Origin of the sequence: Stenotrophomonas sp. NLF4-10 (assembly GCF_022359915.1) — a bacterium.
Classification (GTDB): domain Bacteria; phylum Pseudomonadota; class Gammaproteobacteria; order Xanthomonadales; family Xanthomonadaceae; genus Stenotrophomonas; species Stenotrophomonas daejeonensis.
This window is the reverse complement of sequence record NZ_JAKSEE010000003.1, coordinates 170,876-284,807: the sequence shown is the minus strand read 5'-3', so window position 1 is coordinate 284,807 and position 113,932 is coordinate 170,876. Positions and strand designations below refer to the sequence as shown.

At 69.1% G+C, this 113,932-nt stretch carries 97 protein-coding genes (2 of these 97 cut by a window edge); 54 read left to right on the top strand and 43 right to left on the bottom strand.

Annotated elements, in window-relative coordinates:
- Positions 1–846: the 3' portion of a class I SAM-dependent rRNA methyltransferase gene (locus MIC98_RS01370; RefSeq protein WP_239735042.1), read on the top strand. The gene continues 324 nt to the left of window position 1, outside the view; the window shows 846 of its 1,170 coding nt (coding positions 325–1,170); its start codon lies off the left edge, out of view; the stop codon is at positions 844–846.
- A 121-nt stretch (positions 847–967) separates the two neighbouring features.
- On the top strand, positions 968–2,206 hold the full coding sequence (locus tag MIC98_RS01365) for a dipeptidase (protein WP_239735041.1): 1,239 nt from the start codon (positions 968–970) through the stop codon (positions 2,204–2,206).
- Between the two features lie 111 nt (positions 2,207–2,317).
- On the opposite strand, the gene MIC98_RS01360 is transcribed toward MIC98_RS01365, so the two are convergent.
- Entirely contained in the window at positions 2,318–3,751 is a 1,434-nt protein-coding gene (locus MIC98_RS01360) for an amino acid permease (RefSeq protein WP_239735040.1), read from the bottom strand.
- A 227-nt stretch (positions 3,752–3,978) separates the two neighbouring features.
- On the bottom strand, positions 3,979–4,338 hold the full coding sequence (locus tag MIC98_RS01355; protein WP_057640418.1) for a DUF488 family protein: 360 nt from the start codon (positions 4,336–4,338) through the stop codon (positions 3,979–3,981).
- A gap of 119 nt (positions 4,339–4,457) precedes the next feature.
- On the opposite strand from MIC98_RS01355, the gene rmuC reads away from it, so the two are divergent.
- Complete coding sequence (gene rmuC / locus MIC98_RS01350; RefSeq protein ID WP_239735039.1) at positions 4,458–5,999, top strand: DNA recombination protein RmuC; 1,542 nt, start codon at positions 4,458–4,460, stop codon at positions 5,997–5,999.
- A gap of 32 nt (positions 6,000–6,031) precedes the next feature.
- Positions 6,032–6,574: a glutathione peroxidase gene (locus MIC98_RS01345; protein WP_239735038.1), complete on the top strand. Its 543-nt coding sequence runs from the start codon at positions 6,032–6,034 to the stop codon at positions 6,572–6,574.
- A gap of 236 nt (positions 6,575–6,810) precedes the next feature.
- On the opposite strand, the gene MIC98_RS01340 is transcribed toward MIC98_RS01345, so the two are convergent.
- The 6 genes from MIC98_RS01340 to MIC98_RS01315 all read right to left on the bottom strand — a co-directional run bounded on the left by MIC98_RS01340 (position 6,811) and on the right by MIC98_RS01315 (position 10,952).
- Positions 6,811–7,815, bottom strand: coding sequence for a VacJ family lipoprotein (locus MIC98_RS01340; RefSeq protein WP_239735037.1), 1,005 nt, complete (start codon positions 7,813–7,815; stop codon positions 6,811–6,813).
- Position 7,816: 1 nt separating this feature from the next.
- Entirely contained in the window at positions 7,817–8,125 is a 309-nt protein-coding gene (locus MIC98_RS01335) for an STAS domain-containing protein (protein WP_239735036.1), read from the bottom strand.
- On the bottom strand, positions 8,115–8,783 hold the full coding sequence (locus MIC98_RS01330; RefSeq protein WP_239735035.1) for an ABC transporter substrate-binding protein: 669 nt from the start codon (positions 8,781–8,783) through the stop codon (positions 8,115–8,117). The genes MIC98_RS01335 and MIC98_RS01330 overlap by 11 nt, the downstream gene beginning before the upstream one ends.
- On the bottom strand, positions 8,780–9,307 hold the full coding sequence (gene mlaD / locus MIC98_RS01325) for an outer membrane lipid asymmetry maintenance protein MlaD (RefSeq protein WP_239735034.1): 528 nt from the start codon (positions 9,305–9,307) through the stop codon (positions 8,780–8,782). The genes MIC98_RS01330 and mlaD overlap by 4 nt, the downstream gene beginning before the upstream one ends.
- Before the next feature lie 107 nt (positions 9,308–9,414).
- Positions 9,415–10,164: an MlaE family lipid ABC transporter permease subunit gene (locus MIC98_RS01320; RefSeq protein WP_239735033.1), complete on the bottom strand. Its 750-nt coding sequence runs from the start codon at positions 10,162–10,164 to the stop codon at positions 9,415–9,417.
- Positions 10,164–10,952: an ABC transporter ATP-binding protein gene (locus tag MIC98_RS01315; RefSeq protein ID WP_239735032.1), complete on the bottom strand. Its 789-nt coding sequence runs from the start codon at positions 10,950–10,952 to the stop codon at positions 10,164–10,166. Before MIC98_RS01315 ends, MIC98_RS01320 begins: the two co-directional genes overlap by 1 nt.
- A 236-nt stretch (positions 10,953–11,188) precedes the next feature.
- On the opposite strand from MIC98_RS01315, the gene recC reads away from it, so the two are divergent.
- The 5 genes from recC to MIC98_RS01290 all read left to right on the top strand — a co-directional run bounded on the left by recC (position 11,189) and on the right by MIC98_RS01290 (position 20,852).
- Entirely contained in the window at positions 11,189–14,554 is a 3,366-nt protein-coding gene (gene recC, locus MIC98_RS01310) for an exodeoxyribonuclease V subunit gamma (protein WP_239735031.1), read from the top strand.
- Entirely contained in the window at positions 14,551–18,240 is a 3,690-nt protein-coding gene (gene recB, locus MIC98_RS01305; RefSeq protein ID WP_239735030.1) for an exodeoxyribonuclease V subunit beta, read from the top strand. Before recC ends, recB begins: the two co-directional genes overlap by 4 nt.
- Complete coding sequence (gene recD, locus MIC98_RS01300; RefSeq protein WP_239735029.1) at positions 18,237–20,123, top strand: exodeoxyribonuclease V subunit alpha; 1,887 nt, start codon at positions 18,237–18,239, stop codon at positions 20,121–20,123. The genes recB and recD overlap by 4 nt, the downstream gene beginning before the upstream one ends.
- A 148-nt stretch (positions 20,124–20,271) precedes the next feature.
- Positions 20,272–20,556 carry a ribbon-helix-helix domain-containing protein gene (locus MIC98_RS01295; RefSeq protein WP_239735028.1) on the top strand — a complete coding sequence of 95 codons (285 nt, stop codon included), beginning with the start codon at positions 20,272–20,274 and terminating at the stop codon, positions 20,554–20,556.
- Between the two features lie 2 nt (positions 20,557–20,558).
- Positions 20,559–20,852, top strand: coding sequence for a type II toxin-antitoxin system RelE/ParE family toxin (locus tag MIC98_RS01290; RefSeq protein ID WP_239735027.1), 294 nt, complete (start codon positions 20,559–20,561; stop codon positions 20,850–20,852).
- Between the two features lie 7 nt (positions 20,853–20,859).
- Here MIC98_RS01290 and MIC98_RS01285 read toward each other — a convergent pair whose 3' ends face one another.
- The 4 genes from MIC98_RS01285 to MIC98_RS01270 all read right to left on the bottom strand — a co-directional run bounded on the left by MIC98_RS01285 (position 20,860) and on the right by MIC98_RS01270 (position 23,431).
- Positions 20,860–21,033, bottom strand: coding sequence for a hypothetical protein (locus MIC98_RS01285; RefSeq protein ID WP_239735026.1), 174 nt, complete (start codon positions 21,031–21,033; stop codon positions 20,860–20,862).
- A 2-nt stretch (positions 21,034–21,035) separates the two neighbouring features.
- Positions 21,036–21,326, bottom strand: coding sequence for a hypothetical protein (locus MIC98_RS01280; RefSeq protein WP_057640431.1), 291 nt, complete (start codon positions 21,324–21,326; stop codon positions 21,036–21,038).
- Positions 21,327–21,396: 70 nt separating this feature from the next.
- A complete protein-coding gene (locus MIC98_RS01275; RefSeq protein ID WP_239735025.1) occupies positions 21,397–22,428 on the bottom strand; it encodes a peptidoglycan recognition family protein in 1,032 nt (343 codons plus the stop codon).
- A gap of 70 nt (positions 22,429–22,498) precedes the next feature.
- Entirely contained in the window at positions 22,499–23,431 is a 933-nt protein-coding gene (locus tag MIC98_RS01270; RefSeq protein WP_239735024.1) for a LysR family transcriptional regulator, read from the bottom strand.
- 130 nt (positions 23,432–23,561) lie between these two features.
- Here MIC98_RS01270 and MIC98_RS01265 point away from each other — a divergent pair, with 130 nt between their 5' ends.
- The gene (locus MIC98_RS01265) at positions 23,562–24,266 is read left to right on the top strand and encodes a pirin family protein (RefSeq protein WP_239735023.1); all 705 of its coding nucleotides are present in this window, start codon (positions 23,562–23,564) and stop codon (positions 24,264–24,266) included.
- A 24-nt stretch (positions 24,267–24,290) separates the two neighbouring features.
- Positions 24,291–24,746: a hypothetical protein gene (locus MIC98_RS01260; protein ID WP_211258175.1), complete on the top strand. Its 456-nt coding sequence runs from the start codon at positions 24,291–24,293 to the stop codon at positions 24,744–24,746.
- Between the two features lie 99 nt (positions 24,747–24,845).
- Here MIC98_RS01260 and MIC98_RS01255 read toward each other — a convergent pair whose 3' ends face one another.
- The 6 genes from MIC98_RS01255 to MIC98_RS01230 form a co-directional block, all read right to left on the bottom strand.
- The gene (locus MIC98_RS01255) at positions 24,846–25,937 is read right to left on the bottom strand and encodes a crosslink repair DNA glycosylase YcaQ family protein (protein ID WP_239735022.1); all 1,092 of its coding nucleotides are present in this window, start codon (positions 25,935–25,937) and stop codon (positions 24,846–24,848) included.
- 22 nt (positions 25,938–25,959) lie between these two features.
- Positions 25,960–26,439 (bottom strand): VOC family protein, encoded by a 480-nt coding sequence (locus MIC98_RS01250; protein WP_239735021.1) that lies wholly within the window; start codon positions 26,437–26,439, stop codon positions 25,960–25,962.
- Positions 26,440–26,598: 159 nt separating this feature from the next.
- A complete protein-coding gene (locus MIC98_RS01245) occupies positions 26,599–27,258 on the bottom strand; it encodes a DUF2894 domain-containing protein (RefSeq protein ID WP_239735020.1) in 660 nt (219 codons plus the stop codon).
- Positions 27,248–27,895 carry an OmpA family protein gene (locus MIC98_RS01240; RefSeq protein ID WP_239735019.1) on the bottom strand — a complete coding sequence of 216 codons (648 nt, stop codon included), beginning with the start codon at positions 27,893–27,895 and terminating at the stop codon, positions 27,248–27,250. The genes MIC98_RS01245 and MIC98_RS01240 overlap by 11 nt, the downstream gene beginning before the upstream one ends.
- A complete protein-coding gene (locus tag MIC98_RS01235) occupies positions 27,892–29,982 on the bottom strand; it encodes a DUF802 domain-containing protein (protein WP_239735018.1) in 2,091 nt (696 codons plus the stop codon). The genes MIC98_RS01240 and MIC98_RS01235 overlap by 4 nt, the downstream gene beginning before the upstream one ends.
- Before the next feature lie 9 nt (positions 29,983–29,991).
- On the bottom strand, positions 29,992–30,714 hold the full coding sequence (locus tag MIC98_RS01230) for a DUF3348 domain-containing protein (protein WP_239735017.1): 723 nt from the start codon (positions 30,712–30,714) through the stop codon (positions 29,992–29,994).
- A 197-nt stretch (positions 30,715–30,911) separates the two neighbouring features.
- Between MIC98_RS01230 and MIC98_RS01225 the strand changes: the two genes are divergently transcribed.
- The 7 genes from MIC98_RS01225 (at position 30,912) to MIC98_RS01195 (ending at position 40,184) form a co-directional block, all read left to right on the top strand.
- On the top strand, positions 30,912–33,128 hold the full coding sequence (locus MIC98_RS01225; protein ID WP_239735016.1) for a TonB-dependent siderophore receptor: 2,217 nt from the start codon (positions 30,912–30,914) through the stop codon (positions 33,126–33,128).
- Positions 33,128–34,093 (top strand): alpha/beta hydrolase-fold protein, encoded by a 966-nt coding sequence (locus MIC98_RS01220; RefSeq protein ID WP_239735015.1) that lies wholly within the window; start codon positions 33,128–33,130, stop codon positions 34,091–34,093. Before MIC98_RS01225 ends, MIC98_RS01220 begins: the two co-directional genes overlap by 1 nt.
- A 15-nt stretch (positions 34,094–34,108) precedes the next feature.
- Positions 34,109–35,833, top strand: a complete 1,725-nt coding sequence (fes, locus tag MIC98_RS01215; protein ID WP_239735014.1) for an enterochelin esterase — start codon at positions 34,109–34,111, stop codon at positions 35,831–35,833.
- A gap of 1 nt (position 35,834) precedes the next feature.
- Positions 35,835–37,961: a TonB-dependent siderophore receptor gene (locus MIC98_RS01210; protein WP_239735013.1), complete on the top strand. Its 2,127-nt coding sequence runs from the start codon at positions 35,835–35,837 to the stop codon at positions 37,959–37,961.
- A gap of 63 nt (positions 37,962–38,024) precedes the next feature.
- On the top strand, positions 38,025–38,315 hold the full coding sequence (locus tag MIC98_RS01205; RefSeq protein ID WP_239735012.1) for a hypothetical protein: 291 nt from the start codon (positions 38,025–38,027) through the stop codon (positions 38,313–38,315).
- Positions 38,312–38,617: a hypothetical protein gene (locus MIC98_RS01200; RefSeq protein ID WP_057640447.1), complete on the top strand. Its 306-nt coding sequence runs from the start codon at positions 38,312–38,314 to the stop codon at positions 38,615–38,617. Before MIC98_RS01205 ends, MIC98_RS01200 begins: the two co-directional genes overlap by 4 nt.
- A 10-nt stretch (positions 38,618–38,627) precedes the next feature.
- Positions 38,628–40,184: a PepSY-associated TM helix domain-containing protein gene (locus MIC98_RS01195; RefSeq protein WP_239735011.1), complete on the top strand. Its 1,557-nt coding sequence runs from the start codon at positions 38,628–38,630 to the stop codon at positions 40,182–40,184.
- 105 nt (positions 40,185–40,289) lie between these two features.
- Here the strand turns inward: MIC98_RS01195 and MIC98_RS01190 are convergent, their stop codons facing one another.
- Complete coding sequence (locus tag MIC98_RS01190; RefSeq protein ID WP_239735010.1) at positions 40,290–40,562, bottom strand: metal/formaldehyde-sensitive transcriptional repressor; 273 nt, start codon at positions 40,560–40,562, stop codon at positions 40,290–40,292.
- 46 nt (positions 40,563–40,608) lie between these two features.
- On the opposite strand from MIC98_RS01190, the gene dmeF reads away from it, so the two are divergent.
- Entirely contained in the window at positions 40,609–41,547 is a 939-nt protein-coding gene (gene dmeF / locus MIC98_RS01185) for a CDF family Co(II)/Ni(II) efflux transporter DmeF (protein WP_239735009.1), read from the top strand.
- A 76-nt stretch (positions 41,548–41,623) separates the two neighbouring features.
- On the opposite strand, the gene phhA is transcribed toward dmeF, so the two are convergent.
- Positions 41,624–42,514 carry a phenylalanine 4-monooxygenase gene (gene phhA, locus MIC98_RS01180; protein ID WP_239735008.1) on the bottom strand — a complete coding sequence of 297 codons (891 nt, stop codon included), beginning with the start codon at positions 42,512–42,514 and terminating at the stop codon, positions 41,624–41,626.
- A gap of 130 nt (positions 42,515–42,644) precedes the next feature.
- Here phhA and MIC98_RS01175 point away from each other — a divergent pair, with 130 nt between their 5' ends.
- Both MIC98_RS01175 and MIC98_RS01170 read left to right on the top strand, forming a co-directional pair.
- Positions 42,645–43,130, top strand: a complete 486-nt coding sequence (locus MIC98_RS01175; protein ID WP_057640450.1) for an Lrp/AsnC family transcriptional regulator — start codon at positions 42,645–42,647, stop codon at positions 43,128–43,130.
- An 89-nt stretch (positions 43,131–43,219) separates the two neighbouring features.
- Positions 43,220–44,449 carry an alginate export family protein gene (locus MIC98_RS01170; RefSeq protein ID WP_239735007.1) on the top strand — a complete coding sequence of 410 codons (1,230 nt, stop codon included), beginning with the start codon at positions 43,220–43,222 and terminating at the stop codon, positions 44,447–44,449.
- 149 nt (positions 44,450–44,598) lie between these two features.
- Here MIC98_RS01170 and MIC98_RS01165 read toward each other — a convergent pair whose 3' ends face one another.
- The gene (locus MIC98_RS01165; protein WP_239735006.1) at positions 44,599–45,639 is read right to left on the bottom strand and encodes a patatin-like phospholipase family protein; all 1,041 of its coding nucleotides are present in this window, start codon (positions 45,637–45,639) and stop codon (positions 44,599–44,601) included.
- 116 nt (positions 45,640–45,755) lie between these two features.
- Here MIC98_RS01165 and MIC98_RS01160 point away from each other — a divergent pair, with 116 nt between their 5' ends.
- Complete coding sequence (locus MIC98_RS01160; protein ID WP_152979537.1) at positions 45,756–46,313, top strand: hypothetical protein; 558 nt, start codon at positions 45,756–45,758, stop codon at positions 46,311–46,313.
- Positions 46,314–46,343: 30 nt separating this feature from the next.
- On the opposite strand, the gene MIC98_RS01155 is transcribed toward MIC98_RS01160, so the two are convergent.
- The 4 genes from MIC98_RS01155 to MIC98_RS01140 form a co-directional block, all read right to left on the bottom strand.
- Positions 46,344–47,357: a TIGR00266 family protein gene (locus MIC98_RS01155; RefSeq protein ID WP_239735005.1), complete on the bottom strand. Its 1,014-nt coding sequence runs from the start codon at positions 47,355–47,357 to the stop codon at positions 46,344–46,346.
- A 67-nt stretch (positions 47,358–47,424) separates the two neighbouring features.
- On the bottom strand, positions 47,425–48,537 hold the full coding sequence (locus MIC98_RS01150; protein ID WP_239735004.1) for a glycoside hydrolase family 18 protein: 1,113 nt from the start codon (positions 48,535–48,537) through the stop codon (positions 47,425–47,427).
- 215 nt (positions 48,538–48,752) lie between these two features.
- The gene (locus MIC98_RS01145) at positions 48,753–49,571 is read right to left on the bottom strand and encodes a phosphatase PAP2 family protein (protein WP_239735003.1); all 819 of its coding nucleotides are present in this window, start codon (positions 49,569–49,571) and stop codon (positions 48,753–48,755) included.
- A 155-nt stretch (positions 49,572–49,726) separates the two neighbouring features.
- Positions 49,727–50,554: an ATP-binding cassette domain-containing protein gene (locus tag MIC98_RS01140; RefSeq protein ID WP_239735002.1), complete on the bottom strand. Its 828-nt coding sequence runs from the start codon at positions 50,552–50,554 to the stop codon at positions 49,727–49,729.
- Between the two features lie 128 nt (positions 50,555–50,682).
- Here MIC98_RS01140 and MIC98_RS01135 point away from each other — a divergent pair, with 128 nt between their 5' ends.
- The 5 genes from MIC98_RS01135 (at position 50,683) to MIC98_RS01115 (ending at position 56,818) form a co-directional block, all read left to right on the top strand.
- Entirely contained in the window at positions 50,683–51,885 is a 1,203-nt protein-coding gene (locus MIC98_RS01135; protein ID WP_057639407.1) for a fatty acid desaturase, read from the top strand.
- A complete protein-coding gene (locus MIC98_RS01130; protein ID WP_239735001.1) occupies positions 51,882–52,211 on the top strand; it encodes an EF-hand domain-containing protein in 330 nt (109 codons plus the stop codon). Before MIC98_RS01135 ends, MIC98_RS01130 begins: the two co-directional genes overlap by 4 nt.
- A 140-nt stretch (positions 52,212–52,351) precedes the next feature.
- The gene (gene mutM / locus MIC98_RS01125; RefSeq protein ID WP_239735000.1) at positions 52,352–53,164 is read left to right on the top strand and encodes a bifunctional DNA-formamidopyrimidine glycosylase/DNA-(apurinic or apyrimidinic site) lyase; all 813 of its coding nucleotides are present in this window, start codon (positions 52,352–52,354) and stop codon (positions 53,162–53,164) included.
- Positions 53,165–53,388: 224 nt separating this feature from the next.
- On the top strand, positions 53,389–54,981 hold the full coding sequence (locus MIC98_RS01120; protein ID WP_239734999.1) for a glucan biosynthesis protein D: 1,593 nt from the start codon (positions 53,389–53,391) through the stop codon (positions 54,979–54,981).
- 391 nt (positions 54,982–55,372) lie between these two features.
- Positions 55,373–56,818: an MFS transporter gene (locus MIC98_RS01115; RefSeq protein ID WP_239734998.1), complete on the top strand. Its 1,446-nt coding sequence runs from the start codon at positions 55,373–55,375 to the stop codon at positions 56,816–56,818.
- 134 nt (positions 56,819–56,952) lie between these two features.
- Here the strand turns inward: MIC98_RS01115 and MIC98_RS01110 are convergent, their stop codons facing one another.
- The 4 genes from MIC98_RS01110 to MIC98_RS01095 form a co-directional block, all read right to left on the bottom strand.
- A complete protein-coding gene (locus MIC98_RS01110; protein WP_239734997.1) occupies positions 56,953–57,957 on the bottom strand; it encodes a cupin-like domain-containing protein in 1,005 nt (334 codons plus the stop codon).
- Positions 57,950–58,654, bottom strand: coding sequence for a SapC family protein (locus tag MIC98_RS01105; RefSeq protein WP_239734996.1), 705 nt, complete (start codon positions 58,652–58,654; stop codon positions 57,950–57,952). Before MIC98_RS01105 ends, MIC98_RS01110 begins: the two co-directional genes overlap by 8 nt.
- A gap of 265 nt (positions 58,655–58,919) precedes the next feature.
- Complete coding sequence (locus MIC98_RS01100; protein ID WP_239734995.1) at positions 58,920–61,931, bottom strand: TonB-dependent receptor; 3,012 nt, start codon at positions 61,929–61,931, stop codon at positions 58,920–58,922.
- Positions 61,932–62,314: 383 nt separating this feature from the next.
- Positions 62,315–63,379, bottom strand: coding sequence for a LacI family DNA-binding transcriptional regulator (locus MIC98_RS01095; RefSeq protein ID WP_083490013.1), 1,065 nt, complete (start codon positions 63,377–63,379; stop codon positions 62,315–62,317).
- A gap of 286 nt (positions 63,380–63,665) precedes the next feature.
- Between MIC98_RS01095 and MIC98_RS01090 the strand changes: the two genes are divergently transcribed.
- The 3 genes from MIC98_RS01090 (at position 63,666) to MIC98_RS01080 (ending at position 68,639) form a co-directional block, all read left to right on the top strand.
- On the top strand, positions 63,666–66,158 hold the full coding sequence (locus MIC98_RS01090; RefSeq protein ID WP_239737982.1) for a glycoside hydrolase family 3 protein: 2,493 nt from the start codon (positions 63,666–63,668) through the stop codon (positions 66,156–66,158).
- Complete coding sequence (locus MIC98_RS01085) at positions 66,155–67,171, top strand: glycoside hydrolase family 16 protein (protein WP_239734994.1); 1,017 nt, start codon at positions 66,155–66,157, stop codon at positions 67,169–67,171. The genes MIC98_RS01090 and MIC98_RS01085 overlap by 4 nt, the downstream gene beginning before the upstream one ends.
- A 64-nt stretch (positions 67,172–67,235) precedes the next feature.
- Positions 67,236–68,639, top strand: a complete 1,404-nt coding sequence (locus MIC98_RS01080) for a glycoside hydrolase family 30 protein (protein ID WP_239737981.1) — start codon at positions 67,236–67,238, stop codon at positions 68,637–68,639.
- A 344-nt stretch (positions 68,640–68,983) separates the two neighbouring features.
- On the opposite strand, the gene MIC98_RS01075 is transcribed toward MIC98_RS01080, so the two are convergent.
- The gene (locus tag MIC98_RS01075) at positions 68,984–69,688 is read right to left on the bottom strand and encodes a sel1 repeat family protein (protein WP_239737979.1); all 705 of its coding nucleotides are present in this window, start codon (positions 69,686–69,688) and stop codon (positions 68,984–68,986) included.
- Positions 69,689–69,762: 74 nt separating this feature from the next.
- The gene (locus MIC98_RS01070; protein ID WP_239734993.1) at positions 69,763–70,383 is read right to left on the bottom strand and encodes a thymidine kinase; all 621 of its coding nucleotides are present in this window, start codon (positions 70,381–70,383) and stop codon (positions 69,763–69,765) included.
- Between the two features lie 76 nt (positions 70,384–70,459).
- Between MIC98_RS01070 and MIC98_RS01065 the strand changes: the two genes are divergently transcribed.
- Positions 70,460–72,442, top strand: coding sequence for a UvrD-helicase domain-containing protein (locus tag MIC98_RS01065; RefSeq protein WP_239737976.1), 1,983 nt, complete (start codon positions 70,460–70,462; stop codon positions 72,440–72,442).
- A gap of 162 nt (positions 72,443–72,604) precedes the next feature.
- Positions 72,605–73,129: a GNAT family N-acetyltransferase gene (locus tag MIC98_RS01060; RefSeq protein ID WP_239734992.1), complete on the top strand. Its 525-nt coding sequence runs from the start codon at positions 72,605–72,607 to the stop codon at positions 73,127–73,129.
- 171 nt (positions 73,130–73,300) lie between these two features.
- Here the strand turns inward: MIC98_RS01060 and MIC98_RS01055 are convergent, their stop codons facing one another.
- Entirely contained in the window at positions 73,301–73,954 is a 654-nt protein-coding gene (locus MIC98_RS01055; protein ID WP_057640222.1) for a DUF480 domain-containing protein, read from the bottom strand.
- Between the two features lie 115 nt (positions 73,955–74,069).
- On the opposite strand from MIC98_RS01055, the gene MIC98_RS01050 reads away from it, so the two are divergent.
- From MIC98_RS01050 to MIC98_RS01030, 5 genes are all read left to right on the top strand, one after another.
- A complete protein-coding gene (locus MIC98_RS01050) occupies positions 74,070–74,975 on the top strand; it encodes a 5'-nucleotidase, lipoprotein e(P4) family (protein WP_239734991.1) in 906 nt (301 codons plus the stop codon).
- Positions 74,972–75,691 carry an orotidine-5'-phosphate decarboxylase gene (pyrF, locus tag MIC98_RS01045; RefSeq protein ID WP_239734990.1) on the top strand — a complete coding sequence of 240 codons (720 nt, stop codon included), beginning with the start codon at positions 74,972–74,974 and terminating at the stop codon, positions 75,689–75,691. The genes MIC98_RS01050 and pyrF overlap by 4 nt, the downstream gene beginning before the upstream one ends.
- 252 nt (positions 75,692–75,943) lie before the next feature.
- Positions 75,944–76,885, top strand: a complete 942-nt coding sequence (locus tag MIC98_RS01040; RefSeq protein ID WP_239734989.1) for a hypothetical protein — start codon at positions 75,944–75,946, stop codon at positions 76,883–76,885.
- Between the two features lie 8 nt (positions 76,886–76,893).
- On the top strand, positions 76,894–79,500 hold the full coding sequence (gene plsB, locus MIC98_RS01035) for a glycerol-3-phosphate 1-O-acyltransferase PlsB (RefSeq protein ID WP_239734988.1): 2,607 nt from the start codon (positions 76,894–76,896) through the stop codon (positions 79,498–79,500).
- Between the two features lie 64 nt (positions 79,501–79,564).
- Positions 79,565–80,422, top strand: a complete 858-nt coding sequence (locus MIC98_RS01030; protein WP_239734987.1) for a BRO family protein — start codon at positions 79,565–79,567, stop codon at positions 80,420–80,422.
- 132 nt (positions 80,423–80,554) lie between these two features.
- Here MIC98_RS01030 and MIC98_RS01025 read toward each other — a convergent pair whose 3' ends face one another.
- Positions 80,555–80,758, bottom strand: a complete 204-nt coding sequence (locus MIC98_RS01025) for a YdcH family protein (RefSeq protein WP_239734986.1) — start codon at positions 80,756–80,758, stop codon at positions 80,555–80,557.
- A gap of 60 nt (positions 80,759–80,818) precedes the next feature.
- On the opposite strand from MIC98_RS01025, the gene ttcA reads away from it, so the two are divergent.
- From ttcA to MIC98_RS01010, 3 genes are all read left to right on the top strand, one after another.
- Positions 80,819–81,742 carry a tRNA 2-thiocytidine(32) synthetase TtcA gene (ttcA, locus tag MIC98_RS01020; protein WP_239734985.1) on the top strand — a complete coding sequence of 308 codons (924 nt, stop codon included), beginning with the start codon at positions 80,819–80,821 and terminating at the stop codon, positions 81,740–81,742.
- A 213-nt stretch (positions 81,743–81,955) separates the two neighbouring features.
- Positions 81,956–82,864: a recombination-associated protein RdgC gene (locus MIC98_RS01015; protein ID WP_239734984.1), complete on the top strand. Its 909-nt coding sequence runs from the start codon at positions 81,956–81,958 to the stop codon at positions 82,862–82,864.
- A 114-nt stretch (positions 82,865–82,978) separates the two neighbouring features.
- Entirely contained in the window at positions 82,979–83,761 is a 783-nt protein-coding gene (locus tag MIC98_RS01010; RefSeq protein ID WP_239734983.1) for a SprT family zinc-dependent metalloprotease, read from the top strand.
- A 59-nt stretch (positions 83,762–83,820) separates the two neighbouring features.
- Here MIC98_RS01010 and MIC98_RS01005 read toward each other — a convergent pair whose 3' ends face one another.
- Both MIC98_RS01005 and hemH read right to left on the bottom strand, forming a co-directional pair.
- Positions 83,821–84,678, bottom strand: a complete 858-nt coding sequence (locus tag MIC98_RS01005; protein ID WP_239734982.1) for an alpha/beta hydrolase — start codon at positions 84,676–84,678, stop codon at positions 83,821–83,823.
- A complete protein-coding gene (gene hemH / locus MIC98_RS01000; protein WP_239734981.1) occupies positions 84,675–85,631 on the bottom strand; it encodes a ferrochelatase in 957 nt (318 codons plus the stop codon). The genes MIC98_RS01005 and hemH overlap by 4 nt, the downstream gene beginning before the upstream one ends.
- A 166-nt stretch (positions 85,632–85,797) precedes the next feature.
- Between hemH and MIC98_RS00995 the strand changes: the two genes are divergently transcribed.
- From MIC98_RS00995 to tatC, 4 genes are all read left to right on the top strand, one after another.
- On the top strand, positions 85,798–86,694 hold the full coding sequence (locus MIC98_RS00995) for a lipid-binding SYLF domain-containing protein (RefSeq protein ID WP_057641087.1): 897 nt from the start codon (positions 85,798–85,800) through the stop codon (positions 86,692–86,694).
- A gap of 73 nt (positions 86,695–86,767) precedes the next feature.
- On the top strand, positions 86,768–86,995 hold the full coding sequence (tatA, locus tag MIC98_RS00990) for a Sec-independent protein translocase subunit TatA (protein ID WP_057641086.1): 228 nt from the start codon (positions 86,768–86,770) through the stop codon (positions 86,993–86,995).
- Between the two features lie 15 nt (positions 86,996–87,010).
- On the top strand, positions 87,011–87,439 hold the full coding sequence (tatB, locus tag MIC98_RS00985; protein WP_345772142.1) for a Sec-independent protein translocase protein TatB: 429 nt from the start codon (positions 87,011–87,013) through the stop codon (positions 87,437–87,439).
- Entirely contained in the window at positions 87,436–88,182 is a 747-nt protein-coding gene (gene tatC / locus MIC98_RS00980) for a twin-arginine translocase subunit TatC (RefSeq protein ID WP_057641085.1), read from the top strand. Before tatB ends, tatC begins: the two co-directional genes overlap by 4 nt.
- Before the next feature lie 139 nt (positions 88,183–88,321).
- On the opposite strand, the gene MIC98_RS00975 is transcribed toward tatC, so the two are convergent.
- The 3 genes from MIC98_RS00975 to MIC98_RS00965 form a co-directional block, all read right to left on the bottom strand.
- Positions 88,322–89,218: a BPSS1780 family membrane protein gene (locus MIC98_RS00975; protein ID WP_239734980.1), complete on the bottom strand. Its 897-nt coding sequence runs from the start codon at positions 89,216–89,218 to the stop codon at positions 88,322–88,324.
- 176 nt (positions 89,219–89,394) lie between these two features.
- Positions 89,395–90,120, bottom strand: a complete 726-nt coding sequence (locus tag MIC98_RS00970; protein WP_057641083.1) for a glutamine amidotransferase — start codon at positions 90,118–90,120, stop codon at positions 89,395–89,397.
- Complete coding sequence (locus tag MIC98_RS00965) at positions 90,117–91,934, bottom strand: GspE/PulE family protein (RefSeq protein ID WP_239734979.1); 1,818 nt, start codon at positions 91,932–91,934, stop codon at positions 90,117–90,119. The genes MIC98_RS00970 and MIC98_RS00965 overlap by 4 nt, the downstream gene beginning before the upstream one ends.
- Before the next feature lie 76 nt (positions 91,935–92,010).
- Between MIC98_RS00965 and glyQ the strand changes: the two genes are divergently transcribed.
- Both glyQ and glyS read left to right on the top strand, forming a co-directional pair.
- Positions 92,011–92,922, top strand: coding sequence for a glycine--tRNA ligase subunit alpha (gene glyQ, locus MIC98_RS00960; protein WP_239734978.1), 912 nt, complete (start codon positions 92,011–92,013; stop codon positions 92,920–92,922).
- The gene (gene glyS / locus MIC98_RS00955) at positions 92,919–95,087 is read left to right on the top strand and encodes a glycine--tRNA ligase subunit beta (protein ID WP_239734977.1); all 2,169 of its coding nucleotides are present in this window, start codon (positions 92,919–92,921) and stop codon (positions 95,085–95,087) included. Before glyQ ends, glyS begins: the two co-directional genes overlap by 4 nt.
- Before the next feature lie 154 nt (positions 95,088–95,241).
- On the opposite strand, the gene MIC98_RS00950 is transcribed toward glyS, so the two are convergent.
- The 5 genes from MIC98_RS00950 to MIC98_RS00930 form a co-directional block, all read right to left on the bottom strand.
- Complete coding sequence (locus tag MIC98_RS00950; protein ID WP_239734976.1) at positions 95,242–95,955, bottom strand: RNA polymerase sigma factor; 714 nt, start codon at positions 95,953–95,955, stop codon at positions 95,242–95,244.
- A gap of 11 nt (positions 95,956–95,966) precedes the next feature.
- Positions 95,967–96,530 carry a redoxin domain-containing protein gene (locus MIC98_RS00945; protein ID WP_239734975.1) on the bottom strand — a complete coding sequence of 188 codons (564 nt, stop codon included), beginning with the start codon at positions 96,528–96,530 and terminating at the stop codon, positions 95,967–95,969.
- Complete coding sequence (locus MIC98_RS00940; RefSeq protein ID WP_239734974.1) at positions 96,527–97,204, bottom strand: GTP cyclohydrolase I; 678 nt, start codon at positions 97,202–97,204, stop codon at positions 96,527–96,529. The genes MIC98_RS00945 and MIC98_RS00940 overlap by 4 nt, the downstream gene beginning before the upstream one ends.
- A gap of 148 nt (positions 97,205–97,352) precedes the next feature.
- Positions 97,353–97,769 (bottom strand): DUF2231 domain-containing protein, encoded by a 417-nt coding sequence (locus MIC98_RS00935; protein ID WP_275584457.1) that lies wholly within the window; start codon positions 97,767–97,769, stop codon positions 97,353–97,355.
- 2 nt (positions 97,770–97,771) lie between these two features.
- Positions 97,772–98,188 carry a hypothetical protein gene (locus MIC98_RS00930; protein ID WP_239734972.1) on the bottom strand — a complete coding sequence of 139 codons (417 nt, stop codon included), beginning with the start codon at positions 98,186–98,188 and terminating at the stop codon, positions 97,772–97,774.
- Between the two features lie 228 nt (positions 98,189–98,416).
- On the opposite strand from MIC98_RS00930, the gene MIC98_RS00925 reads away from it, so the two are divergent.
- From MIC98_RS00925 to MIC98_RS00890, 8 genes are all read left to right on the top strand, one after another.
- Positions 98,417–99,004: a nucleotidyltransferase domain-containing protein gene (locus MIC98_RS00925; protein WP_239734971.1), complete on the top strand. Its 588-nt coding sequence runs from the start codon at positions 98,417–98,419 to the stop codon at positions 99,002–99,004.
- Entirely contained in the window at positions 98,997–99,419 is a 423-nt protein-coding gene (locus MIC98_RS00920; protein ID WP_239734970.1) for a HEPN domain-containing protein, read from the top strand. Before MIC98_RS00925 ends, MIC98_RS00920 begins: the two co-directional genes overlap by 8 nt.
- Before the next feature lie 188 nt (positions 99,420–99,607).
- Complete coding sequence (locus MIC98_RS00915; RefSeq protein WP_239734969.1) at positions 99,608–101,392, top strand: autotransporter assembly complex family protein; 1,785 nt, start codon at positions 99,608–99,610, stop codon at positions 101,390–101,392.
- A gap of 92 nt (positions 101,393–101,484) precedes the next feature.
- Positions 101,485–105,264, top strand: coding sequence for a translocation/assembly module TamB domain-containing protein (locus MIC98_RS00910; RefSeq protein WP_239737971.1), 3,780 nt, complete (start codon positions 101,485–101,487; stop codon positions 105,262–105,264).
- Between the two features lie 196 nt (positions 105,265–105,460).
- Complete coding sequence (locus MIC98_RS00905; protein WP_239734968.1) at positions 105,461–107,605, top strand: S46 family peptidase; 2,145 nt, start codon at positions 105,461–105,463, stop codon at positions 107,603–107,605.
- 177 nt (positions 107,606–107,782) lie between these two features.
- Positions 107,783–108,514 carry a response regulator transcription factor gene (locus tag MIC98_RS00900; RefSeq protein WP_239734967.1) on the top strand — a complete coding sequence of 244 codons (732 nt, stop codon included), beginning with the start codon at positions 107,783–107,785 and terminating at the stop codon, positions 108,512–108,514.
- Positions 108,515–108,720: 206 nt separating this feature from the next.
- Positions 108,721–109,473, top strand: a complete 753-nt coding sequence (locus MIC98_RS00895) for a response regulator transcription factor (protein WP_239734966.1) — start codon at positions 108,721–108,723, stop codon at positions 109,471–109,473.
- 240 nt (positions 109,474–109,713) lie between these two features.
- Positions 109,714–113,932: the 5' portion of an SdrD B-like domain-containing protein gene (locus MIC98_RS00890; protein ID WP_239734965.1), read on the top strand. Its footprint extends 3,968 nt past the window's final position; the window shows 4,219 of its 8,187 coding nt (coding positions 1–4,219); its start codon is at positions 109,714–109,716; the stop codon falls past the right edge of the window.

Below are 113,932 nucleotides of genomic sequence, written 5' to 3'. Positions count from 1 at the left end.
GGCGACGGCCTGAGCGGGCTGGTGGTGGACCGCTACGGCGACCTGATCGTGGTCGAGTTCTTCGCCGCCGGCATGTTCCGCCACCGCGAATGGATCTACGACGCGCTGCGCGCGCAGTTCCCCGGCTGCCGCTTCCACAGCTTCGCCGACGAGCACGTGCAGAAGCAGGAGAGCTTCGATTTCCACGGCAACACCACCACCGAACCGGCGGTCATCAGCGAATATGGGGTGAAGTTCCGCGCCGACCCGGCCGGCGCGCACAAGACCGGCTTCTTCGCCGACCAGCGCGAGAACCGGCAGTGGCTGAGCCAGCTGGTCGAGGGCAAGAGCGTGCTCGACCTGTGCTGCAACACCGGTGGCTTCGCGGTGTATGCCGCCGCTCGCGGCGCCAGCGAAGTGCTGGGCGTGGACATCGACCAGGACGTGATCGCCATCGCCAAGGGCAATGCGCGCCTGAACAACGTCAAGCCGAAGTTCGTGCAGGCCGACATCTTCCCGTGGCTGCGCGACGCGGCCAACCGCGGCGAGCAGTACGACGTGGTGATCCTCGACCCGGCCAAGATGACCCGCGACCGCGACCAGGTCATCACCGCGCTGAAGAAGTACCTGGACATGAACAAGCTGGCACTGGGCGTGGTCAAGCCCGGCGGTTTGTTCGCCACCTTCTCCTGCACCGGACTGGTGGCCGAGGACCAGTTCCTGGACATGCTGCGCCGCGCCGCGTTCTATTCCGGCCGCACCATCCAGATCCTCAAGGTGGCCGGCGCCGGCCCGGACCATCCGTTCATGGCGCACGTGCAGGAATCGCGTTACCTCAAGGCCGTGTTCTGCCGCGTGGTGGATTGACGGTAGTGCCGGCCGCTGGCCGGCATCCGCATGGATGCGAGGTTGCCGGCCAGCGGCCGGCACTACCGGGAAGCAAGATGCGGCGGTAAGGTCTTGGCCTTTCCCGAATGCCGAGGCCCGCATGTCGCTGCGTCGTCTGTCCCTGCTGCTTGCACTGGCGCTGGGCGCGCCGCTGTCCGTCCATGCCGTCGATTTCAGCGCCGCCGAACTGGCCCGCGCCAAGGCCCTGCAACAGCGCCTGCTGACCCTGGACAGCCACCTCGACACGCCGGCCAACCTTGCCCGGCCCGGTTTCGACATCACCCACCGCCACGACCACAACGCGCTGTCGCAGGTGGACTACCCGCGCATGCTCGACGGTGCGCTCGACGGCGGCTTCTGGGCGATCTATACCGACCAGGGCGACCGCAGCGACGCTGCGCACCTGATCGAGCGCGACCACGGCCTGCGCCGGTTGATGGAGATCCGCGAGATGCTGGCCGCGCACCCGGACCGCTTCCAGCTGGCGCTCACCGCCGATGACGCGGCGCGGATCAAGGCCGCCGGCAAACGCGTGGTCTACATCAGCATGGAGAACGCCAGCCCGCTGGTGGCCGACCCCTCGCTGCTGGGCTTCTACCACGCCGCCGGGCTGCGGCTGCTGTCCACCGTGCACTTCGCCAACAACGAGTTCGCCGATTCGGCCACCGACCCCAAGGGCGCGGAGTGGAACGGCCTGAGCCCGGCCGGCAAGGCGCTGGTCGAGCAGGCGGTGAAGCTGGGTATCGTGATCGACCAGTCACATGCCTCCGACGCGGTGTTCGACGACCTGCTGGCGATGCTGCCGGTGCCGTTCATCCTCTCGCACAGTGCGTCGAAGGCGGTGTTCGACCACCCGCGCAACCTCGACGACGCGCGCCTGCGCCAGCTGGCGGCCAAGGGCGGGGTGATCCAGGTCAACGCCTACGGCGGCTACCTCGTCGATGAAACGCCGGGCGAGGAACGCAGGCAGGCCGAGCAGGAGATCGAACGGCGGCTGGGCAGCTGGGACGACATGCCGATCGAGAAGGGCGTGGAACTGGCCCATGCGATGGCCGAGCTGGACCAGCGCATCCCGCGCCGGCGCGCGACGCTGGACGACTTCTTCACCCACTTCGGCCACCTCCTCGACGTGGTCGGCCCCGCGCACGTCGGCATCGGCATGGATTGGGACGGCGGCGGCGGCCTGCCGGGCATGGCCGACGTCACCGACCTGCCCAGGATCACCGCCTGGCTGCAGCAGCGCGGCCTGAGCGAAGCGCAGATCGCCGGTATCTGGAGCGGCAACGTGCTGCGGGTGATGCGCCAGGCGCAGGACTACGTGGCGAAGCAGGCCCCGTAGACTCCGCGCCACGGGGGAAGGCCAGCGCCGGGCAAGCCCGGCACCCGCACAAGGACGACGCTCTTGTAGATGCGGGGCTCGCCCCGCATGAACATGAAGCGGCGGATGCGATCAGCCGCGCCCCAGCACCGCGCGGCGACGGCTGTACAGCACGTAGACCACCAGGCCGAGCACGTTCCAGACCAGGAACCACTTCTGGGTGGCGGCCGGCAGGCTGAAGAACAGGTAGATGCAGCCGCCGATGGCGACCGGGCCGACCAGCCACGCCAGCGGCGTGCGGAACCTGCGCACGCGCCCCGGCTCGCGCTTGCGCAGCACCAGCAGGCACAGGCCCACCGCGGTGAACGCGGCCAGCGTGCCGGCGTTGGCCAGCGCGGCGATCTCGTCCAGCCGTGCCACCCCGGCCAGCGCCGCCACCAGCACCGCGGTGAACACGGTGATGGTCACCGGCGTGCCGGTGCGCTTGTTCACCAGCGACAGCCCGCGCGGCAGCAGGCCGTCGCGCGACATCACGAAGAAGATGCGGCTCTGGCCGTAGAAGAACGCCAGCAGCACGGTCGGCAGGGCGACGATGGCGACCACGCCGATCGCCAGCGCGGCGGTGCCGTGGCCCAGCTCGCGCATGATCAGCGCCAGCGGCTCGGCGCTCTTGCCGAACACCGTGTAGTTCATCGCGCCCACCGCGGCCAGCGCCACCACCAGGTAGATGATGGTGCAGCCGATCATCGAGCCGACGATGCCGATGGACAGGTCGCGGCCGGGGTTCCTGGTCTCCTCGGCGGCGGTGGAGATCGCGTCGAAGCCGTAGAAGGCGAAGAAGATGATCGCCGCGGCGGCCATCACCCCGCGCTCCACGCCGTCGGCGCTGATCGACTTGGGGAAGCCATAGGGCATGAACGGCTGCAGGTTGGCCGGGTCGAACGCCGGCAGCGCCACCGCCACGAAGATCGCCAGCGCGATCAGCTTGAACACCACCAGCACCGCGTTGACCGTGGCGCTCTCGCGGGTGCCGACCATCAGCATGCCGGCGACGAGGAAGGTGATGACGATGGCCGGCAGGTTGAGGAAGCCACCTTCCACGTGCGGGCCGGCGGCCAGCGCCTGCGGCAGCATCACATTCCAGCCGAACTGGGTATGCACCCATTCCAGGAAGCCGGTGAAGTAGCCCGACCAGCCCACCGCCACGGTGCTCACCACCAGCGAGTATTCGAGGATCAGGCTCCAGCCCACCACCCAGGCGATGGTTTCGCCCAGCGCGCTGTAGCTGTAGGTATAGGCGCTGCCGGCGGCCGGCATCATCGTCGACAGCTCGGCGTAGGCCAGCGCCGCGCAGGCACAGACGACCCCGGCGATGACGAAGGACAGCAGTACCGCCGGGCCGGCCTTGTCCGCGCCCACGCCGATCAGCGTGTAGATGCCGGTGCCGACGATGGCGCCGATGCCCAGCGCGACCAGGTGGGGCCAGCTCAGGGTGGGGATCAGGCGGCGGCCTTCTTCGTGTTCGGTGAGCTGGTCGATGGGCTTGCGCCGGAGCCAGGATTGCATGCGGGCCTCGCGGTGGGTGAAAACACGGAAGTGGCCGAGTTTCGCCGAACGCAACGCAGCAAAGCCAGAAATTCCCGCGGTTTCCGCAGGGTTTGGCGGTGACCGATAGTCAGGATGAAGAATTCGGCATAAAACGGCCGGGGTGCGATGGCTTGACCACCGTAGGTGTGGGGCTTGCCCCACACGAAGCTTTCCCGGTGAAGCCACGTACGGGGCAAGCCCCGTACCTACGGCGTGCGGCGCGGATGCGACAGCAGGTATTCGCGCAGGGCCACGGCCTGGTTGTGCTCGGTGTCGCGCGCGCCATACACCAGCGTCACCGGCCCGGCGTCCAGCGCGTCGCGCAGCGGCGCCAGCAACTGCGGGTGCGCGGCCAGCTCCTGTTGGTAGCGCTGCCGGAACGCGTCCCAGCGCTCGGCACGATGGTCGAACCACTGCCGCAGCTCGGTGCTGGGCGCCACGTCCTTGAGCCATTGCGCCTGCAGCTGCTCGCGGCTGACCCCACGCGGCCACAGCCGGTCCACGAGGAAGCGCTGGCCGTCCCCGGCGCTGGCGGCTTCGTAGGCGCGTTTGCAGTGGATGATCATGCCGGCCTCCGTGAGGTGCGGGGCGGCGAGTCTCCTGCCCCGGATGCACGCAAGCATACGCCAGTGATTCCCGCCGACGCGGCGCAGCCGGTGAGACGCGCGGGGCTACACTGCGGCGCATGCAAACCGAAATCCTGATCCTGGCCGGCCTGCTGCTGGCCGTCATCGTGCTGCTGGTGTTCCTGTTGCGCCGTACCGGCGGCAGCGGGCTGGCCCGTGAACTCGATGCCGAACGCCAGCGCGCCAATGCCGCCGCGGTCGAGGCCGGGCAACTGCGCGGGCGGCTGGAATCGCTGTCGGCCGAGATCGCGCACGAGCGTGGCCAGCAGGCCGAGCAGGCGCGCGTGCTGGCCGCGTTGAACCAGCGTGTGGAGCGCGAAGCGACGCAGTCGGCCGAGGCCGAGGTGCGGCTGGGCGAACGCGATGCGGCATTGGCCGCCGCGCGGGCACGCATCGCCGAACTGGAGGAAGCACTGGAGCGCCAGCGCGAAACCCTGCACGCGGCCCAGGCCGGCAACGCGCGCTTGCAGGCCGAGCTGCAGCATGCGCGCCAAGCGCAAGAAGAACTGCGCCAGTGGGTCGGCGCGGCGCGGGAAAATCTGTCGGCCGCCTTCACCGAACTGGCCGGCAAGGTGTTCGACGAGAAGGGCCAGCAGTTCGAGAAGAACGTGCGCCTGGCCACCGGCCAGTCGCGCACCGACATCGAGGCCATGCTCAAGCCGTTCGCCGACAAGCTCGGCGAATTCCGCCAGCGCGTGGACACGCTGTACGGCGAGGAGGCGCGCGAGCGCGCCAGCCTGCTCGGCGCGGTGGGCGAGCTGAAGACCCTCAACCAGGACATGGCCGCGCAGGCCGCGGCGCTGACCAGCGCGCTGAAGGGCAGCGCCAAGGTGCGCGGCGACTGGGGCGAGCTGATGCTCGACAACGTGCTGCGCGGCTCCGGGCTGGAAGAAGGCGTGCACTACGAGCGCCAGGCGCATGCGACCAATGACGAGGGCGCCAGCCTGCGCCCCGACGTGGTCGTGCGCTTCCCCGACCAGCGCAGCGTGGTGATCGACAGCAAGGTCAACCTGATCGCATGGCAGGAGGCCATGAACGCGGCCACGCCCGAGCAGCAGGACGAAGCCCTGCGCCGCCACGCCATCGGCCTGCGCCAGCACGTCAAGGAGCTGGGCGACAAGAACTATCCCAAAGCCATCGGCGGCGACGCACTGGACGTGACCATCGCCTTCGTGCCAATCGAAGGTGCGCTCTCGGCCGCGCTCGGCGTGGACATGGACCTGCAGTCCTACGCCTTCGACCGCCGCGTCGTGTTCGCCTCGCCGAACACGCTGATGGCGCTGCTGCGCGTCACCGAGCGGTTGTGGACGCGCGACAAGGTGCAGCGGCAGGCGTTGGAAATCAGCGATACCGGCGGCAAGGTGCTCGACGCGCTGTCCGCCTTCCTTGCCGAGTTCGACGGCGTCGGCCGCAAGCTGGAAGACGCCAGCCAGGCCTTCGGCCGCGCCCGCAACCGCCTCACCGATTCCCCACAATCGCTGTCCAACCGCGCCCGTCGGCTGGCCGAACTCGGCAGCAAGGCGCGCAAGGCGCTGCCGCCGGAACTGCAGCCGGAGGCGGTACGCTCGCTGGCCGCCGAGGACGATGAAGGCTCGGCTTGATGGCACCCTTTTCCCCACCCCGAGGAACCGCAATGACCGCTCTCCAGAGCATTCCCCTGACCACCATCGACGGTGCCACGGCCACGCTGGGCGATTACGCCGGCAAGGTACTGCTGGTGGTCAACGTCGCCTCAAAATGCGGCCTTACCCCGCAATACGAAGGGCTGGAAAAGCTGTACCGCGAGAAGAAGGCTGCCGGGCTGGAAGTGCTGGGCTTCCCGGCCAACGACTTCAACGGGCAGGAGCCGGGCAGCGAGGACGAGATCAGGCAGTTCTGCTCGCTCACCTACGACGTGACCTTCCCGATGTTCGCCAAGGTCAGCGTGGCCGGCAGCGACGTGCACCCGCTGTACCGGCAGTTGATTGCCGCGCAGCCGGCCGCCACCGGCGAGGGCCCGATGCGCGGGAAACTGGCCGGCTTCAACATCGAGCCGAACCCGGCGCCGGGCATCCTGTGGAACTTCGAGAAATTCCTGATCGGCAGGGACGAGCAGGTGGTCGGCCGCTTCGCACCGGACGTCACCGCCGACGATGCGCGCCTGCGTGCGGCAATCGACGCGGCACTGGCGGCCTGACCGGAGCAATGGGCACCGAGGGCAGGTCGTGATAACGCCCTCGGCATGCCCTGCAGGAAGCGTCGGGGGAGTAACCCCGACCTACCTTTTGGGAGATGTGAAAAGCCCGGGCTTCCCCGGGCTTTTCCGTATCGCCGACAGCGCGCTTGACGTAGCGGCGGGGCTTGCCCCGCCGGGGGCGTTGCCGGGAGCTCCCTGCCGGGCAAGCCCGGCAGCTACGCGAAGCGCGCCGGCGCTCAACGCCCCCAGTCCGGCATCGGCATCGCATCGACCGGGATCGGGGCCTGCTCGTCGTCCTCGTGGCGGCGGCGGTCGTGGCGCAGGTCCCTTTCGATCTGGTAGTTGCGCCGCTGCAGCCAGGCGTCGCGGGTCAGCGTGTATTCGTCCACCGCGCTGTCGCGCAGTTCGTCCAGCGACAGCAGCTGGGCGCGGGTATCGACCAGCTGCAGGCCCTGCAGGCCGATGCGGACCTTGTCGGACTCGATGCCGCGGATGGGTGACAGCGGGGTGTCGCCGGCCAGGCCGAACACGTCGCGCACGGTGCGCGGGCCGAAGAACGGCAGCTCCACGTAGCGCGACTGGCGCCAGCCCCAGGCGCCGAGGGTCTGGCCGAAGTCCTCGTTGCGCTTGGGCACCATCGCCTTGCTGGCCGGGTCGAACAGGCCGCCGAGGCCCAGCGTGGAGTTCATCAGGAAGCGGCCCAGCGTGTCCCAGGCGTCGTCGGCATGGCCCTGCAGCAGCTGGTTGACCACGGTCAGCGGCGAGCGCAGGTTGCTGAAGAAGTTGCTGATGCCGGTGCGGGCGAAGCGCGGCACCACGTGCACGTAGGCGGTGGCCAGCGGGCGGGCGACGCCGCGGTCCACCGCGTTGTTGAAGCGGTGCACCTTGCGGTTGAACCCCTCCCACGGGTCGTAGGTGGCCGCGCCACTGCCATTGGCGTTGGCTTCGGCGGTGCCGCCATACAGCGCGGCGAAGTCGTCTTCCGCGTCGGTGGGGGCGCCGTTGTCCGCGCTGGCGGCAACGATGGCGTCGTCCTGCGCGCTGGTGGCCGGCCCGGCAACCGCGTCTCCGGCAGCCTGCGGAACCTCGGTCGTCGCAACTTCCGCCTCGCTGGTGGCCTCGGCCGGGGCGGGGGCCACCACGGTCGCTTGCGGCGGGGCGGCGTCGCGCACCGGCTTGCCGGCACAGGCGGACAGCAGCGCGATGGAGGCCAGGAGGAGAAGGGTGCGGATGGGGTTCATGTCAGCTTCCTGCCGTGGATGCATTGAAATCGAGGGACGGCGACAACCGGTAGGCGGCGCGCAGTTCGTCCAGCCCGGCCGGGGTGCCGGTAATGGCGCCGCCGCCGTTGCCGCGCAGGCGCGCGGCCAGTTCGGCCAGCAACGCCACGCCGGCGCTGTCCACGCGCTCGACCGCGTTCAGGTCGAGCCGCCGCAACTGCCCCGCCTGGCGGGCCAGCTGCGGCCACAGCGTCACCGCTGCGGCGCGGTCGAGGGTACCGGCCAGGAACAGTGCATCGCCTTCGATGCGCGCGCTGGCGTCACTTGCCACGGGGTGCCGGTCCCGCGCCGGCCTGCAGGCTGCCGCCGCGCAGTTCGGCGGCCACGTCCTTGATCGACTTCTGCCGCAGCGGCGTGTCGAACTGGTTCTTGAAGGTCTGCACGTAGGAGATGCCCTCGATCATCACGTCGAACACCTTCCACTGGCCGTCGACGTTGCGCATCAGGTATTCGACCGGGGTCGGCTCGCTGCCGGCGCGCACCAGCTCGGTGCTGACCTTGACGCCGCGGTTGCCCGGCAGCGCGGCCTCGCTGCGGTAGCGGAAGCTGGGCTTGCCCTGGATGTCGAGCAGGGTGGAGCCGTAGCGCGCCATCAGATTGTCGGCCATCGCGTCGGCGAACAGCTTGACGTCGGCGTCGGAGGCGCCGCGGCCGTGCACGCCCAGCACCAGCCGTGCCGAGTAGTCGCGGTCGAAGCTGCGGCTCATCTCGCTGTCGATGAAGCCGCGCAGCGCCGCCGGGCTGGCGCGGAACTCGTTGCGGCGGGTTTCCAGCGTGGCGAGGATGCGGGTGCTGGCGTCGAGCACGGTGCGTGCCGCGGCCGAGGGCTGCGCGGCGGTGGCGGCCGGGCGCGCCTGCGCCTGCACCAGCGACGGGGCGGCGGCCAGCAGGAGGGAGGCAAGCACGGTGGCGAGCAGTTTGGTCTTCATGGTTGCGGTTCCGTTGCGGGCGCGTCGGCGCCGTGGGTTTCGTCGGCATTGGCGCCCGGAGTGCTGCCGCCGCCGCTGAACATGTATTTGCCGACCAGCTGGATCAGGTCCACCGCCGGCTGGGTGAAGACGATTTCGTCGCCGGACTTGAGCACGTCCGGGTCGCCGCCCGGTTGCAGGCCGATGTAGCTCTCGCCCAGCAGCCCGCTGGTGAAGATGCCGGCCGAGGTGTCGGCGGGCAGATCCTTGAACCTGCCGTCCAGCGCCAGGGTCACGACGGAGTCGTATTTAACCGGGTCCAGCTGAATATCGGCCACCTGGCCGATGGTCACGCCGCCCACCTTCACCGGTGCCTGCTTACGCAGCTGGCCGACCTGGCTGAAGCGCGCGGTCAGCACGTAGTCGCCGCCGCCCATGCCGAAGCGCTGGTTGGTGGAGGCCACCGCCAGCACCAGCAGCGAGGCCAGCGCCAGCAGCAGGAAGGCGCCGACGGAGAATTCGAGTCGAGGTCCACGGATGGCCATGTTTTTGTCTCACTCCTGATCCGGCAAATGCTTCGTCGTGAAGATCGAAGCGGGTTTTTCGTTTGATCCCCGCACAGGGATGTGCGGGCTGTTGCGAAGGATTCGCGTCATTGAAACATCAGTGCGGAGAGCACGAAGTTGAACATCAGCACCAGCAGCGAGGCGTTGACCACCGCGCGGGTGGTCGCCACCGAGGTGCCTTCGATGGTGGGTTCGGCATGGAAGCCGACGTAGGCTGCCACCAGTGCTGCGGTGCCGCCGAAAATGGCCGACTTGAGCAGGGCCACGGCGAAGTCGTCCCAGAAATCGACGCTGCCGCGCAGCCCCGACCAGAACGTGCCGTTGTCCTGCCCCAGCACCTGCACCGCCTCGAACCAGCCGCCGGTGATCGCCAGCGAGCAGAAGATGCCGGTCAGCAGCGGCACGGTCAGCACCGCCGCCCAGAAGCGCGGCGCCACCGCCTTGGCCACCGGGTCGATGGCCATCAGTTCCAGCGCCTTGATCTGGTCGGTGGCGCGCATCAGCCCCAGCTCGGCGGCGATGGAGCTGCCGGCGCGGCCGATGAACAGCAGCGCGGTCAGTACCGGCGCCAGTTCGCGGTACAGCGACAGGCCGAGCAGGGTGGACAGCGCATCGGACGCGCCGAAGGTGGTCAGCGTGCGGTAGCCCTGCAGGGTCAGCACCAGGCCGACGAAGGCACCGCCGACGGCGATGATCGGCAGCGAACGCGCGCCGATCTTGTAGATCTCGCGCGCCAGTTCGGCCAGGAAGTCGCGGGTCGGCAGCGAGCCGCGCAGCACCGTCAGCGAGAACAGGCCGGCGCGGCCCAGCGAGCGGATCGAGGAAGTGAACGGCATCAGGCGACCCTCGCGCGTGGGGCAGCGTCGAACGGGATCGGGCCGTCGGGCTGGCCGTGCAGGAACTGCCGCACCAGCGGGTCGGTGCTGGCCTGCAGTTCGTCCGGCGTGCCGGAGAAGACGATGCCGGCATTGGCGATGACCACCGCCTGGTCGCAGATCGGCAGGGTTTCGTGGACGTGGTGGCTGACGATGATGCTGGTCAGGCCGAGGCTGTCGTTCAGGCGCTGGATCAGGCTCATGATGACGCCGGAGGCAATCGGGTCCAGCCCGGTCAGCGGCTCGTCGTAGATCATCAGCGGCGGGTCCAGCGCCAGCGCGCGGGCCAGCGCCACGCGCCGCGCCATGCCCCCGGACAGTTCGCGCGGCCACGCATCGGCGGCGGCCAGCAGGCCCACCGCGTGCAGCTTCATCCGCACCAGCCGCTGCAGCACCGGCTCGGGCAGGCGGGTATGGGTGCGCAGCGGCAGGGCGACGTTCTCGGCCACGGTGAGGTCGGTCAGCAGGCCGTTGCCCTGCAGCAGCACGCCGACGTTCTTGCGCATCTCCAGCAGCGCGCGGCTGCCATGCGGGATGTCCTCGCCGAACAGGCGCACGTGGCCGGCCACCGGCCGCAGTTCGCCGGTCAGCGCCGCCAGCAGCGTGGACTTGCCGCTGCCCGAGGGCCCGAGCACGGCGGTGATGCTGCCGCGTGGCACCTCCAGCGAAACGTCGCGCAGGATCGTGCGCCCGCCGCGGTCGATGCGCACGTCGGACAACTGCACCAGGGGTGTCCGGGGAGGGGACATGGCGGCCTTTTACGGAAAGCTAACGTGGCAGGATTATCGAGTCGGCCTGAACAAAATAAAACCGGACCGTGCAGTATTGTCGCCGCATCGCGGCCCGCCGTCAGTGCCGCTGGCGGAACAGCGCATCTTCCGGACCCCGCGAAAGGCAGGGATCAGTGGCCTGCATGCGCTTCCGCCCACGGGGGGGGAGCGCCCCGGTCGCGGCCATTGCGATCCCGCTCCGGCACAATCCCCCCATGCCCGACGCCGCCCCGGATTTCCGCCTCTACCACTCCAATGCGCTGGACGTGCTGGCCTCGCTGCTGGCCCGTGAACTGCGCGAACCGGCGCCGGGGCAGCCGCTGCTGGCCGCCGACACGGTGCTGATCCCGCAGGTGGCGATGCGGCGCTGGCTGCAATCGACGCTGGCGGCCGAATACGGCATCGCCGCCAACCTGGAATTCCTGACGCCCGGCGAGTTCGTTGCCCGCGCGCTGAAAGAAAACGTGCCCGAAGCCAATGTGCCCGGCGAGCACGACGACCTCGGTGCGGCCGGCCTGCACTGGCGCCTGTATGCGGCGCTGACCGACGAAACCCTGATGCGGCAGCCGGCGATGGCCGGGCTGCATGCCTGGCTCAATCGCGACGATCCGTTGCGACCGTGGTCGCTGGCCGCCGAGCTGGGTGGCGCGTTCGAGAAGTACCAGGCATGGCGCCGCGACTGGCTGCTGCGCTGGGAGGCCGGCGCCGATGCCGACGACCCGCAGGCCATCCTCTGGCGCCGCATCGCCAGCGGCCGCCAGCATCGCGCGCGCCGCATCAACGATTACCTCGCCCGCTTCGAGGGTGCCGACCGGCCATTGCCACGGGGCCTGCCATCGCGGCTGTTCGCCTTCGCCACGCTCAACGTCTCGCCGGACGTGCTGCGCGTCATCGCCACCCAGGCCCGCGTCGGCACGCTGCATTTCTACCTGCCCACGCCGACCCGCGCGTACTGGGGCGATTTGCAGACGCTGGCCGAAAAGCTGCGCGGCGGCAGCGACGATCCGTTCGGCGAGGCCGCCGGCGAAAACCCGCTGCTGCAGGCGTGGGGCGCGGCCGGGCGTGACTTCATGGCGGTGCTGGGCAGCTACGAAGTGGTGCACCCGAGCGGCGAGATCGCCGCCTATGCCGACCCCGAGCAACGCACCGGCAGGACACTGGACGAAGGCGGCCTGCGCGACAGCCTGCTGCACCAGCTGCAGGCCGACCTGTTCCACCGCCGCGCCCGGCCTTCGCCGCCGCTGCGTCCGGTGCTGCGTCCGGACGACCCCAGCGTGCAGGTGCACGCCTGCCATACCCGCCTGCGCGAGATGCAGGTGCTGCACGACCAACTGCGCGCGCTGCTCGACGACGAGCGCTTCGACCCGCCGTTGCAACCGCGCGAGATCGCGGTGCTGGCGCCGGACATCGACCCCTACGTGCCGTACCTGGAAGCGGTGTTCGGCGGCCGCGGCGCCGGCCAGGGCCAGATCCCGTGGGCGCTGGCCGACGCCAGCCCGTTGCAGGGCGAGCCGCTGGCCGAGGTGTTCCTGCAACTGCTGGGGTTGCCGGTGTCGCGCTTCGGCCTCAACGAGATCCTCGACCTGCTCGCCAGCCCGCCGCTGGCCGCCGCCGCCGGGCTGGACGCGGCCGCGTTCGAGCGCCTGCACGGCTGGCTGCAGGCCGCCGGCGCGCGCTGGGGGCTGGATGCCGCGCACCGCGGCCAGCATCAGGCGCCGGCCGACGACGCCTGTACCTGGCAGTTCGCGCTGGACCGGCTGCTGCTCGGCCACGCCAGCGGCAGCGAGGCCGACTTGGCCGGCGTGGCGCCGTGGCCGGAGCTGGAAGGCAGCGCGCTGGCCGCGCTCGACGCCCTGATCCGCCTGTTGCGCGTGCTCGCCCGCCACCAGCAGTTGCTGGCCGAGGCGCTGCCCCCGGCGCAATGGCGCGAACGCCTGCTTGCGCTGTTGAAGGCGCTGCTGCCGGAAACCCCGGCCGACCCGGCCACCGCGCGCGCGCTGGAGCGGTTGCGCAAGCTGGTCAACGACTTCGCCGAAGAGGCCGGAAAGGCCGGCTTCGACACCCCGGTGCCGGCCGAGGTGGTGCGCGCGCACTTCGCCACGGTGCTGTCCGAGGCCGACACCCGCGCGCCGCTGCTCACTGGCGGCGTCAGCTTCGGCCGCATGGTGCCGATGCGGCTGCTGCCGTTCCGGGTGATCTGCGTGCTCGGCCTGAACGACGGCGATTTCCCGCGGCGCGATCCGGCCGCCGGCCTGAGCAGGCTCACCGTGGAAATCGCCAGCGGCAAACGCAAGCCGGGCGACCGCTCCACCCGCGAGGATGACCGCTTCCTGTTCCTGCAACTGCTGGCCTCGGCGCAGGACGTGTTCTACCTGAGCTACCTCGGTGCCGATGCCCGCGACGGCAGCGCGCGCGAGCCGTCGGTACTGGTCAGCGAACTGCTCGACGCGGCCGCCGCCTGCCACGACGATCCCGCCGCCGCGCGCCGGGCGATGGTGGTCAGGCACCCGTTGCAGCCGTTCGCCCCGGCCGCGTTCGGTGGCGACGGCGAACCGCGCCGTTTCAGCTACCAGCGGCAATGGCACCCGGCGGCCGGCGCCGTCGGTGGCCAGCGCCAGCGGCTGCCGGCGTGGATCGAGGGCGAACTGGCCGCGCCGCTGCCCGGTGCCTTGCAGGAAACCAGCCTGTCGCTGGATGCCCTGCGCCGCTTCCTCGCCGACCCCGCCGGGCAGTTCCTCGAACACCGCCTCGGCCTGCGCCTGGCCGGCGAGATCGACGCCAGCGACGACATCGAACCGCTGGTGCTGCCGGAAAAGGGCCGCGCGCATTCCTTGCTGCAGCAACACCTGCTCGCCGCGTTGCTGGAAGGTGACGAAGCGGGCCTGTACGAACGCCTGCGCGCCCGCGCGCTGCTGCCTTCCGGCGCGCTCGGGCGGCAGCAGTTCGCGCGCCTGCTCGGGCAGATACGCCCCTGCGCGCAGAGCTACGCGCGCTGGCACGACGGCACCCCGTTGCACAGCCAGCGCTACGAGGTGGAGGTCGACGGCACCCGCGTGCACGGGCGCATCGCGCAAATCCATCCACAGGGCCTGCCGCGGTTGCAGGCCGGCGCGCCGGGCGTGGCCTGGGTGCTGCGCAGCGGGCTGGACTGGCTGCTGGCCAACGCCGCCGGCGAGGGCAGGCCGCTGCTGCAGTTCTTCGACGATGGCGCAGGCAACCACGGCCCGCACGCATTGCCGGCGCTGCCCGCCGGACAGGCGAAAAACGCGCTGAAAGCCTTGCTGCACCTGCGTTTTCAAGGTCTGCAGGCGCCGCTGCCGTTCGCCCCTTATACCGGCTGGGCGATCTACAACGCCGAGGCCGACAAGCGCGAAAAAGCCGGCCGCGACAAGTGGAACGGCAGCGAGCGCAGCTGGGGCGAGCGCAACGGCGAAGCCCTGCAATTGGCCCTGCGCGGCGCCGATCCGTTCGCCTCGGCGGCCACTACCAACAGATTTATCCACAACAGCCTGTTGATATTCACCGCGCTGCGCGAAGGCCGGGTGCTGCCGGAATCGCCGGAAGGGGAGGATCGGGCATGAACGCCGGGCAGCCGTCGCGCGACCCCTACCTCGACCTGCCGCTGTCCGGCCTGCGCCTGATCGAGGCCAGCGCCGGCACCGGCAAGACCTTCACCCTGGCCACGCTGTTCACCCGGCTGGTGGTGGAACGCGGCCTGCGCATGGGCCAGATACTGGCCGTCACCTTCACCGACGCGGCCACGCAGGAACTGCGCAGGCGCATCCGCGAGCGGCTGGCCTTGGCCGCGCGGCTGGTGGACGCCGAACCCGCCGCCGGCGACAGCCCGGAAACCACACTGACCCACGCCATCCTGCAACGCCACCTGGCGCAGGGCGGCGAAAGCGCCGCGCAGCTGGCCCGGCGCCTGCGCATCGCCGCCGAGGAAACCGACCTCGCCGCGATCTTCACCATCCACGGCTTCTGCACCCGCGTGTTGGGCGAACACGCACTGGAAAGCGGCCACGGCTTCGCCATGCCGGAACTGCTGACCAATACCCGCCCGCTGCACGCCGAACTGGCCGCCGACCTGTGGCGCCTGCATGCCGCGCGCGGCGAGGCGCTGGATGCCTTGCTGGGTTTGTGGAAAAGCCCGGAAGCATTGGCCGTCGACCTGCCGGCGCTGGTCGCCGACCTGCCGCTGCTGCCCGCCCCGGATGACGTGGCTGCCGGGCTCGCCCCCGTAGCTGCCGGGCTTGCCCGGCAGACCGCCAACCCCAACGCCGCCCTGCAAACCGTCACCCAAACCCTGCAACACGCCATCACCCAGCACCTGCCCGACGCCCGACAAGCCATCGCCAACGCCTTCGAAAAAAAGCTGTTCGATGGCCGCCGCGCCAAGCGCCCCAGCTTCGATAAAGCCTTCGTGGAACTGGTGGCCGGCAGCGCGCTGGGCGAATGGCCGCGTGGCGACAAACACCACATCGACAAGCTGGCAGCGACCCAACTCAAGCATTTCTGCAAAGAAGGCCAGCAGGCACCGGCCTCGCCGCTGTTCGACGCCTTGCAAGCATGGTTCGATGCCGACGACTTCCGGCAGCAGTGGTTGAAGCGAAAGCGAGTGGAACTGCTGCACCAACTGCGCTTTGAAGCCCGCCAACGCCTCGCCCACCAAAAGCAGCAGTACCGCGTGCAGACCTACGACGACCTGATCGACGGCGTGCACGCCGCGCTGGCCGGCGAGGGTGGCATCGAACTGGCCGGGCGGCTGCGTGCACAGTACCGCTTCGCGCTGGTGGACGAATTCCAGGACACCGACCCGCGCCAGTGGGACATCTTCCGCCGCGTGTTCGCCGAACCGGCGGAAAATGCCGCGCTGTTCCTGATCGGCGACCCCAAGCAGGCCATCTACGGGTTCCGTGGTGGCGACGTGCATACCTACCTGCACGCCCGCGCGCTGGCCGGGGAAGCGCCGCGGCTGGCCCACAACTTCCGCTCGCGCCCGGCGCTGCTGCGCGCGCTCGACGCGCTGTATGCCAACGCCGGCGAACGCGCCTTCCTTGACGACCGCATCCGCTTCGAGCCGGTGCAGCCGGGCGACCAGCGCGACGATGCCGACTATCTGCTCGACGGCGCCCCGGCCCCGGCGCTGACCCTGCACCTGCTCGACCCGGACGACGAAGGCAAGCCGCTCAAGGCCGACGACTCGCGCGACGCCGCCACCCTGGCCTGCGTGGCCGACATCCACCGCGCGTTGTCCGCCGCGCGCGAGGGCCGGGCATTGATTGACGGCGAACCACTGCAACCGGGCGACATCGCCGTGCTGGTGCGCTCGCACAAGGAGGCCGCGCGCATCCAGCAGGCACTGGCGGCGACCGGCATCCCGGCGGTGGCGGCCGGCAAGCACAGCCTGTTCGCCGGCAACGAGGCGCACGAACTGCGCCTGTTGCTGCTCGCCCTGCTGCAACCGGCCGACGAAGGCCGCCTGCGCGCCGCGCTGGCCAGCGTGCTGCTGGGCGAAAGCGCCGCCGTCATCGCCGCGCTGGAGCACGAAGGCGAACGCCAGCGCCACCACCAGGAACGCCTGCTGCGCTGGCGCGAACGCTGGCAGCGCGGCGGCGTGCTGGCGATGCTGTCCGAACTGTGCGCCGAACAGGCGCCGCGGCTGTTGGCATTGGTCGATGGCGAACGCCGCCTGAGCAACTACCTGCAACTGGGCGAACTGCTGCAGGAGGCCGGCCACCGCAGCATCGGCCTGCATGGTTTGCTGGACTGGCTGCAGGCGCGCATCGCCCACGCCGACGACGGCGACGAAGCACAGCTGCTGCGGCTGGAATCGGACGCGCGCCGGGTGCAGGTCATCACCCTGCACAAGAGCAAGGGGCTGGAATACCCGCTGGTCTACCTGCCTTTCGTCGGCATCGACGGCAAGGCCCCGGACACCGATGCGCACAAGACCGTGCACGATGGCGACCGGCGCGTGCTGCACTGGAAGATCGACAAGGATGCCGAAGACTGGAAGGCCGCCAGCCAGCAGGCCGCCGCCGAGGACGCGGCCGAAACCGCGCGCCTGCTCTACGTCGGCCTGACCCGTGCCAAACACGCGTTGTGGATCGCCGGCGGCGCGCTGGCCGGGCTGCCCGAATCGCGGCTGGGGCCGATGCTGGACAAGCGCGACGCATTGGCCGCGCACCCGGACATCCGCATCGTCGAAGGCAGCGTGGCGACGCTGCCGCCGCGCCTGCCGCCCGAGCGCGAACAGGCACTGCCGCCGGTGCGCGACGCGCGGCGCGTGCTGTCGCACGACTGGTGGGTCTACAGCTTCACCCAGCTCGCCCATGCCGAGGCCGGCCACGACACCTCCGCCGCTGCTACCGAGGACAGTGGCGGCGCGACCGACGAGCCGGCACCGCCCGAGGCCGGAACCGAAGCCGATGCGATGGCGCAGCCGGAAGCCTTCGACCCGCGCTTTGCCGGCAGCCGTTTCGGCAACGTGCTGCACGCCGCGCTGGAAAACGCCGACTTCGCCGCCTGGGCCGCTTGGCAGCCCGGCGATGCCGCACCGCAGGGGCAGGGCGACATCATCGCCGGGGCCTTGCGCAAGGAAAGCTATGCCGAAACCGACATCGCCGACGGCGTCGCCCTGCTCACCATGCTGGTCGGCCAGACCCTGACCGTCGCCCTGCCCGAGGGCGGCGCACTGCATGCGTTGGACGAAGGCGAGCGCCGCGCCGAAATCGAATTCCACTTCGCCATGCAGCCGACCGCGGTCCCGGCGCTGCTGCGCGTGCTGCACGAATACGGCGTCGCGCGCGGCCGCCACGGCTTCGGCACACGGCAGCGGCTGGAAGGGTTGATGACCGGCAAGATCGACCTGACCTACGTGCGCGACGGCCGCTGGTACGTGCTCGACTACAAGTCCAACCGTCTGCCCGGCTACGCCCCGGCGCAGCTGGAAGCGGCCATGCGCCACAGCGAGTACGACCTGCAGGCGCTGATCTATACCGTGGCCCTGCACCGCTGGCTGCGCTTCCGCCTCGGCGACGGTTACGACTACGCCCGCGACTTTGGCGGCATCCGCTACCTGTTCTGCCGCGGCCTGGACGCCACCCGCAGCCCGTCGCCGGGCCTGTACGCCCACCGCTTCGCCCCGGAGCTGGTGCAGGCCGTGGACGAACTGTTCGCAGGCGGCAAGCCTTCAAAGCCCCTCTCCCCCCGGGAGAGGGGTTGGGGTGAGGGGCAAACGGAGTCAGTGGGAACCGAACCATGAATTTGCTGACCGCTCTCACCAAAACCCAAGTCCTTCGCCCACTCGACCACGCCCTCGCGCAAAGCCTGCGCCGCCTCGACCCAACCACCCCGGACGAAGTACTCGCCGCCGCCGCCCTTGCCTCGCTGGCCGTGGCACAGGGCCATGCCGGTTTCGACCCGACGCAACCGGCACGGCTGGTCGAAGCCCCGTTGCCGTGGCCCGAACCGCAAGCATGGATCGCACAACTGCGCGCTTCGCGCTGGGTGGCGACGCCGGACGACGACAGCGCCGAGGCCGAACAAGCCCCGCTGGCGTGGGAACACGGGCTGCTCTATCTGCGCCGCTACCGCGAATACGAACGCCGCCTCGCCCGGGGCCTGCAACGCATTGGCGCAGCACAACTCGACCAGACCGATGTGGCCGCACTGGCTCCGTTGTTCGCACAGTTGTTCGATGTGGCAGCGAAGCCCGCTTCCACCCCCTCCCTTTTCGGCGAAGCCGAAAGGGGAGGGGCAGACCATCAGGCCCGTGCCGCCGCCCTCGCGCTGCGCCATGCCCTGCTGCTGGTCACCGGTGGCCCCGGCACCGGCAAGACCACCACCATCGCCCGCCTGCTGGTGCTGCTGGCCGCACAGGCCCGCGCTGGCGGCCAGCCGCCGCCGCGCGTGGCGCTGGCCGCACCCACCGGCCGTGCCGCCGAACGCATGGCCGAAAGCCTGCGCAACGCCGCGCAGCAACTGCCGCAACTGGGCGTGGCCCCCGCACTGTGCGCGCAACTGCCCACCACCGGCACCACCCTGCATCGCCTGCTCGGCGTGATCCCGGATTCGCCGCGCTTCCGCCACCATGCCGACAACCCGCTGCCATTCGACGTGGTGGTGGTCGATGAAGCCTCGATGATCGACCTGCCGCTGATGGCCAAGCTGGTCGAGGCCGTCGCCAGCGGCACCCGGCTGGTGCTGCTGGGCGATCCCGACCAGCTGCCCTCGGTGGAAGCCGGCGACGTGCTCGGCGCGATCCTGCGTGCCGCCGGTGATGGCGAGGCGATCGCCCCGGCCGATGCGCAGGCCCTGCAACCGCTGCTCGGCGAATTGCCGGCCACCCGCGTTCCCGCGGCCGGCGCCTTTGCCGGCACCCGAGTGCACCTGCACCGCGGCTACCGCCAGAGCGATGCCCTGCAATTGGCCCCGCTGGCCGCCGCCATGCGTGAAGGCGACGCCGCCCGCGCGCTGTCGCTGCTGCGCAGCGGCGAACTGCCCGGCGTGCATTTCCACGAGAACGAAGGCGATCCATTGCAAGCCTGGCGCGAACCGCTGCAACGCTACTGGGACGCACTGGCCGCCGCGCAGACCCCGGCGCAGGCGCTCGCACTGGCAAGCCGCCTGCGCCTGCTCACCGCCGTGCGCGAAGGCCCGCAGGGTGCGCGCGGCCTCAACGCCCGCATCGAGGAACTGCTCGGCGGCGCCACCCCGCGCGGCGGCGCGCCGGCGCACTTCCACGGCCGCCTGCTGCTGGTCACCGAGAACAGCTATCGCCACCGCCTGTTCAATGGCGACGTCGGCATCTGCCTAAGCGATGGAACCGCCCGCACCACCACCGCCTGGTTCCCCGGCGACGACCCCGACCACCCGCGCCCATTCCACCCGGCCGCGCTGCCGGCGCACGAAAGCGCCTTCGCCATGACCGTGCACAAGGCGCAGGGCTCCGAGTTCGACGAGGTATGGCTGCAACTGCCACCGCGCGACAACCGCGTGCTCAGCCGCGAACTGCTCTACACCGGCATCACCCGCGCCCGCCATGCACTGCATCTTGCCGGCGATGCCGGGGTGATCGAGGCCGCCCTGTCGCGCCACGCCAGCCGCCTCTCCGGCCTTGCGCGGCGTCTGGGCCATCACCCGTAGGAGCGCACCTCGGTGCGCGATGGAACCTCACTGGCCAGCCTCTGGCACAGCAAGCCGTGCTCTGCATGACCGGCCATTCGTGCTCTTGTCCATCAGTAGCACATATGTGCTACTTTGATTCGGAATCACTGATCCGACGGAGTAGCTCTTGAGCACCACCACCATCCGCCTGCCCGACGATCTGAAGGCCCGTGTCGCCGAAGTGGCGAAAGAAGCCGGCATGACGCCGCATGGTTTCATCCTGGAAGCGATAGCCGAGAAAGCGGCGCTGGCCGAACGCCGCGCCGACTTCGAAGCCGAGGCGGAGCGACGCCATGCCGGGATCGCCGCGTCGGGTAAAACCATTCCCTGGGACGAGATGCGCAGCTATCTGGAGCGTCGGGTGACGGGCCAGGCCGCCCGGCGCCCTGCTGTTCGCAAGCTGGCGAAATAGCAGTGACGCGGATTGAACTGGCGCCGGAGGTCGGGGAGGATTTCGAGCGCATCCTCGCCCATCTCGAACAGCACGATGCCGGGCAGCGTATGGCAAGGGTGGGCGCAATCATCGAAGCGATCAACGTACTCGAGACCAGCCCGCTGATCGGCCGCCCCTGCAGCAAGGACATGCGCGAACTGGTCATCGGTCGCGGCGCACGCGGATACGTGGCCTTGTACCGTTATGTCGCCGGCATCGACACCGTGCTCGTGCTTGCGATCAGGGCGCAGCGCGAAGCCGGGTTCGTGCGCTGAATCGGACTCAGTCCGCGATGCCGGCCGCCGCCACCCACGGCTCGCGCTGCAAGCGCTCGGCAAGGTAATCGATCAATCGCTGCACCCGCGCCGGGCGGCGCAGGCCGGGTGGGGTGACGATGTGCAGGGCGATGGGTTCCCCCTGCCAGTCGTCCATCGCCATGGCGCCCGTGTCGCCCACGGTCAGTCGCCTTGTCGTCCCGGCATCATCAGGATCACCAATGGCGCGCATGCAGCCTGCGCACAACCCATCAGGCGTGTTTCATCGCCACTGCGCCAGATGCTGGTGGCGGCGGCATTGATCTCGAACTCCCACACCTTTCCCTCGGCCTGAGCTTGCCCCTTGATTGAACATGGCAGCCAGTCGTAGTCATGCAGCTGTCCTTCGCGCAGCCTCGTACTCAGCTGGAACAGCGAGGCTACCTGCTGCTTGTCCAGCGACCATGTCCGGCAGGCCGCCTCTTCGCTGGCCATGTGCGGGGTACCGGGCGCGGGTTGATAGACCGATGTCGAGACTTCGATGACGTTGAAGGGTGCAGGGATGTCATCGATGCGGGCCGGCTGCTGGCATGCCGGGAGTATCGGGAGCAGGAGCAGGAGGCAGGGCCGGCGCATACAGGTCAGCACCCTCGCCGGGCGTTTTGCGCGAGATGGCATCGTGGTGATAAACGTCATGGTCAGTCAGTCCGAAGTTGCGTTGCAGGATGCCTACCAGTTGTTGGATCGAAGCGGTCTGCTCGGGCGTCGGGGCTTCCCAGGTCCGCGTGGCCGGGACGTAACGGGCGACGACCTCGATGCCGAGGCTGTCGCCATTGGTGGGGTAGCGCTCGGGATAGGGACGGGTCGCTTCCACGCGGCTGACGGCCTTGACCGCTCCGGCTCGCCATTCCGCCTGGCCGGCACGTGCATGTTCAAGCTCGCGTTGGTCCCCGGGGACGAGGGTGCCCTCCACTTCTCCTCGTGAACGGATGGCTCCCACATGCCAGGCCTGTCGGTCCACGCGGATGGTCTGGTGGATGGTGCCGTCCTTGTCGATCAGGAAATGCGCACCGGTGCCGCCAGGACCGGTGCGCCATGCGTTCAAGGTGCTGGCGGCGCTGCCGGATTCGGTGCGGTGCAGGACGATGCCGTTTGGCCGGGGCATCGCGCCATGCTGGATCTGCGGGACGGGGGTGTGGAGGATGCCCGGATCCGTCAGGAAGCCGTCCTGCCCAACACTGGTTTTCAGTCCGTAGGCCGACAGCGATTGCCGGGCCGGACGATTGGCGCTTTCCAATGAAGTACGGAAGCGGAATGCCGCCGGATCGGCGCTGTGGCTGTGGTATCCCTCTCGCGGCAAGGCGAACAGCGAGGGCTGCGGGGCAGCCGGGTCACCGGCAATTATCCGGTCGATGTCCCGGGCGTCGATATGTGGCTGGCGGTTGCGGATGTCCGCATACAGCGCGGCTGCGAGGTTGGCGCCATGTTCCGGGCTCCAGCGCTGCAGTTCCCGTACACCATCCAGGATGCGTTGGTACATCGCGTGATCCGGGTGCAGTGGGTCATCGGGAAAGCGCGTTGCAGGTGCTTCAGCCATTGGGATCCCTCCTTGGGTCGATGGCGGCCGAGGCCAAGCAGATATCACCCGCGGTGGGTACGGTCAAACTTCAATCATTCCGGATGTCGCCGCCCGTTGCCCACGGCTCGCGTTGCAGGCGCTCAGCGAGATAGTCGATCAATCGCTGCACCCGCGCCGGCCGGCGCAGGCCGGGCGGGGTGACGATGTGCAGCGCGATCGGTTCCACCTGCCAGTCGTCCATCGCCGTTTCCAGCCTGCCGTCGCGCAGGTCTTCCCAGACCAGGAACTCCGGTTGCAGCGCCAGCCCGAGGCCGTCGCGCAGGGCGGCGGCGAACACCTCGGCGTTGTTGGCCTGCAACGCCCACGGCACGGTCTGCGCGAACTCGCCGTGGCGGCGGTGGCGGAAGCGCCAGCCGTTGCCGCCGCGGGCGAGGCTGTAGTGGAAACCGCGGTGATGGGCGAGGTCGCGCGGGTGCTTCGGCCTGCCGTGCTCGGCGAAATAGGCCGGTGCGCCGACCAGCAGGATGCTCACCTGGCACAGCCGCCGTGCGCGCAGGCTGGAATCGGCCAGCGTGGCGATGCGCAGCGCCAGGTCGAAGCGTTCGGCCACCAGGTCCACCTGCGCGTCGCCCAACTGCACGTCCAGTTCCACCTCCGGGTATTGGCGCATGAAGTCCGGCAGCAGCGGCGCCAGCCGCGCCACACCGAAGGACATCGGCGCGGCCATCCGCACCCGCCCGTGCAGGGTGGTGGAGCGATCGACCACCTCGGCTTCCACCGCCTCGCCCTCGTCGAGGATGCGCGTGGCGCGCTCCAGCGCCGCCTCGCCGGCGGCGGTCAGCGACATGCGCCGCGAGGTACGGTGGAACAGGGTGGTGCCGATGCGCGTTTCCAGCCGGGTGATGGCCTTGGACACGGTGGCCTGCGACAGCCCCAGCGCTTCGGCGGCGCGGGCGAAGGAGCCGGCCTCGGCGACCTTGGCGAAGATCGCCCAGGCTTCCAGATCGGGGAGCGGGTTCATGGTGGCAGCCCTGGTGGGTCTGTAGATCATCGCACGAATGGAAATGATGCATTTCCATTCATTCCATTCCATCGATAGTGGCGCCTGCCTAGACTGGCCCCCATCGCAACCACCCATGCAGGAGAACGCCATGATCGAGCGTCGCCCGTTTGCCAGCCTTGGCGGTGCCAACCACGGTTGGCTGGATGCCAGGCACCACTTTTCCTTCGCCCAGTACCACGACCCGGCGCGCCTGCACTGGGGCGCGCTGCGGGTATGGAACGACGACACCATCCAGCCCGGCACCGGCTTCCCGCCGCACCCGCACGCGGACATGGAGATCGTCACCTACGTGCGCGAAGGCGCCATCAGCCACCAGGACGACCAGGGCAACAAGGGCCGTACCGAGGCCGGCGACGTGCAGGTGATGAGCGCCGGCAGCGGCATCCGCCATGCCGAATACAACCTGGAGCCGGGCGTGACCCGCATCTTCCAGATCTGGATCATCCCGGACGCGCGCGGCGGCGCGCCGTCGTGGGGCGCCAAGCCCTTCCCCAAGGGCGAGCGCTCCGGCCGCTTCGTCACCCTGGCCAGCGGCATGGCCGGCGACGACGACGCACTGCCGATCCGCGCCGACGCCCGCGTGCTGGGCGCGACGCTGAAGGCCGGCGAGAGCGCCGAATACCACTTCGGCGACAGCACCCGCCACGGCTATCTGGTGCCGAGCAGCGGCAAGGTGGAAGTGGACGGCGTGGTGCTCGACGCCCGCGACGGTGCGGCCATCACCGATGTGCACAGCATCCGCGTGCGCGCGCTGGAAGATGCCGAGCTGGTGCTGGTGGATACCGCCGCCTGAGCGGCAGCATCGCCGCAGGCGCGGATGAAGCAATGGCTGCAAGTGGGCAGTCCGTCGCAGGTGCGGCGGCTGCCTTTGCCGCCATACTCCGGTGCTACTGCCACCGTTTCGTATCGCAACTACATGCGCGACTTTCTCTACTACGCATTGCTGCTCCTGCTGGGATTCGCCTGGTACCGGTTCGGACAGCAGCAGCTCCGAAAAGAACCCTTCGACGAAAACGGCGCACCTACCCAGGGGCTGGTGGGGCCGGTGGGTTTCCTGATGACGACGGGCGTGGCGGGCTATTGCCTGTTCGCCGTCCTGCGCGCATTGGTGCGAGGCGAAGTGCCATGCGTCGGCAAGGGCTGCGCCGGGCAGGTCTATACCTTGGCCACTAATACAAGTGCGTACTGGGCCAACGTCTTCTTCATGGTGTGGTTGGTGCTTGCCCTGGGCTATGCGTTGTACGTGACGCTGAAGATCTGGTTCCGCAAATAAGCCGCGATGCGGCTGTAACTGCTGTGATTCGTATCGCTTCCGGTTTGGTCGAGAATTACCGGAACGAGCACGAGGTGCATTTTCGCCACGAGCAACCGCTCAGGTTCCCAGACCCAAGAAGTCGTGCAGCCGTTGCAGCTCGTCGTCCAGCGCCTGCTTGAACCCGGCATCGCGCGGTGCACGGCCCGCCACGTAGCCGAGGTCGTGCTGCAAGCACCCATCGACGACCTTCAGGTTGCCCCAGCCAATCACTTCATCGCGCCACAGCAGCGGCAGCGCGTAGTGGCCGCGCACGCGCTTGTGCGCCGGGGTGTAGGCCTCGAAGCGGTAGGCCCAGCCCCACAGCAGCTCGAAGCGGCGGCGGTCCCACACCACCGGGTCGAACGGCGCCAGCAGGCGCACCTGCGACGGGATGCGCCAGCCGCGCGCCGGGTCTTCGTCGCCGGGCCAATGCCAATCCACGCCATCGATGCGCGCATGCGCGAGCCACTGCTTCGCGCGCGCCAGCGTGGCCCGGCGCAGGTCCTGCCATTGCGGCGCGGCGCCGGCCAGCATGTTGACCAGCTGCGACAGGCTGGCCGCCGGCAACGGCGCGTATTTCCGCACCAATGCATCGGCCATCGCATCCATCGCGGATTGCGGGTCGGTGCTGGCCTGCCACGGCATGGCCAGCGCATAGACGCGGGTGCCGCTGTCACGGCGGACCACGTCGAGATGGCTGCGGTAGTGCAGGCCGTCCAGCAGCTCGGTGGACAGGCGGCTGTTGCCGCCGAACCAGTTCCGCACCGGGCCGTGGCCCAGCGCGGCGTCCACCTCGGCCGGATGGGCCTCGCCAAGCCGTTCGACCTCGGCCAGCACCGCATTGGCCAGTTTCCAGCGCGGCGTGTCCCACACGCGGCGCGCGCTGCGCGGGTGCATCAGCGCGCGCAGCGCCGGGGTGAGGAAGCCGTAGTTGATGAAGAAATCTTCCTGCAGCGGCAGCCGCGGGTAACGGCGTTCCAAATCACCAGCACGGTAGCCCTTGACCCGGTGGCGCAGGGTCAGGTCCTGCGCGCGGGCGGGTGCGCGCAGCGGGTCAGCCTGCACGAAGCCGCCGAGCCGCTCGACGGCGGCCATCAGCGTGGTGGGCGGGAACAGGCTGCGGGCGACGGCGTGGCGGCGCAGCGCGGCAAGGTCGAGTCGGGCAGGCATGGGGCAGGTGCGGCGCGGTGCGTTATCCGCGACGGGCGGCTTCGATCTTCGCGATGTCGATCCGGGTCATCTCCATCATCGCCTCGAACGCGCGCCTGGCCGCCGCCGGGTCGGGATCGGCGATGGCGGCGGTCAGCGCGCGCGGGGTGATCTGCCATGACAGGCCCCACTTGTCCTTGCACCAGCCGCAGGCGCTGGGTTGGCCGCCGTTGCCGACGATGGCGTCCCACAGGCGGTCGGTCTCGGCCTGGTCGTCGGTGGCGATCTGGAACGAGAACGCCTCGCAGTGCCGGAACGCCGGCCCGCCGTTCAGGCCGAGGCAGGGGATGCCGGCCACGTTGAACTCCACCGTCAGCACGTCGCCCTGCTTGCCGGCCGGGTAGTCGCCGGGCGCGCGGTGGACGGCGTGGACCGCGCTGTCGGGGAAGGTTTCGGCGTAGAAGGTTGCCGCGTCCAGCGCGGTGCCGTCGAACCAGAGGCAGACCGTGTTCCTGCTGACCATTGCGCAACTCCCGTACCGAGGCGGTGTGAGCGGGAAGACTACTTCAGATGAAAGGAGGCGGTCAGCGCCGTAGGAGCGACGTGAGTCGCGACGCGGTTTTCCCTGCAAAGCCCCGGTCGCGACTCACGTCGCTCCTACGGGGATCAACAGGGAGATGTATTACGGCAACTTCTTGCGGCGTGGGCTGCCGGTGCGCGGGGGTTTGCGTGGGCTAATGGCGTCGTCGGCGTCGGTACTGCCGCCCAGCTGCTCCAGCCACGTCAGCGTGTCGGCATAGGCGATGAAATGCTGCAGGTAGTCGGGGCAGACCTCGCGCATCAGCGCCATCGCGCGGTAGGTCAGCACAGTGGAATGCAGCGGGCCGGCGTCTTCGGGCAGGCCGTCCAGGCATTGCCGCAGCAGGCTGTCGATGCGGATGCGGCTCCACAGCTGCTGGAACTCGTCCAGCAACGGCATGGTCGATGGCTCGGCGGCGGGCGCGGGTTCGCCGGCATCATCGGTGCGCGGTGTGGATGCCGTCTGCGGCATCGCGTCCAGTCGCGATGCGTTTGCCAGTTGTTCCAGCAGCGGCTTGAACGGGCTTGCGCCTGTTTCGACGCCGCGCGTTCCTGCTTGTGGTGGATGGGTGAGCAGGTCGGCATAGGCATCGGCCAGCACCTGCAAGCGTGCATCCAACTGCTTCCGCACGGAGCCCTCGTGCCGTGCCGCATGCTGCGCCAATGCGTCCATCAACGCGAAGCGCGACGGATCGACGCGATCCGCGCCTTGCGCGCGCCACGCATCGAGCCGTGCGCGGATGCCGGCAGTTTCAGCGGGCATCGGCCTTGGCATCGGAGGTGTGGCGCGGGATCGGCGCGATCTCGACGCGGCGGTTCTTGGCGCGGCCGGCTTCGTCGTCGTTGGAGCTGACCGGCTGCTCGGCGCCGAACGCGGCGGCGAACACCGATGCCGACGGCACGCCGTCGGCGATCAGGGTGCGGGTGACGGTGAGCGCGCGCGCGGCGGACAGTTCGAGGTTGTCGGCGAAGCGGGCATTGCTGGCGCGCACCGGCTGGTTGTCGGTGAAGCCGCTGACCATCAGGATTTCCTCGCGCGCGCGCAGGTAGTCGCGCAGCGGGGCGGCGATGCTCTGCAGCAGTTCGCGGCCTTCCGGCTGCAACTGGTCGGAGTTGAGCGCGAACAGCACGCTGCCGCTGATGCCGATGCGGCCATTGATGACGGTGACGCGGCCGGCGGCCAGTGGCGCGGCCAGTGCTTCTTCCAGCGACTTGAGCTTGGCCGCCTCGGCCTGCCGCTGCTGCACTTCTTCATCCAGCTTCTTGTGCAGCAGCAGCTGGATGCCGATGACGCTGGCCAGGATCAGCACGAACGCGCCCAGCAGCACCGACATCAGGTCGCCGAACGCGGCCCAGGTGGTCGCGCTGGACTCGGCGTCGAACTCGATCTCGTCGCTCATGCGCCCGTGGCCCCCTCACGCGCGCCGGCCAGTTGTTGCAGCTCGCCGATGATCTGCTTCTGCGAGAGCATGCTCAGCTCGATCACTTCGCGCGCCTGCGCCACGTAGTAGGCCAACTGCTCGTCGCTGCGCGCCAGCGACTTGTCCAGCGCCGCCTCGATGGCCTGCAGGCGTTCGTTCAACGCCGCGGTGGATGCGCCGAACGATTGCACCGCGCCGCCGAACACCTCGCCGAGGCTGGCCACCTCCACCGCGCTGCCGGTGACGTGCGCGGCGGCGGCATCGAGCCTGCCGGCCTCGCTTTCGACCTGCGCGGTGAAGCGGCTGCCGACGCGCTCCAGCAGTTCGGCCGAGGTGGACACCAGCGCGTCGATGGCGCCGCGCTGTTCGTTGGAGGCATGGTTCACCGCGTCGAGCAGGGTCTGCACGGTGTGCAGCAGGCGGCTGCGTTCCTCCAGCGTGGCGGTGTCGCGCACCATGCTGTCGGACAGTTTCTGCCGCAGCTCGGCGACTACTTCGGCAGCGGCGCGCGGCGCTTCCGATGCGGTGGCGACCAAGCGTGCGATCTCGGCCAGCGTGTCGCGGGCGTGGGCCTGCGCCTGTTCGTTGATCGCCTGCGTGGTCTGCGCCAGCGTGTCGCAGATCTGCTGCTGGCGCTGGGCGACCTGCTCGCCGCTGCGTTGCAGTTGCGTGTCGAGCGTGGCGATGCTGGCGTCCAGCGCCTGCGACCAGCCTTGCAGCCGCTGCGCGTCGCGTGCTTCCAGCGTGGTTTGCAGATGCTCGTGCGAGTGCTGCACGGCGTCCACCAGCGTGCGCGCATGGCTTTCAAACGTGGCCGACGCGGCGGCCAGCGCCTGTTCATGGCGCTGCGCCAGTGCGTCGTGCGCTGCGTGCTGCTGCGCCAATGCGTCGCCCCATGCGCTGGCGGTGCGCGCGGTGTTGTCTTCCAGCCGCGTGGCGACGCCATCGAGCAATGCCGCCGAGCGCTGCTCGAAGGTGCCGGTGAACTGGTGCAGCGCCTGTTGCAGGCCGTCGGTCAGCGCGGTGTTGCCACGCTGCTGTTCGGCAATGGCGGCGCTCCAGCTTTCGCGCGCGGCATTGGCGGTGTTCTGCACGGTGGCGTTCAGGCCGGCCAGTTGCTGCTGCACGGCGCTTTCGATGGCGGCGTGCAGCACGTTGGCGCGTTCGGCCAGCCTGGCCATCGTGGTTTCGACCACCGGTTGCAGGGCCGCGCCGACGGCGTTGGCCTGCTGGGCGATGCCCTCGCGCAGGGCGTGTTGCAGGGTGCCGGCCAGTTGCGTGTAGGCCGCTTCGCTGCGCTGGTGGAACTGCCGCTGGTCGGCATGCAGGCGTTCGCCGCTGCTTTGCTGCTGGCGTTCCAGCGTGTCGGCCAGCGTTTGCAGGCGCTCGACCAGCACCGGCATCAGCGCATTTTGTTGTTGCAGCAGGTGCAGGGTCTGCCCGTGCTGGAAGGCGCGCGAATGCTGCGCCAGATGCGCGGCGATGCCGGCATCCAGTTGTTGCACCGCTTGTGCGCGTTCGCGGCGCAGCAATGCCGACAACAGGCCCAATGCGGCGGAAGTCGCTACGCCGGCAATCGAGGTGCCGAACGCGAAGCCCAGGCCCTTGACCGGCGCGGCCAGCGAGCTGCGGATGGCGTCCAGGTCGGTCGCGCTTTCCAGCGCCATGCCGGTGCCGCGCAGCGTCGCCATCATGCCGAGCAGGGTGCCGAGCATGCCCAGCAGCACCAGCAGGCCGACGAGGTAGGGCGTCAACGCGGGGGCCGGCAGGCCGATGCGCTCGCCCTGCGCGCGCAGGCGCACGGCGTTGCGCAGGCCCGGGTGCAGGCGCGACAGCCAGCCGTCGAGGTTGCCGGCGGCCTCGTCGATGGACGGCAGCGCCTGCGCCAGCGTGGCGGTGGCCTGCCGGTAGCGCAGCAGTTCGTAGGCACCAACGAGATAGCAGGCGGCGATGACCGTGGCGACCACCGCCGCCAGCGGATGGGTGCCGGCGTAGCCGATGCCGATCCAGCACACGGCCAGCAGGCCGGCGAGGAAAACGAGGAGGACGATGAAGTTTCTGGGCATGGATGCGGGTTACCGGGTGCGCAGCGCTGCGAGCAGGCCGTCGATGGGGTGGAAGCGGATCTCCAGTTCGGCCAGCAGCGCGCTGCGCATGTCCTGGCGGAAGCGCGCCAGCCACGGGCCGGCGGGAGTCGCGGGAGTGTCGTCGGCCGATGCGTCGGCATCGGCGGGGTCGGGTGCGCCGGCATCGCGCAGGCGCTGGAAGTGCTGGCCGAGCAGGCCGGGGACGATGGCCAGCAGCGCCTGTTCACGCGGGCTGAGGGTGGCCTCCATCACCGCGTCCACCTCGGCCAGCCGCGCCTTGGCCGGCGACTGCCGGGCGAGCATGTCGCGCATTTGGCCGCGCAGCTGGCCGGTGGCCGCCTGCATCGCGCGCTGCATGGCCAGGCAATGCTGGCGGTAGGGCAGGAAGCTGGGGTCGATGGCCGCCGCGCTGGCGTCCTTGCGCCTGGGCGGGGCCAGGTCGATGTCGGCGTCGATGGCGTCCAGCAGGCTGCGGCGCACCCGCGCGCATTCGGCGTCGTGGGCGTCGTCGAAATCCGCGCCGGCCCCGGCGTCGGGCAGGCGGCCGTCCAGCGCGCGCGACAGGGTGATGGCGCGGTTCCAGTCGAACCACTGCGCCAGCCGCTCGGTCAGCACCGGTGGCGTGCGGGGCAGGTCTGCGTCGCCGAAGCGGGCCAGCAGGCGAATGAACGCCGGGCCCAGCACGGGCGCCCGTGGGGAAGCTTTCGCCATTGTGCCGACTGGGGAAAACCGCGGATTTTACACGGCAACGGGGGAAGGCGGCCGGGCCGGGGGACCTGCCTGCCGTGGCAGGCACGGGGTGCGGCAGGATGCCGCAGTGTTGTTAATGATTCGTATTTGATACAATTCGTGACATCAGCCGCTGCGCCCGCAGTCAGCCAACTTCTCCTTCGATCAGGTTGGCTTCCGTGCGCTCCCTCCCCCCCACTTCCGCTTTCCGGCCGGCCATGCTGTCGCTGGCCGTCGCCCTGTCCCTGTCCTCGTTCGCCGCCGGCGCGGCGTCGCCCGAAGCCGCGCCGGCGGCCGACGCGCAGACGCTGGACACGGTGCAGGTCAACGCCTACCGCGTCACCACCCACACCTCCGGCGCGACCAAGACAGATGCGTCGATCGCCGAGACCGCCAAGTCGGTGTCGGTCATCGCCCGCGAGGAGCTGGACGCGCGGGGCGTGCAGAACCTGAACGAAGCCATGCGCTATGTCGCCGGCGTATCGCTGGAGAGCAGCGGCATCGACAACCGCGTCGATGATTTCCGCATCCGTGGCTACGATGCCGGCAGCTGGAGCAACAACGTCACCATCGACGGCATGCGCGCGCCGCAGGGCAGCCAGTGGAACCGCAGCATGGTGGACAGCTGGAACCTGGAGCGGGTGGAAGTGCTCAAGGGACCCTCGGCGGTGATGTACGGCCAGGTGGCTCCGGGCGGCATGGTCAACCAGGTCAGCAAGACGCCCGAGCCGGGGCAGGCGCAGGTGGTGCGCGTGGGCATCGACGGCAATGGCCAGTACAACGCCGCTTTCGACGTCGGTGCCGGTACCGCCGATGACCACCACCTGTTCCGCCTCGTGGGCCTGTACCGCGACGGCCAGACCCAGATCGACCACACCGAGCAGCAGCACTGGTTCCTCGCCCCCAGCTACACCCTGCAACTGGCCGAGCGCACCCGCCTGACCCTGCTGGGCCTGTACCAGAAGGACGATGGCGGCTCGACCTACCAGTTCCTGCCGATGGACGGCACGCTGCTCCCAACACAATACGGGCGGATGAAGAACACCACCTTCATCGGTGAGCCGGGCTGGAACACCTTCGACCGCGACATCTGGACCGCCGGCTGGTTGTTCGAGCATGGCTTCAATGACCACTGGACGTTGAGCCAGAGCGCGCGCTACACCCATGTGGAATCGGTGTTCCGGACCGTCGTCACCAGTGGGCCCCTCAATGCCGATGGCCGCACCCAGAATCGCCGCGCCACTTGGGGCGAAGGCGAATCGAAGGGAAAGACCGTGGATACCCGGTTGACCGGGAAATTCGCCACCGGCGCGGTTGAGCATACGGTTCTGCTGGGCGTGGATTGGCAAAGAGCCGACTGGGAGGGCGCGCGTGGAGCAATGCTCAACCCCGCCAGCATCGACATCTTCAACCCGGTCTACAGTGCCTATGCTCCGGTCACCACCGGCATCGGCTACTCCGGCGGCGTCAACGAGCAGACCGGTGCCTATCTGCAGGACCAACTGGCACTGGGCAAGTGGCGCTTTACCGTCGGCGGTCGCTACGACTGGACCGATGACGATACGTTTACCCGCAGCTACAACGCGGTGACCGACGTTTCCGGCCCGACGATACCCACGCGGGTGGAGAATGAAGCCTTCACCGGCAATGCCGGCCTGCTGTACGTGGCCGATAACGGCCTGTCGCCGTACCTGAGCTACTCCGAATCGTTCCAGCCGTCGGGTTCCAACGCCAACATGAGCTGGGACGGCAGCCCGTTCGATCCGGTCACCGGCAAGCAGTGGGAGGCCGGCGTGAAGTACCAGCCGGCTGCATTCGATGGCCTGCTGACCATGTCCGCCTACGATTTGCGGCAGCAGAACATCCTTACCAACGACCCCTTGCATGTCACCGGTTGCGGCATGGCCGGGACAAGCCAGTGCCAGGTGCAGGACGGTGAGGGTCGGGTGCGTGGCATCGAACTGGAGGGACGCGTCACCCCGCTGGAGGGCTTCAGCGTGATCGGCGCGGCCAGCCGCATGGATTCGGAGATGATCCGCAGCAACAACGGCTATGCCGGCAAGCAGTTGCCGATGGTGCCGGACTGGACGGCGGCATTGTGGGGCGACTACACCTTCCGGGAAGGGGCGCTGTCCGGCCTGAGCCTGGCCGCCGGCGTGCGCTACAACGGGCGGAGCTACGGTGACAGCGCCAACCTGTACCGCATCCCGTCCTACACGTTGTGGGATGCGGCCATCCGCTACGACGCCGGCCAGCATGGTGCGGTGGCCACGCAGTTCGCCATCAACGTCAGCAACGTGGCGGGCAAGACCTTCGTGTCCACCTGCAGCGGTACCTCCTCGTGCTTTTACGGCACGGGGCGCACCATCACCGCCAGCGCGCGTTTCAGCTGGTGATGCGCATTGCCTGCACCGGCCTGGCGCTGCTGCTGGGCGTGGCCGCAATGGCCACGCCTGCGGTCGCGCAGCCGGGCCGCGCGCGCCCGGTGGGCACCACCGTGGCCGATGCCGAGGTACCGGGCTGGCGCTGGCAGGAAACCCGCGTCACCTCGACCGACGGCCTGCGCCCGTACCGTGTGCGGGTGGCGGTGCCGGAGCGGCCTGCACCGGCCGATGGCTTCCCGGTGGCCTACCTGCTCGACGGCAATGCCGCACTGATGGCGACCGATGCGGCGTTGCTGACGCGGCTGGCGGCGGCGCCGCGGCCGCCGGTGATCGCTTTCATCGCCCATGACAACGGCCTGCGCATCGACGGCGATGCACGCGCGTTCGACTACACCCCGCGCCGCCCGGGCGATGAGGCAGCGCAGCGCGACGTGCTGGGTGGGCGACGCACCGGCGGTGCCGATGCGTTCCTTGCGCTGATCGAACGCACCATCGCCCCGCAGGTGGAGGCAATGGCGCCGATCGACAGCAGCCGGCGCGCGCTGTGGGGCCACTCCTACGGCGGCGTATTCGTGCTGCATGCGCTGTTCACGCGCCCGGATGCGTTCAACGTCTACGCCGCCGCCGACCCGTCGCTATGGTGGGGCGATGGCCAACTGCTGCGCGAGGAGGCCGGAGCCGTCGCCGCTTCCGACCCGGTCGCGGTGCTGTATCTGTGGGCCGGTGGTGGCGATGCGGCAATGGCTTCGCTGCGCGTGCCGGAGCCGGGTCGCGCCCCGGCCCCGCCGAATGCCTTCCAACGTGCGCGCACCAGCCTGCCGGCCACGGCGACGGAGGACATGGCCGCCCGCCTGCGCGCCCGTGGCCTGACCGTGCACTGGACGCCGCTGCCCGGCCTGTCGCACGGGCAGACGCTGGGCGCCTCGCTGCCGCTGCTGCTGGAGGCGCTGTCCGGCGCCTCCGTTGCCACGCCCTGACCTCCCCCCGCTGCCATGACCCCACGACGCCCTGCCGCCGCGTTCCGTTCCCGCGTTCCGTCCGTCTCCCTCGGGCAGGCGCTGCCGTGGAGGTTGGTGCTGGCCTGCCTGCTTGCTGCAGTGCCGTTCGCCGAGGCATTGGCGGCGGAAGAGGGCAGCGCCATGCCCCCCATGCAGGGCGTATTGAAGCCAGGTGCGAGTGCGCGCCACGCGCTGGACCTGCACGCGGGCGATTACGTCGTCGGCGAACTGCGCGCCGCCGCCGCGCCGGCGTTGTGGCTGGACGATGCCGATGGCCGGCCGCTGCGCCGCCTGCTCGATGCGTGGCAGGCCGGCGAGTTCATGTTCGTCGCCGGCCACGATGGCCGCCATGTGCTGCGCCTGCAGGGTGCAGCCGATGCCAAGGCCCGCTACGAACTGCACGTCACCCGTGTGCTGCCGATGGCCGGGCAGCAACTCGCCACCACGCCGCCGCCACCGCGCAGCCCGCGCCTGCAGGCACTGCGCGAACACCTCGCCAGTGGCGGCGATACCGCGGCGTTCTGGGCGCAGGTCGCGCGCGAGGGTGCACCGCTGGTCGAAACCGTCGATGGCGTGCACCTGGCCACCTTCCTGTGGCGCGGCGCGCGCCACAACGTGCGCCTGTTCGCCGCGCCCAGCGGCGACATCGAGGACCTGCAACGACTGGGTGACAGCGACGTGTGGTTCGCCACCTACGAGGTGCCGGCCGATACCCGCATGTCCTACAAGCTCGCCCCGGACGTGCCGGTGCTGCCCGAAGGGGGCCGCGCCGCGCGCCGTGCGGTGCTGGCCACGGTGCAGCGCGACCCGCTGAACCCGCGCTTCCGGCCTGCCGATGCGCCGGATGATTTCGCCCGCGAATCCATCCTGGAACTGCCCGGCGCACCGCCGCAGCGCGCGGTGCGGCCCGGCACGCACCCCGCCGGCACGATCAGCGCGCATCGGTTGGGCAGTGCGCGATTGGGCAACACCCGCGACATCCACCTGTACCGCTCGCCCGGCTACCGTGCCGGCGATGCGCGCAACCTGCTGCTGGTGGTGTTCGACGGCTACACCTACCAGAACGCGATTCCCACGCCGGTCATCCTCGACAACCTCGTCGGCGAAGGTGCATTGCCGCCGGTGCTGGCGGTGTTCGTCTCCAACCCGGACGCGGATGCACGCGCGCGCGAACTGCCATGCAACCCCACGTTCGGCGACTTCCTCGCGCAGGAACTGCTGCCGTGGGTGCAGGCCCGGGCCGGCACGCTGCCGGCGGCGTCGCGCACCGCGCTGGCCGGGGCCAGTTATGGCGGGCTGGCGTCGGCCTGCGTGGCGCTGCAATACCCGCGGCATTTCGGCAACGTGCTCAGCCAGTCCGGTTCGTTCTGGTGGGCGCCGGACGCGGCACCGGGCCAGCCGGGCGCGGCAGAACCCGAATGGCTGGCCCGGCGCTACGCCGAGGCCCCGCGCCAGCCGATCCGCTTCTGGCTGGAGGCCGGCCGCTTCGAAACCGGGCGCGGCCAGGCCGGCATCCTCGAAAGCAACCGCCACCTGCGCGACGTGCTGCGCGCCAGGGGCTATGACGTGCGGCACCGCGAATTCTCCGGCGGCCACGACTGGTACCACTGGCGCGGCACCCTCGCCGACGGCCTGCTGGCGCTGTTCGCGGCCACGCCTTCCGCTTCCCCCATGACGCCAGCCGACGCCAGCGCCCCCACCTCTGCAAAGGACTATTGAGATGCGCGCATTCCCCCGGCCGGCCCTGCTGGCGCTGGCCATCGTCGTTTCCCTTCCCGCGGCCGCCTCCGCCGAAACCCTGCCGGCCGACGCCGACGGCACCCGCACCCTGGATGCGGTGGACGTGCGCGGCGTGCGCGTGCAGGGCTATGCCGCGCCGGTCACCAACGTCGGCCTGAAGCTGCCGGTGAGCCAGCGCGAGACGCCGCAGTCGGTCAGCGTGCTGACCCGCGCGCTGCTGGACGACCTGGCCGCCGACGGGCTGGACGAGGCGATCCTGTTCGTCCCCGGCGTGGCCCTGCGCCAGTACGACAGCATCGACACCCAGTACATCGCGCGCGGCTTCGAGATCACCGACTACCAGCTCGACGGCCTGCCGGCCACGCTCGGCCGCGCCAAGCCGCGGCTGGCGATGTACGACCGCGTGGAAGTGCTGCGCGGCGCGGCCGGCCTGCTCAACGGCGCCGGCGACCCCGGTGGCGTGGTCAACCTGGTGCGCAAGCACCCGACCGCCGGATGGGTCGGCAACGCCGAGTTCTCCGCCGGTTCGTGGAACCGCTACCGCGTGCTGGGCGACGTCGGCGGCCCGTTGAACGCCGAGGGCAGCCTGCGCGGCCGCGCGGTGGTCGAGCACGAGGACAAGGACCTGTTCCAGCGCGGCGCCGACTACCGCTACACGCTGGGCTACGGCGTGCTGGAAACCGACATTTCCGACGACGGCCGCTTCAGCGTCGGCGTCAGCTACGAGAAGCTGCAGACCACGCCGGTCTGGAGCGGGCTGCCGCGCCACGAAGATGGCCGCGCGCTGGATGTGTCGCCGCGCACCGCACTGGAGCCGGCCTGGCAGGACGTGACCACGCAGGGCCGCCAGCTGTTCGCCGAGCTCGACCAGGGGCTGGGCGAGAACTGGCGCCTGCGGGTGTCGGCGCAGTACGCCAGGGAAAACGGCCGCTACCTGGTCGGCAACGGCTGGGGCGCGATCGCCGACGACGGCTCGGGCTGGTCGATCACCCCGACCCTGCAATACCGCGACTACGGCAACCAGAGCCTGGACGCGGCCGTGCTGGGCGGCTTCCAGGCATGGGGCCGGCAGCACGACGTGATCGTCGGCGCCAACTGGAACCGCAGCAACACCGACGCCAGCGGCCTGGATTTCGCCGAATCGTGGGCCATCGCCGACGTGCACGCCTTCGATCCCCACGCATTGCCGCGCCCCACCCAACTGCTGCAGGACAGCTACTGGAGCGGCCGCTACACCACCACCCAGGAAGGCGTGTACGGCGTGCTGCGGCTGCGCCCGGCGCAGCGCCTGACCGCGTTGCTGGGGCTGCGCTACAGCCGCTGGAACGATGACGGGCTGGAGCTGGAGCCGGTCGCCTGGGTCAGCTCCGACTACGGCGACACCCACCTCGGCGGCTATGCCGGGCTGGTGTACGAGCTGGACGCGCACTGGTCGCTCTACGCCAGCTACGCCGATATCTTCCAGGTGCAGAGCGAGCGCGGCACCGATGGCCAGCTGCCGCCGATGCAGGGCGATGCGCTGGAAGCCGGCGTCAAGGGCGACTGGTTCGACGGCGCGCTCAATGCCTCGTTCGCCGTGTTCGACATCCGCCAGAAGGACCGTGCCCAGCTCGACGCCTCGCAGCTGCCCGGCGCCTGCAACGGCGACAACTGCTACGTCGCCCAGGGCGAGGTGAGCAGCCGCGGCTTCGAGGCCACGCTTGCCGGCCGCATCGCCGAAGGGGTGGACGTCAGTGCCGGCTATACGTGGAACAAGCAGGAGTATTCGCGCGACGCGGACCTGCAGGGCCAGCCGTTCAACACTTGGGCGCCGAAGCAGATGCTGCGGCTGTGGGCCAGCTGGCGGCCGCAGGCCGTGGCGGACTGGTCGTTCGGCCTCGGCGCGAGCTGGCAGACCGAGACCGAGGCCAGTGGCGGCATCGCGCAGCCGGCCTATGCGCTGTGGCATGCGCGCGCCGGCTACCGCTTCGACGCGCGCTGGAGCCTGGCATTGAACGTGGACAACCTGTTCGACAAGGACTACTGGCAGACCGTCGGCCCTACCGGCTGGGGCAACTTCCGCGGCGAGCCGCGCAGCGCCACCGCCACCGTGCGCTACCGCTTCTGACCGGGGCCGGACCATGCCGCATCCGCATCTCCGTCGCACGTCCCGTTTCCGTGGAGTGATCGCATGACCCCGTGGTTGGCCGTCGCCGCCGTGCTGTCGTGCCTGGTCGGCACGCTGTTGTTGTACCTGGCCTCGCCACAGCAACAACTGCGCGCGGCCGGGCCGTGGCCGGTACGGCGGTCGTGGTGGCCGGGCATCGCCTGCCTGCTGCTGTCGTTGCCGCTGTTCCTGCGGGTGCTGGCGCCGGTGGAGGCGGTGGCCGGCTGGAGCGTGCTGGCGATGCTGTTCTGGTCGCTGTGGCCGTTCCTGGGCGCGTGGCGCGCCCGCGTGCGTGCGCGGAGGGCGGCGGCATGAACGACGACGCGCGGGTGCGGCTGCAGAGCCGCCACTGGTTCGGCAAGACGATGGCCGGCGCGGTGCTGGGCTTCGGCCTGGCGCTGGCGCTGTCCGGCCTGTTCGCGTGGCTTGGGCCGGATGGCATCGCCGGGGGCGGCGGCAAGGTCCAGTTCAGCATGTGGCTGATGGCGCCGGTGTGGGCGCTGGTGCTGTCCTTCGTCTACCTGTTCCGCGACAGTCTGCGGGCGTGGTTGTGGCTGGGTGCGGCCAACGCGCTGGCGTTCGCCGCGTTGTGGTGCGTGCGTTGGACGATGGCGTGAGGAGCAGGGCATGAAGATCCGCAGCGACATCATCAAGGTCTACAAGGACGTGCACATCTGGATCGGCATCGCCAGCGGGCTGATGCTGTTCATCGCCTTCTATGCCGGCGCGATCACCATGTTCGAGAAGCCGCTGGAACGCTGGGCCACGCCGCCGTCCACGCTGTCGGCGGCGCCGCCGCTGGAGCGGGCCGATGCGCTGGTCGAGGCGGTGCTGGCCGCGCACCCGCAGGCGGCGGCGCGTTATTTCGTCTCGGTGCAACCGGCCGCCGACCAGCCGGCGCGCGTGTACTGGCAGGAGCGCGGCAAGGGCCGCCGCGAGTTCAAGGAGTACGGCGCCAGCTTCGCCGCCGACGGCAGCCTGCAGGTGGAGCAGACCCGCAAGGCGCCGGTGGCGCAGCTGGTGGACACGCTGCACCAGCTGGTCGGCCTGCCGTTCCCCGACGCGGTGGCGCGGCCGATCATGGGCGCGGTGGCGCTGGCCTATGCGGTGGCGCTGGTGTCCGGCCTGATCGTGCTGTTGCCGACCATCGCCCGCGACGTGTTCGCGCTGCGCATCGGCAAGAACATCAAGCGCCTGTGGCTGGACGTGCACAACGCGCTGGGCCTGTTCAGCCTGCCGTTCCACGTCGTCATCGCGTTGACCAGCGTGGTGTTCGCCTTCCACGACCCGTTCTACGACGCGCAGGATGCGGTGGTGTATCCCAATGGCATCCAGTGGGGCGAGCATGAAGATGCGCCCGCCGGTGGGCGCGTGCTGCTGGCCGCCGAACTGCTGCGCCGGGTGGAGGTGCAGCTGCCGGGTTTCGAGGTGTACGGCTTCGGTTTCCAGCGTGACCAAGAGGGCCACGTCGAGGCCAGCGTGAGCGGCCTTGACGTGCGCCGCGGCACCCGCGCGCGCACCTACATGCAGACCCACCTCGACCCCTACACCGGGGAGGTCGACCCGCACGACCTGCCGGGCCGCATGGAAGGCTGGGACGAGGCGGTCAACGCCTTCTTCGCCCTGCATTTCGGCAGCTTCGGCGGCAACCCGGTGCGCTGGCTGTACCTGCTGATGGGCCTGGCCGGCGCGGTGCTGTTCTACAGCGGCAACCTGCTGTGGGTGGAATCGCGGCGGCGCAAGCGCAAGGGCGCGGAAACGCCGGTGCAGAAGCGTTCGGCATGGGCGCTGGCCTGTTTGACCGTCGGCGTGTCGCTGGGCTGCGTGGCCGGCATTTCCGCCACGTTGGCCGCAGCCAAGTGGTTGCCGGCGCTGGTGGGCGACCTGAAGGCGTGGCACACCGGCATCTACTACGCGGTGTTCGTGGCGGCGGTGGCGTGGGCGTTCGCGCGCGGCGCATCACGCGGCGCGGTGGAACTGCTGGTGGCCAGCGCGGTGTTGACCTTGCTGATTCCCCTGTCCAGTTTGGCCGGCCACTGGAACATCGGCGGCACGTGGAGCCACCCCGGCAGCTGGCCGGTGGACGCCACCGCGCTGCTGGCGGTGCCGGTGCTGCTGCATCTGGCACGCCACACCCGCAGGCGCATGCGGCAAGGCCACAACGACAGCGTCTGGGTGCAATGAACAAACCGCAGAAGCGCACCTTGGTGCGCGATGGAGCTTTACCGGTAGAGCCCCTCGCGCACCAAGGTGCGCTCCTACCCATATGGAGCAAATTGCGGCCGGGCCTCACCGCGCGTGGCGCTTGAGCAGTTCCAGCAACACCTCGGCCTCGGCCGCGCGCCTGTCCGCGTCCTGTTCGGCAACGACGTGCTCACCGAGGTGGCCGGCCATCACTTCCAGCATCAGCCCGTGCATCGCGCCCTTGGCGGCGGCGATCTGCACCAGCACGGCATCGCAGTCCTCGCCGTCCTGCAACGCCTGTTCCAGCGCGGCCACCTGCCCGGCGATGCGCCGGACGCGGGCGAGCAGTTTCTTCTTGTCGCGCAGGGTGTGTGCCATGCGCGGATCATATACCCTATGGGGGTATATGGAAACGCCTGCCCGCATGAATATCGAGACGCTCGCCCGCTCCCGTCGCCACAGCCACGCCTTCAGCGATGGCAATCCCCTGGCCGAACGCAACGCCCGCCGCGCGCTGGCGCTGACCGTGTCGATGATGGTGGTGGAGATCGCCGGCGGCTGGTGGTTCAACTCGATGGCGGTGCTGGCCGATGGCTGGCACATGAGTTCGCACGCGCTGGCGCTGGGGCTGGCGGCGTTCGCCTATGCCTGCGCGCGGCGCTATCGCGACGATCCGCGCTTCGCCTTCGGCACCTGGAAGATCGAGGTGCTGGCCGGCTTCGCCAGCGCGGTGCTGCTGCTGGGCGTGGCCGGGGTCATGGCGTTCGAATCCATCGCGCGCATGCTGCACCCCGGCGCCATCCACTACCGGGAGGCCATCGCCATCGCCGTGGTCGGGCTGGCGGTGAACCTGCTGTGCGCATGGTGGCTGCGCGACCGGCACGACCATCATCACCACGGCCATGACCATCATGCGCACGGGCACGGGCATGGTCACCACGACCTGAACCAGCGCTCGGCCTACCTGCACGTGCTGGCCGACGCGGCGACCTCGGTGCTGGCGATCATCGCCCTGCTCGGCGGGCTGTATTTCGGTGCCTCGTGGCTCGACCCGCTGATGGGCATCGTCGGCGCGGTGCTGGTGTCGGCATGGGCCTGCGGGCTGGTCCGGCAGACCACGCGGGTATTGCTGGATGCGGAAATGGACGCACCGGTGGTGGCGGAAATCCGCGAGGCGGTGGAGCAGGGCGCAGTGCCGGCGCGGATCAGTGACCTGCACGTCTGGCAGGTCGGCCGCGGCCGCTTCGCCTGCGCGATGGAAGTGGTGACCGCGCCGGGCGTGGAGGCCGAGGTGTTCCATCGCGCGCTGTCGGTCCACGAGGAGATCGTGCACGTCACCGTGGAAGTGCGCAGCGCGCCGTAGGAGCGCACCTTGGTGCGCGATGAAGCTTTCCCGGTAGAGCCCCATCGCGCACCAAGGTGCGCTCCTGCGGGGCGCCCTACACGTCGCCGTCGCTGGCCCAGCCTTCGCCGCTGCCGCGCTGGAATACGTTGTCGCCGTCCTGCACGTCGCCGGCGGGGAAGTGGTCCCGTGCCGCCAGCTTCGCGTAGATCGGGGTGAAGTCCGGCGCGGTGGCGGCCATCAGCTGCTCGAAGCCGTCGATGACGAAGTAGGTCTTCTGGAAGGTGTCGATGCGGTAGCGGGTGCGCATGATCCGCTCCAGGTCGAAGCCAATCCGGTTCGGCGCGGCCGACTCCAGCGAATGCAGCGATTCGCCCTTCGACGAGACGATGCCGGCGCCGTAGATGCGCAGGCCCTCGGCGGTGTTCATTAGCCCGAACTCCACCGTGTACCAGTACAGCCGGGTCAGGTTCTGCAAGGCTTCGGGGCCGATCGCGTGCGCCTTGACCCCGCCGCGGCCGTAGGCGGCCATGTAGTCGGCGAACACCGGGTTCATCAGCAGCGGCACGTGGCCGAACAGGTCGTGGAACAGGTCCGGTTCGGCGATGTAGTCGATCTGCTCGGGGCGGCGGATCCACCACGTCACCGGGAAGCGGCGGTGCGCCAGGTGCTCGAAGAAATCCAGTTCCGGCAGCAGCCCTTCCACGCCCACCAAGGTCCAGCCGGTGGCCGCGCCCAGTACCTCGTTGAGCTGGTCGAAGCGCGGGATCATGTGCTCGCTCATGCCCATCTCGTCCTGCGCGTCGAGGAACTCGCGGCAGGCGCGGCCGACCAGCAGCTCGCGCTGGCGGCGGTACAGCGTGCTCCAGGTGGCATGGTCGTCGGCGCTGTAGCCATCCCACGGCTGCTCGATCACGGCGGTGGTGTAGACCGGCACGTAACCCTTGTCGGTCTGTTGGTGTTCGACGCGGCGCGGGGCGGTGTCCATGACGGGGCCTTCCGGTGGAGTGGATTCCCGATGGTAGGAAGCCGGCCGCGCAACAGGTGTGCGAAATTGCGTCGATATGCCGCCGTGGCGCAATATTGTTGCGTCATTTCGATGTTGCGGGGCAACAATAATGGAGTCCATCGCGCTTGACCGCACGGATCTGCGCCTGCTGGCGGAGATCCAGCAACACGGCCGTGCCACCAATGCCGAACTGGCCGCGCGGGTGAACCTGTCGCCCTCGGCCTGCCTGCGCCGGGTGCAGCGGCTGGAGGCCGAGGGCGTGATCGCCGGCTACGGCGCGCGGCTGGAGCCGCGCCGGATCGGCCTGGGCCTGCAGGCGTTCGTGCGGGTGCAGCTGTCCAAGCACGGGCAGGCGGCCATCGACCACTTCGTCGAGGCGGTGCAGCTGTGGGACGAGGTGGTGGCCTGCCACGCGCTCACCGGCGACATGGACTATCTGCTGCACGTCTACGTGCGCGACCTCGACCACTTCTCCGCGTTCCTGCTGGACAAGCTGCTCAACGCCGCCGGCGTGGCCGACGTCAATTCCAGCTTCGTGCTGCGCACGGTCAAGGAGTTCCGCGCGCTGCCGCTGGCGCAGCTCGGGAGGAGTTGAACCGCAGCAGGCGCGCGGATTGATCGACATCATGGTGGCGCTGGCGGCAGGCGCGGAGCATGCCGGCCACACCCCAACGAGAAACCCCCATGTCGATCCGCCTCCTCCCCGTCCTGCCCCTGTTGCTGGCCGCCGCGCCGGCCTTCGCGGCCGATGACGGCGGCAAGCCGCTGCTGGACCTGCGCTACCGCTACGAGCACGTGGAGCAGGACGGGATCGTCCGCGATGCCGATGCGCACACCGCGCGCCTGCGGCTGGGGTACCGCAGCGCGCGCTGGCACGGCTGGTCGGCGCTGGGCGAGGTCGATGGCGTCGCCCACCTCGGCGGCGAGCGCTTCAACGACACCCGCAACGGCCGCGGCCAATACCCGACGGTGGCCGACCCGGATGGGGCCGAACTCAACCAGGCGCTGCTGCGCTACGACGGTGCACGCGGCAACGTGCAGCTCGGCCGCCAGCGCATCAACCTCGGCAACCAGCGCTTCGTCGGCGGCTCCGGCTGGCGCCAGAACGAACAGACCTACGACGGTGCGCTGGCCGAGTGGACGCCGACCGCGCAATGGAAGCTGGCCTACGCCTTCGTCACCAACATCAATACCGTGTTCGGCCCGGACGAACCGGCCACGTCCAGTGCCACCGCACCGGCCAACATCCACGGCGACAGCCACCTGCTGCAGGCGACCTTCGCACCCGCCGAAGCGCTGGCGATCACCGGCTACCACTACCGGCTCGACCTGGAGAACATCGCCGTGGCCGCCGCCGCACCGCGTGGCACCCTGTCCGCCGACACCACCGGCCTGCGCCTGCAGGGCGGCCGCGGCGCGCTCGGCTACGTGCTGGAACACGCACGGCAGGTGGACGGTCACGGCAACCCGTGGGCGCTGGACAGCCGCTATTGGCTGGGCGAAGCCAGCTACGCCGGCACCCGGACCAAGGGCACGGCCGGCATCGAGGTACTCGGCGCCGGCCACGGCCCCGCCGCCAACGGTGCCTTCCAGACGCCGCTGGCCACCAAACACGCGTTCCAAGGCTGGGCCGACCAGTTCGGTACCACCCCGGCCGACGGCCTGCGCGACGCCTATGCCGGCGTGGCGCTGCCGCTGGCCGGTGGCAAGGCGCAGGCGTGGTACCACGACTTCCGCAGCGACCGCGGCAGCTACCGTTACGGGCGCGAATTCGACCTGTCGTGGGAGCGCGCCATCCCGCAGCTGAAAGGCCTGAGCGTGCTGCTCAAGGCCGCGCGTTACCGCAGCAGCGACGACCTGCGTACCAAGGATGCGGACAAGCTCTGGCTGCAAGTGCAATACAGCCGGATGTAGATGCGGGGCTTGCCCCGCACGAAGACTTGCCGGAAGAACGTCATGCTGCAGTGCGCCGGCGCATCAAGCACCTGTAGATGCGGGGCTCGCCCCGCATGGAGGAGCGCCGGGAAGACCCCACGCGGGGCAAGCCCCGCATCTACGGAAAATCAACGCACCGGCGCGGCGCAGTCCTTTTCCTTGCCGCGCAGCTTCTCCAGCCGCGAACGGCTGTCCTGGCAGCGCTGGTATGCCTCGGCCGCGGCGGCGCTGGCGCGGGCCTGCGCGTCGCGCAGCTGTTGCAGGCGCGCCTGCTGCAAGCGCTGCACGCCGGCGCGGATCTGCGGCATCGCCGCCATCGCCGCCTTCTCGCCTTCGAGGATGGCGCGGCCGCGCTGCTCGAAATCGGCCGCGCCGATGTCCAGCACCTGCGGGCGGATCACCACGTCGGCGCGCGCCAGCTCCTGCTCGCCCAGGCGCTGGCCCATGATCGCGATGGACTGGTTGACCGTGCCCAGCAGGCTGTCCGGGCGCTGGCCGCTGGCCTTGCTGGAAATGTCCACGGCGATGACGAACTCGGCGCCGAGCTGGCGCGCGGCATCCACCGGCACCGGGCTGACCACGCCGCCGTCGACGTAGGTCTTGCCGCCGATGCTGACCGGCTCGAACACGCCCGGCACCGAACTGGAGGCGCGCACCGCCTGGCCGACGTTGCCGCGCACGAACACCGCGCGCTCGCCGGTCTCCAGCTGCGTGGCCACCGCCGCGAACGGCTTGCTCAGGCGCTCGGCCGGTTTGTTGTCGACCTGCGCGTTGACGTAGTCCTGCAGCTTGCGGCCTTCGATCAGCCCGCCGGAAAACAGGCGCACGTCGCGAATGCTGGCCTGGTCCAGCGCCACCGCCTTCTGCTGCATCTCGAACGCGTCCATGCCGCTGGCGTACAGCGCGCCGACCACGCTGCCGGCACTGGTGCCGGACACCACCACCGGCTCGAAGCCGTTGGCCTCCAGCATCTTGATCACGCCGATGTGGGCGAAGCCCTTGGCCGCGCCGCCGCCCAGCGCCACGCCGATCTTCACCGGCGCGACCGGCGTGGCCGGAACAACCGGTGTCGCAACCGGTGCGGCGGGCTTGACGTTCCCGCCGCCGCAGGCGGCCAGCAGGCCGAGCAGGGCAAGGGGCAGCAGCAGGCGTGGACGCAGCGGTTTCATCGACGGGCGGCGGGCTCGGGAAAGGGCGAGAGCATACCCGCAACCGGCACAATCGCGGCCAACGGCCACGGCGCGACATGCGGCGTGGCGGCACCGTTTTCATGGCAGGAGGCCGCGTGCGCGGACCGCGGCACGACATCTGGCGCTTCGCCCTGTTCTTCGGCTTCCTGCTGGCGCTGTTCGCCGTGCCGCATGCGTCGGCCTGGTTCGGGCTGGTATTGCTGGTGCCGGTACTCGCTGCGCTTGCGGTGGCGGCGAGCATGCTGCGGGTTGCGATCCGGCGGCGGCGGGCGGCGCGGGTGTTGGCGCGGCAACCGCCGCTGCGGCCCCTGCATGGCCACGAGCGGACGGCGCTGGAGTGGTTCGGGCAACCGCAGCGGATCAGCTGGCGGGCGCCGCGCGGCAGCGTCATCGACCTCGCGGCCGCGGTGCGGGAGGCCGGCCGCGCGCCGGTGGTGCGGCAACTGGAGGGCGCCTGCCGCATCCTCGTGCGTGGCCGGCACCATGACCGCCACGACTTCATCGGCGACGTGGAAGTGCTGATGCTGCCCGGCGCGGACCGCGCGGTGGCCGCCGCCAACCGTGCCGAGGTCCTGCTGTGCGGCGACATCGCCGTGGTGCTCGCGCTCAACGGCCGCTGGAACGTGCGCGAGGCGCGCGCCCTGCTGCGCTGAAACCGGCGCGGCAGGGCCCGGCGACAGCCGTCAGAACCGGTTGTCGCCGTCCAGGATGCGCCCCAGCCCGCCCAGCACCGAGCCCTCGCCGCGGCCCTGGCCGCCACCCTGCGGCGCGGCCGCGTACATGCGCCCGGCCAGGCGCGAGAACGGCAGCGATTGCAGCCATACCTTGCCGGGGCCGGTGAGGGTGGCCAGGAACACGCCCTCGCCGCCGAAGAACATGCTCTTCAGCCCGGCCACGCGGCGCACGTCCATGTCCACGCCGGCGTGGTAGGCGACCACGCAGCCGGTATCGACGTCGATGCGCTCGCCGGCGGCCAGTTCGCGCTCGACCACGCAGCCGCCGGCATGCACGAACACCCAGCCGTCGCCTTCGAGCTTCTGCATGATGAAGCCCTCGCCGCCGAACAGCCCGGTCATCACCTTGCGTTGCAGGTGCACGCCCACCTGCACGCCGCGCGCGCCGGCCAGGAAGCTGTCCTTCTGGCAGATCAGCGTGCCGCCGTGCTCGTCCAGCTTCATCGGGATCACCGTGCCGGGGTAGGGCGCGGCGAAGGCGACCTTGGCCTTGCCCTGGCCGACGTGGGTGTAGAGCGTGGCGAACAGGCTCTCGCCGGTGATCACGCGCTTGCCGGCGGCCAGCAGCTTGTCCATGAAGCCGCCGCCCTGGCCGCTGTGCGAGCCGTCGCCGAACACGGTGTCCATCTGCACCGACGCGTCCTTGAACATCAGCGCGCCGGCTTCGGCAATGGCGCTTTCGCCGGGGTCCAGCTCGATCTCCACGAACTGCATCTCGTGGCCGACGATGCGGAAGTCGATGTCGTCGGCGCGGTTGCCGCGCCCGCCCACCGGCGGGGGCGTCGGCGGCGGTGCCGCCTGTCCGTCGAACTCCGGCAGCGACGCGGCCGGCTGCCAGCCCCGCATGCCCTCGCGCCATGCCAGTGCGTTGCGGTGCGCCTGCGCGTGGCGGCGCGCGGCCTCGTCGTCGAGCGGACCGACGCGGTCGGCCTGGCCGGGATTGTGGAAGTACCACTGGCTCATGGCGGGTTCCTGCTGCGGGAGGTGGGCGCCAAGTCTAACGAAGGACGGAGGCCGCATGCGGCGCGGTTCAACGACCGCCGTGCAGCGCCTCGTGCAACACGTCCAGCAATTGCTCGTTGTCGTCGCCGCGCTGCTCCCAGTACATGATGCCGCCCAGCCCGTTGCGCTTGACGTAGCCGGCCTTGATCGCCAGCGACTGCGGGTCGTCGTAGGTGATGAAGCGGCGCTCGGACGGATTCCACAAATACGGCGCCTGCGCCGCGTCGTCCCAGTGCCGCTGCCAGCCCGGCGCGCCGAGGCGGGTGTGGACGATCTGCTGCCACGTGATGAAACCGCCGTCGCTGGCGAAGCTGCGGTACAGGCCGTCGTTGGCCGGGTCCACGTCACCGAAGGTGCGGCCGTAGAACGGCACGCCGACGTTGATCTTGTCCGCCGGCACGCCGGCGCCGAGGAAGTAGCGCACCGCCGCCTCGGTGTCGCGGTCCTGCGGTGCGGCCAGCGGCGAGCGCGACAGGCCGGCATGGTGGCCGGTGGTCGGGGTCAGGCTGCCGTGGAAGTCGTAGGTCATCAGGTTGATCCAGTCCAGCGACCGGGCGATGCGCGGCAGCTCCAGCCCCTCGGCGAAGCGGCCCTCGGCGGCGGCGATGGTCAGCAGGTAATGGCGCCGGCCTTTGCCCTCGCCGTCCAGCCGCGCGCGCAGTTGCTCCAGCAGCAGGGTGAAGTTGCGACGGTCGCCGGGGGCGTGGCTGATGTCGGCGTCGCCCAGCGTCGGGTACTCCCAGTCGATGTCCAGGCCGTCGAGGTCGAATTCGTGCACCAGCGCGACGCCGCTGTCGATGAAGCGTGCGCGGGCCGCCACGGTAGCCGCGGCCTCGGAGAAGTTGCCCGCGCCCCAGCCGCCGATGGACAGCAGCACCTTCAGCCCTGGGTTGTCCGTGCGCTTGCCGACGACGGCGCGCAGGCGCGCCGGATCGACCGTGTCGGGCAGGTACACGCGGCCGTCCGCCGCGACCTTGGCGAAGGCGAAGTTCACCACGTCCAGCTTGGTGGCCGTCAGTTGCAGCGGCGCCGGGCTGTCCATGACGTAGCCGATCAGGCGCGGCTGCGCCTGTGCGGCGGCGGTGAATGCGAGCAGGGTGGCGGCCAGCAGTGTGTGTAGGCGGAAGCGTGGGATAGGCATGGAAGACCTCGACGAAGCTGGGCGCCCCACTCTAGCCGCCAAGGCGGTCGTCGCCGCACGAGATAACGCCTGAAACCTGCGGTAGGTGCGGGGCTTGCCCCGCACGGTGCTTTGCCGGGAAAGCTTCATGCGGGGCAAGCCCGCATCTACGTGTAGGCACCGGGCTTGCCCGATGCGGGGTGTTCCCCGTGATGCTTGCCCCGTACACGTAAACCTCAACGCGCTTCGGGAGTCTCGATTTTCAGCGCTTCGGCTTCGGTGGCGCAGTCGCGTGGCAGCGGCAGGCCGAGTTTGCGGGTGGCTTCGACCTCGCGCTGCGCGAGCAGCAGGTCGGCGCCGAACTGCAGGTCGTCATGCAGCCGCGCCACCGTCGCCGCCGCCATCGCCTGGCCCTGCTGCACGTCGCTGTACCAGTGCACGTTGCAGACCAGCCGGCTGTGGCCATAGTTGCGGCCGCGCTGGAGCAGGGCGGTGGCGCGCTCGGGGGCGATCTCGGACAGGATCAGCGCCCATGTCCAGCCGATGGCGGTATGCCCGGAAGGATAGGAACCGCTGCCGCGCAGGTGATCCTCCTGCTCGGGCGTGCAGGTGGGCTGGCCGTTGACCATGAACGGGCGCGGGCGCTGGTAATGGGTCTTGGCCGCGCGGGTGGCGGCGCTGGCGTCGATCAGGCTGCGCTGCAGCAGGCGCATCAGCACCGGCGTGTGCCGTTCGTCCACCGGGATGCCCAGCGCGCAGCTGAACTGCTGGGCGCCGTCGGGGAAGCCCAGGTCGGCATCGACGTGCGCCTGGCGGAAGCGCGGGCTGTCGCGCAGCGTCAGTGCCTGCGCGGCGACGGCGTCGTCCAGCGCCGCCCAGGCCGTGCCCGCTGCCGGTGGCGGCGGGCTCAGCGCCAGGCTGTCGGGAAGGGCGTCGCCGCGCAGGTAGCCGGTCGGGGCCGGGGCATCGGTGGAAACGGCGGCCGGCGTGCTGGAGCAGGCCGCCAGTGCGGCGCACAGCGCCAGGGCATGGAACAGGGGCTTGGAACGGGACATCGCGGGAAAGAAGGTGGAACGGGGCGGCATCATCGCATCAATGCCGGCTGCCCGTAGGTGGGGGGCGGGCCCCGCATGGGTGGCCATTCGTAGCTGTGGGGCTTGCCCCGCAGGGGGCTTCACCGGGAAAGCTTCCTGCGGGGCAAGCCCCACAGCTACGCGGTGGCGCGTGCCCATGCGGTGAGGCGGCCCTGTTCCTCGCGTACCTCGATCGGGCCGCCGAACACCTCGGACAGCGGCCCGGCGTGCAGCAGTTCGTCGCGGTCGCCATCGGCGACGATGCGCCCGCCCTTCATCAGCACCACGCGGCGTATCTCGGGGATCACTTCCTCGATGTGGTGGGTGACCAGCACCAGGGTGATGCCTTGCCGGGCGAGATGGCGCATGCTGTCCACCAGGTGCTGGCGGGCGATCAGGTCCAGCCCGGTGGACGGTTCGTCCAGCAGCAGCGCGCGCGGCTGGTTGACCAGCGCGCGGGCGATCAGCACGCGGCGGGTCTCGCCGGCCGACAGCTCGGCGTAGCTGCGGCCCAGCAGCGACGAGGCGCGCGCCAGTTCCAGCGCGTGGCGCGCGCGCTGGCGCATGTCGTCGGTGACGTCGCGGTGCGCCGGCACCACGTAGCTGGCGAAGAAGCCGGAGATCACCGCCTCCTCCACGCCCAGCCCCGGCATGTCGGCGAGGTTGCCGGACAGGTCGCCGGTGACGATGCCCAGCTGCGTGCGCAGCCGGTCCACCTGCCAGCGGGTCTGGCCCAGCACCTTCACCGGCACGTGGCCGTCGGCGCGCGCCAGCGGGTACAGCTCGCGCGTTATCAGCTTGATGAAGGAGGACTTGCCGCAGCCGTTGGGGCCGAGGATGGCGGTGTGCTGGCCCTGTTCGATGCGCAGGTCCAGCTCGTGCAGCACGCGGACCTGGCCGCGGATGACGCTGGCGTGGTCCAGTTCGATCAGGGGGGCCGCGGGCGCGGCGGAGGTGGAGAGCATTCGGATGTGAACGGTGGCGGGGGATTGGACCAAAGACGGCGCGGGCAAGGGATGAAGTTTGCCGCGCCAGCCCCCATCATGGGTACCCACGGTTTCAACCGCCACCGATCGCCCCCCGGAGTTCCTCGATGACCGACACCCTTCTCGACTTCCTCAGCGGCGGCGTCGCCGGCCTGGGCTGGTGGGGCATGCTGGCGGTGCTGCTGGTGTTCACCCAGCTCACCATCTTCGCGGTCACCCTGTACCTGCACCGCAGCCAGGCGCACCGCGGCGTGGATTTCCACCCGCTCGTCGCCCACTTCTTCCGCTTCTGGACCTGGCTGACCACCTCGATGATCACCCGCGAGTGGGTGGCCATCCATCGCAAGCACCACGCCCGGGTGGAAACCGACGAGGACCCGCACAGCCCGGTGACCAAGGGCATCGGCCGCGTGTTCTGGCGCGGCGTGGAGCTGTACCGCGAGGCCCGCGCGCAGCGCGCGGACATCGAGCAGTACGGCCGCGGCGCGCCGGAGGACTGGATCGAGCGCCACCTCTACACCCCGCACGCCAACCTCGGCCCGGTGCTGTTGTTCGCGCTGAACTTCGTGCTGTTCGGCCTGCCGGGCATCGCCCTGTGGGCGATCCAGATGGCGTGGATCCCGTTCTGGGCCGCCGGCGTGGTCAACGGCCTCGGCCACTGGTGGGGCTACCGCAACTTCGAGTCGGCCGACACCTCCACCAACCTGACGCCGTGGGCGTTCTGGATCGGCGGCGAAGAGCTGCACAACAACCACCACGCCTTCCCCAGCTCGGCGCGTTTCTCGATGCGGCGCTGGGAGTTCGACATCGGCTGGCAGGCCATCCGCCTGCTGCAGGCGCTGCGCCTGGCCAAGGTGCTGCGGGTGGCGCCGACGATGGACGTGCGCCCGAACATCTCCGTGCCCGACGCCGACACCCTCAGGGCGCTGCTGTCGCACCGCTTCCAGGCCATGACCGACTACCAGCGCAACGTGTTCACCCCGGCGCTGCGCGAAGAAGCCGCCGCCGCCGGCGCCAAGCTGCGCAAGCTGCTGCCGCGTCGTTTGCGGCGCGGGCTGGTCAACGACGGCCGCTGGCTCAAGCCGGATTGCCGCGAGCAGTTGCAGCGGTGGGTGCAGCAGCGCCCGCGCATCCAGTTGCTGGTCGAACACCGCGCGCGCCTGTCGGCGCTGCTGGAGGCGCGTACCCACGATGCCGCCGAGCGCCTGAAGCACCTGCAGCAGTGGTGCCAGGAGGCCGAGGCCAGCGGCATCGCCGCGTTGCAGGCCTACGCGGCGCGCCTGAAGGGCTATTCGCTCGCCACCGCATGAACCGGCTCGCCGCCGGCCTGACGCTGCTGCTGGCGCTGCCGGCGGCGGCGCAGGTGCAGGACACCGGCGACTACCTGCGGCGCATGGACCTCGATGGCGACGGCCGGGTCGGCCCGGACGAATACCTGCAATGGATGCTCTACGCCTTCGAGCGCATGGACAGTGACGGCAATGGCGTGCTGGAGCCGGAAGAACAACCCGGCGGACGCGGCAAGGCGATCACCCGCGAGCAGCAGGTACAGGTGATCCTGCAGCGCTTCGCCCGGCAGGATGCCGATGGCGACGGCTTCCTCAACGCCCACGAACTGATGGCGCCGCCGCGCTGACGCCCGGGGCGAACGGTGGACTTCATGGATGCAGGGCTTGCCCGCGACTCGATGCGCTGCCGTAGATGCGGGGCTTGCCCCGCATGAGGCCTTCCCGGTAAAGCCTCGTGTGGGGCGAGCCCCACACCTACAATCCCGTCATGCCCGAACTGCCCGAAGTCGAAACCACCCGCCGTGGCCTGGAGCCGCACCTGCAGGGCCGCCGCATCCACGGCGTGATCCTGCGCCGGCCGGACCTGCGCTGGCCGATCCCGCCGGAAATCGAACGCGAACTGCCCGGCCGGCGCATCGCCGCGATCCGCCGCCGCGCCAAGTACCTGCTGCTGGACACCGAGGCCGGCAGCGCGCTGCTGCATCTGGGCATGTCCGGCAGCCTGCGGGTGCTGCCCGGCGACACCCCGGTGCGCGCCCACGACCACGTGGACGTCAGCCTCGAAGACGGCCGCCTGCTGCGCTTCAACGATCCGCGCCGTTTCGGCTGCCTGCTGTGGCAGCCGCATGGCCAGACCCACGAACTGCTGCGCGACCTCGGCCCCGAGCCGCTGGACGAGACGTTCGACGGCGACCACCTGTTCGCGCGCAGCCGCGGCCGCAGCGCGCCGGTCAAGACTTTTCTGATGGATCAACGCATCGTCGTCGGCGTGGGCAACATCTACGCCGCCGAAAGCCTGTTCATGGCCGGCATCAGCCCGTTGCGCGAGGCCGGCAAGGTGTCGCGCGAGCGTTACGCGCGGCTGGCCGATGCGGTCAAGCGCATCCTCGGCCACGCCATCACCCGCGGTGGCACCACGCTGCGCGACTTCATCAGCCCCGATGGCGCGCCCGGCTATTTCGAGCAGGAACTGTCGGTGTACGGCCGCGAGGGCCAGGCCTGCGTGCGCTGCGGCCGCGCGCTGCGCCACGCCAGCATCGGCCAGCGTGCGTCGGTGTGGTGCGGCCACTGCCAGCGGTAGGCGCATTCGCCGTTGCACCCGCGAGGATCGGTGTCGATGCCGGAAGGGCAACGGCGTGCATGCGATCCCCGTGGTTGTGCCCGCCGTCGATGCTGGTCCGGCCGCGCTGCCGGGCGCCCGTGGCACGACCGAGCTGAAGTCGGCGTTCATCCCCCAGCGCGCGGCTACTGCCGATTAACCCGAGTGCGCCTAACATGCCACGGGTTTCCAACAAGCCGCTCTCCATGCAACGACGCGATTTCCTCCGCCGTGCCTCGCTGGCGCTGGCCGCCTTCGGGCTGCCGTCACTCCCGGCCGCCGCCGCCGGCAGGCAACATGGCCTGCGCCGCATCGGCCAGCCGCAGCCGTTCGATTTCGCCGCGCTGAAAGGCCAGGCACGGGCCTTGGCGCAGGCGCCATACCGCAGCCACAAGCGCACGCTGCCGCCGGAAGTGGAGGCGCTGGACTGGGACCAGTACCAGTCCATCCGCTACCGCCAGGACCACGCGCTGTGGGCCAACCGGCCCGGCGGCTTCCAGGCCAAGTTCTTCCACCTCGGCCTGTACTTCCATACGCCGGTGCGCATGTTCGACGTGGCCGACGGCAAGGCGCAGGAGTTGGCCTACGATGCGGCCGCGTTCGACTACGGCAACAGCGGCGTCCACGGCAGCCGCCTGCCGGCCGACCTCGGTTTCGCCGGCTTCCGCCTCAACACCCGCGGCGATACCGACCGCGACTTCGCCGCCTTCCTCGGCGCCAGCTATTTCCGCGCGGTGGGCAAGGAGGGCCAGTACGGCCAGTCCGCGCGCGGGCTGGCGATCGACACCGGCATGGGCAAGCCGGAGGAATTCCCGGATTTCATCGCCTACTACCTCGAACAGCCGGCCCCCGGTTCGGACACCCTGGTCGTCTACGGCCTGCTCGATTCGCCGAGCGTGGCCGGCGCCTACCGTTTCGCCATCACCAACGGCGAGGTGCTGCTGATGGACATCGACAGCGCGTTGTACCCGCGCGCGCAGATCGAGCGCCTCGGCATCGCTCCGTGCACCAGCATGTACCAGGTGGGCGAGAACGACCGCCGCATGGGCTGGGACTGGCGCCCGGAAATCCACGACACCGACGGCCTGTCGCTGTGGACCGGCAGCGGCGAATGGATCTGGCGGCCGCTGTGCAACCCGCCGCAGCTGCGCTTCAACATGTTCGTGGACCGCAACCCGCGCGGCTTCGGCCTGCTGCAACGCGACCGCGACTTCGACCATTACCAGGACGACGGCGTGTTCTACGAGAAGCGTCCGTGCCTGTGGGTGGAACCGAAGGGCGAATGGGGCGCCGGTTCGGTGCAGCTGGTGGAGATCCCCACCAATGACGAAACCTTCGACAACATCGTCGCGTTCTGGAATCCCGCGGCCAAGCCGCAGCCGGGCGAGGAGCTGCTGGTCGGCTACCGCCTGTACTGGGGTGCGCAGCCGCCGGCGCGACCGCCGCTGGCGCACTGCGTGGCCAGCCGCACCGGTCTGGGCGGCGTGATCGGCAGGAAGCGCGAATATTTCTCGTGGCGCTTCGCGGTGGATTTCGAAGGCGGCGAATTGCAGTCGCTGATCGACAAGGCCGAGGTCGAGGCGGTGGTGGGAACCAGCCGCGGCCGGGTGGAGATCGTCTCGGCGCGGCCACTGCGCGAGATCGACGGCTACCGCGCGATGTTCGACCTGGTGCCGCCGGACGGTTCCAGCGAGCAGATCGACCTGCGCCTGTACCTGCGCAGCGGCGGCAGGACCCTGACCGAAACCTGGCTGTACCAGTACACGCCGCCGCCGCCGGAACAACGCACGCTCTATTGATCCGACATGAGCCTGTTGCGCAGGGGGGGGGCGGAGCAACGGTGACTGCATGCGCGTTCATGTGCGCCGCGCGGGCCGGCAGTGATGTTGCGGCGCAGCGTAAATTCCCTTGGCAATCCGTGATTTGCGCCCGTTGCGTGGGAAAGCCGATGCATCGGCAAGCATTCGTTGACAGCGTTGTCAGATCACGCGTACAACGACCGACGGTCCGTGCCGCCGGCATGCCGGCGGAAACGTGCAACGCATGGCAGGGGATGACGCGCCAATGCGGTGTTTGCGGGTGATTGCCCGCCACGGGGTGCCGGTAGCGGTGGCCTTGCACGCCGGGCACAAGGGGAGCGGGCGCGATGCGCACGTGGTGACGACGACAGCAACGAAGAAATCAAACGACATGACACAGAAAACCCGCTGGTCGCAGTTCAGTGTACTCATCACGGTGTTCTTCTTCTGGGGCTTCGTCGCCGCCAGCAACGACATCCTGATCCCGGTGTTCAAGAAAGCCTTCGACCTGAGCCAGGCGCAGAGCCAGTGGGTGTCGATGGCGTTCTACGTGGCCTATACGGTGGGCTCGCTGATCTACTTCGGCGTTTCCAAGGCCACCGGCAAGGACCTGCTCAACCGCATCGGCTACCGCAACGGCATCTGCGTGGGCCTGCTGATCTCGGCACTGGGCACGCTGCTGTTCTACCCGGCGGCCAACAGCGGCTCGTTCGCGCTGATGCTGTCGGGGCTTTTCATCGTCGGCTTGGGCTTCTCGCTGCAGCAGATCGCGGCCAACCCGCTGGCGATCGTGATGGGCAACCCGGCCACCGGCGCGCAGCGGCTGACGATGGCCGGTGGCGTCAACAACTTCGGCACCACCATCGGCCCGCTGCTGGTCAGCGTGGCGATCTTCGGCAGCGTGGCCACCGGCAATACCGAGGCCAGCATCGAAAGCGTGAAGATGCCCTATCTTGTGCTGGGTGTGGCCTTCGTGCTGGTGGCGCTGTTCATCCGCTTCTCTTCGGTACCCAACCACATCGACCTGGAGGGCGTGGCGCGCGACGAGGCCGAGGACACCTCCAAGCTGGTGCACAAGGGGTCGGCGTTCGCCTATCCGCAGCTGGTGCTGGGGATGATCGCGATCTTCCTCTACGTCGGCGTGGAGGTGTCCACCATCAGCAACCTGCCGGCCTACCTGCATGAAGGGCTGGGCATCGAGACCCAGCACCTGGCACCCTACGTGTCGCTGTACTGGGCCAGCCTGATGATCGGCCGCTGGACCGGCGCGGCGGGCGCGTTCGAGATCGGCACCGGCGCGAAGAAGATGCTGATGCTGATCCTGCCGTTCCTGGCTTTCGGCGTGTACCTGGCGGTCAACGCCATCGCCCAGCACGACGTCTCGCAGTTCTACGGCTACGCCGGGGTGATCGTGCTGATGATCGCCGCGACCCTGCTCAGCCGCGGCAACCCGGCGCGGATGCTGCTGTACTTCGCGCTGTGCGGCATCGTCGCACTGCTGATCGGCATGTTCACCACCGGCAAGACCAGCATCGTCGCCTTCATCAGCGTGGGCCTGTTCTGCAGCACCATGTGGCCGTGCATCTTCGCACTGGCGATCGCCGGGCTGGGCCGTCACACCAACCAGGGCAGCAGCCTGCTGATCATGATGATCATGGGCGGTGGCTGGGTCAGCCTGACGCAGGGCGCACTGGCCGACCAGGTGGGCGTGCACATGAGCTTCTGGGTCGGCGTGGCCTGCTTCGCCTACCTGGCGTTCTACGCGCTGCGCGCGACCGGCATCCTGCGCAGGCAGGGCATCGACCTGGACAAGCTGGCGGCCGAAGGCGGACATTGAGCCCGCTTGCCCGGCATTGAACGAAACGAAAGGCCCGGCAATGCCGGGCCTTTCGCATTCATCTGGAAGGGTTGCCGCGCCGCGTAGGTGCGGGGCTTGCCCCGCACGGGGCATTCCCCGCATCCTGTTGCGGATCAGCGGTTCAGGCGCTGCAACAGGCGCGCGCGCAGTTCGCGGGCCAGGCGCTGGTCGATGTCGCCGAGCATGCCGCGCGCGGCTTCGGGGATGTGCGCGGCGGTATCCGCGTCGGCGTCGAACACGTAGTGGTCGAAGATGCCGCACCAGATTTCGCGTTGCGCCGGCGGCAGGTCGCGCACGCTCAGGATCGCGGCCATCAGCGCGTTCATCGGCGTGTCCATCCAGGCCGGCGACTGCCGCCACCAGTAGTTGACCAGCACGTTGAAGTCGTCCAGCGCCTCCATGTGGTGCCACCACATGCTCGGGATCAGCACCGCGTCGCCCGGTGCCAGCTCGGCCACGCGGGCATGGCGCATCGCCTCGGCGTAGCGCGGGAAACGCGCCAGGTCCGGCGCGGCCGGGTCGACCAGGCTCACCGGCTGCCCGGCCGGGGTCAGCTCCAGCGGGCCGACGTAGAGGTTGGGCAGTTGCTGCGGCGGGAACAGGGTGACCCGACGGTGGCCGGCGACCACGCAGGCGATGTTGTCCGGCAGGTCCTGGTGGGTCGGGATGCGGGTGCGGTTGCCGACCCAGGCGCTGGCCAGCGGCTGCAGCTCGCCGAAGCCCAGGTCGTTGTCGGCGCGGAAGCCGGGCAGGCAGGCATCGACGGCCACCGAGCCCATGTACAGCGTGGTCCCGTCGCCGGGCCGCTGCAGCCGGTCCAGCAGCGCCGCCAGCGACGCGCGTTCGTGGCGGAAGCCCAGCCCGAGCATGTCGTCGCGGTAGAAGATGCGGCCGCCGCATTCGGGCGGGGCCAGGGTCACCATTGCCGGTGCGGCGCTGGCGAAGCGCTGCAGGTAGGCGATGGCCTCCGAGGCCGAAGCGGCGCCGGCCCGGCTGATCGGCCAGTGCGCGGTCAGCCCGCGCAGGACGCAGGGCTGGTCGCGGCGCAGCAACGCCTCGGGCAAGGCGGCCGGGTCGATGCCGGCGACTTCCTCGATCGGGGCGGCGGCCTCAGGCATGGCGGCGGTTGGCCCGTTCGATCAGCCCGCGCAGCTGCGACAGCGAGGCCATCGCCATGTGGATCGCTTCCAGGTGGCCGCTGCGCGCCAGTTCCGCCAGCGCGTCGCCGTCGAGCTGGCGCAGGCGTTCCTCGGCGATGGTGTGCAGGCCGCCGAGGCGGTGGCGGGAGCCGTCGTCGAGCTGCACGTCGAGCGTGAACGGCTCCAGCAGCTCGTGCCGCAGCAGTGCCTGGCCGAAGCCGGCGTTGCCGGCCATGCCGTCGTGCAGGCTGTGCAGCAGCGAGGCCATGTGCTGCAGGAATGGGGTGGTGCCGCCGAATTCGAGGAACAGCGGCTGGCCGAGCGCCGGGTCGCGGCTGACCCGGGGGTGGTCCAGGTCGATGTGGACCATCGGTTCGCCGTCGGCGACGCCGATGAAGAACGGTTGCCGTGCGATCGCCAGCGGCAGGCAGGGAGCGTCCCAGCGCTCGCCGTCCAGGTACAGGTTCTGGTTCTGTCGCAGGCCCAGCAGCACCAGCGGCTGCACCTGGCCGTCGCCGCTCCTGTCGAAGGCGATGGGGTAGTAGGCCTGCAGTTCGCGGAACTCGCCGGGGAAGGTCGGCACCGCGGCGACGTCGTCGCCCCAGGCCGCGCCACGCGTGGTGATCACCCGCAGGTCGGCATGGTCGATGTTGTTGAGCAGGACGGGATTGGACATTGCGGTGGTGCCACCGGATAGGTGTCGGGACTTGGACCTGCAAGCGCCTCTCCTTGCGGAAGAAGAGGCGAGGGCAGGGGCGAAGCCTCGCGATGTTCGATCGCGCGAGGCTTCGCCCATGCACTCGTGCCCATGCGGGCGGGGAAGGAAGGGCGGATGCCATCTTGCCCGAAAAAAACCGGGCCGCCGAAGGAGAGCGTTCGGCGGCCCGATGCCGCCGCCGTGCCGGGAGGGACACGGCGGCAGGTTGCCACGAGATGGCCGGTCAGAACTTGTAGCGCAGGCCGAACATGTAGCGCGGCCCCAGCTGGGTGATGTTGTGCAGCTGGTGCGAGTTGCGACCGCGGCTCCTGAAGTAGGAGTCGGTGAGGTTGATGCCTTCCAGCGACAGCGTGAGGTTGTCGGTGACCTGGTAGCTGACGTTCATGTCCACCTGGCCGTAGGCCTCCACGTAGGTGGGCGTGGTGCCCAGCCCGGCCAGGAACTTGTCGCGCCAGTTGTAGGCCGCGCGCACCTGCCACGGGCCCTTGTCGTAGAACGCGACGAAGTTGGCGGTGTCGCTCAGGCCGGTCATGGCGAACTGGGTGTCCAGCGACGCCACGTCGTAGGTCAGGCCCGAATCGACCATCGTGTAGTTGGCCGCCAGGCCGAAGCCGCTCTCGCCGAACATGTGCTGGATGTTGAACTCCCAGCCGTCCAGCGAATCGGAACGGTTGTTGACCGGCACGCTCATCTTGACCTGCAGCACCGGGTCGCTGTCCAGGCCGCTGATGGTCCCCGACGCCGCGTCCACGCCGGGCTGGCCGTCGAAGTTGGCGAAGATGTAGTCGCGGATGCAGACGCGGTTGGTGGCCGCGCAGCCGCCCGAGATCGCCGCGTTCCAATAGGCGCCGCCGGCCGGCGTGTGCAGGTCCGGATACGGCGACTGGGTAGTGGTCTGGGTGGCGATGAAGTTGTCGATCTTCTTGTGGAAGTAGCCCACCGACAGGTAGCTGGCGTCGCTGTAGTACCACTCGAAGGACAGGTCGATGTTGCGCGATTCCAGCGGCTTCAGTGCCGGGTCGCCGGCACCGCCGGAGCCGAAGTCGAAGCGGGCCTGGTCGGCGACGCGGGCGGCAGGGTTCATGTCACCCCATTGCGGGCGGCCGATGGTCTCGCCGTAGCTGGCGCGCAGCTTCATGCTGTCGTTGAGCTCGACGGCCATGTCCAGGTTGGGCAGGAAGTAGTCGTACTTGCCGCCCAGGGTGCGGAACTCCGAGCCCGAATAGGCGACGACGAACTCGTTCTCCGAGATCCAGCGGATGCCGGCCGGCGCCGGCTGCTGCGCGGTGGCCTCGACCTCGGTCTTCTCCCAGCGCACGCCCGCGGCGATGTCCACCGGCAGGCCCCAGTCGAAGGTGTTGCTCCACTGCAGGTACAGGCTCTTGGACTTCTCGCGGACGCGGCTGTCGTAGTTGGTGCGGGTCGGCTCGACGCTGCCCGGCACCTGGGTGCCGGCGAAGCTGGTGTCCCAGGCCGGCAGGTAGTCGGCGGCCACGCCGCGGCCGGCGTTCACCCACGCTTGGGTCGCCAGCTGGTGCAGCGTGGCGAAGTCGTACATGAAGATGCCGTCGGTGAAGTTCGGGTCGTTGTGGCCCGAGAAGCTCTTGAAGAAGTTGCCCAGGTTGTATAGCGGCCACACTTCGTCCGGATAGTCGCCGGCATTGGTGGCGCCGCCCCAGGTGTCCAGCTGCACGTGGCTGCCGTACGAATGGTTCTTGTAGTCGGTGGTGGCCAGGCCGAAGTTCAGCTTGGAGTAGTTCTCGAAGCGGAATTCACCGCTGGCCTGCAGCTGGTCGACCTCGGCGCGCTGGTAATTGGCGTCGAAGATCGAGCCGGCGATCATCATCTTCGATGGGTCGGGCTGGGTCAGGCCGTCGGCGAACTCGATGTTGAGGATCGGGAACTTGCCGCTGAAGTCCATGCTGTTGCCGGTGCGGAAGAAGCCCGCGGCGGCCAGCACGTTGTTGTTGCCGTAGGGACTGTCAGGCGAGCTGGTGGCCTTGGAGTGGTGGTAGTCCAGCGCCAGGTCGAAGTTGTCGCGCACGGCCCATTCCACGTTCAGGCCCAGCGAATCGCTCTTGAAGCGGTTGGCGGTGTCCGACGCGCCGTTGGCGAAGTCGGTGACCCACGGGTAGGACTCGTGGTAGGTCAGCGGCGAGGAGCCCGGCGCGTCGGTCCACGAGGTCGCGTCGGGGGTGTAGTTCTGCCACACCGACATGTTGTTGGACTGCGCCTGCACCTTGTTCTGCGCGTAGGTGTAGTCCAGCGTGGTGGTCAGGTTGTCGGTCGGCGCCCATTGCAGGGTCACCTGGCCGTTGGTGCGCTGGCGCTGGAAGCGGTTGATCGTGTACTGCAGGTTCTGCGGCAGCGCGTAGACGTCGTTCGGGCCGGGGCGGTTGACCACGTTCTCCGAACCGGGGGCACCCGGCAGCGGCAGGTTGGAACCGCTGCCTTCGCCGTCGGCGCGCGGGGTGTCGATGAACGAGCGCCAGCCGCCCGGCACGCTGGCCGAGGCCGAGCCGGACTCGCGCTCCTGGTAGCTGGCGCTGACCGCCACGCCGAAGCGGCCGTCGGCCGAGGTGGTGCTGAAGATGCCCGACAGTTCCGGGGTCACCGTATCGCCGCGCAGGTGCTTGGGCAGGTCGTCGTCGGAGGTGTCCCACACGCCCTTCATGCCGACGCTGGCGCGGGTGCCGGGGTTGTCCAGCGGCCGCGCGGTCTTGATGTTGATGGTGGCGCCGAGGCCACCGGCCGGCGCGTCGGCGCGGCTGGTCTTGTAGACCTCCACCGCCGAGACCGCCTCGGAGGCGAGGTTGCCGAAGTCGAACGCGCGGCCGCCGGTGACGGTGGGCATCTGCCGGCCGTTGAGCAGCACCAGGTTGAAGTCGGGGCCGATGCCGCGCACCGTCACCTTCGAGCCTTCGCCGTTGTCACGGTCGATCGACACGCCGGAGATGCGCTGCAGCGACTCGGCCAGGTTGGTGTCGGGGAACTTGCCGATGTCCTCGGAGACGATGCCGTCGACGACGCCGGTGGCATCGCGCTTGAGGTTCATCGACGACTGCAGGCTGCTGCGGATGCCGGTGACGACGATGGTGTCCAGGTCGGTGGCCTGGGGCTCGGACGCGCCGGCCTGGTCGCCCGCCGCGTCCTGGGCCAGGACGGGCGAAGCGAATGCAAGCAGCAGCGCGGAGGTCAACAAACGCCGTTTCGGCGCAACACGTGACTGACTCATGAATTTTCCCTCCCCGGGAATTCAAATGGATTCAGTGGTTCTTTGAAGTTGTGTTTTTCGATGTCGTGTTTTCGATGAAGCCCAGCCGGTGGCGGCTGGCGGTTGGATTGGAATGCAATTTGACAGCGTTGTCAAAATTGGCTGGATGGATAGCACCTGCAACTATTCAAGTTATTGAAAATAAAGAAAAATGCTGTTTTTGCGACGCAGCAGGATGAATCGGCGCCGGGTGCGGCGGCATGACAGCGGAAGCAATTGCGGTGCGGGCCGTCCGACCCGCATGGGGCGTTACCGGGGAAGCCCGTGCCGGGCAAGCCCGGCACCTACGGGGGCGGTAGGGTCGGCAAGGACGAAGGCAGGGCAGGCCTCGTGCCGTGGTGGACTCAGGCGGGTGCCGGGCCGGTGGAGCGGCGGACCTGCAGCGTATAGAGCACGTCGACCACGCCGCCGCTGCCCATCTCGCGGATTTCCTTTATCAGTTCCAGCCCCGCGAGCCGACCCATCTCGCGCGTGGGCTGCCGCACCGTGGTCATCGCCGGGTAGATCTGGCGGGAGATCGGCGTGTCGTCGAAGCCGCAGACCGAGACGTCGCCCGGCACGGAGAGGCCGCGCTCGCAGACGGCGCTGATGACGCCGGCGGCCATGTCGTCGTTGGCGGCGAAGATGGCGGTGGGCCGCTCGGGCAGGTCCAGCAGGAGGTTGGCGCCGGCGTAGCCCGATTCGTAGGAGAACTCGCCGTCGATCACCAGCGAGCCGTCGTAGCGCAGCCCGGCGCGGCGCAGGCCCTCGCGGTAGCCGGCCAGGCGCCACATGCTGGCGCCGTGCGCGGCGTGGCCCTTGATGTGGGCGATGCGGGTGTGGCCGAGCGAGGCCAGGTGCGCCATCAGCGCGCAGACCGCGCCGATCTCGTCGACGACCACGCCGACGTGGCGGTTCTGTTCCTTGGCCGAGATGCTCGAATGGGGAATGCCCAAGGCGACGAGCCGTTCCAGCAGCGCGGTGTCGTCGGTGAGCGGCGGGGTGAGCACGATGCCATCCAGCTGCGACTGCATGATCAGCGACTCGACCTTGTCCACGATGTCGCCGGCGTCGTAGACCAGCGGCGCCAGCATCAGGTTGTAGTGCTGCGCCTGGCAGGCGTCGAGCACGCCCAGCTCGATCTCCATCAGGTAGTTGGAGGAGGGGTTGTCGAACAGCATCGCCACCAGGTACGAGCGCCGCCCGGCCAGCGTCCGCGCCGAGGGCAACGGGCGGTAGCGCAGCTTCTCCACCGCCGCCTCGACCAGCTTGCGGGTACGCTCGGACACGTTGGGCTCGTGGTTGAGCACCCGCGAGACGGTCTTCATCGATACACCGGCCATTGCCGCCACGTCCTCGATGCGCACGCGCCCGGCCTTGCCTGCCGATGCTTGCGTGGGTTCAGCCACCGCCCGATTCTTGCCAGTCATGTCGTTTCCGGTTCCCGCCAGGCCCGTGCCATCGCACCTGGATACAGGTGCAACTCTATCCGCATGCGGCATGCCGCTGTGCAGCAAGCCATCGTGGCGGACTGGCGCTATTCTGCCTGCTGCCTGACAACGCTGTCATGGTGTCCTGCACAAAATCGTGCATTTCCCGTCCTCCCGTCCAGGAAGCCCGTCGCCCATGAAGCCTCGCCTCCCGCACCCCCGCCCGTCCGTCCCCGGCCGCCGCCTGCGCCCGCTTTCGCTGTGCGCCGCGCTGGCACTGGCCTGCATGCCGGCTCTCGCTCCGCCGCCCGTTTCCGCCGCCGAAGCCGGCGTCGGTTCGATCGATCCGGTGCACTGGCCGCAACCGGCGTGGCCGCTGGCCGCGGACCCGGCACTGGAGCGGCGCATCGATGCACTGATGGCCACGATGACGCTGGAAGAAAAGGTCGGCCAGATCGTGCAGGGCGACATCGCCAGCATCACTCCCGATGACGTGCGCAAGTACCGGCTCGGCTCGATCCTGGCCGGCGGCGGCTCCGACCCCGGCGGCAGGTACAACGCCCCGCCCAAGGACTGGCTGGCGCTGGCCGACGCGTTCTGGGAAGCGTCGATGGATACCCGCGGCGGCGGCAAGGCGATCCCGATCATCTGGGGCATCGACGCCATGCACGGCCAGAGCAACGTGGTCGGCGCCACCCTGTTCCCGCACAACGTCGGCCTCGGCGCCACCCGCGACCCGGAGCTGCTGCGCGAGATCGCCCGCATCACCGCCATCGAAACCCGCACCACCGGCATGGAATGGACCTTCGCGCCGACCGTGGCGGTGCCGCAGGACGACCGCTGGGGCCGTGCCTACGAAGGCTATTCGGAGGATCCGGCGCTGGTGGCCAGCTACGCCGGCGTGTTCGTGGAAGGGCTGCAAGGCAAGGCCGGCGCGCCGGATTTCCTCGACGACCACCACGTGATGACCACGGTCAAGCACTTCCTCGGCGACGGCGGCACCGACAACGGCAAGGACCAGGGCGACACCACGGTCAGCGAAGCGCAGCTGCGCGACATCCACGCCGCCGGCTACGTGCCGGCGGTCGCCGCCGGTGCGCAGTCGGTGATGGCCTCGTTCAACAGCTTCCACGGCGAGAAGATGCACGGCCACAAGCCGCTGCTGACCGACGTGCTCAAAGAACGCATGCACTTCGGCGGCTTCGTCGTCGGCGACTGGAACGGCCACGGCCAGGTCAAGGGCTGCAGCAACACCGACTGCGCGCAGACCTACATCGCCGGGCTGGACATGGCGATGGCGCCGGACAGCTGGAAGGGCATGTACGAAAGCACCCTGGCCCACGCCAAGGACGGGACGTTGCCGATGGCGCGGCTGGACGACGCGGTGCGCCGCATCCTGCGCGCCAAGTTCCGCATGGGCCTGTTCGAGAAGCCCCGGCCCTCGGCGCGCGCACTGGGCGGCAAGTTCGAGCTGCTGGGCGCGCCGGAACACCGCGCGGTGGCGCGGCAGGCGGTGCGCGAATCGCTGGTGCTGCTGAAGAACCAGGGTGGCGTGCTGCCGCTGGCGCCGAAGCAGCATGTGCTGGTGGCCGGCGACGGCGCCGACAACATGGCCAAGCAGGCCGGCGGCTGGACCCTGACCTGGCAGGGCGACGGCACCAAGCGCGCCGACTTCCCCAATGCCGACACCATCTGGGACGGCATGAAGGCACAGGTGGAAGCGGCCGGCGGCAAGGCCGAACTGGCCGTCGATGGCGCCTACAAGAGCAAGCCGGACGTGGCGGTGGTGGTGTTCGGCGAGGAACCCTACGCCGAGTTCCAGGGCGACCTGCCCGACCTGATGTTCAAGGGCGGCAAGTCCGGCGACCTCGAACTGCTCCGCAGGCTCAAGGCCGACGGCATCCCGGTGGTGGCGGTGTTCCTCAGCGGCCGCCCGTTGTGGATGAACCGCGAGATCAACGCCGCCGACGCCTTCGTCGCCGCATGGCTGCCCGGTTCTGAAGGCGCCGGCGTCGCCGACGTACTGCTGCGCAAGCCCGACGGCAGCGTGCAGCACGACTTCCACGGCAAGCTGAGCTTCTCCTGGCCGCGCCGCGCCGACCAGTACGCCAACAACGTCGGCCAGAAGGACTACGACCCGCAGTTCGCCTACGGCTACGGCCTGACCTATGCCGACGACGGCAACCTGCCGGCGCTGTCCGAAGACCCGGGCATCGACCCCAATGCCTCGCGCACCAGCACCTGGTTCGACCGCGGCGTGGCCACCACCGGCCTGACCCTGCGCCTGACCGGCGCCGACGGCGAGGCGATGGACGTCGTGCATCCCAACGTCGTCACCACCGATGGTTCGGTGACGATGGCCGCGGTCAACACCGAGGTGCAGGAAGGCGCGCGCCAGTTCGACTTCAAGGGCGCAGGCGTCGTCGAGTTGCGCTCGAACACGCCGCTGGACCTGGTGCGCGAAACCAACGGCGACGTGCTGGTGATCGCCAACGTGCGGGTCGATGCATTGCCGGCCGGCGCGCAGGTGGGCTACGTCGCCAGCTGCGGCGAAGGCTGCCGCGGCGAACTGGCCATCGGCGAGGCGCTGGCGCAACTGCCGCGCGGCGAATGGGCGCGGCTGGGCGTGCCGCTCAAGTGCCTGCGCGGCGCCGGCATCGACACCGGCAAGCTGGACATGCCGTTCGCCCTGCGCGGCAGCGACGGCCTGCGCCTGTCGCTGGCCAAGGTGAGCATCGGCACCGACTACGAGCGCAAGGTCGAGTGCCCGGCGCCGTGATCCCGCGGCCGCTGCTGCTGGCGGCGGCCCTCCTGTCCGTTGGCGGTGCGCAGGCGTCGCCAACGGGTTGGGAGCTGGTCTGGCAGGACGAGTTCGACGGCACCAGCATCGACCCGGCGAAATGGGAGCTGGAGGACAACTGCTGGGGCGGCGGCAACCACGAACGGCAGTGCTATACCCCGCGCCGCGACCGCGAACCGGGCGCCAACGCCTGGCTCGCCGACGGCCTGCTGCACATCGCCGCCCGCCGCGAGGACTGGGCCGGGCCAGCGTCGCCGGACGGCCGTGGCGATGCCACCGCCACGCTGCCGTACACCTCGGCGCGGCTGCGCACCAAGGGCCGGCAGGCGTGGACGTTCGGCCGCTTCGAGATCCGTGCCAAGCTGCCGGCCGGGCAGGGCAGCTGGCCGGCCATCTGGATGCTGCCCACCGGTTCGCCCTACGGCGGCTGGGCCGCTTCCGGCGAGATCGACATCATGGAAGCGGTGAATCTGGGCTCCCCTTCGGACATGTCCGGCGCCGCCCCCGGCACCCCGGAAACGCGGGTGCACGGCACGTTGCACTACGGTCGCCGACCACCCGGCAACGTGCATGCCGGCACGTGGTACGCATTGCCCGATGGCGCCAACCCGGCCGACGATTTCCACGTCTACGCGCTGGAATGGGAGCAGGACGAGATCCGCTGGTACGTCGATGGCGTGCACTACGCCAGCCAGCACGCCGGACACTGGTATTCGCAGCGGCAGGACGCGCAGGGCAACTGGATCGACGCCCCGCCCGGCGCCCCGTTCGACGTCGCCTCGAAGTTCCACCTGCTGCTCAACCTCGCCGTCGGCGGCGACTGGGCCGGCACGGTCAACGCCACCGGCATCGACCCGCGCGCCTACCCGCAGACGATGCGGGTGGACTATGTGCGCGTCTACCGCTGCACCGCCGGCCATGCGGACGGCAGCGGTTGCGCCACCCGCGACCCGGCGGCGAAGCAGGTGATTCCCGAAACACCGAAACCGTAGATGCGAGGCTTGCCCCGCACGAGGAGCCAAGATGAAAACCATGCTGATGATGTCCCTGCTGGCGATGGCGTTGCCCGCGCAGGCCGGGGACCGACTGGACCGGACCGGCGAGGCGGTGGTCGTGTACACCACCGCGCAGGGCGCGACGCGGCAAATGGTCCGCAGCCAGGTGGCGGCGCTGTCCGAAGGCCATGCGTTGACCGAAGTGGAAAACTCGGTGTTCGTCGAACCGGGCCGCCGTTTCCAGACATTCCTCGGCATCGGCGGGGCCATCACCGACGCCACCGCCGAAACCTTCGCCAAGCTGGACGACGCGCGCCAGGCGGAGCTGCTGCGCGCCTATTACGATCCCGAGCAGGGCATCGGCTACACGCTGGCGCGCACCACCATCCACAGCTCGGATTTCAGCAGCGGCAGCTACACCTACATCGCCGAAGGCGATGCGTCGCTCGCCAGCTTTTCCGTCGAGCATGACCGCAGGTACCGCATCCCGATGATCAAGCGCGCGATCGCGGCGGCAGGCGGCACGCTGCCGCTGATGGCCAGCCCGTGGAGCGCGCCGGCGTTCATGAAGGACAGCAAGGACATGCTCCACGGCGGCAAGCTGCTGCCGCAGTACGCGGACGCGTGGGCGAAGTACTACGTCAAGTTCCTCGACGCCTACCAGGCCGAGGGCATCCCGGTCTGGGCGATCAGCCTGCAGAACGAGCCGATGGCCAAGCAGACGTGGGAGTCGATGCTGTTCACCGCCGAGGAGGAGCGCGACTTCCTCAAGAACCATCTCGGCCCGACGATCAGGAACAGCAAGCATGCCGACACCAAAATCGTCGTGTGGGACCACAACCGCGACATGATGGTCCACCGTGCCAACGTGATCTTCGGTGACCCGGAGGCGGCACAGTACGCCTGGGGCATGGGCTTCCACTGGTACGAAACCTGGGCCGGCTTCGAGCCCATGTTCGACAACGTGGCGCGCGTGCATGACGCATGGCCGGACAAGGTGCTGTTACTGACCGAAGCGACGGTGGAGAAGTTCGACTGGTCGCAGGTGCAGCGCTGGGCCAACGGCGAGCGCTACGGCACGTCCATCATCCACGACCTCAACAACGGCGCGTCGGCCTGGATCGACTGGAACATGCTGCTCGACGAAACCGGCGGCCCGAACCACGTCGGCAACTACTGCTTCTCGCCGGTCCATGCCGACACCCGCAGCGGCGAGCTGGTCTACACCCCGAGCTACTGGTACATCGGCCATTTCTCGAAGTTCCTGCGCCCGGGCGCGCAGCGCGTGAGCGCGGCCAGCAGCCGCAGCAACCTGTTGGCGACCGCCTTCGTCAATGCGGACGGCACGCTGGCGACGGTGGTGATGAACCCAACCGGGCAGCCGATCACGTACAACTATTACGTGGGAACCGCCTCGACCCGGATCACCATTCCCGCGCACGGCATCCAGACGCTGCTGCGTTGATGGGGCGGGCCGAAATGACCACCTGACCGCTTGCTGGCCAACTACGACATGCCGCTGCCGGATTACGCCCCTGCATGTCGGGTCAAACAACCAGGATCGGCATGTTCGCCAACTACGTGAGCCATTTTCCTTGAGCAGACAGCTCACGGAAGCAGTCTTACGTTTACAACGATGATGCAGATGCTTGCCAATTGCTGACCTGCCAGTAATGCCACCTACATGGTGGTCAATTGCTGCCTGGACCTGAGCTACGGCTACATGACGGCAGTAACGGTATCGTCGATGACGTAATTACTAACGGCATGGATATGTTTATGCGAGTACGACGGAATGCATTCCCCAAGTCAGGGATCGTCTGTAGCCGATGGGAGTGACGTGGTCGGGGCACCTACTTTCACCGTGCCGCGCCGTACTTTCATCCATGTTTCGTCCTGCCACCGTTGGTAGAGCTCGGGATCCCAGTACTTCTTGTCGTATAGGCGGTCGGCCTTGATTGTCCGGCTTGTGCCGCCCTCGAAGTAGGTAATGTCGACGTTGTTGGACATGGAACCGGTCCGGCTGCCGGTCATTGCTCTTTGACCCCGGAGAAGCACCGCAGCAATACGTGGCTTGGCTACTGCATCCCCATATTCGGCGGCAAGTTGTCGTGCCTGCGCTCGTGCAACTTCTTGCTGCTCCAGTGGGAGGGCCGCCCAGTATTGGTCGCGTAACTCCATGAAGAGTGGATAGCCACGTTCGGCAGCCACATCCATCCATGCAAATGCCATTATCTTGTCGGCCGGACGCTCGACGCCAAACCAGTACATTTCTGCCAGATATCCCTGTGCAGGCTTGTCGGCATAACGTGCGGCCAGACGAAAATTCTCCATCGCCTTGTCGGCCTTGCCACGGTGAAGCGCATCCACTCCCCATTGCCGGTACATCATGTCCGGATGGCTATCGAGGAAGCCGGCACCAATCAGTGCGTTGTCGTCCTCGACAGGACCATCGGCGGCCAGCGTCGGTAGACACAGGGGCAGGAATAGCAGAGGCAACAGGCGTAGATACACGTTCAACTTCGGATATCCCCGGGAGGTAACGACAAGATTAGATGGCGGGCAGCACAATGTGAATCCTGGTGCCATCACAGCGGCAACGGCGCCTGCATCGGCTCGATGCGGCCCTCGCCGTGGGTGATCTTCTTGAACTCGGCGCGGCTGACCGACACGTAGCGCTCGTTGCCGCCGATCTCCACCTGCGGCCCGTCCTGCACGGCGAAGCCGTTTTCGTCCACGCGCACGGTCATCGTCGCCTTCTTGCCGCTGTGGCAGATGGTCTTGATCTCCTGCATCTCGTCGGCCCACGCCAGCAGGTACTGGCTGCCCTCGAACAGCTCGCCGCGGAAATCGGTACGCAGCCCGTAGCACAGCACCGGGATGCGCAGTTGATCGACCACCTCGCTCAACTGCCATACCTGCGCCTTGCTCAGGAACTGCGCCTCGTCCACCAGCACGCAGCCGAGCCTGCCATGCGTGGCGATGTCGCCTTCGATTAGTTTCTGCAGGTCGGTGGCATGGTCGAAGGCGGTGGCCTCGGCCTGCAGGCCGATCCGCGAGGCGACGGTGCCGCTGCCGGCACGATGGTCCAGCCGCGGGGTCAGGATCGCCACCCGCATGCCGCGTTCGCGGTAGTTGTGCGCCGACTGCAGCAGGGTGGTGGTCTTCCCGGCGTTCATCGCCGAATAGTAGAAATAGAGCTTGGCCATGACGCATTTTACAGTGGGCTCCGGCGGTCGCGGCCGATGGCTTACACTGCCGCCCTGCGACAGACCCGACCCCATGCTGGACTCCCTCAACCCCCCCCAACGCGCGGCGGTGCTGCACACCGAAGGCCCCCTGCTGGTGCTGGCCGGGGCCGGCAGCGGCAAGACCCGCGTGATCGTGGAGAAGATCGCCCACCTGATCGGCAGTGGCCGCTACCCCGCCCGCCGCATCGCCGCGATCACCTTCACCAACAAGTCGGCCAAGGAAATGCGCGAGCGCGTGGGCAAGCGCCTGCGCGGCGAGCAGGCCGAGGACGTGACGATCTGCACCTTCCACGCGCTGGGCCTGAAGTTCCTGCAGATCGAACACGCGGCGGTGGGGCTGAAGCGCGGCTTCTCGATCTTCGATGCCGACGACGCGGCGGCGCAGGTCAAGGACCTGCTCGGCGGCAGCAACGCAAAGCCCGACGACATCGAGGACATGAAAAACCTGATCTCGCGCGCCAAGAATGCCGGCCTCTCGCCGGAGCAGGCGATGGCGGCGGCGCGCAGCAGCCGCGAGAAGAACGCGGCGATGGTCTACGAGCTGTACCAGGCGCGCCTAACCTCTTTCAACGCGGTGGATTTCGACGACCTGATCCGCCTGCCGGTGCAGGTGCTGGAGGAAAACCCGGACATCGCGCTGGCGTGGCGCGAGCGCATCGGCTACCTGCTGGTGGACGAATGCCAGGACACCAACGACGCGCAATACCGCCTGCTCAAGCAACTGGCCGGCGAGCGCGGCAACTTCACCTGCGTGGGCGACGACGACCAGAGCATCTACGCCTGGCGCGGCGCGAATCCCGAAAATTTGCAGCAGATGGGCCGCGACTACCCGGCCTTGCAGATCATCAAGCTGGAACAGAACTACCGCTGCTCCAATCGCGTGCTGCGTGCAGCCAACGCGCTGATTGCGCACAACCCGCACGAGCACCTGAAGACACTGTGGTCCGACCAGGCCGACGGCGAGCGCATCCGCGTGTGGGAATGCCGCAACAGCGAGCACGAGGCGGAAAAGGTGGCCGCCGAGATCCAGTTTATCGCCACCAGCCGGCGCGTGCCGTGGAGCGATTTCTGCATCCTGTTCCGCGGCAACTTCCAGAGCCGGCCGCTGGAAAAGGCCATGCAACTGGTCGGCGTGCCCTACCACCTCACCGGCGGCACCGTGTTCCTGGAGCGGCAGGAAGTGAAGGACGCGCTGGCGTGGCTGCGGCTGCTGGTGAACCCGGACGACGACGCCGCGTTCATGCGCGCGGTGCAGGCGCCCAAGCGCGACGTCGGCGCCGGCACCCTGGCCAAGCTGGCCGAACTGGCGTCGGAGAAGGGCATGTCGATGGCGCAGGCGGCCGAGACGATGGGCGCACTGGCGCAACTGCCGCCGCGCGCAGCCAACAGCCTGAGCCGCTTCACCGACATCCTGCGCGCGCTGCGCATGGACATGCGCCAGAGTTCCTCCGGCGACCTGGTGCGGCGCGTGGCCAAGGACTCGGGCCTGCTGGCCGAGCTGCGCCACCAGGCCAAGGACACCGCCGGCTACGAGCGCCGCGCCAACAACCTCGAAGAGCTGGCGGCGTGGTTCGAGAACGGCCCGCGTGGCGCCAGCGCCGCCGACATGGCCGCGCAGCTGGCGCTGATCTCGCGCAACGACAAGGACGATGGCGGCAACCAGGTGCGGATGATGACCCTGCATGCGTCCAAGGGCCTGGAGTTCCCCTATGTGTTCATCGTCGGCTGCGAGGACGGCGTGCTGCCGCACCAGGTCAGCCTCGATGAAGGCACGTTGCAGGAAGAACGGCGGCTGCTTTATGTCGGCATCACCCGCGCCAAGATTCAACTGTGGATGAGCTACAGCCGCCTGACCCGCAAGTTCGGCGAGCACGTGCGCCTGAAGCCCAGCCGCTTCTTCGACGAACTGCCGGCGGCGGAGATCCAGCGCGACGGCGCCGACCCGGTGGCCGATGCGGCGCACAAGCAGGAACGCGCGAAGGCGGGGTTGGCGGCAATACAGGCGCTGTTCGACTGAGGTGGAGACGGTGGGGTTCGCGGATGGTGGTGGGGCACGACCCTTGGTCGTGTCGCATTGGCTGCAACCCGCCCGAATGTGCCGACCAACGGTCGGCACCCACCAGCCCCGCCGTTCCCTTGCTGGTGCGATGCTGCACGAAGATGAACGATGACGAGGCGCATGATGCTGATCGAAACCGAACGCCTGCGGCTGCGCCTGCTGCGCGATGACGACGGCGACGCCGCGGCGATGCTGGAGCTGCTCAACGAGCCGGGCTTCCACCGCCATATCGGCGACCGCGGCATCCGCACGCTGGAACAGGCGCGCGAGTGCATCCGCAATGGCCCGATGGTGAGCTACGAGCGGCACGGCTACGGCATGTATGCCATCGAGCGGCGTGGCGATGGCGCGTGGCTGGGCAATGCCGGGCTGGTGCATCGCGCCGCGTTGCCGCACCCGGATATCGGCTATGCACTGCTGGAGCGCCATGCGGGGCAGGGCTATGCGCTGGAAGCGGCGCGCGGATTGTTGGCCCATGCGCGTGGAACGCTCGGATTGGGCCGCCTGTGCGCGATCGTCGCACCTGGCAACGCACGTTCGATCGCGCTGCTGCACAAGCTGGATTTCCGTGCCAACGGTAGTGTCCGCCTGCCCGGCAAGGATGAAACGCTGCTGCTCTACCTCAACAAACCCACAAGCCGGTAGGTCGGGGCTACGTCCCCGACGCGCGGGGTGACGGGATGCAAGCGTCGGGGGTGTAACCCCGACCTACCTTGCTGTGCAGGGGTGATGTAGGAGCGACGTCAGTCGCGACCGGGGCTTTCACGGTAACGTCCCGGTCGCGACTGACGTCGCTCCTAGAAGCGCCAACGCTGCTCAGCCGTCCAGTCGCGCCTGTACCTGCGCCAACTGCTCCTGCAACGCGGATACCGTGGCTTCCAGCTGCTGCACGCGTTCTTCCAATGCGTTGTTGCCGGCCGCCCCGCCAGCCGCCGGGGCGCGATACTGCGCCGCCAGCGCTTCCACATCCACAGGACCACACAAAAGGTGCATGTAACGGTCCTCGCGTTGGCCAGTGGCGCGCGGCAGCTGCACCACCAGTTCGCGCTGGGCCAGCCGGTCGAGCTGGTGGCGCAGGTCCTCGGCGTCGGCGAACTTCGCCATGCGCTCGCTGCGCGCGGCCAGTTCGCCGGCGGTCTGCGGCCCGCGCAGCAGCAACAGGCCGAGCAGCGCCACCTGCTGGCGCGGCAGGTCGAGCTTGTTGCCGGCCAGGTGTTCGTAGCGCTCGGCGCGCGAGGAGAAATGCTGGCGTGCCAGCCCCATCGCCTCCAGTTGGCGCAATGCGTGCTGCACCTTGCCGGCGTCCAGGTTCATCAGCGGGTCGCGCGCGGTCTTCTGGTTGGCGGCCACCTGGGTGGCGTTGACGGTCAGCGGGTAGGCGTCCGGGGTGGTGGCTTCCTTCTCGATCAGGCAGCCCAGCGCGCGTGCCTGCGCGGCGTCGAGGACGGGAATGGCGGGGGAATCGGTCATCGTGTGCACCTGCGTCGCGCGAGGGGGCGCAAGCATAGCCGAGCCGGCCGCGGTGGGGCGGGCAGGCGGGTGAGCCGGTAAACTGCGCGGGTTTTCGTCCTGCCCGGTGCGCCGCATGTCCCGACTCCCGACCTTCTCCCTGCTCGCCGCCGCCATGCTGTCGCTGGCCGCGTGCACCGCTCCCACGCAGCTGACCCGGGGCGGGCCGGACGTCCCGGCCGCGGTGGCCACCAGCGAGGCCGTTCCCGCCGACGACAACCTCAACGCCGTGCTGTGGGTGCAGCGGGCGCAGGAGTACCGCGCCCTGACCACGCAGACCTGGCGCATGGCCGCGGCCACGCTCGACCGCGCCCTGGCCGACCCGCAATGGACCGCGTTGCTGCCCGGCGAAGGCGCCGAGCTGCAGCAGCCCGGCCTGAGGCCGGCGGTGGTCGTCGATGTCGATGAAACCATGCTCGACAACTCCCCCTACCAGGCGCGGCTGGTACTCGATGGCAAGTCGTACAAGGAGGAAAGCTGGGCCGAATGGGTGGCCGAGAAGCGTGCCCGCCCGGTGCCCGGCGCGCTGGAATTCGCCCGTGCGGCCAACGCCCGCGGCGTCACCCTCATCTATATCTCCAACCGCACCGAGCAGATGAAGGCCGACACGCTGGACAACCTGCGCGCGGCCGGCTTCCCGGTGGCCGATGACGGCGTCTATCTCGGCATGGGCGTGGACGTGCCCGGTTGCACCCGGCCGGCCGACGACAAGGGCTGCCGCCGCATCAAGGTCGCCAGCCAGTACCGCGTGCTGATGCAGGTGGGCGACCAGATCACCGATTTCGGCCAGCCGCGCAGCAACGACAACGCCGACCGCGACGCCCTGCTCGCCGGCCACCCGGGCTGGCTCGGCGAGCGCTGGTTCATGCTGCCCAACCCGACCTACGGCGGCTACGAGTCGGCGGCGGTCGGCAACCGCCACGGCCTGTCCGCCGCGCAACGCCGCGCTGCCAAGCACGCCGCGCTGGAGCCGGCGCGATGAACCGCGGCCCGCTGCCGCTGCGCCCCGACGAGCGTTTGATCTTCGCCCTCGACGTGCCCGGCCGTGCCGAGGCGCTGCAATGGGTGGAACGGCTCGGCGATGCGGTGTCGTTCTACAAGATCGGCATGGAGCTGCTGGCCTCGGGCGAATACTTCGAGGTGCTCGAGGAACTCGCCAAACGCGACAATCGCGTGTTCGTCGATCTCAAGTTCTTCGACATTCCCGCCACGATCGCCGGTGTTGTCCGCCGTTTGTCGCAGTGGCCGGTGAGCTACTGCACCATCCACGGCTGGCACCCGGCGATGATGGAAGCGGCCGCGGCCGCCAACGGCTCGGACATGCGCCTGCTGGCGGTGACCGTGCTGACCTCGATGGGCCGCCCCGACCTGGCGCAGATGGGCATCGACCGCGAACCGGTGGACGTGGTGGTCGAACGCGCGCTGGCCGCGCAGCGCGCCGGCATCGACGGGGTGATCGCCTCCGGGCAGGAGGCCGCGCCGATCCGCGCCGCCACCGGCGCCACTTTCTCCATCGTCTGCCCCGGCATCCGCCCCGGCGGTCCGGCCGGCGACGACCAGCAGCGCACCGTGGGCGTGGCGCAGGCATTTGCCGACGGCGCCGACGCCATCGTCGTCGGCCGCCCGATCCGGCTGGCCCCGGACCCGCGTGCGGCGGCGCTGGCGATGCAGCAGGAAATCGCCGCTGCATCAAGTTAAATCAATAACTTGAAGCGAGATTAATGAAGTATTGCTTTAACTGAATCGGGCGCGTAGGCTTGCACCTCGTCCGGTCCTGCCGGCGATGTGCCAACCTGTCCACCGGCCTTGCGCCGGCTTGAGGAGGTCCGCCACCGGCAACGGTGCGGCCTCTTTTTTATGTGACCGGCCACCGGGGGATGCCGCCCCGCGCTTGCCGCTGTCACCCGGCAGGTCGCAAGATGCCCCGGCTCCTGGGGAGGACACCACGCCATGCCACGCCGTTCCCGAACGCGAACCTGTTGCCTGTACCTCGCACTGGCCGCCGCGGCGCTGCTGGCCGCCTCCTGCCGCCACGGCACCGAGGAGCTGCCCGGCGCCGCCAGCCGCCCGGCCACCGCGGTGCGGCAGATGGTCCAGTACCTGCAGGACGACGACCTGGCCGGCTACGCCCGCGCGGCGGTACCGCCGGCGCAGTACGCCGAGCTGGAAACGGCCTGGGCCCAGGGCCACAGCCGCTGGCCGCTGACCGAACTGCCGCTGGACGACAAGCTGCCGGTGCTGCTGGCGATATTGTCGGAAAAGGACGCAGAAACCCGCCTGCAGCGCGCGTTCAAGGCGCAGATCGCCGGGCAGGCCGCCGCCGTGCGCCAAGCCGCGCACTCGCTGGGCCTGTTCGGCGTGCAGTACATCACCTATCAAGGCGACTACAGCGATGCCGAGCGCGCCCACTACGCGCAGCTGGTCACCGCCTTGAGCGCATGGGCGCAGGCGGCGCCGCTGTCCGACCCGAAGCTGGCCGAATCCACCATCGCCACCCTGACCGGTGCCGCCCGCGCCACCGGCCTGGACAGCGAGGACGCCTTCCGCCAGGCCGGGATGACCGCCAGCCTGCAACGGCTGGGGCCGTTCGCCCGTGCCGCCAAGCAGGTGCTGGCCAGCTACGGGCTGGTGCTGGATGACAGCCTGGCGCAGCTGCGCACCGGCCTGGTCGAGGAACGCGGCGACGAAGCCACGGTGCGTGTGCAGTACCCGCTGGCCGGCGAGGAACTGGATTTGCAGGTGCAGGTACAGCGGCGCGAAGGCCGCTGGTACCTGGCGCGGACCCTGGCCGAGGCGGAGGCGGCACTGGCCGCCGCCCGCGCCGCGCAGGCCGCCACCATCGAGGCCACGGCCGAACCGGCGGACAGCGCCACCGGGGCGGCTAAGCCATAATGTCGCGAATGTCGAAACAGAATTCCCGGCCCGAACAGGGCGAACTCCTCCCGCACGACGAGGCCGGTACGCCTGCCGCCGCACCGGCCGCGATCGTGCCGGGCGCGCGCCCGGTGCAGGCCCGTCCCGGCCGCCGCCCGTGGTGGGCGCGCCTGCTCGGCCGCCTGATCGAACCGTGGCTGGGCCTGAAGATCGAACCGGAACAACCGCAGCACGACCCGGCGCAGCCGGTGGTCTACGTGCTGGAGGACTACGGCCTGTCCAACGCGCTGATCCTGGACAAGGCCTGCCGCGACGCCGGCCTGCCGTCGCCGCTGGTGCCGTTGCCGGGCAACCTGACCGGGCGCAAGCGCGCCTACGTGGCGCTGTCGCGGCGTTCCAGCAGCAATGCGCTGATCCCCGAGCAGCGCGGCGCCCGCACCCATTCGGACTCGCTGGCCAAGCTGCTGCAGGCGCACCGCGACAACCCCGCGCTGGACGTGCAGCTGGTGCCGGTGTCGATCTTCGTCGGCCGCGCCCCGGACAAGCAGAGCGGCTGGTTCGCGGTACTGTTCTCGGAGAACTGGGCGCTGGTGGGCCGCTTCCGCCGCCTGCTGGCGGTGCTGCTCAACGGCCGCGACAGCATCGTGCGCTTCGCCGCGCCGGTGTCCCTGCGCGAAACCGTGGACGAGGGGCTGGAGCCCGAGCGCACCGTGCGCAAGCTGCAGCGCGTGCTGCGCACCCACTTCCGCCGCATCCGCGAATCGATCATCGGCCCGGACCTGTCCACCCGCCGCCTGCTGGTGGACAAGGTGCTGGAGGCCGACTCGGTGCGCGAGGCCATCGCCGCGCAGGCCAAGCGCGACAACAGCAAGACCACCGAGGCGTGGAAGAAGGCGCAGGGCTACGCCTGGGAAATCGCCGCCGACTACTCCACTCCGGTGGTGCGCTCGGCCAGCTTCATGCTCAGCCATGTCTGGAACCGCATCTACGCCGGCGTGCTGGTGCACCACCTGGACAAGTTCAAGGAAGCCGCGCCCGGGCACGAGATCGTCTACGTGCCCAGCCACCGCAGCCACATGGACTACCTGCTGCTGAGCTACCTGCTGTACGACCGCGGCATCGTGCCGCCGCATATCTTCGCCGGCATCAACCTCAACCTGCCGGTGGTCGGCACCCTGCTGCGCAAGGGCGGCGCGTTCTTCGCGCGGCGCAGCTTCCGCGGCAACCCGCTGTATTCGGCGGTGTTCTCCGAATACATGGCGCAGCTGGTTTCCGGCGGCTACTCGATCGAATACTTCGTCGAGGGCGGGCGCTCGCGCACCGGCCGCCTGCTGCAGCCCAAGGGCGGGGTGATCTCGATGACCCTGCGCGCCTACCTGCGCCAGCCGCGCAAGCCGGTGCTGTTCCAGCCCATCTACATCGGCTACGAGAAGCTGATGGAAGGCAACAGCTATCTGGACGAACTGTCAGGACGGCCGAAGGAGAAGGAATCGATCTGGTCGCTGCTGTGGGGCATCCCCAAGGTGCTCAAGCAGAACTACGGCCAGGTGGTGGTGAACTTCGGCGAGCCGATCGCGCTCAACGACGTGCTGGCCGAGCATGCCCCCGAGTGGGATGGCCAGCCGGTGCCCGAGGACGAGAAGCCGGCGTGGCTGATGAAGACGGTCGATACGCTGGCGCAGAACATCAACGTGCACGTCAATGCCGCCGCCGACGTCAACCCGATCAACCTGCTGGCGCTGGCCCTGCTGTCCACGCCCAAGCACGCGATGGGCGAGGCCGACCTGATCGCGCAGATCGAGCTGTGCAAGGCGCTGCTGGTGGAGATGCCGTACTCGGACCGGGTCACCGTCACCCCGCACACCCCCGAGCGCATCATCGCCCACGCCGAGGAAATCAACGTCCTCACCCGCATCAAGCACCCGCTGGGCGATGTGCTCAGCGTCAGCGGCGACACCGCGGTGCTGCTGAGCTACTTCCGCAACAACGTGCTGCACCTGTTCACCGCCTCGTCGTGGGTGGCCTGCTGCTTCCAGAACAACCGCCGCATGAGCCGCGCCGGCCTTTTGCGGCTGGGCCGCGGCTTGTACCCGTTCCTGCAGGCCGAGCTGTTCCTGCCGTGGAGCGAGGACCAGTTCGCCGCGCGCATCGAGCAGACCATCGACGTGTTCGTGCGCGAGGGCCTGCTGCAGCAGGTGAACGAGGACGACGGCGGCATGCTCGCGCGCAACACCGGGCAGACCGACGAGGTGTTCCGCCTGCGCGCCATCGGCCACTCGCTGCAACAGGCGTTCGAGCGCTACTACATCGCCATCTCGGTGCTGGTGAAGAACGGCCCCGGTACGCTCGGCGCCGGCGAGCTGGAAAGCCTGTGCCAGCAGGCCGCGCAGCGCCTGAGCCTGCTCTACGCCCCGGCCGCGCCGGAGTTCTTCGACAAGACCCTGTTCCGCAGCTTCATCCAGAAGATGCGCGAACTGCGGCTGGTGTGGCCGGACGAGAACAGCAAGCTGCTGTTCGACGAACGCCTGGACGCCTGGGCCAAGGACGCCAAGTTCATCCTCGGCCGCGAGCTGCGCCACACCATCGAGCGGGTGAGCCCGGAGGCGGTGAAGGCGGAGGAGCCTGCGGCGTAGCCGTGGGGCCATCCCGTAAGCTTGAACACACCCGAATGGCAAAGCACAGGAAGTGGAAGGCGCCATGAACGAGAAAGAGACGAAAGCGAAGACAGCGGCGACGGCAGCGGAAGGGCTACCTACTCTGGAAGGTCCGGTAGTCCGTCGTACCTGGCATCAGGGCCGCTGGTGGTTCGTGGTGGTCGATGTCGTGGCCGCCCTGACCGAATCACCCAGCCCGGATGGCTACCTGCGCGATCTGCGTCGCCGTGACGAGGAGCTTTCCGCAAGCTGGGCGGTGCTGGTCGCGCCATTGCCCGTCACCACCGCTGGCGGCCGGCAGCTGTTGAACTGCGCCACGCTGGAAGGCGTCCTGCGCATCATCCAGTCGATTCCTTCGCCCAAGGCCGAGCCATTCAAATTGTGGCTGGCCAAGGTGGGCAACGAGCGTGTCGAAGAGGCCCGGGCCACGGATTTCGGTGCCCTGAGCGAAGATCAGCGCCGCCTGTTGCTGCGCGGACAGGTGGCGGAGCACAACAAGGATTTGGCTGCCGCAGCCAAACAGGCGGGTGTCGCGACACCGCTGGATTACGCGGTCTTCCAGGATTATGGCTACCGGGGCTTGTATGGTGGCTTGGGAGCGAAGGACATACATGCTCGCAAGGGCCTGAAGAAGAGCCAGAAGATTCTCGATCACATGGGCAGCACCGAACTGGCGGCCAACCTGTTCCGTGCCACACAGGCAGAAGAAAAGCTCAGGCGGGACAACGTGCAGGGCAAGGCTGTCGCAAACCGCACCCATCAGGGCGTGGGCGAAACCATTCGCCGAACCATCCAGGAACTGGGCGGCACCCTACCGGAAGACTTGCCCAGGCCGGAAAAGAGCATCCAGCAGATCCAGAAGGCGGCACCGCCCGTGGTGGGTAAAGGCAGGCCGAAGTAAACGGAAGGCAATAGTCAATGAAATCAGTTGCTTGAGTCAAAGGGGGGGGGCAATTTGCCCCCCCCCCTTTCCGGGCAGGCATGGCCGTTTGCTGGCAGTAGCTCATGCTCATGCTGCAAATTTTGGTTGAGCTCAGGCCGGCTCGTCCGGGATCAGCATGCTTTCCAGCCGGGCGATGCAGTCCTTCAGTTGCAGCTTGCGTTTCTTCAGCCGCTTGGCTTCCAGCTCGTCGTCCGGGTTGGTGGCGAGCTGCGCGATGCGTTCGTCGAGGCTGCGGTGTTCGGTTCGCAGTTCGGCGATGCGTTGGCTGGTTTCGGCGGGCGTTGGGGTTTCCACGGGCGTCGAGCATACACGCTGCCGGCTCGGGTGCGAGAGGAGGTGGCCGCGCCGGTTAGAATGCGTCCGATGAATGCCGTCATCCCCCTTCCCGACCCCGTCCGCAGCGCCCGCGACCCGCGCGCGGCCGAGCGCGAGCAGCACAAGCTGACCAAGCGCCTGCGCCGCCAGGTCGGCCAGGCCATCGCCGATTTCGGCATGATCGAGGCCGGCGACAAGGTGATGGTGTGCCTGTCCGGCGGCAAGGACAGCTACACCCTGCTCGACATCCTGCTGCAGCTGCAGAAGAAGGCGCCGGTGCCGTTCGAGCTGGTGGCGGTGAACCTGGACCAGAAGCAGCCCGGCTTTCCCGAACACGTGCTGCCGGCGTACCTGCGCGACCTCGGTGTGCCGTTCCACATCATCGAGCAGGACACCTATTCGGTGGTCAGCCGGGTGATCCCGGAGGGCAGGACCATGTGTTCGCTGTGCTCGCGCATGCGCCGCGGCGCGCTGTACAGCTATGCCGAGGAGAACGGCTTCACCAGGATCGCGCTGGGCCACCACCGCGACGACATGGTGGCCACGTTCTTCATGAACCTGTTCCACCATGCCAAGCTCTCCGGCATGCCGCCGAAGTTGCGCAGCGACGACGGCAGGCACGTGGTTATCCGCCCGCTGGCCTACGTGCGCGAGAGCGACATCATCGAGTACGCCACTGCGCGCCGCTTCCCGATCATTCCCTGCAACCTGTGCGGCAGCCAGGAGAACCTGCAGCGCAAGCAGGTGGGGCTGATGATGCGGCAGTGGGAGAAGGACCACCCCGGCCGCATCGAGCAGATCTCGCGCGCGCTGGGCGATATTCGTCCTTCGCAGTTGGCCGATCCCAACCTGTTCGACTTCATGGCGCTGGGTCGCCGTGATGATGCGCCGCTGCCGGATGCACGTGCATGGTTGGCTGGCAGTGATACCCAGGTTTCTGAAGCCCCTCTCCCTGCGGGGTGAGAGGGGCAGTTTACGAACCACCGGTTCGTTGCCCCTCGAACGCCCTTGCGCCAGCGCAAGGGCCGGGGCGCGAAGCGGGGGTTGGGGTGAGGGGCAATGGAGTCACGATGGTTCAGACCTCACTGACTCCGCTCGCCCCTCATCCGCCCTTCGGGCACCTTCTCCCGGAGGGAGAAGGGAAAGCCCACATCCTTTCTCCTTTCCGGTCATCGCATGTTCTTCAAAAACCTCACGCTTTTCCGCTTCCCCACCTCCGTTGATTTTTCCGAGGTCGATACCCTGCTGCCGCACGTGGTGCTCAAGCCGGTCGGCCCGCTGGAGATGACCTCGCGCGGCTTCATCTCGCCGTTCGGCCGCGAGGAGAAACAGCAGTTCTCGCACCGCATCGGCGATGCGCTGTGGCTCACCGTCGGCGGCGAGGACAAGATCCTGCCCGGCGCGGTGGTCAACGACCTGCTGGCGCGCAAGCTCGAAGAGATCGAGGAGAAGGAAGGGCGCAAGCCCGGTGGTCGCGAGCGCAAGCGGATGAAGGACGACCTGCTGCACGAACTGCTGCCGCGCGCCTTCGTCAAGAGCTCGCGCACCGACGCCTTCCTCGACCTGCAGCACGGCTACGTCGCCGTGGACAGCTCCAGCCGCAAGACCGGCGAGAACGTGATGAGCGACATCCGCGGGCTGCTCGGCAGCTTCCCGGCGATGCCGCTGAACGCCGAGGTCGCGCCGCGCTCGATCCTGACCGCATGGATCGCCGGCGAGCCGCTGCCCGAGGGCTTGAGCCTGGGCGAAGAGTGCGAGATGAAGGACCCGGCCGAGGGCGGCGCGGTGGTCAAGTGCCAGCATCAGGAACTGCGCTGCGACGAGATCGACAAGCACCTCGATGCCGGCAAGCAGGTCACCAAGCTGGCGCTGGTGTTCGAGGACAACCTCTCGTTCGTGCTCGGCGACGACCTGATCGTGCGCAAGCTCAAGTTCCTCGACGGCGCGCTGGACCAGCTCGAACACATCGACGAGGAAGGCCGCCGCGCCGAGCTGGACGCGCGCTTCGCGCTGCAGAGCGGAGAGATCCGCCGGCTGTTCCTGCTGCTGGAGCAGGCGTTCAAGCTGAGCAAGGCCGACAACTGAGCCAGCTGCTCGTAGGAGCGCACCTTGGTGCGCGATGGGACTTCACCGGGAAAGCTTCATCGCGCACCAAGGTGCGCTCCTACAAGGTCTCCTGCGCCGTCGTATGCTGGTTGCATGACCTCCCTGTTCCGCCGCCTGCTACCCGCCCCCGCCGCGCCGTCGATCCAGCGTGACACGGTGCGGTTGCGGCTGGACGACGCCGAGATCGAGGTGCTGCGCGTGCGCGACCCGCGCGCGCGCCGGCTCAAGCTCAGCGTGGACGAGCGCGGCGCGCGGCTGACGATGCCGCTGCGGGCGAGCCTGGTATCAGGCGAACGCTTCCTGCTGGAACACCGGCAATGGCTGCAGCAGCAGCTGGCGCGGTTGCAGGGCGACCACCTGGCGCCGTCGCTGGCACTGCGTGAACCGGGCCTGCTGCCGCTGCGCGGCGAACTGCTGCCGCTGCGCTGGCAGGAAGGGCGCTTCGCCCACGTCGAGGCCGATGCCGACGGCATCGTCGTCCAGTTGCCGGCAAGGGCCGGCGAGGCGGCGTTCCGGCGCGCCCTGCGCGAATTCCTCGAAGCACGGATGCGCGCCGACGTCGGCCGCTGGCTGCCCGGCTACCTGCCGGGGTTGCCGCGCGCGCCGGCGCGGTTGCGGCTGAAGGTGATGTCTTCGCAGTGGGGCTCGCTGGCGCCGGATGGCTCGTTGGCGCTGGACCTGGCACTGGCACTGGCCCGCTTTTCGGCGTTCGAGTACGTGCTGGTCCACGAGCTGTGCCACCTGCTGCAGGCCAACCACTCGCCGGCGTTCTGGGCCGAGGTGGAAGCGCGTTTCCCGCAGTGGCGCGCCGAGCGCGACTACCTGCGCGCGGAAGGGCGCCGGCTCAAGGCGACCCTGCGGCAACTGCTGCCGTAGCTGCGGGGCTTGCCCCGCAGGGGCCTTCCCGATGAAGCCGTGCCGGGCAAGCCCGGCACCTACGCGACGTCTCCCGATGACAGGAACTCGCGGACAAGCGTCGCCACCGCCGCGGGCTGGTCCATGTGCAGGTGGTGGTGGCCGGGCAGGGTGTGCAGGCGGCCGCGGCGCAGCAGGGCGGCGCGCTGGCTGCGCTCCGGTTCGGGGAAATACGCCTGCGCCGGCGTGGCGTAGATCACCTGCGCCGGACACTCGATGGCGGCGACCACGTCGCGCACCTGCGGCTCGGTCATGCGCACCGCGGTCGGCAGCATCAGCCGCGGATCGCTGCACCAGCTCCAGCCGCCCGCGACCGGGCGCACGCCGCGTTCCACCAACAACCGCGCCGAGCTTTCGGACAACTGGTTGGCCTGCATCCGCGCGCGCACCGGTGCGGCGAGGTCGGCGAACACGCGCAGTTGCTTGTCGCCCAGCGCCGCCAGCGCGGCCAGATGCGCGCGCAGCCGGGTGACGGTTTCGTCGGCCGGGGCGGCCAGCCCGCCGAGCGCCTCGATGCAGACCAGCGCCCGCACCCGCTGCGGCGCCACCGCAGCGGTCAGGCTGGCGATGGCCGCGCCCATCGAATGGCCGAGCAGCACGCAACGCGCCCAGCCCAGCGCGTCCATGATCGCCAGCGTCTGCGCGATCGCCTGCGGCATGGTGTAGGCGGCATCGGCGGGCAGATGCCCGCTCAGGCCGTGGCCCGGCAGGTCGAGCAGCGCCCAGTCCAGCTCCGGCAGGTGGCCGGCCAGCGGCAGGAAGCTGGCCGCGTTGTCCAGCCAGCCATGCAGGGCCAGTACCGGCAGCCCGCCGGGCGTGCCGGCGCGCAGCCCGGCCACGGGCAGCCCGCCGAGGTCCAGCGCGAACGCGGTGGTCATGCGTCCCGTGCCAGCGCGGCCAGGGCGCGGGCGTGCTCGGGGGCATCGTTCAGGCAGGGGATGTAGCGCATCGTCGCGCCGTGCCGGGCCACGCTGGCGGTGAAGCCCAGCGCCACTTCCTCCAGCGTTTCCAGGCAGTCGGTGGCGAAGCCGGGGCAGGCCACGTCGAGGGTCTTCGCGCCGCCCTCGGCCAGCGCCCACAGCGTCGGCTCGGCGTAGGGCTGCAGCCAGCGCTCGCGGCCGAAGCGCGACTGATAAGCCAACTGCCAGTCGCCCTCGCCCAGTTCCAGCGCGGCGGCGATCGCGCGCGCGCTGGCCTCGCAGCGCTGCGGGTAGGGGTCGCCGGCATCGGCCAGCCGCTGCGGGATGCCGTGGAAGGAGAACAGCAGCCGGTCGCCGCGACCGTTGCGCTGCCAGTAACCGCGGATCGAATCGGCCACCGCCGCCACCCAGCGCGGGTCGTCGGCATAGTCATGGACCGTGCGCACTTCCACCTGCGGGTGGCGGGCCTGCCAGTCCCGCACCACGTCCTCGACCGAGGCGGTGGTGGTGGTCGAATACTGCGGGTACAGCGGCAGCACCACGATGCGTCCGATGCCTTCGCCGGCCAGCGCGTCCAAGGCCGGCCGCAGCGCCGGCTGGCCGTAGCGCATCGCATCGCGCACCCGCCAATGCGGCAGCTCGCGCTGCATCGCCTCGGCCAGGCGCCGGGTGTATACCGCCAGCGGCGAACCTTCCGGCAGCCACACCTGCGCGTACTTGTGCGCCGAGCGACCGCCGCGCAGCGGCAGGATCAGCCCGTGCAGCAGCGGCTTCCACAGCAGCGGCGGGATCGAAACCACGCGCGGGTCGCCGAGGAATTCGGCGAGGTAACGACGCACCGCCGGCGCGGTGGGTGTCTCGGGCGTGCCTAGGTTGACCGCGAGCAGCGCGGTGGTGGGTGCGTCGGACATGCGCGCATTCTCGCAGGTGCGGGCGACGGCGGCGATGCCGCGGTGGCGATCGCGACGATTCGTCGCGGCAATCGCCGGCCGGGCCCGCTCACTGGCGATTCATCGCCGCGCTACTAATTTCCGGCACTTGCTTTATCTTTCCGTGCACCGACTTCTGGAGCCTGCCATGCGCCGCCTGCCGTGCCTCGTGTTGCTGTTGTCCGCCAGCCTGTTGTCCGCCAGCGCCGTGGCCGGGCCGCAGGAAGACCAGCGCGCCCGCAACGCCGTGCGCGTGCTCGGCGAGATCCAGGAGATCCCCGAGCAGGCCATCCCCGACAAGCTGCTCGACGAGGGCCGCGCGATCCTGGTCATCCCCGACACCATCAAGGCCGGGCTGGTGGTGGGCGGCCGCCGCGGCCACGGCCTGATGTCGGTCAAGGGCAGCGACGGCAGCTGGTCCAACCCGGTGTTCGTCAAGCTCACCGGCGGCAGCATCGGCTTCCAGGCCGGCGTGCAGTCCTCCGACGTGATCCTGGTGTTCCGCAACGACCGCAGCCTGGACAACATCGTCAACGGCAAGTTCACCCTCGGCGCCGACGCCGGCGTGGCCGCCGGCCCGGTCGGGCGCAGCGCCGCGGCCGCCACCGACGGCCAGCTCAAGGCCGAGATCTGGTCATGGTCGCGCGCCCGCGGCCTGTTCGCCGGGGTGGCGCTGGACGGCGCGGTGCTGTCGATCGACGATGCCGCCAACCTCGACGCCTACGGCCAGGGCATCACCCCGCGGATGATCCTGGAGGGCCGGCTGACCACGGCGCCGTCGGCCGACGTGGTCGCCTTCCGCGACCGCCTGGAGGAATCCACCTACGCCGCGCGCGAGAAGCGCGGCACCCAGGGCGGCACGGTCGCCGCGTCGGCGCCGCGCGCGCAGCCGGTCACCGTGTCCGGCGAGCCGCAGCCGCAGGCCGGCAACGACGCGGTCACCCAGCCGCTGCAGGCGACCCCGGCCGAAAACGCGCCGCAGCAGGGCTTCCAGCCGGTGTCCGAGGGCGAGATCCGCACCGAGTCGCTGGACGACGGCAACTGACCTCCGGCAGGGCATTCATCGAGGCGGGGTGGGTTATGCTCACCGGCCTCCTACTGGATAACGCGAGCGGATCATGGGCAGTTTCAGCATCTGGCACTGGTTGATCGTGCTGGTCATCGTCGTGCTGGTGTTCGGCACCAAGCGGCTGACGAGCGGTGCCAAGGATCTGGGCAATGCGGTCAAGGAGTTCAAGAAGGGCATGCGCGAGGACGACAAGCCCGCCGCGCAGCTGGGCGACGAGTCGCGCGGCGCCGACAAGAGCCGCGACACGCAGGCCGAGCACGACCGCGAAGCGCGCTGACCCCGGGGTTCGGGCGTGTTTGACATCGGTTTCGGCGAGCTGCTGCTGATCGCGGTGGTGGCATTGGTGGTACTGGGCCCGGAGCGCCTGCCCAAGGCGGCGCGCTTCGCCGGGCTGTGGGTACGCCGCGCCCGCAACCAGTGGGATTCGGTGAAACAGGAGCTGGAGCGCGAGCTGCATGCCGAAGAGCTCAAGCGCAACCTGGATGCCGTGCGCCAGTCGATGCGGCAGACCGAGCAGGAAATGCGCGACGGTATCCGGCAGGTGCAGCAGCAGGCCGAGGCGCTGCGCCACGATGTCGAAGCGATCGAAGGGCCCGGCGGCGAAGCGGCGCCGGCAGGCGAGGCGGCGGCCGGCGTTCCCGATGAAGCCGCGGCCGCGGCACCGCAGGCGGAAGCGCAGGCACCGGCCGCCCCGTCCACCGCAGGGGAGCGGACGCCGTGAGCGATGCCGGCCCGGGTGAGAGCCCGCTGATCGAACACCTGATCGAACTGCGCGCGCGGCTGATGCGCGGCCTGCTGGGGTTGGGCATGGTGCTGCTGGCGCTGCTGCCGTTCTCGCGCGCGCTCTACAGCCACCTGGCCACACCGTTGATCTCGCAGTTGCCCGACGGGCAGTCGATGATCGCCACCAACCCGGCCGGCGCGTTCTTCGCCCCGCTCAAGCTGACCTTCTTCACCGCACTGTTCATCGCGGTGCCGTGGCTGCTGTACCAGGCGTGGGCGTTCGTCGCGCCCGGCCTGTACGCGCGCGAGAAGCGGCTGGCGCTGCCGCTGCTGGCCTCGGCGGTGACGCTGTTCTACGTCGGCTGCGCGTTCGCCTACTTCCTGGTGCTGCCGGCGGTGTTCCACTTCCTGACCACGTTCCGCCCGGACGTCATCGCCATCACCCCGGACGCCGGCGCCTACCTGGATTTCGTGCTGGCGATCTTCTTCGCCTTCGGCGCCAGCTTCGAGTTGCCGGTGGCGATGGTGATCCTGGTGCTGCTGGGCTGGGTGTCGCCGCAGCAGCTGCGCGAAGGCCGCGGCTACGCCATCGTCGGCATCTTCGTGGTGGCCGCGGTGCTGACCCCGCCGGACGTGGTGTCGCAGCTGATGCTGGCGATCCCGATGTGCTTCCTCTATGAACTGGGCATCCAGGCCGCGCGCTGGCTGGTGCCGCGCAAGCAACCCGCGTCGGAACCGTAGATGCGGGGCTCGCCCCGCATGGGGCTTTCCCGGTGAAGCCCCGTGCCGGGCAAGCCCGGCACCTACGGCTGGTGAGCCGGCGGTTCCGGAGTCGTGATTGGTGGGCGCCGACCGTTGGCCGGCACCCACTGCGGGTCGATCAGGCCTCGAACACGTGCCCGGCAGCCGGCGGCGGCACCGGCCGCCCGCGGTGCGCGAACATCTGCTTCCACGCCGCGTACACCGAGCCGACGTACAGCGGCATGATCACCGTGGTCATCGCCAGCTGCATCACCAGCGCCGCCGCGCCGGGGCCGGCCAGCAGCAGCGCCACCTGCATCAGCACCATCACCACGAAGTAGATGCACAGCGTGGCGATCATGCCCAGCACCATGAACACCGCCATCGCGCGGAAGTTCTCGACGCAGCCCTGCAGGCTCATGCGCAGCGCGTGCAGGCCGCTGTGGCGGTCGAACATCACCAGCGCCGGCTGGGTGAACATGGCCATGCTCAGCGCGATGAAGGTGACCAGGCCGACCAGCACCCACAGCGCGATGCGCTTGACCGGGATGCCGGCCACCAGCGCCAGCGCTTCCTCCTGGCTGACCTGCTGGCCCGACTGCTGCAGTTGCTGCATCTTCACCATGACCTCGCTGAAGGCGCCGAAGCCCTCGCGGCCGATCAGCGAGAACAGCAGCGTGCCCAGCAGCAGCACGGCGATGAACTGCACCGCCAGCGGCACCAGCAGGTGCGAGACGCGGCGGTCGCGGATGGGCTGCAGCAGGTGCGCGGGCAGCGCCGGGCGGCCCTGGTCGATTTCGCTCACCGCCCACAGCATGCCGCCGAACATCAGCGGCCCGACCGCGAACGACAGCAACTGCACGGCCAGCCCCAGCCAGCCCGGCAGCGCCTGCGCCAGCAGCAGGATCAGGGTGGTGACCAGCATCCACGCCACGCCCAGCATGGCCAGTTGCAGCGGCGCGCGACGGAACAGGGAAAACGCGTCCAGCAGCCACTGCGCGCCGGCAGCGGCCGGCACCTTGCGAATATCGCTCATTGCAATTCCGAAACGGGGAGGTTGCCGGCACGGCCGCCGGCGCGCGCGGATTATCGCCCGAAAGGCGAGGGGCGTAGTGAAGAGGCGCCAGCGGCCGGTGTAGGTGCGGGGCTTGCCCCGCATGGGGCATTACCGGCAACGCCCCGGTGCGGGGCAGGCCCCGCGCCTACGTGGAATCATCCGGCGTGGCCGCGGGCGTGGCGCACGAAGCGGCGCAGCAGTTGCCGGGCCTGCGGCGCGGCGGTGACCTGCCGGGCCACGCTGCGCGCGCAGCCGCCGTGACGGGCAATGCAGTCGGCGCGGGCGCGCACGTAGCCGCGCATGTGGTGGGTGGCGAACTCGGGGTGGAACTGCATGCCCCAGGCGTTCTCGCCCCAGCGGAAGGCATGGCACTGGTCCTGCGCCGAGCGCGCCAGCACGGTGGCGCCTTCCGGCGCGCGCAGCACGGTCTGCAGGTGGGTGGCCTGCGCCGGGAAGCTGGCTGGCAGGCCGGCGAACAGCGGGTCGGCGTGGGCGGCCGGGTCGAGGTCGAGGCGGATGGTGCCGGATTCGCGCCCGGCCGGGTTGTAGTCCACCTGCCCACCCAGCGCATGCGCCAGCAGCTGATGGCCATAGCAGATGCCCAGCAGCGGCATGCCGGCGTGGGCGGCCTCGCGCAGCCAGCCGGCGCTGCGCTCGCTCCACTCTGCGCGGTCGGTGACGAATGCGGCCGAGCCAGTAATGATCGTGGCGGCGTAGCCCTCGCGCGACGGCAGGGTTTCACCGTGCTCGACGTTGACCGTGACCGTCTCGGCTTCTTCCAGCCCGGCGGCCACGCGGATCCAGTGCGGGAAGCGGCCGTAGCGGCGCAGGGTCGGGAACGGTTGCCCGGTTTCGACGATCAGGAACGGCAGGGGCTTCATTCCGTGGGAGGCAGGACTGACAGGACTTCCTCGATTGTAGTCAGCCCGGCCGCCACCTTTTCAAGCCCGGCGCGGCGTAGCGTGCGCAGCCCTTCGCCACGCGCGGCACGGTGGAAACCGGCCAGGTCCATGTCGGCGGTGATCCGCGCACGCAGCGTCGGCCCAAGCGGCAGTAGCTCGTACAGGCCGACGCGGCCCATGTAGCCGGTGCGCCGGCACTCCAGGCAACCCACCGGCGCACAGGCGTTGATGGCATCAGGTAATGCCTCATCGGCATCACGCAGCGGCGCCCAATCGACGTCGTCGGGCACGTCGGCGCGCTTGCAGTGCGGGCACAGGGTGCGCACAAGCCGCTGCGCCAGCACGCCGTTGACGGTGGAGGCGATCAGGTAGTGCGGCACGCCGAGGTCGAGCAGGCGGGTGATCGCCGAGGGCGCGTCGTTGGTGTGCAGGGTGGACAGCACCAGGTGGCCGGTGAGCGCGGCCTGCACCGCCATCTGCGCGGTTTCCAGGTCGCGGATCTCGCCGATCATGATGATGTCCGGGTCCTGCCGCAGCAGGGTGCGCACGCCGGCGGCGAAGTCCAGGTCGATGTTGGCCTGCACCTGCATCTGGTTGAACTCCGGCGCGATCATCTCGATCGGGTCCTCCACCGTGCACACGTTCACGTCCGGCGTGGCCAGCCGCTTGAGCGTGGAATACAGGGTGGTGGTCTTGCCCGAGCCGGTCGGGCCGGTGACCAGCACGATGCCGTGCGGGCGCGTGGTCAGCTCGTTCCATCCGGCTGCTTCCTCGGGGCTGAAGCCGAGCTGCTCGATGCTCTTGAACGCCGCGTCCGGGTCGAAGATGCGCATCACGCATTTCTCGCCGAACGCGGTGGGCATGGTCGAAAGCCGCATTTCCACCTCGCGCCCGCCCGGCGAGCGGGTCTTGATGCGCCCGTCCTGCGGGCGCCGGCGCTCGGCCAGGTCCATGCGCCCCAGCACCTTGATGCGGCTGACCACCGCGGTCATCACCGCCGGCGGCAGCTCGAACACCTTGTGCAGCACGCCGTCGATGCGGAACCGCACCCGGCCCATGTCGCGGCGCGGCTCCAGGTGGATGTCGCTGGCGCGCTGCTCGTAGGCGTACTGCAGCAGCCAGTCGACGATGCTGACCACGTGGTGGTCGTCGGCGTTGACGTCGCCGGCGCGGCCCAGTTCCACCAGCTGCTCGAAGCTGGGCAGGGTGCCGTTGCCTTCGCCGCGCACGTCGCCGCGCGCGCCGCGCACCGAGCGGGTGACGCCGAAGAACTCCATCGAGTAGCGGTGCAGGTCCAGCGGGTTGACCAGCACGACGTCGATGCGGCGCCGCGCCAGGTGCTGCAGGTCCGGCACCCAGTCGCGCGCCAGCGGCTCGCTGGTGGCGACCAGCACGCGCTCGGCGTCCACCGCCAGCGGCAGGATGCGGTGGCGGCGCGCGTAGGCGTGCGACACCACCGCGGTGGCGCCGGCCACGTCGACCCGGGTGGGGTCGATGCGCAGGTAGCGGGTGTCGGTGCGCGCGGCCAGCCATTCGGTCAGCCGCTCCAGCCCCAGCTCGCCGGAAGCCGGCGGCGCGGCGGCCAGCTTGAGGTTGGCCAGCAGCACCAGCGGGTGCACCTCGCTGGCGTTGCGCGCGCCCTGCGCGGAGAAGCGGATGCGTTCTTGGTCGTGCGCGGCCACCAGCCCGTCGCCCAGCAGCGCCGCGGCGACGTTGGAAAACTGCAGCCGGCCCGGGGTGATGGCTACCGGGACGGGCGGGGTGGGGGCGCTGTGCGCGGCCTGCTGTTCCACCTGAAACTCCTTGCTGGCGCGGCCGCCATGTGGTCGCTCGCTATACTAGCGCACCCCTCCGTACGGCCCAGGCAGCATGTCCGCGACTCCCACCGTTCCAATCACTTTCCAGGGCCTGATCCAGACCCTCAACGACTACTGGGCGAAGCAGGGCTGCGTGCTGATCCAGCCGCTGGACCTGGAAGTGGGCGCCGGCACCTTCCACCCGGCCACCTTCCTGCGCTCGATCGGCCCGGAAAGCTGGAACGCCGCCTACGTGCAGCCCTCGCGCCGCCCCACCGACGGCCGCTACGGCGAGAACCCCAACCGCCTGCAGCGCTACTACCAGTACCAGGTGGCGATGAAGCCGAGCCCGGACAACATCCAGCAGCTCTATCTGGACTCGCTCAAGGCGCTGGGCATCGACCCGCTGGTGCACGACCTGCGCTTCGTCGAGGACAACTGGGAATCGCCGACCCTCGGCGCGTGGGGGCTGGGCTGGGAAGTCTGGCTCAACGGCATGGAAGTGACCCAGTTCACCTACTTCCAGCAGGCCGGCGGCCTGGAGTGCAAGCCGGTGCTGGGCGAGATCACCTACGGCCTGGAACGCCTGTGCATGTACCTGCAGAACTGCGACAACGTCTATGACCTGGTCTGGACCTACGGCCCGGACGGCACCCCGGTCACCTACGGCGACGTCTACCACCAGAACGAGGTGGAGCAGAGCACCTACAACTTCGAGCATGCCGACGTGGCCGAGATGTTCCACCGCTTCGACGCCTGCGAGGCCGAGGCGCAGAAGCTGGTCGAGGCCGGCCTGCCGCTGCCGGCCTACGAGCAGGTGTGCAAGGCCAGCCATTCGTTCAACCTGCTCGACGCCCGCCGCGCCATCAGCGTGACCGAGCGCCAGCGCTACATCCTGCGCGTGCGCGCGCTGGCGCAGGCGGTCGCCAAGCTGTACGAGGCCAAGCGCCTCGAAGCGGTGGCCGCCAAGGAGGTGCAGGCATGAGCATGCAGCCGCTGCTGATCGAACTGGGCGTCGAGGAGTTGCCGGTCAAGGCGCTGCCGGGCCTTGCGCAGGCGTTTTTCGATGGCGTGATTGATGGATTGGCCAAGCGCGGCATCGCCTTCGAGCGTGGCGACGCCAAGCCGCTTTCGACGCCGCGCCGCCTCGCCGTGCTGCTGCCGGGCGTGGAAACCGAGCAGCCCGAACAGCATTCGGAAGTGTTCGGCCCCTATCTGAACATCGCGCTGGACGCCAACGGCGAGCCGACCAAGGCGCTGGCCGGCTTCGCCGCCAAGGCCGGCATCGACTGGACGCAGCTGGAGCGCACCACCGATGCCAAGGGCGAGCGCTTCGTGCTGCGCTCGGTCAAGCCGGGCGCGCGCACCGCCGAACTGCTGCCGGAGATCCTGCGCGAGGCCATCGCCGCGATGCCGATCCCCAAGCCGATGCGCTGGGGTGCGCATGAATACGGCTTCGCCCGCCCGGTGCACTGGCTGGTGCTGCTGCACGGCAAGGACGTGGTGCCGGCCGAACTGCTGGGTTTGAACTCCGACCGCATGAGCCGCGGCCATCGCTTCATGCACGACAAGCAGGTGTGGCTGAGCCAGCCCGGCGACTATGTCGAATCGCTGCAGGCGGCCTGCGTGATCGTCGATGCCGACGCCCGCCGCGAGCGCATCGTGCACGAGGTCAACGCCGCCGCGGCCAAGGCCGGCGGCGTGGCGCGCATCACCGATGACAACCTCGAACAGGTGGTCAACCTGGTCGAATGGCCGGCGGCGGTGCTGTGCAGCTTCGAGCGCGAGTTCCTCGCCGTGCCGCAAGAAGCGCTGGTCGAGACGATGGAGGTCAACCAGAAGTTCTTCCCGGTACTCGATGCCGGCGGCAAGCTGACCGAGAAGTTCATCGGCATCGCCAACATCGAATCGAAGGACGTGGCCGAGGTCGCCAAGGGCTACGAGCGGGTGATCCGCCCGCGTTTTTCCGATGCCAAGTTCTTCTTCGACGAGGACCTCAAGCAGGGGCTGGTGGCGATGGGCGACGGCCTGAAAACCGTTACCTACCAGGCCAAGCTCGGCAGCGTGGCCGACAAGGTGCAGCGCGTGAGCGCGCTGGCGCAGGCCATCGCCCCTCAGGTCGGCGCCGACCCGGTGCAGGCTCGGCGCGCCGCCGAACTGGCGAAGAACGACCTGCAGTCGCGCATGGTCAACGAATTCCCCGAATTGCAGGGCATCGCCGGCCGCCACTACGCCGTGGCCGGTGGCGAATCGCCCGCCGTCGCGCTGGCCATCGACGAGGCCTACCAGCCGCGCTTCGCCGCCGATGACATCGCCGCGTCGCAGCTGGGCAAGGTGCTGGCGATCGCCGAGCGGCTGGACACGCTGGTTGGTGGCTTCGCCGCAGGCTTGAAGCCGACCGGCAACAAGGATCCGTTCGCGCTGCGGCGCAATGCGTTGGGGTTGGCGCGGACGATCATCGAGTCCGGTTTTGATCTCGACCTGAAAATGCTCATCCATGAAGCTTATTCGCGTGTCAACGAGGATATTGCTTCTATGGCTGCTGCCCGCAAGACAGAAGCTGCAATGTCGGCTGCCTTGAAGGGTGCAAAGGTAGAGGTCTCACAAGAAGGCAGTTCCGAGTTCACCAACAAGGAACTGGCGGAGGTTTACGACTTTGTTGTTGATCGCCTGCGCGGCTACTACGCCGACAAAGGCGTCCCCGCCACCCACTTCAACGCCGTCGCCGAACTGAAGCCGGCCTCGCTGTACGACTTCGACCGCCGCATCGACGCCATCGGCACCTTCGCCCAGTTGCCGGAGGCCGAGGCACTGGCCGCGGCCAACAAGCGCATCCGCAACATCCTGCGCAAGGCCGAGGGCGTGATTCCGGGGCAGATCGACCCGTCGCTGCTGCGCGAGCCGGCCGAGAGCGAGCTGGCCGAGGCCGTCGCCGCCGCCATCGATGACACCAACACCGCGCTGGCGCGGAAGGACTACGTGGCCGTGCTTGGCCGCCTCGCCCGCCTGCGCCCGCAGGTGGACGCCTTCTTCGACAAGGTGATGGTCAACGCCGACGACGCGGCCCTGCGCGGCAACCGCCTGGCCCTGCTGCGCACCCTCGGCGACCGCCTCGGCAGCGTTGCCGCCATCGAGCACCTGTCCAGCTGACCGGTGCCAAGGACATCGTGGATGCGGGGCTTGCCCCGCATGGAGCATTACCGAATAAAGCCCCGTACCGGGCAAGCCCGGTACCTGCGCCAGCGATTGCTGCAAGTAGATGCCGGGCTTGCCCGGCATGGCGTGGGTTCGCGTGCCTTCCCGGCTATTCCCCGCCGCAGAGCCCCTCAGCACGGGCTGCGGCCAGCACGGCGGTGACGACCCGGTCGCAGCGGGCACCATCGAACGCGAAGGCATCGTCGAGCGCGTGGTCCATTTCCTGTGCCAGTCCCTCCCGCAGCAGGCCACGGGCACGGAACAGGCGTGTACGGACAGTGGCTTCGGGAATCTCCAATGCCTGGGCAACCTCCTCCACGCTCATTTCCTCGACTACACGCAGCATGAACACGGTACGGAATGCGTCCGGAAGCAGGTCGATGCGTCTTTCCATCAACCTGCGCGTTTGCGCGCGCATGGCCAACTGCTCGGGTTCACGGTCTGGCTCGTCGGCCAGGAATGCCCGGGTGCCGGGATCCGGATGGGTCATGGCAGCCTCCAGCGGAATGATTTGCGCGCTCTTGCGTCGCAGCCGTCGCAGCGCTTCGTTGACGGCAATGCGCACCAGCCAGGTCGATAGCTTGCTTTCGGCGCGATAACGGGTGAGCGACCGCCAGGCGGAAAGATAGGTCTCCTGGACGACATCCTCGGCTTCGGCATCGTCCTTGACGATGCTGCGTGCGGTGCGGAACAGCATGCGGTTGTGGCGGCGCATGATGGCTTCGAATGCGGCGCCATCACCAAGTGCGGCCCGGGACACGAGCTCGGTGTCCGGCATGTCGGCTTGAATCGGTGGGGCCGGGTTTTCAAGCGGGAAGGGCATGGCGTGCGGCCTCATTGTCTGGTGGGTGCGGGATGGGCGAGAAAACGTTCGATGCGTTCGAATGGAATGTGGTCCCCGGCATCTTCGCCGTAGTGGACGTCGCGGATGTAGCCGGATTCGTCGATCAGGAAGTCGGCGGGAAGCAGGTTGTTGGTGCCAAGCCCGCCCAGGCTGCGCAGGGCCTGCAACCAGCCGGCGGCGCGCATCCCCGTCAGCCATTCGCGGGTCCTGAAGAACACGGCATGGAGCTTGCCGGCGAAGGAGCGCTGGATGCCGTAGGCCCGGTAGGCAAGGTCGGCCGGATCGGCCACGACCCGGAATGGGCGGGGGCGCAGCCGGGTGAAGCGTGCGACCTCGTTGGGGGTGGAAGCGAACACGGCGATGATCTCCAGCCCCGCCGCAGACAGTTCCGCGTGGCGCTGGGTCAGCTCGAAAATGCGGAAATTGCAGAACGGGCAGGTGGTATCGCGGAAGAAGGCCAGCAACGTGCGTTTTCCGGCGTGCACGTCCACCACCTGGCCGTTGCCGTCGACGAGCTCGACGGCCGGCGCGACGATAAGAGTGGGCAGTTTCATCGGGCACCTCGTCCAATCAGGGAAAGAAATTCGCGGCGCAAGGTGGCGTCCTGCTGGAAGGCGCCACGCGTGACCAGGTTGCTCATCAGCGATTGCCCGTCCTTGACCCCGCGCCACTGCATGCAGGAATGGCTGGCCTCCATCACCACGGCCAACCCGTCCGGCTTGATCCGCTGCTCCAGTGCGTCGGCAAGCATGACGATCGCCTCCTCCTGGATTTGCGGGCGGCTCATGACCCAGTCGCACAGGCGCGCATACTTGGACAGGCCGATCACGTCGGAAGAGGCATTGGGCAGGACCGCGATCCACACCTTGCCCATGATCGGGCACAGGTGGTGCGAGCAGGCGCTGCGCACGGTAATCGGGCCGACGATCATCAGTTCGTCGAGCCGGGCAACGTTGGGGAAGGTGGTGGTCGTCGGGGCGGCGCGATAGCGGCCGGAAAACACCTCGTTGACGAACATTCCGGCAACACGCCGCGCGGTATTGGCCGTGTTGTGGTCGTTGTCGGTGTCGATGACCAGGGCGTGCAGCACTTCCTTCATCCGCGCCTCGACTTCCAGGCGCAATTCGTCGAGCTCGCCGTCTTCGATGAAATCCGCGATGTTGTCGTTGGCGCGATGGCTCCTGCCGGCGGCCTCCAGCCGCAGCCGGATGCGGTCGGAAGTCTTCATTGCGGCGATCGTGCCATCGTGGGGGACCGGTGCAAGAGTGGTTTTCGTCACGAGGGATCTCCGGATATGGGTGGCTGCCGCCGTGAACAGGGAAGGGCACGGGGCGGAGGCGAATGCACGCCTTGCGGGGGGATGACGGTGCCGTCACTCATGTCCGGCTGCCACCGACGCCGTGGATGTAGACCAGCCGTCCGCCGAACCAGCCACCGACGCTGAGGGCGAGGAAGCCGGCGCCATCGAGCAGCAGCGACAGCGTGTCCGGCGGCAGCAGGTGCAGGTGATCGAGCCGGAGCAGCAACCGGGCGGTGAACAGGGCGAAGGCGAGCAGCATCGCGCCCATGTGCCGCCACGCATCGCCCATCGCCGCACCCTCCGGTACCCGCGACAGTTCCATCATGCCGGCGAGCATTGCCGCCAACGCCATCGAGCACCCCGCCACCAGCAGTCCGCCGGACCAACGCCAGGCGGTTTCTCCGAACCACAGTCCGGCAACATCGGCCACGACCGCCAATGACCAGCAGGCGACCGGAAAGTGTACGAGCGCGGGGTGCAGGGGATGGCGCATGGTCACAGCACCTGTGCGAGCACGACCAGAAAGCCCGCCACGGCCACGCCTGCGTGAACCACCACCACGGCCTTGGGCGGCAGGCGCCTGCGCAGGTGGAACGAGGCGAGAAAGAACCCGCCGAGAGCGGCCAGCAGCAGCAACGCGAAGCCGATCAACACCGGTTGCGATGCCGCTCCACGCACGATCGAAACAATCAGCAACAGCAACCCGGTCGCGCCAAGGGCGGCATGCAGCAGGGAAAGCGCCCAAGGTGCGAACTTGTTGCGGAGCACGTAGGCGGCAAGGACGAGCCCGCCGGTGGCGGCGACGGCAAAGGCGATCAAGGCATGGGCAAGCGTGGGTGCCTGTATCGCTGGGGTCGCGGCAAGAAAATGATGGGAAGGGCTGGCGAATTGAAGGCTGGCAATGAATGACATGGCGATTTCCATGATCGGCGGATGAAGTTGTCGGGGCGGGCTGCCCCTTTGCCCATTGGATGCGGCAAGTGCGCGCCACGTTCCCGATACAGATCAGGAGTGCCTGATGCCGAAGCGACGAGGTCCGGGAAGCGCCATTTGGAGCGGGCATGTCGAACCTGCAATTCGAGCAGTGCAGGTGCTGCTGAAAAGGCTACAATCGCTGCCAATAAAGCAGCAGTCGAATTCATGGACACCGCACTGGCCAATGTTCTTTTCCCCGGATACCGGCGCGGTGTGCTGGGCCTGTTGTTGCTGCACCCGGAAAACAGCTACCACCAGCGTGAAATCGCCCGTCTGACCGGCACCACTTCCGGCACCTTGGCGCGCGAACTGGCCAAGCTGGTGGAAGCCGGTCTGCTCACCCGCAGCCCACGGGGAAATCAGGTGCTGTACGCCGCCAATACGCGCAGCCCCGTGTTCGAGGAGCTGGCCTCGATCCTGCGCAAGACCAGTGGGCTGGCCGACGTACTGGCGCAGGCATTGCTGCCACTGGCGGAGCGGATCCGCGTGGCTTTCGTGTTCGGTTCCAGCGCCAGCGGCAAGGCTCGCACGGGCAGTGACGTGGACGTGCTGCTGATCGGTGAGGGCCTGGGCTACGGCGAGGTGGTCACGGCACTGTATCCGGCACAGGAAACCCTGGGCCGGGAAATCAACCCGAAGCTGTATTCGCCTGCGGAATGGCAGAAGCTGGCCGCAGGTGATGGCACGTTCTACCGCGAGGTGATGGCCAAGCCCAAGCTGTTCCTGATTGGGGGTGAAGATGAGCTTGGATAATCTGGTCAGGATCGGCCAGCTGGAGCGCGTCGCGGCCCAGCCGGCCGATGTGCAACGCCTGCTGGAAGCGGCGCAACGCGCGCTGCAGGATGCCAAAACGCCCGGCCTGAGCAACGAAAGCCGCTTCGACATCGCCTACCGCGCCATCATGCAGGCAGCCAATGCCGCCTTGCAGTCCAGCGGCTATCGCACCCTGACCAGCAAGCCCGGCCACCACCAGACGATGATCCAGACCCTGCCGCTGACGTTGGGGCTGGACAAGAACGTCGTCATCCAGCTTGACGCCTTGCGCAAGCAGCGCAACGTGGTCGATTACAGCGGCGACCTGGTTGGCGAGGCGATGGTGGCCGAGGCGTTGCGGCATGCTGCTGCGCTGATCGAAGCAGTGAGGAAGTGGGTCAGGGCTGATTTGTAGGAGCGCACATTGGTGCGCGATGGAGCTTTCCCGATAACGCCCCACCGCACACCAAGGTGCGCTCCCACGGCGTTCAGGCATCCGTGACCACTCGCGGGAACAGGCGCTTTCTTTACGCCGATTTCACGCGGTTTTTGCCTCTCGCACCGTGATTTTGCCGGTAACGTTCGGCCCGGTATGCTGCTGCGATGTTGCCTGCCCGAATCACGTTTTTCCTGCTCGCCGCCGCCCTGCTGGCCGCCGCTCCCGCCCATGCCCGCGGCACCATCGAGAAGGTGCGGATCACCGGGTTGGACAAGGGCGACGACGCGGCCATCATCGAGAACATCGAGGTCTCGCTGACGCTGTACGAGGCCATCGGCAAGGTGCAGGGCGAGTCGCGGCTGGAATACCTGCTGTCGCAGGCGGAGCGGCAGACGCGGCAGGCGCTGGAGCCGTTCGGCTACTACAACCCGGTCATCGCGGTGGAGGCGCCGCGCCAGGGCGACACCCTGCAGGTGGTGATCCACGTGGACAAGGGCGAGCCGGTGCGGGTGCGGCAGGCCGAGGTGGTCATCACCGGCCCGGCGGTGCGCGACCGCTACCTGCGCGAGGACCTGGACGACTTCCGCCCGCGCGAGGGCGAGCCGTTCGACCACGTCACCTACGAGGCCAGCAAGGTCGTCATCACCCGGCGCCTGGCCGAGCGCGGCTATTTCGACGCCGACTTCACCCAGCGCAAGGTGGAGGTCACCCGCGCTCAGAACGCGGCCGACATCTTCCTGAGCTGGGACAGCGGCGGCCGCTACAACATGGGCCCGATCAGCTTCAACCAGGACTACTTCCGCGACGGCCTGTTCGAGCCGCTGGTGTATTGGGAAGAGGGCAGCTACTGGCACGAGGGCAAGCTCGACCGCCTGCGCGAATCGCTGACCAAGCTGGACTACTTCGGCGTCATCGACATCCAGCCGCACCCGGAGCTGGCCGACGACGACTGGCGGGTGCCGGTGGACGTCAACCTCACCCTGGCCAAGCGCAACATCTACAGCGCCGGCATCAGCTACGGCAGCGAGAGCGGCCCCGGCGTGCGCGGCGGCGTGGAGCGGCGCTACGTCAACAACCGCGGGCACAAGCTCAGCACCCAGCTGGACTACGCGCAGAAGCGCAAGAGCCTGGTCACCAGCTACCGCATCCCGGCGTTCCGCTGGCTGGACGGCTGGTACACCTTCGCCATCAGCGCGTACGACGAGCAGACCCGCTACATCGACATGCGCAACTTCAAGTTGATCGGCAGCCGCAGCGGCGAGCTCAACGAGCACTGGACCGTCATCGCCTCGCTCAACGCGCTGCGCGAGCGCTGGCGTTACAGCTCCGGCGACCCGTTCAACGACGCGATATACCAGAGCTCGACGCTGGTCTACCCGCAGCTGACCGCCGACTACGTGGACGTGGACGACAAGGCCTTCCCGCGCCGCGGCTTCAGCGGCAACGCGACGCTGCGCGGCGGCATCGAGGGCGCCGGTTCGGACACCAGTTTCATCCAGGCCGACGCCACCCTGCGCTGGTACGTGCCGGTGGGCGAGGCCGACCGCCTGATCCTGCGCGGACAGGCCGGCACCACCCGCACCGGCGACCTGGTGGCGATGCCGCCCAGCCTGCGCTATTTCGCCGGCGGCGACCGCTCGGTGCGCGGCTATGCCTGGCGCGAGATCGGCCCGCGCACGCCGGCGCCGGACAAGTACGCGCTGGGCGCCAAGCACCTGGTGGTCGGCTCGGCCGAGTACGAGCATTACTTCGGCGGCGGCCCGTGGGGTGCGGCGGTGTTCGTCGACAGTGGCAGCGCGTTCGACGACGGCATCGACCTGCATACCGGCGTCGGCTTCGGCGTGCGCTGGAAATCGCCGGTGGGCCCGGTGCGGGTGGATATCGCCCACGGCCTGAACCACCCCGATTCGCAGTTCCAGCTGTACCTCAACATCGGAGCGGACCTGTGAGCCGCCGCGCCGACGACATCGCATCCGGCGACATCAGCCCGGAGCAGCGCGAAGCGCGCATCGCCGAACTGCGCGCGCGGCGCCGCGCGCGCATGCGCACGCTGGCCATCCGCAGCGGCATCGGCATGGGCGCGCTGTTGCTGCTGGCCCTGCTGGCGGTGTACTGGCTGCTGCAGACCATCGCCGGGCGCGACGTGCTGCTGGCGCAGGTGGTGGCGCGGCTGCCGGCCAACTCGTCGCTGAGCTGGAGCAAGGCCGAAGGGCCGCTGGCCGGGCCGCTGGTGCTGCACGACCTGGATTTCCGCTACGAAGACCTGCATTTCACCGCCCGCCGCGCGCTGCTCGACCCGGACATCCGCCCGCTGCTCGGCCGCAAGCTGCGGCTGGACGCGCTGGAGATCAACGACGCACGGCTGGAGCTGGGGCCATCGGAAGACACCCCCTTCGAGCTGCCGCGCTGGCCGGACGTGCTGCCGGCCATCGAACTGCCGCTGGCGCTGCAGGCCGACCGCATCGTCATCGACCGCCTGCGCATCGCCCCGCACGACGCGCCGGTCGTCGACCTGCGCCGGATCCGCGGCGGCATCGAAGCGGCCGATGGCGAGTTCCGCGCCACCGCGCTCGAGGTGGAAGGCAACCTCGGCGACTTCCGGATCGACGGCCACTACCTGCCGCACCAGGACTACCGCACCGACCTGACCGTGCGCGCGCTGCTGCCGGCGCGGCCGGGGCAGGCACCGGCGCGGCTCGGGCTGGTCGCGCGCGGTGACCTGGCGCACATGCAGGTGGCGTTGACCAGCCATTCGCCGCAGCCCCTGCGCGCCAACCTGGTGTTCGACGGTCGCCAGGACCCGACATGGCAGCTGTCCGCCCGCAGCGAGCAGCTCGACCTCGGCCAGCTGGTGCCGGCGCAGTACATGGCGCAGGCCCCGGCGCCGCTGCTGCTGGACTTCACCGCCCACGGCCGCGGCGGCAACGCGCAGCTGCGCGGCCGCGTGCGCCAGGGCGACCGCGAACTGGTGCTGGCCTCGTCCAACCTCGCCCTCGACAACCAGGTGTTGACCGCCTCGCCACTGGTGGTCGAGGCCTTCGGCGGCCGCGTGCGCCTGCAGGGCAAGGCCGACTTCAGCGATGCGCAGAACCCGGGCTTCCGCGCCGCGGTGATCGCCGAACAGCTGACCTGGACGCCGCAGCCGGACCCCGCCGCCCCCGGCGTCGCGCCGGAACCGATGCACCTGAAGCAGGCGCGGCTGGGCGTGGCCGGCAGCCTGAAGAACTGGGCGGCGATCGGCAACGCCGAAGTCGCGCGCGCCGCGCAGGATGCCAGCCTGGACTTCGACGTGCGCGGCAACGACCAGCAGGCCGGCATCGAACGTTTCAAGGCGACCACGCCGGGCGGCACGCTCGACCTCGCCGGCTCGGCGGCATGGGCGCCGGAACTGGCCTGGGACGTCAGCGCCACGCTGGCCGGCTTCGACCCCGGCTACTTCCTGCCGGGTTGGGACGGCAACCTGTCCGGCACCTTGGCTTCCACCGGCAAGCAACTGCCGGCCACGGCCGCAGGCGACGAACTGCACGTCGAAGCCAAGGTCGATTTGCCGCAGCTGCGTGGCCACCTGCGCGGGCGTGCGGTGGATGCGCGCGCGCGCTTCGCCGTGCAGGGCACGCAGGGCGAAGGCGAGCTGCGCCTGCAGCTGGGCGACAGCCGCGTCGAGGCCAAGGGCATGGTCGGCGATCGCCTCGACGTGGACGCCAGGCTGGAGCCGCTGCACCTGTCCGATCTGCTGCCCGGCACCAGCGGCAGCCTCGCCGGCACCGCGCGGCTGCGTGGCACCCCGTCGCAACCGGACATCAGTGCCGACCTGCACGGCGACAGCCTGCAATGGGACGACTGGAAGGTCGGCCAGCTTAGCCTCGGCGGCCACCTGCCGTGGCGGGGCGACGACGGCAGCCTGCAACTGCGCGCCAGCGCGGTGGAAGCCGGTCTGCTACTCGACCAGCTGCGCATCGACGCCCGTGGCAGCCTGCAGAACCTGAAGCTGGATGCCGCCGTCCGCAATGAACTGGGCGAGCTGGTGCTGGCCGGCAGCGTCCATCAGGCCGGATCGGCATGGCGCGGCGAACTGGCCTCGCTGCGCGTGGCGCCGGTGAAGGGCGCGCCGTGGCAACTGCGGCAGCCGGCGGCGTTCGCCGTGCAGGGCAGCCGCTTCACCCTCGCCGACGCCTGCCTCGGCTCGGAAACCGGTGGTGGCCTGTGCATCGGCGCCGACTGGCCACGCGAGGGCCTGCGCCTGAGCGGCGACGCCCTGCCGCTGGCGCTGGTGCAACCGTGGCTGCCGCCCAATGCCGGCCGCCGCATGTACCTGCGCGGCGACGTCACCCTCGATGGCCACCTGCGCCCGCGCGGCAAGGCATGGGAAGGCAGTTTCAAGGTCGCCTCGCTGGAAGGCGGCATCCGCCTGGGCGACAACGCCCGCGGCGAACTGGTGCGCTATGACCATTTCTCGCTCGACGTGGACATGCAGCCCGGCGCCATCAACGGCTATCTCGGCATCGGCTTCCAGGGCGACGGCTTCGTCGATGCCCGGGTGCAGACCGGCTGGGAGGCGGACGCCGCGCTTACCGGCGAGCTGTACCTGAACATGTCGCGGCTGTACTGGATGGAGCTGTTCTCGCCCGACCTGGTGCGGCCAAAAGGGCTGGTCGAAGGCCACGTCAGCCTGCGCGGCACGCGCGCGCAACCCTCGCTCGGCGGCGAGGCGAAGCTGAGCGATTTCAGCGGCGAATTCCCGGCATTGGGGTTGACCCTGAGCGACGGCAGCGGCCGCTTCAGCGCCCAGCCCGACGGCTCGGCGCGCATCGCCGCCGAGGTCAACACCGGTGGCGAAGGCAAGCTGCGCGTGGACGGCGGCCTGTCGTGGTTCGGCGACGCGCAGCCGTTGCAGCTGCACATCGCCGGCGACAACGTGCTGGTGTCCAACACCAGCGAACTGCGCGTGGTCGCCAACCCCGACCTCGACTTCACCCTGGCCGGCACCGCGATGGAACTGCGCGGCAGCGTGCACGTGCCCGAGGCCGCGATCGACCTGGAGCGGCTGGATCGCGGTACCTCGGCCTCGGAGGACGTGGTGGTGCTCGACCCGGTGGACCCGGAGGAAACGCGCACCTCGCCGCTGGACATGGACCTGGCGGTCAGCCTCGGCGACAAGGTGAAGATGAGCGGCTTCGGCCTGAAGGGCGCGTTGACCGGCAGGATGCAGGTGCGCGCGCGCCCCGGCCACGAGATGACCGCCAACGGCGGGCTGGAGGTCAGCGGCCGCTACAAGGCCTACGGCCAGGACCTGACCATCACCGACGGCCAGCTGCTGTGGAACCACGGCATCGTTTCCGACCCGCGCATCAACATCCGCGCCCAGCGCGCCATCGGCGAGGTCACCGCCGGCATCCACGTCACCGGCCGTGCCCAGCAACCGCGCGTGGACGTGTGGTCGGACCCGGCGATGTCGCAGTCCGAGGCGCTGGCCTACCTCGTGCTCGGCCGCAGCCTGAGCATGGCCAGCAGCGACCAGGCGCAGCAGGTCAACGCCGCCTCGGCGGCGCTGTCGGCCGGCAGCGGCCTGATCGCCGCGCAGGTCGGCGCCCGGCTCGGCCTGGACGACGCCGGCGTCAGCCAGTCGCGCGCGCTGGGTGGCGCGGTGATCGGCGTGGGCAAGTACATCACCCCCAAGCTCTACGTCGGCTACGGCGTCTCGCTGATCGGCAGCGGCTCGGTGCTGACCCTCAAGTACCTGCTGCGCCGCGGCTTCGACGTCGAGGTCGAGTCCAGCACGGTGGAGAACCGCGGCTCGATCAACTGGCGCAAGGAAAAGTGATCCAGCGGCGCGCGTGGCAAGCCCGTCCGTAGATGCGGGGCTTGCCCCGCATGGGCTTTCCCGATGCAACCCGTGCCGGACAAGCCCGGCACCCACGTGATTCCGTGATTGCCCCGCATGCCGTGACTGCTGGCGGTTGCCACTGCCTGCCCGCGCCGCTACCGTCGGCCGCTGTTATGCCTGACGGGATTTTTCGATGACGCGCAAACCGCTGACCGCCGCACTGGTGCTGGGCATGGGTCTTTCCGCCACCGCCGCCGCCAACGAGGGCATGTGGATGCCCACGCAACTTCCGGAACTGGCGAAAACGCTGAAGGCCGCCGGCTTCGAGGGCGACCCGTCGGCGCTGGCCGACGTCACCACGCCGCCGCTGAACGCGGTGGTGCGGATCGGTGGCGGCACCGGCTCGTTCGTCTCCGGCGACGGCCTGCTGCTGACCAACCACCACGTCGCCTACGGCGTCATCCAGTACAACTCCGGCAAGGGGCACGACTACATCAACGAGGGCTTCATCGCCGGCGGCCGCGACGACGAGCGCCCGGCCAACCCGGATTACCGGGTGCTGGTGACGGTGGGCTTCGACAAGGTCACCGACGAAGTGCTCCGCGAGGCACGCGGAAAGAGCGGCCGCGCCTATTACGACGCGGTGGAGAACGCGCGCAAGCGCATCGTCGCCGACTGCGAAGCCGAGGGCGGCGTGCGCTGCTCGGTGGCCAACATGTACTACGGCAGCGACTTCTACCGCGTCCGCCAGCTGGAGCTGACCGACATCCGCCTCGTCTACGCGCCGCCGCGCGCCATCGGCAACTACGGCGACGAGATCGACAACTTCATGTGGCCGCGCCACACCGGCGACTTCACCCTGCTGCGCGCCTACGTCGGCAAGGACGGCAAGCCGGCGCCGTACAGCAAGGACAACGTGCCGTACCACCCGCCGGCACACCTGAAGATGTCGCTGGACGGCCCGAAGGAGGGCGACTACGCCATGCTCGCCGGCTACCCCGGCATCACCTATCGGCTGCGCACCGCCGCCGAGTTCGCCAACCAGATCGACGCGGTGCTGCCGCGCCGGGTGGAGGTGTTCCAGCAGCTGATCGACGTCGTCGAGGCCGCCGGCAAGGACGATGCCGACGCCCGCACCCGCTACGCCTCGCAACTGCAGTCGCTGAAGAACAACCGCAAGCGTGCCGCCGGCGAACTGGAAGGGCTGCTGCGCAGCGACGCCAAGGCCCGGCGCGCCGCCGACGAGCGGGCGATGCTGGCCGCCACCGATGCGAAGTACAAGGCCGACATCGACGCCCTGTTCGCCTCGCTGGACGCCGAGCGCGCGGCCGGCGAGCGCGAGCTGCTGGTGGGGCTGATGTCCAGCCAGACCCAGCTGCTGCGCTCGGCGCTGCTGCTGGAACGGCTGCGCGTGGAATCGGCCAAGCCCGACGCCGAGCGCGAGAGCGGCTACCAGCAGCGTGACCAGGCGCTGATCGAGGGCGTGCTCCGGCAGGTGCAGCGCCGCTACGACCCGACGGTGGAGAAGGCCATCCTCACCGCGCTGCTCACCCGCTACCAGCAATTGCCCGACGACCAGCGCGATTCGCATTACGACAACCTGTTCGGCCGCACCCCGGAGCAGCTGCGCAAGGCGCTGGACGAGCTGTACGCGACCACGAAGCTGGGCGACGAGGCGCAGCGCCTGTCGCGCTTCGAGGCCGCGCGCAAGGGTGCCTTCATCGACAACGACCCGCTGGTGTCGGTGGCCGCCGCGCTGGTGATGGCGCAGCTGAACGCCGAACGCGAGAGCAAGGAGCGCGCCGGCGAGCAACTGCGGCTGCGCCCGTCCTACATGCAGGCGCTGTTCGCATGGCGGGCGCAACAGGGGCGCGCGGTCTACCCCGACGCCAACGGCACCCTGCGCATCAGCTACGGCAAGGTGGAGGCACTGCACCCGCGCGATGCGGTGAACTATTCGCCGGTGACCACCGTGGCCGGCATCGTCGAGAAGAACACCGGCACCGTGCCGTTCGACGCGCCCAGGCCGCTGCTCGACGCCATCGCCAAGGGCGATTTCGGCAGCACCGCCGACCCGGCGCTGAAGACGCAGACGGTCAACTTCCTGACCAACCTGGACACCACCGGCGGCAACTCCGGCTCGCCGGTGCTCAACGCCAAGGGCGAACTGATCGGCCTGAACTTCGATTCCAACTGGGAGTCGGTGAGCGCCAGCTGGTGGTTCGACCCGCGCTACAAGCGCGCCGTGCACGTGGACATGCGCTACCTGCGCTGGCTGCTGGCCAAGGTCTACCCGGCCCCGGCGCTGCTGGCGGAAATGGGCCTGCCGCGGGAGTGAGGCCGCGGATGCGGGCGCGCAGGTGATGCGCTCCCGCGCATCGTCCCCGGGCGGCGCCGTGCACGCGCTTCCCGGGCCGGGCCAGTAGAATGGCGTCCCGGAGGGAGCAGCGGGATCGGCTTGGGAGAACACGGGGTGGCGAAGCAGGAAATACCGACGGCGGAATCAGGCTGCCGGTTGGATGGCGTACGCATCTGGGTGGTGGAAGACGATCCCGAGTGGCGCGGCATGGTGGTGGAGGAACTCGAGTACCACGGCGCCAGCGTGCGCGGCATCGAAAGCGCCGAAGCGCTGTATCGCGACCTGGCGGTGGACCGCTGCGACATCCTCGTCCTCGACGTCGGCCTGCCGGGCGAGGACGGCCTGAGCGCCACCGGCCACCTGCGGCGGATGGACGGCATGGGCATCGTGCTGGTCACCGGCCGCAGCGGCACCGCCGACATGGCGCAGGGGCTGTCACTCGGCGCCGATGTCTACCTGCCCAAGCCGTTGGAGTTGCCGGTGCTGGTGGCCGCACTGCACAGCCTGCACCGGCGCATGACCCGCCCGGCGCCAGCGGCCGCCCCGGCGACCGGCAACGATCCCGTCCGCGATGGCGCCGCGGCATGGAGCCTGCGTGCCGATGGCTGGGACCTGTATGCCCCCAACGGGGGCATGCTGACCTTGACCGCGGCCGAGCGCGGTTTCCTGCGCGAACTGTTTTCCGTTCCCGGCAAGGCCGTGGACCGCGAGCAGTTGATCGCCGCCATCACCGACCAGCCCTGGGATTTCGACCCGCACCGCCTGGAAGTGCTGGTGCACCGCCTGCGCACCCGCGTGCGCAATGCCACTGGCGTGGCGCTGCCGGTGCGCGCGCTGCGCGGCATCGGCTACATGCTGCTTTCCGAACGGGCCGAAGCGGCGGACTGAGCCGCGGAAACGATGCGGACCGCGCTGCCGCCCGCCGGCAGGAATCGTTGAGGCGGGCCTTCCCGCGGCCCGGGATCGCGGGCAAGCATTCGTGATGTTGCGAGAGTTTTTGATACTGCCCGCCTGACACCACCTGCCGAGAATCGTCCGGCAAGCGTTGCAGCTGCCACCGGCGGCGCGCTTGCCTCGGGGACGCGGTATTGGAGATGAAGCGGGAGGCGCCGCAGGCGGGTGGGAAGCCGTGGCTGGAAGGGGTGCGGATATGGGTGGTCGAGGACGACCTGGCATGGCGCGCCCTGGTACTCGAGGAACTCGAAAGCCACGGCGCATCGGTGCGGGGCATCGGCAGCGTCGAGGCGCTGTACCGCGAACTGGCCGTCGACCGCTGCGACATCCTGATACTCGACATCATCCTGCCCGGTGAGGACGGCCTGAGCGCCGCCAGCCACCTGCGCCGCATCGGCGACATGTGCATCGTGCTGGTGAGCGGCCGCTGCGGCGCGGCCGACATCGCCCGTGGCCTGGCCGCCGGCGCCGACCTTTACCTCGGCAAACCGCTGGAGCTGCCGGTGCTGGTGGCGTCGTTGCACAGCCTGTACCGGCGCCTGGCGACACGTATCGGTGGCGGTGACGTTGCCGCCGAGCCTGCAACGGAAGCGATCCCGGACTGGCGCCTGAGCGCCAATGGCTGGGACCTGCATGCACCCAATGGCTGCACCCTCACCCTGACCGCACCGGAGCGCACGCTGCTGCGTGAACTGTTTGCCGCCCAGGGCACGCCAGTGAGCCGCACCCGACTGATCGCCGCACTCACCCCCACGCCGCAGGATTTCGACCCGCACCGCCTGGAAGTGCTGATGCACCGCCTGCGCTCGCGCGTCCGTGCCGCCACCGGCCTGCCGCTGCCGGCAAGGGCGTTGCGCAACATGGGCTACCTGCTCGTCCCCGGCCAGGGTTGAGCGGCACGGCGTTGGTCCGTCTTCATGGACCGTGTTCCGAGGTGTGACGAGAGAAAGTGAGAGGCAAAGAAAGCGTCTGCTACTGCCTTCGCCGCACCCCATGCCGAGAATGCCGCCCGAAAACCCGCCAAGGGTGGTCTGCGCATGTCCGTGACGGCATGCGCAGGCGAAGCATCGCAGGCCCGTGCTTCCAGACAAGCACGGGTGGGGCGCAACAGAAGCGAATTCAGGGGAAAACCCGTGCACCAGACACACGATCAGGCCGATCGCGCGACGTTGTTGCGCACGCATGCAAATGGATTTGGATTTGCCACCCACGCGATGAAGATCGTCGGCCTGTTGGCCGTGGTCGGGTTTCTGGTCCCCGCCGCGAATGCCGCCGTGACCGCGACGCAGGTGACGACGGTGCCGGACATCGGTATTGGCCAGGACGTGGACGTCACCGTCGACTGGACACGTACCAGCGCAGGCGGCGATACCGTAACCATCGTCATTCCCGCCCAGTTGCAGGCCGATCCCCCCGCTCCCCCGGCCGGCTGCTCCTATACCGCGCCAAACATGGTGTGCTCGACGACGGCTGGCAGCAGTGGCACGGTGACTTTCCCGGTCCGTGGTGTGGCAGCCGGTGGCTTCAACCTGACCGCCACAGGCACCTCGGGCCCTGCGGCTGCGTTTTCCGGCAACGTGCGCAACGCCGGTGACCTGACCGTCGGCAAGACCATGGCCGTCCCCGCGGTTGGCAATCCCCTGACCGGTGGCGACAGCGCATTCCGCCTGATGCCCAACATCGCTGGTGGCGGAAATGACGTGCCGGTGGGTGGCAGCATCCTCATTACCGACAACCTGCCGGGTAACGCCACGACGGGTTTCGTGGTGACGAGCGTGGCCTTCGGTGGCCCGTTGACACCATCCTGCACCGCGGTGGCGGCTGCCAACAGCAGCCGCGTGTTGACCTGCACCTATTCCGCGGGTGGCTCCCCTATCACCCCGGCCCAGCTCAATGCCAGCTGGATCGATGTGAGGGGTGTCACCCTCAGCTATGGCAGCTTCGTCAATACGGCCACGGTCAGTTCAGGCAATACGCTCTACATCGACCTGGCCGCCGGCAACAACACCGACAGCCTCAACTACAACACCGAGCCAGCCACTGACCTGGTGGCAACCATCACCACCTCGCTCAGCAACAGTTCGGCCTCGCCTTCCCCTGGCTTGAGCAACCAAAGTGTCACCATCGGCGTGACCAACAACGGGCCCATGGCATCGGCGGCGGGAGCGGTGGTGGAGACCATTGTTCCGGCGGGCTTCACCTTGGGCACGCTGCCGGCGGGCTGTACGTCCACGCCGGCCAGCAGCCTGACCATTTCCCCGCCGGTGAGCGGCGGCACCGTGACCGGGACCTGGAACGGCACCAAGGTCAGCTGCACCGCGGGCACGTTGAATGTGGGGCAGTCCGCTCCGTTCGTCATCCCCGTGACCCTGGACAACGTCCGCCGCACGGGCGAGTACCTGCCCGCCGTGCTGTCCCTGCCGGCCGGCCAGGACGATGGCCAGCCGAACAACAACAGCGCCACCCGCCGCTACTGGATGGCGCCGTCGGCGGCCGACCTGGGCCTGAGCAAGAGCAAGCCCGCGAAGGTGGCACCGGGGCAGACGATCAATACCACCCTGACCGTTACCAACCGTGGACCGGAAACGGTCAGCTGGAACGCCGGCCAGCCGTTGCGCGTGGTGGACTGGCTCGACCCGCGCGAAATCACCAACGCCACGGTCACCGCCACCGGCGGCTGGGTCTGCACCGTCACCCCGTCGTCGCCGCGCCCGGATGGCCAGTACTCCAGCCAGACCACGCAGGTGTCCTGCGAGCACGCCGGGCCGGGCACGATGACCGTCGGCCAGTCGCGCTCCTTCAACTTTGCCCACACCGTGGCCGATGCAGCTACCTTGGGCCCCAACCCGGTGACGTTGACCAACATCGCCTGCACCGGCAGCGAGGTGCTGCGGCTGTTGGGGAAGGGCGAGAGCGATGGCCCGCAGCCGGCAGATCCCGAGGATGCTGGCGCAACCGGCGGCATCGCCGAGGATGGCACCAATGGCCAGGACTGCAGGGCAGCCAACGGCATCGGCACCACCATCGAGGACGTCCGTGTCGGGATTCGCAAGGAATCCTCCGTGGATGGCGCCAGTTGGCATGACGATGTCGCCGATGCGCCGACGTTGACCGCGGACGACAACGACATGCACTGGCGCATGACCATCACCACGGCGGCGGCGCAGGCGACGATCCCGACCCTGCAGGTGAAGGACGTTTATCGCGGCCTGATGCGAGCGGTCGGTGCCGCACCGACCTATGTCACGCCGACCATTGCCGTCGCCTACGACACGTCGCTGGCACCAGGGGTCACGCACAGTTGTCCGACCACCATTTCCGGCAATCCGGCGTCGTGGGGCGGTACGGGAAATACCACCGAGTCCGGCAATACCTACGAACAGACCTGCAGCTTCAACAACGTGCCGGCCGGCGCCACCATCGTGGTCACGGCTACGCTGTCGCGCCCGTTGGGTGTGCCCACGGGCCAGCTGAACAATACCGCCACGCTGGATTCGACCAACGCGTTCCTGAAGGACCTGTCCGGCGGCAACGTGCTGAGCGACGACGCGCGGATCAATGTGCTGCCGCGCGCCGATGTGGCCATGACCAGCAAAACGGTGACGACCAGCATCCCGGCCAGCGGTGGCAACAACCCGATGGCGTCGGTGGGCGAGACCGTGCTGTTCACCCTGGTCGCCCGCAACCAGGGCCAGGACCACATCGCCGCCGGAAATTTCCGCATCACCGACAGCCTGTTCACCGGCGCGGCGACACTGGCGACGCCGGCCTTCGATGTGCTGGAAGTGAAGCCGGCCGACGCGGCGAAGATGAGTTGCGCGGCCAGCAACCTGGCCAGCGGCGCCATTTCCTGCGTCAACGTCGCGACCATCTCCCGCCATGAGGTGCAGACGGTCACCGTGCGCGCGCGCGTCAAGAAGCCGCCGAGCTACACCGGCGCGCTGGGCGACAAGCTTTACGAGAACGTCACCAATACCGCCCACGTCCATCTGGACAACATGTGCGAGTACCGCTTCGACAGCGTGGCCAACTCGAATGCCTGCGGCGACGCCAACGCGCTGGCGAACAACACCGCTTCGGCCGTGTTCGACGTGACCGTGCCCTCGTTCGACCTGCAGCAGGGCAAGGTGCCGGTGTTCCCGGCCGGGCAGAGCGAGTTCCGCGCCGGCGACGACCTGCGCTACCGCTTCAGCGTCCGCAACGCCGGTCCGTCGATCGCCGAAAACGTCGTGATGACCGATGCGCTGACCGTGCCGGCCGGTTTCACCCTGGCGCTGCAGGGCACGCCGCAGAACATGAACGCCGGCGCGGCGAGCGCCGGCTACACCCTGGTGAGCAAGGCCATCACCTGCACCCAGGCATCGCCGAACACCGATACGGTGTGCACGTTCGGCACGCTGGACGTGAACGAAGAGGTCAACTTCGAGCTGGTGTTCCGTCCCACCGGCGCGTCGGCGGCTCCGGAGATCTTCGGCAACGCCGTGCACGTCTGCGCCGACGAGACCAACAGCTACGAATCGTCCGGCAAGTGCACGGCCGATCCGCTGCAGGCGGGCAACAACCTGGCCGCGATCAACAACGTGCTGTTCCCGAGCACCGACCTGGAAGTGGTGAGCAAGACCGCCATGGTTTCGCCGGTCGACGTCGGCCAGGCCGTGCCGTGGCAGATCGTGCTGCGCAACAACGGCATTTCCACCTCCACCCAGATGCGTGTGGTGGACACGCTGCCGGCCGGCTTCGAGTGGATCGCCACCACCGCACCGAGCGTCGGTACCGCCACCGGCGGCGCCACGCTGGCCGCGGCGGGCGGCAACCTGGTGGTGCAGCCGGGCCCGACGGCACCGGACGCGGCCGACGTGTGCTACGTCTCCAATGGCGTGGCCAGCGTCACCACCGCGACCCCGGTCCAGCAGGTCACCTGCCACGTCAACGGCAACTTCCCGGCCGGCAGCGGTTACACCCTGACCCTGCATGCGCGGCCGAAGGCCGGCGTGTTCGCCGGGCCGTGGCTCACCAACGTGGACAACCACGCGGCCGTGCAGCCGGGCAAGGACGCGGCCAACGAGGACCTGGCCAAGGACAGCAACCCGAACAACAACGAGCAGGATGGTCCGGTGCAGGTGCGCAACGCCAGCATCGCCGGCCGCGTATTCCTCGACCAGAACAACAATGGCGACACCGACGCCGGCGATAGCGGCCTGGCGAATGTGAGCGTGCGCCTGACCGGCACCGATGTGTACGGCAACGCCATCGACGTGACCGTCGCCACCGACGCCAACGGCGACTACGTGTTCGACGGCCTGGCGCCGTCCGATGCCGCCGGCTACACCATCCGCCAGGACCAGAGCACCG

What these genes read in the sequence shown, in the direction of transcription:
- MIC98_RS01365 (WP_239735041.1), top strand. Translation starts at nt 968, where the DNA reads ATGTCGCTGCGTCGTCTGTCCCTGCTGCTTGCACTGGCGCTGGGCGCG.
- MIC98_RS01360 (WP_239735040.1), bottom strand. Translation starts at nt 3,751, where the DNA reads ATGCAATCCTGGCTCCGGCGCAAGCCCATCGACCAGCTCACCGAACAC.
- MIC98_RS01355 (WP_057640418.1), bottom strand. Translation starts at nt 4,338, where the DNA reads ATGATCATCCACTGCAAACGCGCCTACGAAGCCGCCAGCGCCGGGGAC.
- rmuC (WP_239735039.1), top strand. Translation starts at nt 4,458, where the DNA reads ATGCAAACCGAAATCCTGATCCTGGCCGGCCTGCTGCTGGCCGTCATC.
- MIC98_RS01345 (WP_239735038.1), top strand. Translation starts at nt 6,032, where the DNA reads ATGACCGCTCTCCAGAGCATTCCCCTGACCACCATCGACGGTGCCACG.
- MIC98_RS01340 (WP_239735037.1), bottom strand. Translation starts at nt 7,815, where the DNA reads ATGAACCCCATCCGCACCCTTCTCCTCCTGGCCTCCATCGCGCTGCTG.
- MIC98_RS01330 (WP_239735035.1), bottom strand. Translation starts at nt 8,783, where the DNA reads ATGAAGACCAAACTGCTCGCCACCGTGCTTGCCTCCCTCCTGCTGGCC.
- mlaD (WP_239735034.1), bottom strand. Translation starts at nt 9,307, where the DNA reads ATGGCCATCCGTGGACCTCGACTCGAATTCTCCGTCGGCGCCTTCCTG.
- MIC98_RS01320 (WP_239735033.1), bottom strand. Translation starts at nt 10,164, where the DNA reads ATGCCGTTCACTTCCTCGATCCGCTCGCTGGGCCGCGCCGGCCTGTTC.
- MIC98_RS01315 (WP_239735032.1), bottom strand. Translation starts at nt 10,952, where the DNA reads ATGTCCCCTCCCCGGACACCCCTGGTGCAGTTGTCCGACGTGCGCATC.
- recC (WP_239735031.1), top strand. Translation starts at nt 11,189, where the DNA reads ATGCCCGACGCCGCCCCGGATTTCCGCCTCTACCACTCCAATGCGCTG.
- recB (WP_239735030.1), top strand. Translation starts at nt 14,551, where the DNA reads ATGAACGCCGGGCAGCCGTCGCGCGACCCCTACCTCGACCTGCCGCTG.
- recD (WP_239735029.1), top strand. Translation starts at nt 18,237, where the DNA reads ATGAATTTGCTGACCGCTCTCACCAAAACCCAAGTCCTTCGCCCACTC.
- MIC98_RS01280 (WP_057640431.1), bottom strand. Translation starts at nt 21,326, where the DNA reads ATGGCCAGCGAAGAGGCGGCCTGCCGGACATGGTCGCTGGACAAGCAG.
- MIC98_RS01275 (WP_239735025.1), bottom strand. Translation starts at nt 22,428, where the DNA reads ATGGCTGAAGCACCTGCAACGCGCTTTCCCGATGACCCACTGCACCCG.
- MIC98_RS01270 (WP_239735024.1), bottom strand. Translation starts at nt 23,431, where the DNA reads ATGAACCCGCTCCCCGATCTGGAAGCCTGGGCGATCTTCGCCAAGGTC.
- MIC98_RS01265 (WP_239735023.1), top strand. Translation starts at nt 23,562, where the DNA reads ATGATCGAGCGTCGCCCGTTTGCCAGCCTTGGCGGTGCCAACCACGGT.
- MIC98_RS01260 (WP_211258175.1), top strand. Translation starts at nt 24,291, where the DNA reads ATGAAGCAATGGCTGCAAGTGGGCAGTCCGTCGCAGGTGCGGCGGCTG.
- MIC98_RS01255 (WP_239735022.1), bottom strand. Translation starts at nt 25,937, where the DNA reads ATGCCTGCCCGACTCGACCTTGCCGCGCTGCGCCGCCACGCCGTCGCC.
- MIC98_RS01250 (WP_239735021.1), bottom strand. Translation starts at nt 26,439, where the DNA reads ATGGTCAGCAGGAACACGGTCTGCCTCTGGTTCGACGGCACCGCGCTG.
- MIC98_RS01245 (WP_239735020.1), bottom strand. Translation starts at nt 27,258, where the DNA reads ATGCCCGCTGAAACTGCCGGCATCCGCGCACGGCTCGATGCGTGGCGC.
- MIC98_RS01240 (WP_239735019.1), bottom strand. Translation starts at nt 27,895, where the DNA reads ATGAGCGACGAGATCGAGTTCGACGCCGAGTCCAGCGCGACCACCTGG.
- MIC98_RS01235 (WP_239735018.1), bottom strand. Translation starts at nt 29,982, where the DNA reads ATGCCCAGAAACTTCATCGTCCTCCTCGTTTTCCTCGCCGGCCTGCTG.
- MIC98_RS01230 (WP_239735017.1), bottom strand. Translation starts at nt 30,714, where the DNA reads ATGGCGAAAGCTTCCCCACGGGCGCCCGTGCTGGGCCCGGCGTTCATT.
- MIC98_RS01220 (WP_239735015.1), top strand. Translation starts at nt 33,128, where the DNA reads ATGCGCATTGCCTGCACCGGCCTGGCGCTGCTGCTGGGCGTGGCCGCA.
- fes (WP_239735014.1), top strand. Translation starts at nt 34,109, where the DNA reads ATGACCCCACGACGCCCTGCCGCCGCGTTCCGTTCCCGCGTTCCGTCC.
- MIC98_RS01210 (WP_239735013.1), top strand. Translation starts at nt 35,835, where the DNA reads ATGCGCGCATTCCCCCGGCCGGCCCTGCTGGCGCTGGCCATCGTCGTT.
- MIC98_RS01205 (WP_239735012.1), top strand. Translation starts at nt 38,025, where the DNA reads ATGACCCCGTGGTTGGCCGTCGCCGCCGTGCTGTCGTGCCTGGTCGGC.
- MIC98_RS01200 (WP_057640447.1), top strand. Translation starts at nt 38,312, where the DNA reads ATGAACGACGACGCGCGGGTGCGGCTGCAGAGCCGCCACTGGTTCGGC.
- MIC98_RS01195 (WP_239735011.1), top strand. Translation starts at nt 38,628, where the DNA reads ATGAAGATCCGCAGCGACATCATCAAGGTCTACAAGGACGTGCACATC.
- MIC98_RS01190 (WP_239735010.1), bottom strand. Translation starts at nt 40,562, where the DNA reads ATGGCACACACCCTGCGCGACAAGAAGAAACTGCTCGCCCGCGTCCGG.
- dmeF (WP_239735009.1), top strand. Translation starts at nt 40,609, where the DNA reads ATGAATATCGAGACGCTCGCCCGCTCCCGTCGCCACAGCCACGCCTTC.
- phhA (WP_239735008.1), bottom strand. Translation starts at nt 42,514, where the DNA reads ATGGACACCGCCCCGCGCCGCGTCGAACACCAACAGACCGACAAGGGT.
- MIC98_RS01175 (WP_057640450.1), top strand. Translation starts at nt 42,645, where the DNA reads ATGGAGTCCATCGCGCTTGACCGCACGGATCTGCGCCTGCTGGCGGAG.
- MIC98_RS01170 (WP_239735007.1), top strand. Translation starts at nt 43,220, where the DNA reads ATGTCGATCCGCCTCCTCCCCGTCCTGCCCCTGTTGCTGGCCGCCGCG.
- MIC98_RS01165 (WP_239735006.1), bottom strand. Translation starts at nt 45,639, where the DNA reads ATGAAACCGCTGCGTCCACGCCTGCTGCTGCCCCTTGCCCTGCTCGGC.
- MIC98_RS01155 (WP_239735005.1), bottom strand. Translation starts at nt 47,357, where the DNA reads ATGAGCCAGTGGTACTTCCACAATCCCGGCCAGGCCGACCGCGTCGGT.
- MIC98_RS01150 (WP_239735004.1), bottom strand. Translation starts at nt 48,537, where the DNA reads ATGCCTATCCCACGCTTCCGCCTACACACACTGCTGGCCGCCACCCTG.
- MIC98_RS01145 (WP_239735003.1), bottom strand. Translation starts at nt 49,571, where the DNA reads ATGTCCCGTTCCAAGCCCCTGTTCCATGCCCTGGCGCTGTGCGCCGCA.
- MIC98_RS01140 (WP_239735002.1), bottom strand. Translation starts at nt 50,554, where the DNA reads ATGCTCTCCACCTCCGCCGCGCCCGCGGCCCCCCTGATCGAACTGGAC.
- MIC98_RS01135 (WP_057639407.1), top strand. Translation starts at nt 50,683, where the DNA reads ATGACCGACACCCTTCTCGACTTCCTCAGCGGCGGCGTCGCCGGCCTG.
- MIC98_RS01130 (WP_239735001.1), top strand. Translation starts at nt 51,882, where the DNA reads ATGAACCGGCTCGCCGCCGGCCTGACGCTGCTGCTGGCGCTGCCGGCG.
- mutM (WP_239735000.1), top strand. Translation starts at nt 52,352, where the DNA reads ATGCCCGAACTGCCCGAAGTCGAAACCACCCGCCGTGGCCTGGAGCCG.
- MIC98_RS01120 (WP_239734999.1), top strand. Translation starts at nt 53,389, where the DNA reads ATGCAACGACGCGATTTCCTCCGCCGTGCCTCGCTGGCGCTGGCCGCC.
- MIC98_RS01115 (WP_239734998.1), top strand. Translation starts at nt 55,373, where the DNA reads ATGACACAGAAAACCCGCTGGTCGCAGTTCAGTGTACTCATCACGGTG.
- MIC98_RS01110 (WP_239734997.1), bottom strand. Translation starts at nt 57,957, where the DNA reads ATGCCTGAGGCCGCCGCCCCGATCGAGGAAGTCGCCGGCATCGACCCG.
- MIC98_RS01105 (WP_239734996.1), bottom strand. Translation starts at nt 58,654, where the DNA reads ATGTCCAATCCCGTCCTGCTCAACAACATCGACCATGCCGACCTGCGG.
- MIC98_RS01100 (WP_239734995.1), bottom strand. Translation starts at nt 61,931, where the DNA reads ATGAGTCAGTCACGTGTTGCGCCGAAACGGCGTTTGTTGACCTCCGCG.
- MIC98_RS01095 (WP_083490013.1), bottom strand. Translation starts at nt 63,379, where the DNA reads ATGACTGGCAAGAATCGGGCGGTGGCTGAACCCACGCAAGCATCGGCA.
- MIC98_RS01090 (WP_239737982.1), top strand. Translation starts at nt 63,666, where the DNA reads ATGCCGGCTCTCGCTCCGCCGCCCGTTTCCGCCGCCGAAGCCGGCGTC.
- MIC98_RS01080 (WP_239737981.1), top strand. Translation starts at nt 67,236, where the DNA reads ATGGCGTTGCCCGCGCAGGCCGGGGACCGACTGGACCGGACCGGCGAG.
- MIC98_RS01070 (WP_239734993.1), bottom strand. Translation starts at nt 70,383, where the DNA reads ATGGCCAAGCTCTATTTCTACTATTCGGCGATGAACGCCGGGAAGACC.
- MIC98_RS01060 (WP_239734992.1), top strand. Translation starts at nt 72,605, where the DNA reads ATGATGCTGATCGAAACCGAACGCCTGCGGCTGCGCCTGCTGCGCGAT.
- MIC98_RS01055 (WP_057640222.1), bottom strand. Translation starts at nt 73,954, where the DNA reads ATGACCGATTCCCCCGCCATTCCCGTCCTCGACGCCGCGCAGGCACGC.
- MIC98_RS01050 (WP_239734991.1), top strand. Translation starts at nt 74,070, where the DNA reads ATGTCCCGACTCCCGACCTTCTCCCTGCTCGCCGCCGCCATGCTGTCG.
- pyrF (WP_239734990.1), top strand. Translation starts at nt 74,972, where the DNA reads ATGAACCGCGGCCCGCTGCCGCTGCGCCCCGACGAGCGTTTGATCTTC.
- MIC98_RS01040 (WP_239734989.1), top strand. Translation starts at nt 75,944, where the DNA reads ATGCCACGCCGTTCCCGAACGCGAACCTGTTGCCTGTACCTCGCACTG.
- plsB (WP_239734988.1), top strand. Translation starts at nt 76,894, where the DNA reads ATGTCGAAACAGAATTCCCGGCCCGAACAGGGCGAACTCCTCCCGCAC.
- MIC98_RS01030 (WP_239734987.1), top strand. Translation starts at nt 79,565, where the DNA reads ATGAACGAGAAAGAGACGAAAGCGAAGACAGCGGCGACGGCAGCGGAA.
- ttcA (WP_239734985.1), top strand. Translation starts at nt 80,819, where the DNA reads ATGCGTCCGATGAATGCCGTCATCCCCCTTCCCGACCCCGTCCGCAGC.
- MIC98_RS01015 (WP_239734984.1), top strand. Translation starts at nt 81,956, where the DNA reads ATGTTCTTCAAAAACCTCACGCTTTTCCGCTTCCCCACCTCCGTTGAT.
- MIC98_RS01010 (WP_239734983.1), top strand. Translation starts at nt 82,979, where the DNA reads ATGACCTCCCTGTTCCGCCGCCTGCTACCCGCCCCCGCCGCGCCGTCG.
- MIC98_RS01005 (WP_239734982.1), bottom strand. Translation starts at nt 84,678, where the DNA reads ATGACCACCGCGTTCGCGCTGGACCTCGGCGGGCTGCCCGTGGCCGGG.
- hemH (WP_239734981.1), bottom strand. Translation starts at nt 85,631, where the DNA reads ATGTCCGACGCACCCACCACCGCGCTGCTCGCGGTCAACCTAGGCACG.
- MIC98_RS00995 (WP_057641087.1), top strand. Translation starts at nt 85,798, where the DNA reads ATGCGCCGCCTGCCGTGCCTCGTGTTGCTGTTGTCCGCCAGCCTGTTG.
- tatA (WP_057641086.1), top strand. Translation starts at nt 86,768, where the DNA reads ATGGGCAGTTTCAGCATCTGGCACTGGTTGATCGTGCTGGTCATCGTC.
- MIC98_RS00975 (WP_239734980.1), bottom strand. Translation starts at nt 89,218, where the DNA reads ATGAGCGATATTCGCAAGGTGCCGGCCGCTGCCGGCGCGCAGTGGCTG.
- MIC98_RS00970 (WP_057641083.1), bottom strand. Translation starts at nt 90,120, where the DNA reads ATGAAGCCCCTGCCGTTCCTGATCGTCGAAACCGGGCAACCGTTCCCG.
- glyQ (WP_239734978.1), top strand. Translation starts at nt 92,011, where the DNA reads ATGTCCGCGACTCCCACCGTTCCAATCACTTTCCAGGGCCTGATCCAG.
- glyS (WP_239734977.1), top strand. Translation starts at nt 92,919, where the DNA reads ATGAGCATGCAGCCGCTGCTGATCGAACTGGGCGTCGAGGAGTTGCCG.
- MIC98_RS00950 (WP_239734976.1), bottom strand. Translation starts at nt 95,955, where the DNA reads ATGCCCTTCCCGCTTGAAAACCCGGCCCCACCGATTCAAGCCGACATG.
- MIC98_RS00945 (WP_239734975.1), bottom strand. Translation starts at nt 96,530, where the DNA reads ATGAAACTGCCCACTCTTATCGTCGCGCCGGCCGTCGAGCTCGTCGAC.
- MIC98_RS00940 (WP_239734974.1), bottom strand. Translation starts at nt 97,204, where the DNA reads ATGAAGACTTCCGACCGCATCCGGCTGCGGCTGGAGGCCGCCGGCAGG.
- MIC98_RS00935 (WP_275584457.1), bottom strand. Translation starts at nt 97,769, where the DNA reads ATGCGCCATCCCCTGCACCCCGCGCTCGTACACTTTCCGGTCGCCTGC.
- MIC98_RS00930 (WP_239734972.1), bottom strand. Translation starts at nt 98,188, where the DNA reads ATGTCATTCATTGCCAGCCTTCAATTCGCCAGCCCTTCCCATCATTTT.
- MIC98_RS00925 (WP_239734971.1), top strand. Translation starts at nt 98,417, where the DNA reads ATGGACACCGCACTGGCCAATGTTCTTTTCCCCGGATACCGGCGCGGT.
- MIC98_RS00915 (WP_239734969.1), top strand. Translation starts at nt 99,608, where the DNA reads ATGTTGCCTGCCCGAATCACGTTTTTCCTGCTCGCCGCCGCCCTGCTG.
- MIC98_RS00910 (WP_239737971.1), top strand. Translation starts at nt 101,485, where the DNA reads ATGCGCACGCTGGCCATCCGCAGCGGCATCGGCATGGGCGCGCTGTTG.
- MIC98_RS00905 (WP_239734968.1), top strand. Translation starts at nt 105,461, where the DNA reads ATGACGCGCAAACCGCTGACCGCCGCACTGGTGCTGGGCATGGGTCTT.
- MIC98_RS00895 (WP_239734966.1), top strand. Translation starts at nt 108,721, where the DNA reads ATGAAGCGGGAGGCGCCGCAGGCGGGTGGGAAGCCGTGGCTGGAAGGG.